Here is a 112,267-nt window from a genome sequence, read left to right on the forward strand (position 1 = left end):
GCATTGCTGTAGCGATGGGTGGTTCTGGGGCCCGGCTTTGGCATGGGGACACTCCTGAGGGTTAGGTCAAGGTGTCCACTAAACCGTAGGAACTACCGGTTCGGCTTGAATGAATTGTTAGGCTGCGGGTCAGGGCATCTTGGCTCGCTGTTCTCCGAGGTCACCTTTGGCTTGATGCAAGGATCGCAACAAGTCTTTGGGTCATCAATCAAGATTGCGGGTTGCTCGGGAGGCGGAGGAAGCTCGGATCGCTTAATGGCACAGGCAGAAAGAAACAACGCGAGAAGAACGAACACTGCTCTGGCTGCCATTTTGGTTCCCCCGCCGCCTAACACCTTGAGTTAAGCCGACCCGCGAAGCGGGTTCGGCTTGAACGAATAGTTATGCGCCAAGGTAAGCCCGAAGCCTGCGGCCTGCAACGGGCCCGGAGCATCCGGGAGCAGGAAATCACTCGCCGCCAGCCCGTAGCAGGGTGGGGCCCGTAAAGACCGAAGCCGACAGCGACGCCGGTCCGCAAGTCGGAAGATCATCCGGAGGCCGTGCGGCGCGAAAACGATGCGTCCGAAGCCGAGTGAAGCGAAGCCAGAAGAGCGCGCCCGGCCGACTTGTATCAACAATCGATCAGCACCGAAGCCGCAGCCACCGCATGATCGAGTGGCAACCGAAGCCGACAACGACCAAAGCCCCACCCACGTATAACACCGGAATTAAGCCGACCCGCGAAGCGGGTTCGGCTTGAATGAATTGTTAGGCCGCTCCCAGCGAGCCCTGGCAGCTAAGCCCGAGATGCGCTCTGCGGCACTCAGCAGAACTGACAAGTCCTCTGCAGGTTGCTCGTAAGGATTGCCAATAGTGCCGCACTTGTCATTTCCGATTGAGGCGGATTGCCTGAGATCAAGAAGCCTCTCCACAAAATCTTGGGCGGAGCCAACCACGGGCTCAAGGTGATCAGCCACACGACTAGCCCGATCGGGATACTCGATTCTCAGTTGTTCCCAAATTGGCAATGCATCTTGCATAGCGGTCTAACGCCTGAATTAAGCCGACCCGCGAAGCGGGTTCGGCTTGAATGAATTGTTAGACGGCAACTACGTGTACCACACAACAACTGCTTGCCCTGCGCTAGCGGCCGCAGCGTAGAGCACACGGAGTTTGCGTAGATTCGGAAGAATGTACGTATCTAGCAAGTCGGTCTCCTCCATCCAGTAACCGGGGAACACTTGCATCTCATCCATGAGTTCGGGATCGAGTGCATTCCGAAGGTCGTCATCCTGCAGGGTATGCAAGGCTGCAGAAAGCTCCTGGACCTGTGCTGGATCAAACACTGCGGCGGGGCCCATGCCGCTGTCGATCACATCTATACGCTTTTCCGATCTGCCCTCAATTGCGACTAAAGGTAGGTCGACTGGGGCCGCGTCCAATCTAGCGTTGCTCTCAGCAATGAACGCATCATCTAGATCAGGGTCCGACATCACCCGCCAGTTGTGCTCGTCCTCCAGTCGCTTTGTGCTTGAAGCTAGCCAAGCAATTGGCTCCCATGCCTGATCAACGTCAATCACCTCGGCGCCAGGAAGGCTAGAGATGACTGCACTTGGATCAGAGCCAGCTCGAACGCTCAGCTGGGAAACTTGTGCAGGTGCAAGCCTTGCGTAGTTTGCAACGATGCTCACGAACTCTCCTTGCCGTCTAACACCGGAATTAAGCCGACCCGCGAAGCGGGTTCGGCTTGAATGATTTGTTAGGCGTCATCGCCGCCCGCGGGATTCTTGTCATACCAAGACTCAGAGTGAACTTCACGCTTGGCGTCCGCAATCAAAGACTCAAGCTGCGCCACAGGGACTCGAACGCTACTGCCTGATACCGCCATCTCAAAGAACAGTGTGTCATCTGCCTCATCGGCCAAAAAGCTTGCGAAGTAGCGTTCTTGGCCTTCGATCTCGCACGAGAGCTCAAGCCTCATGCCTTCACCGTGCAGTGCAGCCCAAGTAGCCTTGATCTCTTTCACGCAAGACGATGCCTCCATGACGCCTAACCCCTGAATTAAGCCGACCCGCGAAGCGGGTTCGGCTTGAATGAATTGTTAGCCCCAACCTCATGTGGCCAAGTTGGCTCGCGCTGGATTGGAAAGACGATCTCTAGCAAAGGAACATCAACCTGTGACTTGGAATCGATATCCAGAATCAGGGGCCATGATCGCTCCGAATCAGTGTAAGCGGATACGGACACTCTCTTAAGAACACCTTTGCAGCTGTCGCCTCGTAAAGCAGAATGGCCCGAGTATGTGTTAAAGCTGATAGGAATGGAGTAGCGGCCTGCTGAATCCGTGAGCGACATGGCGGGACCACTTGGCATGGAGTTCTCCGACCAAGCAACGCCCACTAGTGCAGATTTGACAGGATTGCCTTGCTTGTCTGCGACAGATCCAGAAAAGACAAGGAATCTATCGCCACACTTTGCAGCCAAGGGCGCGATAGGCGCCCAGAAAAGCATCAGAAGGACGATAACTTTCATTGGGGCTAACACCGGAATTAAGCCGACCCGCGAAGCGGGTTCGGCTTGAATGAATTGTTAGGCCGACCAGTCGATCTGCCAGCCCGACTCCGCAAAGAACTGTTGCAGATCATTGCGGCTATCAACCCACGAATCAAAGCCTCGACGCTCGTTGGGGCCCTCTGAGCCATCCCACCACTCGTGAATCAGAAAGCCACCGGTGTCGTCCGCGTCATCAGCGACCCTGACTCGGTGAGCCACTTTGCCGCTGTTGAGGATGCTGCCGACAACGTTGATGGGGATCTTCATGGCGGCCTAACACCAGAATTAAGCCGACCCGCGAAGCGGGTTCGGCTTGAATGAATTGTTAGGCCGCAACCGACAAAACGCGACCTATCCCTTTGTTACCATTCTCCCAGACTGTGAAATTAGAACCCACAGGAAAGTGCTTAAGTGCATCTGGAACTAGTAGCTGCACCGTGGCATGAAAGGTATCGCCGGGTCCAGGACTGTCCGCAAAAGTAAGGCGGGCAGACCAGTGCTCGTTGCCGATGCCAAGAATGGTGCGCCACTTACCAGATGCCAACGGAGTTGATCGACTACCGGTCTCAATCGGAAGAAGATGGATCTCGGCAACAAAGTGAGCTTTCATTGCGGCCTAACACCAGAATTAAGCCGACCCGCGAAGCGGGTTCGGCTTGAATGAATTGTTAGACCGCATCATGACCACCACCGACGGTCCTCTGGATACTCAGCCCTGACATCCACATCCGAAGGGCCGTGACACTTTATATCCCAAGCCTCTTCAGGAGTCAGGATCCGCACGCCACACATGCGTAGATCACAAGAGCGGGGCTGAGAGCCGTCTATAAGCGATATACCCCAGACCTCGCCGTCGCCGCTGCCCACACAAAGGCACGGATGAAAAGCGCAGTCCTCGTAGATCTCGCCGGGAGAGATGATGAGATCACCGAATTTGTCCCGATCTTCCATGCGGTCTAACACCAGAATTAAGCCAACCCGCGAAGCGGGTTCGGCTTGAATGAATTGTTAGCGCTCAAGGCGAAATCCTTGCGTCAACAAAGAAGACTGCTCTCAGTCTCTCGCTGCACTCAGCTTTGTCAGCCTTAATGGTATCGGCCTGCCATTGAGGGCTGACCGGAGTAATGGCCACAATCTGAGAAGGATTGACTCCGTGCTGGAGTAGGAACGTCCTGGCCGCGATTGCTCTCTGGAACCATAGCTCGTTAGCTCCTTCCTCAGTTGTGCACGCGCTACCCTCTATCCGCGCCCGAATCTCGGGGTTGCGCAACATCAGATCTGCACCTTCGTGGAGGATTGCTATTGAGTCGGGCCTCAATGTCGCACTGTTAGGGTCAAAGTTTATCCGATGAAATCTAATCTCACCCTCCGCTTCCACAGAAGAAGCGAGCGCAAGTACAGCCAAAGTCCATTTTGTTGCTCTCAGACCCATCTGAAATCTCCATTGAGCGCTAACGCCTGAATTAAGCCGACCCGCACTGGGTTGGCACCGAAGCCGATATTACCCAGAACGAACCGAAGTTAGGAAACCTGATGCGGGTTCGGCTTGAATGAATTGTTAGCCGTCATTGGCCCACCCTTTTCCATTCCGAAGACATGCGCTGGCTATGTAAGAGCTCCTCTAGCGCCCACACTTGGTAAGGCGCTACTTGGCCATAGTCCCTGACAGTCCAGCGGCCGTCTTTACCTGTCACGGTAATCTCGGCTGAGTAGTCATCTCTCCACTGGCCTGCGTACTCGGATTGGTCCGATGCGGACTGGGCTGCGTGCACCAACTGTGCAAGTCGAGCAAAGTCTCTCAAGTTGATATGCGCCGAGTATTTAATGGATTTTTCTGGTAACAGATAATCGTCGGTCAGAAATGCCTCTCCATTACGGTAGAAGGTCACTGAGTACACAGGACATCCTCCTAAGCATGGGCCGCGCTCTAGCTTGATGCTGTCGTACGGGATGAGGCTGGTCACATGTTGCGTATCCAGAATCGCGGGAGTCGACGAGATTGCTTGTTGCAGTTCGCTCCATGATGTAGTGGAAGGAGGTGCAGGTTCCTTCTGGCAGCCGGCCAGGAGCGCCGATACTAGGATTACAAGGAGTTTTTGCATGACGGCTAACACCAGAATTAAGCCGACCCGCGAAGCGGGTTCGGCTTGAATGAATTGTTAGCGCCCATGACAGGGAACTGCGTGCGTGGTCTCAATATAGCCAATTTCACTGCGGTAGTTGCCCAGCCCGACTCGGTCCGGTCCAAATGCAATGAACTTGCCAGATACTGCAATGCAATGGGTGGCGGAGTTGCGCAATTTGGCCACGAGCGTAACTGGGGCAACGACGTCGAGGCAGCTGCCTGTCGGGTCGCCGGCGTGACCGGCTGGACAGAGGTATAGAAGCGACTCTCCGAGGTCACTGAAGATCGGTGTGCCGGAAATCTGCAAGGTGCTGTCGTCACGCGCGCTTAAATCTGTATCCAATGAGGCTGGCGCGTAGCTGGTACATCCGGCTGGCAACATCAGTAGCAGAAGAGCTCGCTTCATGGGCGCTAACACCTTGAGTTAAGCCGACCCGCGGAGCGGGTTCGGCTTGAATGATTTGTTAGGCCTCTCCCGCGGTACGTGCACTGTACTCGCGCCATGACCTAATGCCTGAGAAAGGATCTTTGTCTAGGAATTCTGCAGTTGACATATCAATTGCCCGCCAGCCATTAGTGCTGCAAAACGATAGTATCTTGGGAACAATCTGATCTGACGCACGCACGTGGAGCATAAGACTCTCCGCTGGGTCCGAGTCACCCAGGTTGAACTCAACTGATCCGGCGCTACTGTCAAAGACGCCCCATGCGGGATCTGACCAGTCTGCTCCAGGGAAACTCGATGAGATGGCATCCCGCACTGCCAGGAGAGGTCCGAGCGGAAGGCTATCTCCGTCATCGGGTACATCCGATATATCGTCGTACCGACGGCTAAAGCGCTGCACCAATACATCCCAACTCACGGTTGTCTCCAGAGAGGCCTAACACCGGAATTAAGCCGACCCGCGAAGCGGGTTCGGCTTGAATGAATTGTTAGGTGTGCTTTGTCCGCAAGTCATGAACTCAGCCTCACCCTGCCCGGAATGCCCGCTGCTTTGCCGGAATGCCATGAACCTTCTCCCTAATCCCCTCTAGGATTACCAATCGTTTGAAAAACGACTTGCGGCCTTGAGATGTTTCGCCGTTCTCGTAACCCCAGAGGCAGCGTCCAATCTCATGATTGAGATCGCTCAACGGCAAAGCTGCCAGCACGTCCGGATCTTGCTCCTTGATGGTTGGGGTTGCCATTGCACGCCTAACACCGGAATTAAGCCGACCCGCGAAGCGGGTTCGGCTTGAATGAATTGTTAGGTGCCGCCCGCGACCTGTCCAAGGACTGGTTGGGCTGCACGAAACTCTGAGGTTGCCTGATGATGCCAGGGAAACAAGCCGGAACGAGATGGCCAAACAATCTGATAGAGCGGGAAGTTGTTGCCCAAGTAGTACCAGCGGGCATAACCGACGTGCTCGCGGTACTCTGAGAACGGGACCTCAGCAAAACAGCAGGAATACTGGTTGAGAAGGGCATCAGTTGGTTTGGACAAGTCGAGTGGAGCCCCAGCCTTTGCAGCGTCAGCGGCGATCGCGAGGATCTGGTGTGAGACTTTTGAAGGCAAGCCAAAGATGATGAGCTCGGGATGCCCGTAAGTTTGATGCAGGCCAATCGTAAAAGAGTACTCGACGTGCTCGCCCTCGGCCACGATGTTGACGCAGTGCCATCCATGCTCGGCAATGTCGTCAATGACTTTCTGCTCGCTTTTGTCCTCGCCAACTGTGCGAACCATGTGCGGCACCTAACACCAGAATTAAGCCGACCCGCGAAGCGGGTTCGGCTTGAATGAATTGTTAGGCTGCAGCGCCATGTAACGTTGCAACCAGCTCGCCAGCAGATTGCCTTGTGAGTGGGCGGGTGAGCAAGGGGTTGGCTAGCTCCCAGATTGCCTCAGCGACCGGCGAGAGCTGGGGAAAGCCGATGTCCTCACGGCACTCAATAGCATTGGCCCAGGCCTCTACGTCAGCATCTGAAATATCACCCGCTAGGAACCGACCGAGAATGGCCGAGATGTGCCCCGACTCCAAGGTGACCAAGTCCTCCTCCGAGTCCCAGGAAAAGGCCGATAGATCATGGGTCACGTCGGCGAGAGGGCGGCTGAAGTGAAGAAGGTCTTCTAGGTGTGATGTGCGCGTCACTGTCACTGCAGCCTAACACCAGAATTAAGCCGACCCGCGAAGCGGGTTCGGCTTGAATGAATCGTTAGGTGGGGAGCCGGTGAGGTCTTGCAACTGAGCTGGCTTAAGCGGCATGCCCTCGGGTTGCTCGTCCACAGCTTTAATCCAGAGCTGTCCGTCTGAGCGAGCCTCAACCTCAACCGGGCGTGAGGCCGAACAAAGAACGAGCATCGCTGTAGAAACCAAGAAGCGGTGGTTGACGGCGCCAAAATCGAGTGAAGACAGCGAAGTGACCGGGACAGCCGCACTATCGCTCGGCTCTAGTACAAGATCACGACCCTCCATAGGGACAGATACGTCCACCCCGGAGGAATTGAACAAGGTGACGGCACAAGCCGGATCGCCCGTGGTGGTGAGCAGGAATGCAACTAAGCCTAGAGCTACCGCCACTTTTGGCCTCCCCACCTAACACCGGAATTAAGCCGACCCGCGAAGCGGGTTCGGCTTGAATGAATTGTTAGGCCCCGATCCGTTTGCTGGATTTGCGAGCCTTGTTGTGTGAGCGAATTGCTTCAGCGCAATCAGCCTCTGTCGGAAGAGTGCGATCAGTTTCGATTGCATGCCAGCCCCCACAGTCTGGATCAGGGCAGCCGCAAGTAATAAAGCGAACCGGGTGCTTGGATAGCCCATCCCGCTTTTGGATGGCATTGGTGCGCTCCTGGCTCTTGATCACGTCAACGATCGCGCCACGTTTCAAGAATTTTCCGACCATCTTAGATGTCTCTTTCGGGGCCTAACACCAGAATTAAGCCGACCCGCGAAGCGGGTTCGGCTTGAATGAATTGTTAGGCCATCGCCTAGTGAGGGCGCAGCCGCGAATCAACCGAGGCGTCCAAGTCAGGCGTGACCACTGCGCTGACAGCATAGCTGTCGCCACCCTCAAAGTATCCATAGGGCGGCAAGACGACGCTCTTGCCCGAGGCCACAAAGGAAAGGGCAAGGCCGGACTTCCCGCGTGGCCGAATTTTTGCTGTAGCAGTGGCGCCTGGCTCGAGATTGCCCAAGGACTGTGTGAAGCCTGATCCAGATACAACGACAGACTGGAGCAAAACCCCAGAACGATTCTCCACGGACAGTGGGGTGGAATCGCTGCAGCCAGTAATCCCAAGGAGTGCAATTCCGAGTAGCAGCAGATGCCTCATAGATGGCCTAACACCAGAATTAAGCCGACCCGCGAAGCGGGTTCGGCTTGAATGAATTGTTAGGTGCCATGGCCGAGATCACTGAGCGGAGATCCTCCACAGCACGTTGTCGAATCTTGGGAGACTTTATATGGCCTGGCAAGCGGCTAAGCCAATGACTGTTGGGCCCATGCCCGCCACCACGAACAGCGGATAGGCGGCGCGACGTAGGAAGGGGCTTGCGCCGAAGGACATCTACACACTCGGCAAGCTGTGCGGCGGAAGAGAAGCGAAAAGTGAAGCCCTGTGACTCGATGCAAAGTACAGGATAGCCGCTGCGGCCCTCGGCCCTAGGTGCCGGTGGGCTGTATGACTCGGACGCGCGCCATGCGGCACCGTCTAGTTCCAGGTGAACCCAGTAGGCCATCGGCTCGTCGCGCCAGTCCTGGGTGTGCTCAATCCAGTTGCGGGCAACCTTTCCCATGGCACCTAACACCTAGTAGACCCCATTCCGGGGTAATAGCGCCGAGTATTCAGCCAAGCGGAATGGTCGTCAACGAGGGCTGGGGTTTGCCGGACAAGCGCTTCGCCGCCTTTGCAGCGAGAACCGCATCCCTGAGGCACCCGTGTTATCAGGCAGAAGCGAGGAGGTTCGGGATTATCAGGGCCTCCATCTGGTGATAGCAGGCTGGATGAATGCATGAGGCGACCGGCGGGGGACGGTGTAGATCGCGTGCTGACTGTCATCCGTGCGTTCCACGTGTCGATTCATGGTCACCATTCGCATGAGTCGATTCAGTTATCGGGCGAGGGCGGTGCATCCGGTACGTGGTGGGCGGCGAGGAAGGCGCGCAGGGAGGCGGGCTTCACGGGTTTGGTCAGCAGGCGGTAGCCGCGTTCGCGGGCTTCGCGCTTGAGTTCGTCGCGGCCGTCGGCGGTGAGCAGGGCGCCGGCGATGGGGCCGGGGCTGGCGGCGCGCAGGGCGTCGAGGGTGGCCAGGCCGTCGAGGCGGTCGTGCAGGTGGTAGTCCACCAGCATCACGGTCGGGCCTTCGGCGATCTTCTGCAAGGCTTCGTCGACGGTCGTTGCGGTGATGACCTCTGCCTGCCAGCGGCCGAGCAGGGCCTGCATGCCGTCGATGATCTCGCGGTCGTTGTCGACGCAGAGCACGCGCAGTCCGGCGAGCGAATCGCTGCCCAAGGCAGCGCGTCGTGTGCTGCGACGTTCGACGACGTGCGCGCCGCGGGGGACGATGATCGAGAACATGCTGCCGCGATCCACGGTGCTGCGCGCGTCCAGTTCGTGCTGCAGCAGGCGTGAGATGCGCTGGCAGATCGACAGGCCCAGTCCCAGTCCGCGCTCACCCCAGTCGAAGGGTTGCTGGTAGCGGTGGAACTCGTCGTAGATCTGCCGCATGTGGTTCTCGGGGATGCCGGGTCCCGTGTCCCACACCTGCAACGCGATGCGGTCGCCACGAGCGCGCATGCCGATAACGATGCGGCCAGCACGGGTATAGCGCAGGGCGTTGGCGAGGAAATTCTGCAGCACGCGGCGCAACAGGCGTCGGTCGCTGCGCACGGGAATCGCGCGCGCGTGGACGCGGAGCGCCAGTCCGCGCCCGGCGGCGACCGGGGCGTACTGCGCCGCGAGTTCACGCAGCAGTTCGCCGGCGTCGAAATCGGTGATCTGCGTGTGCAGGCCGCCGGCATCGAGGCGGGAGACATCCAGCAGGCCATCCAGCAGTTCCTCGGCGGCGCGCAGCGATGCATCCACGCGCTCGGCCAGGTGCTGCCGCTCCTGTGCCTGCGCGTCGCTGCCCTGTTCGCTGTCGCGCAGGGCGCTGACGAACAGGCGCGCGGCGTTCAGCGGTTGCAGCACGTCGTGGCTGATCGCGGCCAGGAAGCGCGTGCGGGATTGCTGAGCATGTTCGGCCGCCTCGCTACGCTCGGCGACACGCTGCTCGAGGGTTTCGTTGGTCTCCAGCAGCAGCGCTTCGGCATGCTTGAAGTCGGTGATGTCGTTGTAGCTGGTCACGTAGCCGCCACCCGGCAGCGGCTGGCCGCGCATCTCGATGACCTGGCCATCGGCGCGCACGCGCTCGAAGATGTGCGGGGAACCGGCGCGCATGTAGCGGATGCGCTTGTTGATCTGCGCGTCGATATCGCCATCGCCCAGCTCGCCGCGCTCGGCGTTGTAGCGGATCAGGTCGGCGACGGGACGGCCAACGTAGAGCATGCCATCGGGGTAGCCAAACATCTGCTGGTAGCGGCGGTTCCAGGCCACCAGCCGCATGTCGGGGTCGACGACGCTCACGCCTGCGCTGATGTTCTCCAGCGTGGTCGACAGGATTTCACGGTTGAAGCGCAGTTCCTGTCCGGCCTGGTCGAGGACCGCCACCACTTCGCCCAGTTCCATGCCCGATCCGCGCAGCACGCTGGTCAGCACGATGCGCGCCGACGCCGCGCCGATGGCGGCCGCGAGCAGGCGTTCGGTGAACTGCACCCAGGCACGGTCCGCGGGGGCGTTGGGTTGCAGGTCGCGATCGAGCAGGTGCGCCTGTTCCGCGAACGCACGGCGCGCATGGCGTTCGCCGACGACGCGCTCGGCCAGTGTGCGCAGGTCGCCGATGCGCACGCTGCCCGGCCACTCGCCGGCCACCAGGGCGGGGCGTTGCGCGTAGGGGTCGAGGAAGGGCGCGGCGCGCAGGCGCTCGTCCACCCCGGGGCGCGAGCGCGCGGAGACGATCATCATCGCGCCGGTGTTGACCAGCAGCGACCAGAACGTCCCGTGCGTCAGCGTGTCCCAGCCGCTCAGGCCGAACAGTTGTTGCGGGCGCAGCCAGCGGATGCCGAACGGACCGTCGTGCAGCCAGAGCACATCGAACCAACCGGCTTGCGTCATCGTCGGCAGCAGCAGGGTGTAGATCCACGTGGCGAAGCCGAGCACCATGCCGACTTCCACGCCGCGGCGGCTGGCACCGCGCCAGTACAGCCCGCCGATCAGGCCCGGCGCGAACTGCGCGACGGCGGCGAAGGCCATCAGGCCATACGACGCCAGCGTGCTGTCGTTGCTGCTGCTGCGGTAGTACGAATACGCCGTCAGCGCGAGCAGCAGGATCGTCACGCGGCGGATCCACAGCACGCGCGAGGCGACGTCGGCTTCGGCATGGTGGTCCGCCCAGCCGCGCCGCAGCAGCACGGGCATGATCAGGTCGTTGCTGACCATCGTCGCGAGCGCGATGCTCGCCACGATCACCATGCCCGTGGCCGCCGAGAAGCCGCCCACGTACGCGATGATCGCCAGCGCGGTGCGGCCTTCCGCCAGCGGCAGCGCCAGCACGTAGCTGTCGTCGGCCACGCTGGTGCCGCCGAAAAGCGAGGCTCCGGCGGCCGCCACCGGAATGACCATCAGCGAGAACAGCACCAGGTAGGCACCGAACAGCCAGCGGGCCTTGCGGATGTCGCCCACGTCGCTGCATTCCACCACCGCCACGTGGAACTGGCGCGGCAGGCAGACGATGGCGAGGAAGCCGAGCAGCGTCTGCGCGATGAAGCCCACCGGCGGCGCATTCTCGAACAGCGTGCGTGCCGAATTGGTGACACGGAAGGCGTTGTCGTCCAGCCACAGATAGGCGAACACGCCGACGGAGATCATCGCCACCAGCTTGACCACCGATTCCAGCGAGATCGCCAGCATCATGCCGTGGTGATGTTCGGTGGCATCGACCTGGCGCGTGCCGAACAGGGCGGCGAACAGCGCCATCAACAGTGCGACGTACAGCGCGGGGTCGGTGAAGAAGCCATGCGCACTGTCGCCGCCTTCGCCGCTCAGCACGCTCAGGCTCATCGCGACGGCCTTGTACTGCAGCGCGAGGTAAGGCACCACGCCGATCAGCGCGATCACCGTGACCAGCGCGGCCAGCCGGCGCGAGCGGCCGTAGCGGGAGGAAATGAAGTCCGCGATGGAGACGGTGTTCTCGCTGCGCGCGATCAGCGCCAGCCGCTCGATGATGCGCCAGCCGAACAGCAGCAGCAGGATCGGGCCCAGGTAGATCGGCAGGTAGCCCAGACCATTGCGCACCGCGCTGCCGACCGCGCCGTAGAAGGTCCATGACGAGCAGTAGACCGCCAGCGCCAGGCTGTAGACCACCGGGCGCAGCCACGGGCGGTCCGGGTACATCGGGCGGCGGTCGCCCCACCACGCCACGCCGAACAGCAGCGCGGCATAGCCGATCGACACCAACAGCAGGATCCAGCTGGAAACCAACGCCCTCTCCCGGCGCTCAACCCGCCGCCGAGTGTACCGGCTGCCGGGTGGCGCGGCGGCGGATCAGGATGCTGTCGGCGACAGCAGTTCGCGCACGGCGGTCTCGGCCTGCCCGCGCAGTTCGGGGATGGCGATGCTTTCCCAGACGCAGCCGATACGCAGGCTGCCGAGTATGAAGATGCGCGGCTGCACGTGGCCGTCGGCGTCCACCATGCGGCCGTCGCGCGCCGCTTTCAGCCCGATGCCGTGCGGCCCCGGCTGCGCATGGCCCTTGCCGAGCAGGTCGTGCAGCAGGGGATTGCGCATGGTCTGGGCGCGCATCTCCACGCCGGTGGCGTTGACGACGTAGTCGACATCGAATTCGTCGGTGCGGCCGTCGCGGGTGTGCGTGGTCACGCGCAGCCGGCGGCCTTCGTTCATCACCGTGTCCAACCGTCCGCGGTGGAGACGCAGCTGGCCGCGGTCGAGCAGCGCCTGCAGCATGGCGTGCACCTCCGGCGCGATGCGATGGCGGTGCACGTCCCACTGGCGCACCACGTGGCGCAGGAAACGCCGCTGGTCGTCCGTGGACATCGATTGCCACAGCGCCTGGCCATGGGGGCGGATGCGCTCCATCACGGCCTGCCAGGGCAGGCCATCGGCGACAGCCTGTCGCGCGGCCTGGCGCAGGAAGCGCAGGCGGCCACGCAGGTCGAGGGCCTGCAGCGGGGCGGGGTCGAACGTCGCCGCCCCGCCATGGCAGTGCGGCAGCGGCAGCAGCGCATGCCGGGACAGCACGTGGACCGGTCCCGCGTGGCCGTTGTCGGCCAGGCTCAGCACGGTGTCCACCATGCTCAGGCCGGAACCGATGATGCAGACCTCGGCATCGGTCGGAAGGGCCTTCACCGCGTCGAAGTCCCACGCCGCCAGCGAGCGACCTTCCGGCAGCTGCGGTGCACCGCGCGCCGGCAGCGGCTTGGGCGTGTTGCCGACCGCCATCACCACGCCGCGGGCCAGCAGGGCGCCATGTGCCGCCAGATGCAGCGTCGCGCCGTCGGCGCGTGCGTCGAGCTCGGACACGATGTCCCGCACGATCTGCAGCGACGCCGGACTGGCGGCGATCATCTCGTGCAGGCGCGTGCGCAGGTAGTCGCCGTAGCGGCGCCGTTCGATGAACGCGTGCGCCAGGTCATGGCGACCGGGGCCGCCGGCAGGCGTGGTGGCGACGACATGGTCGAGGAAATCCTCGGGGCGGTCGTCGAAGGCACTCATGCGCGCCGCAGGTACGTTGAGGACATGCTCGCCATGCGTCGTCGCATAGGCCACGCCCTGCGCCAGCACGTCGCGCGGTTCGATCATCACGATGCGCAGCGGCGTGGTCGCCTGCCGTAGCGCCTGCATCGCCGCCAGCACGCCACCCGCGCCACCGCCGATGATGGCCAGGTCGCAGGGCGGCAGGGGAAGGTTCGTCTCGGATGCCATGCCGTCATTGTAGGCGAACGGTCGATGACGTCCGCGCGCCGCTACATCAGCGAGTCCGCCAGCCGCGCGATGCCTTCTCGACTGCGCTGCCAACCGGGACGACGGCGCCAGGCATCGCGGTCGACCGCGTCCGCCTGCGCCAGGTACTCGGCCTCGATCGCGCGGATGCGCGCAACCACGCCTGCGTCATAGCAGACCAGGCCGATCTCCGCGTTGAGCGCGAACGAACGGATATCGAGATTGATCGAGCCGACCAGCGCGATGTCGTCGTCCACCGTCAGGTGCTTGGCATGCAGGAAGTGCGGGCGATACAGCGCGATCTTCACTCCGCAGGCGAGTAGTTCCTCGTAGTACGACTGCTGCGCCCACGCGGTCAGCGTCTGGTTGTTGGTGGCCGACAGCACCAGCTGTACGTCCACGCCGGACAGCGCCGCGATGCGCAGGGCGCTGAGGGTCGCGTCGTCGGGAACGAAGTACGGCGTGGTCAGGACCACCTGCCGACGCGCGAGGTGGATCAATGCGTTGACGGTGTCGCGCGCATTCTCGAACGGGTACGCCGGGCCGCTGGGCAGCAGCTGCGTCGATACGTCCTCGGACTGCACCGACAGGTCGGGCTGGACGGCCAGGCGCTCGCCCGTTTCGATGTACCAGTCGCTGGCGAACACCCCTTCCAGGTGCGACACCACGGGCCCCTGCACGCGCGCCACCAGTTCGCGGTTCGGGTGGCCGGCGACGAACACGGCATCGGCGAGGTTCTGCGAACCCACGTAGCCGATGCCGTTGTCGATCACCGCCACCTTGCGATGGTTGCGCAGGTCCATGCGGCCACTGCGGCGCCATTGCAGGCCGCCGGGCAGCATGGCGTGCACCTGCACGCCGGCCGTGCGCAGGCGCGCGGCGTAGGCACGCAGGCCGCGCTTGGCACCGACGGCATCGAGCAACAGGCGACAGGTCACGCCACGCCCGGCGGCGCGGCACAGTGCATCGGTCACCGCTTCGCCCACTGCGTCGTCGAACATCAGGTAGTACAGCAGGTGCACCTGCTGCGTGGCGGAATCGATGTCGTCCAGCAGGGCGCGCAGCGAAGCGTCGTAGTCGTCGAGCAGCGCGACCGCATTGCCGTGCGTGGGCATGAACGCGCCCTGGCGTTCGATGAGGGGCGCCATTTCGGCGGCGGCGCCTTCGCGCGGAGTCCAGCGCAGGGCGCTGAGGGGGCGCTGTTCTTCGCGGATCACGTCCGATGCGCGCGCCTGCCGCTCGATGCGTTCCCGCGAAAGCCACGGGTGGCCGAGCAGCAGGTACAGCGGCAGGCCGAGCAGCGGCACGAAGCCGACCAGCAGCAGCCAGCTGCGCGCGGCGGCCGGGGTGGTGCGGCTGGGAATCCACCACAGCGCCGCCAGGCGGATCAGCCAGTCGAGGATCAGCAGCGCGGTGCCGTAGGACCAGTCCATGGGGGGCGGGTGTCCGTGGAGGGGATGCCTGATTCTGGGCAGGCAGACGGCTAAAAGAAAACCCGCCACGGAATCCTTCTCCCCGCATGCGGGGAGAAGGTGCCCGAAGGACGGATGAGGGGCAGCTTTTGGCTCGCCGAAGCCGGAAAACAGAAAACCCCGCCGAGGCGGGGTTTCCTGAGAGGCACTGGACCCCGGCCTTCGCCGGGGTGAAATAGCGGCATAGGCGCATGCAGAGCATGCGCGCCGCTATTTCACTTGATCTTGCCTTCCTTGTAGATCACGTGCTTGCGCACGACCGGGTCGTACTTCTTGATTTCCATCTTGCCCGGGGTGTTCTTCTTGTTCTTGTCCGTCGTGTAGAAGTGGCCGGTGTTGGCCGAGGAGATCAGACGGATCTTGTCGCGCTTGGATGCCATGTGTAGTTACTCCTCAGACCTTTTCGCCGCGGGCACGCAGCTCGGCCAGAACGGAATCGATGCCGTTCTTGTCGATGGTGCGCAGCGCGTGCGCGGAAACCTTCAGCTTGACCCAGCGGTTCTCGCTGGCGACCCAGAAGCGGCGCTCGTGCAGGTTGGGCAGGAAACGACGACGGGTCTTGTTGTTGGCGTGGCTGACGTTGTTACCCGTCATCACACGCTTGCCGGTCACTTGGCATACGCGGGACATACGCACCTCGATAAGTAATTGTGTCGCCCATAGCCCGGGAGACGGCGGCCCGGCGGACGGCCTGCAGGGCAGGACGGACACCACGCGATACGGCATGAAAACCGCTGCTGACCCAAGCCGGAATCGCGTTTCCGGCCGCAGATCCGGACATGCCGGACGCAGCGAGCCGCGCATTATGCGTGGGTTCTCCTTTGCGCGCAAGCACTTACGGCGGTCCGCCGGCTCGCATAGCCGGCCTGCCGACCCCAACCAGGGGTTATGGACCCCGCGCGGTTTTCGATTGGCCGCCCCTGGCGCCCTTGGCTACGGTGTCGGGGCCGGAAGCCGCCGGTGTCCAGGAGCAATGAGCATGTCCGAGTCTGCCAGCTGGGGACCCCCTTACCTGCTCTACTTGGGTAACGCACAGGACGATCTGGCCGCCAAGACCGCCCGTGGCCTGGCCTACTGGCGGCCGGAATGGTGCGTGGGCCAGGTCCGCGGGCCGCACTGCAAGACCAGCGTCGGGCTGCCTGACCTGGATGTCGGGCAGGCGCAGGCCGCCGGCGCCCGGACGCTGCTGGTCGGCGTGGCCAATGCCGGCGGTGTGATGGATGGCGATACCGTGGCGGCCGTGCTGGCCGCGATGGAGGCGGGACTTCATGTGGCCTCGGGCCTGCACCAGCGCCTGGCCGAAGAACCGCGCATCCGGGAGGCGGCCGACAGATTGGGCCGCGTGCTGTTCGATGCCCGTCGCCCGCCGGCACTCGAGGTGGGCAAGGCCGTGCCGCGTGCCGGGAAGCGCCTGCTCACCGTCGGCACCGACTGCTCGGTGGGCAAGATGTACACCACGCTGGCGCTCGAGCGCGAACTCCGGTTGCGCAACATCGCGGCGGACTTCCGCGCCACAGGGCAGACCGGCATCTTCATTGCCGGCGGGCGTGGGGTGCCGATCGACGCGGTCGTCGCCGACTTCATTTCCGGCGGCGCGGAATGGGTCTCCCCCGCACGCGACGATGGTGGCTGGGATCTCATCGAAGGGCAGGGTTCGCTCTTCCACCCGTCGTTCGCTGGTGTTTCGCTGGGCCTGCTGCATGGCGCGCAGCCGCATGCGCTGGTGCTCTGCCACGAGCCGACGCGCCAGCACATGCGCGGCCTGCCCCACTACGCGCTGCCTGCGCTGGAGGAGTGCCTCGCCGCGAACCTGCAAGCGGCGCGCCTGACCTCGCCGGGCGTGCAGGTGGCGGGTATCGCGGTGGACACGTCGCGGCTGTCGCGCGAACACGCGGCCAGCCTGTGTTCCCACGTCGAGAAGCGCTTCGGCCTGCCATGCCAGGACCCTGTCGCCGACGGCGTGGCGCGCATCGCGGACCGGTTGCTGGAGCTCTATCCGCCCGCCTGATCGCCGGGGAGGCGGGTCGGGGCTACGTATGATGGGAGCCACCGGGAAGGGGACTGCATGCGCCTGCGCCATATCGAACTGTTCCAGGCGCTGCTGCAGGCGGGCACCCTGACCGGCGCCGCGCGCCTGCTGCACATCTCGCAGCCGGCGGCCAGCAAGTTGCTCCAGCACGCCGAAACGGGATTGGGCTTCGCGTTGTTCGAACGCGTGAACGGACGCCTGGTGCTGACGCCGCAGGGCCGAATGATGCGCGAGCACATCGAGCGTGTCGGCGACGAACTGGCCGATCTCGACCGCCTGGCCCGCAATGTGGTCGCGCCGGGCGGTACGGCGTTGCGGGTGGTGGCCACGCCGACGCTGGCCGGGGCGCTGCTGCCGTCTGCGCTGCGCCCATTGTCGGCGCGCTATGCCGATGCCCAGGTGCAACTGCTGACGCAGCACACGCGGGAGATCGTCGATGCACTGCGGTTGCGCGATGCGGACATCGGCCTGACGTTGCAGGCGGTGCATGTTCCCGGCATCCGCCAGCTCGTATTGGGCGAAAGCCGCGCGCATGCGATCGCACCGCCCGGCTACTGGAGTGATGACGCCATGCGCGAACCACTGCCGCGGTCGGCCCTGGCCGGCCAGGTGATGGTCGGCCTGGACGTGAGGGACGCCCTGGGGCGTGCCGTACGCCAGCATCTGCAGGATCTCGCACCGCCGCCGCGCATGCGCATCCTCGTGCAGACGTACCCGCTGGCGCGCGCGCTGGTCGCCGATGGGCATGGCGTGGCCGTGGTGGACGCCTTCACCGCGCGAACGGCGGGGCCCGCCGTGCAGGTCCGCCCGCTCGATCCGCCGCTGGCGGTAACGCTGCACGCGCTGCTGCGCGACGGCGAGCCGCCGATGCCGGTGCAGCGGCACTTCATCGACAGCGTGAAGCGGCTGGCGCGCGATTACGGGTGAGCGGCGAGCGCCTGCTTGCGTTCGCGCGTCCAGGCACGGATCTGCTCCTCCAGCACCGGCAGCGTCACCGATCCCTGCTTCAGCACGGCGTCGTGGAAGGCCTTGATGTCGAACGCCGGTCCCAGCGCCTGCTCGGCTTCGCCGCGCAGGCGGACGATGGTGATCTCGCCCAGCTTGTAGCTCAGCGCCTGCGCGGGCCAGGAGATGTAGCGGTCGACCTCGGTGGTGACTTCGTGCTCGGACAGGGCGGTGTGGTCGCGCAGGTAGGCCAGGGCCTGCTCACGCGTCCAGCCCTTGTGGTGCACGCCGGTGTCGATGACCAGGCGAGCGGCGCGCCACATCTCGTAGGTCAGGCGCCCGAAATCCTCGTACGGCGTTTCGTAGATGCCCATCTCCTTGCCCAGCTTCTCGGTGTACAGCGCCCAGCCTTCGCCGTAGGCGGAGATGTAGTTGTCGCGCCGGAATGCGGGCTGCTCGCCCTGTTCCTGCGCCAGCGCCGCCTGCAGCGAGTGGCCGGGCGAGGATTCGTGCAGCGTGAGCGCCGGCAGGTTGTAGAGCGGGCGCGAGGGCAGGTCGTAGGTGTTGAGCCAGTAGGTACCCAGGCCGCCGCGGCCGGCGGTCCAGAACGGAGCGATGTCGGCCGGCACTTCGACGATGGTGAAGCGCCCGCGCGGCAGCGTGCCGATGAACTTGCCGACTTCACCGTCCACGCGCTTGGAAATCCACGCCGCGCGGTCTAGCAGCTGCTGCGGCGTTTTCGCGTAGAACTGCGGATCGGTGCGCAGGAAAGTCAGGAATTCGGCGAACGTGCCCTTGAAACCGGTCTGCTTGATCACCGCCTGCATCTCGGCCTGGATGCGCGCGACTTCCTCCAGGCCGATCGCGTGGATCTGTTCGGCGGTCAGGTCCAGCGTGGTGTATTCGCGGATCTGCTGCGCGTAGAAATCCTTGCCGCCCGGCATCGCTTCCGCCGCCAGCGTGGTGCGCGCTTTCGGGACGTATTCGGTACGGAAGAACGTCAGCAGCGTGCCGAACGCGGGCACGACCTGTTCGCTGATCGCCGCGCGCGCTTCCTTGCGCAACGCTTCCTGCTCGGCCGCGGGAATGCTGGCTGGCATCTTCCTGTAGGGCGCGTAGAAGGTGGACTGTTCGGGGTCGCGTTGTTCGGCGACCGCGGCAATCGACACGTCGCGCCCCTCCAGCACCGCGCGCGGCACGGTGAAGCCGCGCTTCAGTCCGCTGCGCATGTTGGCGATGTGCTGGTCGAAATGGCGCGGCACATCGCGCAGCCGCGCGGCGTAGGCGCGGTAGTCGTCGGCGGACTTCATCTGCCGGCGCGCCATGAAGGACAGGTTCGACCAGAACGACGAGTCGGAATTGAACGGCATCTCGTACGCCCGCAGCCGCACCTCCGCCGCCAGGTTCTCCACCTGCGGGCGGTAGATCGCGAGGTTGATGCGGTTGTCGGCGGACAGCGCCCCCGCGTCGAGACCGTCCAGGTCCTTCAGCACCTGCTCCCACACCTTCAGGCGTGCCTGCTGCGTCGGGGCGTCGACATCCGGCAGGCGACGCTTGTCGCCACTGGTGTCGGTGTCTTCGTCGGCCTGGCCGGTCTGTTCCTGGCGCCATGCCCACTCCTTCTCGTAGATCGCCTGGAAGCGCTTGTCGGCGTCGGAGGGAGCGAAGGCGAGCGCGTGCAGGGGCATGCAGGCGAGCAGCAGGGCGGCGGTACGGAATTTCAAGGCGGACATCCGGTGGAAGCGGAAACCGGATGGTAATGCAGGGGCCATCTGCTCGTCCGGAGCGCATGGCCTGCGGTTGTGGGAGCGACGTAAGTCGCGGGCTTCTTGCTTGTCGGTGAATCAGGCTCAGCGCTATCGCGACTTACGTCGCTCCCACATGCCACCTTCCCACAACAGCCTGAGCCTCAACCCTTCGGGCGCAGCCGTTCCAGCACGCCGTCCAGCGTGTCCAGGTCGGTGTACTGGATGATCAGCTTGCCCTTGCCGCCGCGACCGTGCGCGATGGTCACGCGCGTGCCGAGGCTTTCGGACAGCTCGGTTTCCAGCGAGGCGATGTCCGGCTGCGGCGCGGCCTTGGCGGGCTTGGCCTTCTTGCCGCTCACCGGCACCTTGCCGGCGGCGAACTGCTGCGCGCGGTGTTCGACTTCGCGTACCGACCAGCCCTGTTCGGCGGCGTCGGAAGCCAGCTTGCTGGCCAGGTCCGGCGACAGCGTCAGCAGGGCGCGTGCGTGGCCCATTTCCAGGCGACGGGCTTCGAGCAGGGCGCGGATGGCCGGGGGCAGTTCCAGCAGGCGCAGCAGGTTGGAGACCGCGGCGCGCGAACGGCCGACGGCTTCGGCGGCCTCGGCGTGGGTCAGCGAGAATTCGTTGATCAGGCGCTGCAGCGATTGCGCCTCTTCCAGCGGATTGAGGTCTTCGCGCTGGATGTTCTCGATCAGCGCCATCGCGATGACGGTGCGGTCGTCGAGCTCGCGCACGACCACCGGCACTTCCGCCAGCCCGGCTTCCTGCGAGGCGCGCCAACGGCGTTCGCCGGCGACGATCTCGAACTTGCCCGCCGAAATCTCGCGCACGACGATCGGCTGGATGACGCCCTGCGCCTTGATCGACTCGGCCAGCTCGGTGAGCTTGGCGGCGTCCATCTGCATGCGCGGCTGGTACTTGCCCGGTTGCAGCTGCTGCACGGGGAGCGTGCGCAATGCTTCGCCCGGCTGCGCTTCCGGCGGGGGCGTCTCGGCGGCCTTCGGGCCGAGCAGGGCTTCCAGTCCGCGACCCAGGCCGCGCTTCTTCGGGGCGCTCATCACGCGTGCTCCATGTGCTGCTGTTGCTTCTTGCGGTCGGCCGCGCGGCGCAGGATCTCGCCGGCCAGGCCCAGGTAGGCCACGCCACCGCGCGAGGCGCGGTCGTAGCCGACGATGCTCTGTCCGTGGCTGGGGGCCTCGGCCACGCGCACGTTGCGCGGCACGATGGTGCGGAACACCTTGTCGCCGAAATGGGTGGTCAGTTCGCCGGACACGGCATTGGCCAGGTTGTTGCGGATGTCGAACATCGTGCGCAGCACGCCTTCGATCTCCAGGCCCGGGTTCAGGCGCGCGCGCAGCGCCTCGATGGTTTCCATCAGCGCGGACAGGCCTTCCAGCGCGTAGTACTCGCACTGCATCGGCACCAGCACGGAGTCGGCGGCGGTCAGCGCATTGAGCGTCAGAAGCGACAGCGCGGGCGGGCAGTCGATGATGATGAAGTCGTAGTCGCCGCGGATGGGCTGCAGCGCGCTCTTGAGGCGCTGCTCGCGGCCATCGGCATCCATCAGCTGGATTTCCGCCGCGGTCAGGTCGATGTTGCCCGGCATCAGGTCGAAGCCTTCGGCCGTGGTGACCACCGCTGCCTTGGCATCGACCTCGCCCAGCAGCACGTCGCAGGTGGATGCTTCCACCTCGCGCTTGTCCACCCCGCTGCCCATCGTCGCGTTGCCTTGCGCATCCAGGTCGACCAGCAGCACCCGCTGCGGCGCGCGGGCGAGCGCGGCGGCGAGGTTCACGGCGGTGGTGGTCTTGCCGACTCCGCCTTTCTGGTTGGCGACGGCGATGATGCGGGCCATGCGAGGGCGCCTTGGTCAGGTCCGGGGTGAGGGGGGATTATGCGGGCTGGGGCGGGGCCGTGCGAAATCAGGAGTACGGGCAACACGGCGGCAGCCGGTCACCGTGTCCGAAGATCCCCACGGATCCCGAACCGGGCGCCAGTCTTTTCAACGGCTTAGGTCGCGCGGGCGCATGCCCGAGGCGCTCAGTCGCGACGCACGACCACCATGTGGCGCTCGCCGACCAGGCCGGGCACGGTCAATGGCTGGATCGTGTCCACCGACCAGCCGCCCGGCAGGGCGGCGATCTCGTCGTCCGGGCGCACGCCCTTCATCGCTAGCAGCGCGCCGCCGGGCTTCAGCAGGTGGCCACCGACGGCGATGATGCCGGCCAGCACGTCGAGCGCGCGCGCGGTAAGTGCGTCGTAGGCCTGCGGTTCGTCGAGCGCTTCGGCGCGCGATTCGGCCACGCGCGCGTTGTCGAGTTTCAGCGTGCGCACGGCTTCGCGCAGGAAGCGCGCCTTCTTGCCGTTGCTCTCCACCAGGGTCACCCGCAGACCGGGCTTGGCGATGGCCAGCGGGATGCCGGGCAGGCCGGGGCCGGTGCCCAGGTCGGCCAGCACGCCGCCGCGCGCGGCGAGATCGTCCACGAACGGATGCATCGCCAGCGAGTCCAGCAGGTGGCGGGTGACCATCTCGCGCGGGTCGCGGATGGCGGTGAGGTTGTAGGTCTTGTTCCAGCGATCGAGCAGGGCCAGGTAGGCCAGCAGGCGCGGCGCCAGTGCCTCGGCGTCGAGGCCCAGCGACACCAGGCCGCGGTGGAGGTCGTCGCGCTGGTCGGCGGGAAAGGCAGTGTCGTTCATCGCGGCATTATCGCAGGCCGCCATGCCGCACCGCGCGGATGCCAGGCCAGCGCGGCGCGGTAGCCGGGTGCGGGGGACCATTCGTGCAGGCGCCAGTCGTTGGCCTTGCCGAGCGCGGGATCGCACGCGGCCAGGCGCGCGCCCTCGTCGTCGAGGTCCACGTGGAAGCGATGCAGGCCGAAGGAAATCCCCTGGCCATGCGTCTTGAGCACGGCTTCCTTGACGCACCACAGTCGCACGAACGCGAGCAGGCGGACCTCATCGTCCTCGATGGCGTGCAGCCAGCGAGTTTCCTCGGGGTGGTAGAAGCGGTGCGCCAGTTCCATCGCGCGCGGACGCGGGCGGAGGTGTTCAACGTCAACGCCCAGCTCGACGTCTTCGCCCAGTGCCAGCAACAGCGCGTCGCCACTGTGACTCCAGCCGGTCTCCAGGTGGTGCAGCGGCGCGATGAAGTGTGGCCGACCCTGTGCATCACGAGTGATCGGTAGCGCCTGCGGCGGCATGTCCAGCGCACGCGCGAGATGCGCGCGCGCAGCGGGCTCGCCGCGTTGCCGTGGCGTATGCGGCAGCAGCCACAGCGCGATCCCGTCGCGTCGCCAGTCCGCCGGCATGTCGCGCCAACTCACGTTAGCGACGCTGCGTCGTGGTGCGGCACAGCGTGCAAGCCTGGGGTGATGGCGCTATCAAGCACGGGCACGGAAGCTTCCCCCACGGAGTTAACGACGGTTTCACGCAGTGCGTTGGAAATTGAAGCGTGCCCCGCGCCAAGGGGTCCTGTCCATCGAGGGAGAAGCAACGCAATGAATTTTCTCATCTATCTGATCGTGGGTGGTATCGCCGGCTGGCTCGCCAGCATCGTCATGAAGCGCGACGGTTCCCAGGGCATCATCCTGAATGTCGTGGTCGGCATCATCGGCGGCTTCCTGGGCGGCTGGCTGCTGCCGACGCTGGGCCTGGGCCTGGGCGGCGGCTGGGTCGGCTTCCTGCTCACCGCCTTCATCGGTGCGGTGGTGCTGCTGCTGATCGTGAACCTGTTCACGCGAGGCCGCGCGAGGTAACGGTTCCGCTGCGGCCGCGTGCGCGTTCGAGACGCACCCAAGGCCCGTGGCACGAAGAAGGCCCGGCATCCGCCGGGCCTTCTTCATGTCCGTGGTTCATCCGCCCAGCCGCACCCACGCAGGCGCATGGTCGCTCGGTCGCTCCCAGGTACGCGGCTCGCGATCGATGCCGGATTCCACCGCATGCGCGCGCAGCGCGTCGGAGACCAGCGTCAGGTCAATGCGCAGGCCCAGGTTCCGGCGCAGACCGCCCATCCGGTAATCCCACCAGCTGTAGACGTTCGCTTCGTCGCTGCGCAGGCGGAAGGCATCGTGCAGGCCCAACGCATAGAGGCGCTGGAGTGCGGCGCGCTCTGCGGTCGAGGTCAGGATGTGGTCGTCGTTCCAGACCTTGGGGTCGAACACGTCGCGATCGTCCGGCGCGATGTTGAAGTCGCCCATTACCACCAGCTTCGGATGCGCCTGCCGTTCGGCGGCGATCCAGTCGTGCACCGCGTCCAGCCAGCGCAGCTTGTAGGCGTACTTGTCGGTGCCCACGTCCTGGCCGTTGACCACGTAGAGGTTGATGATGCGCACGTCGCCGACGGTCGCGGCGATCACGCGCTTCTGTTCGTCCTCGAACCCGGGAATGCCCACCTGCACGTCGCCGATCGGCTCGCGCGACAGCAGCGCCACGCCGTTGTAGGTCTTCTGCCCGGCGAACACGCTGCGGTAGCCCGCCTCCGCCAGCGCGGTGTCGGGAAACTTGTGATCCTCCAGCTTGGTTTCCTGCAGGCCCACCACATCCGGCGCGAACGCACCGAGCCATTGCGTGAGGTGCGGCAGGCGCACGTTGAGCGAATTGACATTCCAGCTGGCGATTTTCATGGCGGGATTCTAAGCGAGGAAGCGGGTCAGGCGTCCGTCGGGACGTGGGCGGTCGTTGCGGCATGCCCCGCGCCTTCGCCATCGCGCATCAGGCGAGCGGCCATCCACGCGGCGAGCAACATCATCGTCATGCCGAACACGGCAATGGCGCGCATCGCGTCGGTGAAGGCGATGCGTGCGGTGTCGCCGATCGTCGTTCCCGCCGTTCCGCCGACTTCGTGCGCGACGGTCACTGCGCCACCCAGCGTCGACAGCGCGCGTGTCGCGTCCGCATCGGCCAGCGTCGGTGGCAAGGCGGGGTCCAGCCACAGACGGTAGGCCAGCATGCCGAGGCTGCCCAGGATCGCGATGCCCAGCGCGCCGCTGAGTTCGGCACTCGTCTCCGCGAGCGCGGACGCGGCGCCCGCGCGTTCCGGCGGCGCTGTGGTGATGATCAGTTCGTTGCCCACGGTGAACACCGGTGCCATGCCCAGGCTCATCGCCAGCATGCCGGCGATCAGGATCCACAACCCGTAGGGTGGCATGACCAGTCCGGTGATGCCGAAGCCCACCGCGGCCAGCAGCAGCCCGCGCACCATCACCCGCCGTGCACCCCAGTGGCGCGCCAGCTTCGGTGCCAGCAGCGAGCCGACGGTGAAGCACAACGACCATGGCACCGTCGCGATGCCGGCCTGCAGTGGCGTCAAGCCGAGCACCAGCTGCAGGTACTGGGTCATGAAGATGTAGACGCCCATCATCGACAGGCCGGCCAGCGCGTACGCCACGATGGCGGCGGAGAAGGCCGGGCGCTGGAACAGCGTCACGTCCAGGAACGGATACGCAAGATGCTTCTGCCGACGGACGAACAGCACGCCCAGGATCATGCCGGCCACCAGCACGAGGATGCCTCGCGGATCGATGCCGTACTCGGCGATGCGCTTCAATCCGTAGACCACCGCCAGCACGGCGAACAGGGATTGGACCATGCTGGCCGGATCCAGCTTGCCCGCCTCGGGGTCGCGGTACTCGGGCAGCAGCTTCGGCCCCAGCAGCAACAGCAGCACCATCACTGGCACCGCGGCGAGGAACGCCGCGCCCCACCACCACCATTGCAGCAACAGGCCGCCGACCAGCGGGCCGATCGCGCCGCCGACCGAGAACGCCGCGATCCACACGCCGATGGCGAACTGGCGCTCGTGTTCGTCATGGAACATGTTGCGGATCAGCGACATCGTCGAGGGCGCCAATGTTGCGCCCGCCACGCCAAGCAACGCGCGCATCGCGATCAGCATCTCCGCGCTGCGCGAGAACGCGGCGATCACCGAGGCCGCCGCGAACGCCGCCGCGCCGATCAGCAGCAGCTTGCGACGGCCGATCCGGTCGCCCAGCGTGCCCATCGTGATCAGGAAGCCGGCGACCAGGAAGCCGTACACATCGACGATCCACAGCAACTGGCTGGCGCTGGGGTCCAGCTCGGCGCTGATGGCCGGCAGTGCGAGGTTCAGCACGGTCAGGTCCATCGCATAGACCATGCAGGGCAGGGCGATGATGGCCAACCCGATCCATTCGCGGCGGGTGGCTTTGGCGGGTACGGCGGTCGTCGACATGGCGGTCCGGCAGGGGGTGTCATCCCGTTCGACGAACGGGCATGCCGATTCTCGACCAGGGCCGGCCTGCCGGCCAGCCGGCGTCAGTCGCCTTCCACGTCCACCGTGATGTGGGGAAAGTGCCTGGCCAGGTCCCGTGCCCATTGCGCGGCGTCATAGGGAATGCCGCGTTCCGATGGGAAGCGCAGGCTTTCTCCGTCATGACCGTACAGGAAGACGCGGTCCTCGCTTTCCTCCGGACGCTGCACGCGGATGCGCGCCACGTCGCCCAGCGCGATCGCGTGCTCGCCCGGGCCCACCGCGTTGTCCCACCACCACAGCGTGCGCGTCTCGAGGTCCAGCCGGCTGCCCCAGCGTCGTGCATGCACCAGCATCGCCAGTGCCGATCCGGCCAGCACGACACCCATCGCGAACGCGATGGGCACCAGCCACGGTGCGCACTCGCGTCCGCTCGCATCGCAGTTGCTGGCAGGGTCCACGACCAGGCCCGCGTAAACGAACATGGCGCCGACCAGCAGCATGCCGTACACGCGGAGATCGCGACGGCTGTTGCTGGCTTGTCGGAGCTTGCGCATGCGGGACTAGCGGATGATGAAGTCGATGAACTTCGCCACCCTGGAATAAGGCGGCTTCAGCAGGTCGCTGCCCGCGCGGCGCGGCTGCCACAGCACCGGCAGCGCCTTGCTCATGGCATCGAAGCCGGCGCGGCCGTGGTACGCGCCCATGCCACTGGGCCCGATGCCGCCGAACGGTAGTGCGTTGATGCCGAAATGCAGCACGGTGTCGTTGACGGTGACGCCGCCTGCCAGCGTGGCGCCCAGGATCTTCTCCACCCGGGCACGGTCGTGGCTGAAGGGATACAGCGCGAGCGGCCGGTCGTGCGCGTTGACATAGGCCAGCGCCTCGTCGAGCGAGCCGACGGTGCGGATCGGCAGGATGGGGCCGAAGATCTCGTCCTGCATCACCTTCGCGTCGTCGCCCGGTTCGATCACGACCGTGGGCGCGAACAGGCGCTGCGTGCGGTCATGCTTCGCTGCCAGCGGGATGACCTCGTGGCCACGCTGGCGCGCGTCGTCCAGGTAGCCGTCCAGCCGTGCGAACTGGCCGTCGTTGATGATGCGGGTGAAGTCGCCGGCATCGGACAGGTCGCCGTAGCGCGCGGCGACCTGCTCACGCAACGCCTGCACCAGCGCGTCGCGTCGCTCGCGGCCGACCAGCAGCACGTAGTCCGGCGCGATGCAGGTCTGCCCGCCGTTGAACCACTTGCCGGTGGCCAGGCGCGCGGCGGCCTGGTCCACCGGAAAGTCGTCGCAGACGATGGCCGGCGACTTGCCGCCGAGTTCCAGCGTCAGCGGCGTCAGGTTCGGCGCGGCGGCAGCCATCACCTTGCGGCCCACGGCGGTGGAGCCGGTGAACACCAGATGGTCGAACGGCAGCGCGGCGAATGCGCCCGCCACGTCGGCACCGCCGGCGGCGACGCTGACGCGCTCCGGCGGGAACACCTCCGCCAGCAGCGAACGCAGGAAGGCGGTGGTGCGCGGCGTGTGCTCCGAGGGTTTCAGGTAGACATGGTTGCCGGCGGCGATGGCGGTTGCCAGCGGGATCAGCGCCAGGTTGACCGGGTAGTTCCAAGGCGAAATCACGCCCACCACGCCAACGGGTTCCTGACGGATCTCCGCCCGGGCTGGCCAGAAGCGCCAGCCCACGCCGACGCGCTTCGGCTTCATCCAGCGGCGCAGGTGCGAGGCGAGGTGGTCGATCTCGTTGAGCACGGTCATGCCGTCGGCGATCAGCGATTCATGCCGTGAGCGATGGCCGAAGTCGGCGGCGATCGTGTCCGCCATTTCCGGCAGCCGCCGCTTCAGTGCATCGCGCAGCCGCTGCAGGTCGTCGCGCCGCTGCGCACGGTCCGGCTTGCGCTGCTGCCATGCGCCGCGCAACCGTTGCAGCGTCGGCGCGAGGTCGTCGAGCGGCGTATCGCCGTCGGGGATGCGGGCGCCGGCGCCGGCGGCGGGCGCGGCGTCCGCCGAGGCGGCCGTGATCGCGGCGTTGGCGGCGGTGATGGCCGCGTTCGCGGCAGTGGTGGCGGCATGCGGGAAGGTGGTCATCGGCCGAGTGTATGCCGTCGTTCCGGAGCCGGCGCACTACAATCCCGGCATGGACCCGAATCTGACCGCCCTGCGCCCCTACCTTGACCGCTTTCCCGTCCTCGGGCCGCGCGTCTACGTCGACCCGGCCGCCACGGTCATCGGCGACGTGGAACTGGCCGAGGACGTGTCCGTCTGGCCGGGCACCATCCTGCGCGGCGACGTCAATCACATCCGGGTCGGCGCGCGCACCAACGTGCAGGACGGCACCATCGTCCACGTCAGCCACCACAGCCCGTACAACAAGGCCGGCCATCCGACGCTGATCGGCGCCGACGTCACCATCGGCCACGGCACCATCATCCACGCGTGCACGATCGAGGACCTGTGCCTGATCGGCATGGGCGCGTGCATCCTGGACGGTGCGACCGTGAAGAAGTACGGCTTCCTGGGCGCCGGTGCGATCCTCGGCCCCGGCAAGGTGGTCGGCGAGGCCGAACTGTGGCTGGGCAATCCGGCCCGTTTCGCCCGGGCGCTCACCGACCGGGAAATCGAAAGCCTGCATTATTCCGCCGGGCACTACGTGAAGCTGAAGGACCGTTACCTGCAGGCGACGGCGCCTGCGGCATGATGGCCGGCGGCGCGTCCGCGTCGCCCTGGGAGAACCGCATGGCCTGGAAACCGGAGGGCTACACCTCGGTGGCCCCGTACCTCGTCGTCGATGGCGCGCAGCGCACGATCGACTTCCTCGTCGCCGTGTTCGACGCGCACCCGCTGCGCATGCATCCCCTGGGCGACCGCCTGGGCCATGCCGAAGTCCGCATCGACGACACGGTGCTGATGCTCGCCGATGGCATGGAGGGCTGGCCACCCATCGCCAGCCACGTGCACCTCTATGTGCCGGACGTGGAAGCCACCTGGTCGCGCGCGCTGGCTGCCGGTGCCGAGCCGGTACAGGCGCCCGCGGAAAAAGGCGATGGCGACCGCCGGGGCGGCTTCCGCGATGCCGGCGGCACTACCTGGTGGATCTCCACGCAGGTGGCATGACCGCCGCGCGGCCTCAGGGTGCCGTCGCGAGTTCCAGCGCCGCCAGCAAGGCCATCGCCTCGGTGCGGCTGGCACCGCACATGTCCGCGCCGGGTTTCAGCGTGGCGCAGAACGCGGGTCGCTCGGGCTGGCCGAACAGGCGGCAGCGCAGCGCGTCGTCCAGGTGCACGCACGGCACGCCCGCCGGCTTGCCCTGCGGCATGCCCGGGATCGGCGAAGTGATCGACGGCGCGGTGCAGCAGGCGGCGCAGCCGGAACGGCAAGGGAAGGCGGTGTCCACGATGGCGCGCAGTGTAGGGTGTGCCGCGGCTGGGCAAGCACCGCGTTCGCGGCTAAAGTCGCCGGGCAGGGGGAAAGCGCATGGACAGCGGGACACGCAGGCTCCACCACATCGATCAGGTCGCGGCCGCCACGCCGCCAGGGGACTGTTGCCCGTGGTGAGTGCGTGATGCTGGACACCTACCGCGAAGTCGTCACCCCCGAGGGCGTGGGCCTGCATCTTCCGGCGGCCGGTCCGGTGCCGCGCGCGCTGGCGTGGGGGATCGACCTGGTGATCCGGCTCGGCATCGTGATGGTGATGGCCATGCTGCTCGCCCTGCTCGGCAAGGTGGGAGACGGGCTGTATCTGATCGTGGTGTTCCTGGTGTTCTGGGCCTATCCGATCGTGCTGGAGTCCGCGTGGCGCGGGCAGACGCCGGGGAAGAAGGCGCTGGGCCTGCGGGTGGTGGCGGCCGATGGCGCGCCGGTCGGCTGGCTGGCGGCGATCACCCGCAACCTGTTGCGCACCGTGGACATGCTGCCGTTCGGCTATGCGGTGGGCCTGGTCGCGAGCCTGGTCGATCCGCATGCGCGCCGTCTCGGCGACATGGTCGCGGGCACGCTGGTGGTGCATGCCGGGCGCGAGCGCAGCCACGCGCCGGCGCCGGTCAACACGGTCTTCGTACCCCCGGCGCAGCTGCTGCCGGAAGAACAGGGCGCGATCGTCGCGTTCGGCGAACGTGCGCCCCAGCTGACATCCTCGCGCCAGGAAGAACTGGCCAACCTCGCCCAGCCGATCACCGCCGCGCAGGGACAGGCCGGCGTGCAGCGGCTCTATGGCATGGCCAACTGGCTGTTGGGGCGGCGATGAGGCAGGAACAGTTCGTCGCCCGCCACCAGGCCGAATGGCAGGCCTTCGAATCCTGGCTGCATGCGCGCGGCGAGAGCGCGCGCCAGGCGCGCCGCGAGCGCAACAACGGCGAGCTGACCGACGAGGACGTCCCGGCCCGCTACCGCCGCATCTGCCAGCACCTCGCACTGGCGCGCCGGCGCGGCTACAGCCCGGTGGTCGTGGAGCGCCTGCAGGGGCTGATGCAGCAGGGGCACGGCGTGCTGTACCGCACGCCGCCGCCGCGCTGGCAGCGTGCGGTGCGCTTCCTGCTGGCGGACTTCCCGCGGCTGGTGCGCAGCGAGGCCGGCTGCATGTGGGTGGCGGCAGCGGTGTTCGTGGTCCCGCTGGTGCTGATGTTCGTCCTGCTGCAGGTGCGCCCAGAGCTGGTCTACAGCATCGTGTCGCCCGAACAGGTGGCGATGTACGAGCGCATGTACGACCCCACCGACCCTAGCCACGCCCTGGGCCGCGAAAGCGGCACCGACTGGCAGATGTTCGGCCACTACATCTGGAACAACATCAGCATCGGCCTGCGCACGTTCGCGGGCGGCTTGCTGGCCGGCGTCGGCGCGCTGTTCGTGCTGGTCGTCAACGGCGTCGGCATCGGCACGGTGTTCGGCCACCTGCAGCAGATCGGTTATGGCGACCCGTTGTGGCGTTTCGTCTGCGGGCACGCGCCGTTCGAGCTGACCGGGATCGTCCTGGCCGGCGGCGCCGGCCTGCGCCTTGGGCTGGGTCTGGTGGCGCCCGGCCGGCACCGCCGCATCGATGCGCTCGCGATCGCCGGGAGGAAAGGGGCGCGGCTGTGCCTGGGGGTGGCGTTCATGCTGCTGGTGGCGGCCTTCATCGAAGCGTTCTGGTCGTCGACGCAGTCCATTCCCGCAGCCGTGAAGTACAGCGTGTCCGGCGTGCTGTGGACACTGGTCGCACTGTGGCTCGGCCTCGGCGGACGCGGGGTGGCCGATGAGGATTGAAGACCTGACGGTCCGTCTGCGCGCGCGTTCGGACTGGGAAGCCGTCGAACTGGGCATGGCACTGGTACGGCGGCATGCCGGGGCGGTCTGGAGGCCGTGGCTGTGGCTGACCCTGCCGGTGTTCGCGCTGCTCAACCTCGGTGCCTGGTGGATCGACCGCATCTGGCTGGCTGCGGTGGTGATGTGGTGGCTGAAGCCCGCGTTCGACCGCATTCCGCTGTACGTGGTCTCGCGCGCCGTGTTCGGCAGCGTGCCCGGCACGCGCGCGACCCTGCGGGCGCAGTTGGGCTGGGGCACGCGCATGCTGCCGCACCTGCTCACGTGGCGCCGCTTCAGTCCGGTGCGTTCGCTGTACATGCCGATCGACCTGCTGGAGGGCGTGCAGGGCGAACGCCTGCGCCAGCGTCGCCGCGTGCTGGGCGGCGATGCGTACAGCACCGGCATCCTGCTGACCTGGATCTGCCTGCTGTTCCAGGGGGTGCTGATGCTGGGCGGGGCCATGGCCGTGGTCATGTACCTGCCGCAGGACCTGTTGCCGGACAGCGTGCAGGCGGCGTTCCGCGTGGCCGCGCTGGAGTGGCCGGTATGGTTCCAGCTGGCCTGGAACGCGCTGGCGTGGGCGGCGATCAGCGTGGTCGAACCGTTCTACGTAGGCGCCGGCTTCGGCCTGTACCTCAACCGGCGCACGCAGATCGAGGCCTGGGACCTGGAGATCGTGTTCCGCAAGCTGCGCGCGCGCCTGGCGGCGGCCGCACCGCTGGTCCTGGTCGCGGCGCTGTGGATGGGCATGGCCGGCGGCGCCGACGCGCAGGAGCGCCATGGCGCGCCGGATACAGCGCCCGTGCCCGAGGCCACTGCGCCCGACGCGGCGCCGACGCCGCCCACCCTGCCCATCGTGTTCGGCGAACAGCGGGTCGATGACAGCGCCTTCCGCAAGGCGGCCGACCAGGCCTACCGCGATCCAGACCTCGACCGCACGCTCGTGCAGTCCAACTGGGAGCGCCGCAACGCCGGGCAGGAAGCGCCCGAGGAAGCGCCCGATCGCGACAACGCGTTGCTGGCCGGCATCGGCAACGTGCTGGCCTTCGTCGGCGAGTGGGGACTCTGGCTGGTCGTGGGCGTACTGGTGGCGGTGCTGCTCGCGACGGTGCGCCACTGGTGGCCGTGGATGCGCGGCATCGCGCGCGGCCCGGTCGCCGCGCCCGACGCACCGCAGACGGATGCGCTGGTGCTGCCCGAGGCGCTGCCCGACGACATCGCCACGGCCGCGCGCCGGCTGTGGCGCGAAGGTCGCCCGCGCCACGCGCTTGCGCTGCTCTACCGCGCCAGCGTGGACAGCATGAGCCAGCGCGCCGACATCGTGCTGCCGCCCGGGGCCACCGAGGCCGAATGCCTGCGTGCCTCGCGCCGCATGCCGCAGGCGGAAGACCGGCAGAGTTTCGCGCGCATGGTGCGGACGTGGCAGTACGCCGCCTACGCGGAACGCCTGCCGGCCGAAGACGAGTTCGACGCGCTGGTGGGCGAACTGCAGCAACGCTACGGGTGGGCGACATGACCTCCGCACGCCACAAGGGCCGGTGGGTGGGCGCGGGCCTGATGGTCCTGCTGCTCGTGGCGGTGCTGCTGGTGCTGTGGTTCCGCCACACGTTCCATCGGGTCGAGAAGACGTTGTACCTGCCGCCCTCCGGAGAGGCCGCCTACAACCCGCTGTATGCGCTGGCGAAGACACTGGAAGCGGACGGCGTGAAGGTCAACGCGCGCCAGCGCCTGATGCTTGACGACAACATGCTCGCCCCCGGCGACACGCTGCTGCTGTTCAACGATCCGCGCGCGCTGTCGCCGCCGGAGGCCGAACGCCTGCTGGAGTGGGTGGAAGGAGGCGGCCACCTGCTGATCCGCACGCCCTTGTATTCGCCGGGCGAAGACCTGTCCGGACGGGACGCGACGCCGCCCGCGATGCTGGACCTGCTGTCGGCGTGGCTGGTGGACGAGGGCCCCCGATGCGAAGACCTCCAGGTGGAGGGCGAAGGCCACCACGTCGAGTTCTGCCGCGGCCGCCGCTTCGTCTTTGACGACGTGGTGCCCGAGCTGGCCTGGGGTGACCTGCAGGCCGGCTACGTCTATGCGCGCCTGGCGGTGGGCAAGGGCCATGTCGACGTGCTGGCCGACTTCGACTTCCTCGCCAACACCGCCGCGCGCGGCTTCCTGCAGGACACGCCGGATGTCGCGCCGTCCGGCGGCCTGCGCGACGGTCCGCACCGCGCGCTGGCGCGGCAGGTGCTGGCGCCCAACTATGGCCAGGGCACGATGCACCTGGTCTACGCGGCGGAAATGCCATCGTTGTGGCGCACCCTCTACCTGCAGGGCTGGATGGTGTGGGCGCCGTTGCTGCTCGCCCTGCTGGCCTGGCTGTGGATGCGCATGCAGCGCTTTGGTCCACCGGTGCCGTCGCCAGCCGGCGAGCGACGCTCGTTGCTCGAACATGTCCGCGCCAGCGGCGAACATCTCTATCGCTACGGTCGCGGCGTGATGCTCTATTCCGCCGTCCGGCAGGCGTTCCTGGCGCGCCTGCGTCGGCGCGATCCGGTCGCCGCCGCGCTCGCCGGCGAGCCGCAGGTCGCGGCCATCGCCGAACGTACCGGCCAGCCCGCCGACCGTGTCCGCACCGCCCTCAACGTCCCTGCCTCGCACGACCGGCAGGCTTTCCGCGACCGCATCGCCCTGTTGATCCAACTGAGAAACCGCCTATGAACGACGAGACCGCCGCCGCGCCGCCCGCGCTTCCGCCGATGCCCGGCAACGCGCTGTCCCAGCGCGTCGAAGCCGTGCGCGACGAAGTGTCCAAGGCCTTCATCGGACAGCCCGACGTGCTGGACCAGATCCTGATCGCGCTGCTTGCCGGCGGCCACGTGCTGATCGAAGGCGTACCCGGCCTCGGCAAGACGCTGCTGGTGCGTGCGCTGTCGCAGGCGCTGGAGCTGACCTACGCGCGCGTGCAGTTCACGCCCGACCTGATGCCCAGCGACGTCAGCGGCCATGCCGTCTACGACCCGAAGACGGAGAGCTTCCAGATCCGCCGCGGTCCGGTGTTCACCAACATCCTGCTGGCCGACGAGATCAACCGCGCGCCGGCCAAGACCCAGTCCGCCCTGCTGGAAGTGATGCAGGAAGGGCAGGTCACGATCGAAGGCACGTCGTTCGCGCTGTCGCCACCGTTCATCGCACTGGCCACGCAGAACCCGGTGGAGCAGGAAGGCACGTATCCGCTGCCGGAAGCGCAGCTGGACCGCTTCCTGCTGAAGGTGCTGATCGACTACCCGGCGCTGGAAGACGAGAAGCGCATGGTCGATGCCATCACCACGGGTCGCACCGCCGCCGACTTCGATCTGTCGCAGGTGAAGCGCGTCGTCGGTGCGGCCGACATCGCTGCGATGCAGCGGGAGACCGCTGCGATCCGTGTGGATCCGGAAGTCATCGACTACGCCGTGCGCATCGTCGCCGCCACCCGCAAATGGCCAGGCATTTCGCTCGGCGCGGGGCCGCGCGGCAGCATCGCCCTGGTACGCGCGGCGCGTGCGCAGGCCGTGCTGCAGGGACGCGATTTCGTCACGCCCGACGACGTGCGCGACATCGCCCGCCCCGCATTGCGCCACCGCATCACCCTCGCCCCCGAACTGCAGATCGAAGGACAGTCGCCGGACGATGCGCTGCGTGCGCTGCTGGCGAAGGTGGACGCGCCCCGCAAATGAGGCCGGCGCCGCTGCTCATCGCCCTGATCGCAGGCTGGGGACTGGCCGGCCTGGCCGTGCCTTTCCTCGGCTGGCCGTTGTGGCAGTGGCAGCTGGCCGGCGCGGCGGTGCTGGTGGTCGCCGCGCTCGATGCCTGGGGGCTGCGCGCCCGTCCCACGCCCGAGGCCACGCGCGAGATTCCTGATGCGCTGCCGCTGGGCATCGAGCGCGATGTCGCGCTGGGCTTCGAGTCGCGGGTGCGCCAGCGGCTGGATGTGTTCGACCTGCATCCGGGCGGCTGGGCATCGACAGGCCTGCCGCGCCGGCTGGCACTGGCGCCCATGTCGGCGACCCGCATCACCTATCGCCTGCGTCCTGCCGCGCGCGGCGATGCCCACTTCGACGGCGTGCAGCTGCGCCTGCATTCCCGGCTGGCGTTGTGGCGGCAATCGCGGGTCGCCGGCATGCCGCAGCGGGTACGCGTGTATCCGAACTTCGCACCGCTGACGCGTTTCGCACTCTTCAGCGCGGAGCAGGCCTCCCGCCTGGTGGGCGCGCACCTCAAGCGGCGCCGTGGCGAAGGCACCGACTTCCACCAGATGCGCGAGTACCGCGTCGGCGACAGCCTGCGCCAGGTCGACTGGAAGGCCACCGCGCGCTCGCGCAAGCTGATCTCGCGCGAGTACCAGGACGAGAAGAACCAGCAGCTGGTCATGCTGATCGACACCGGTCGCCGGATGATGGCGCGCGAGGACGAACTGGGCCATTTCGACCACGTGCTCAATGCGTCGCTCGTCGTGTCCTACCTGGCGTTGCGCCAGGGCGATGGCGTGGGGCTGTTCGCCGCCGGCGGCGACAGCCGCTGGGTCGCGCCGCAACGCGGCATGGCCGCCATCGATACGCTGCTGCGCGCCAGCTACGACCTGCAACCGCGCCCCGTGGCCACCGATTACCTGGCCGCCGCCACCGAACTGAGCCTGCGGCAGCGTCGTCGTGCCTTGGTGATGCTGGTCACCAATGTCCGCGACGAGGATATCGACGACCTGCTCGCCGCGGTGCGCCTGCTGCAGAAGCGGCACCTGGTCTGCGTGGCCAGCCTGCGCGAAACGTCGCTGGACGAGGCGCTGGACGACGACGTGCGCGATCTGCAGGGCGCGATCCATGCCGGCGCGGTCGCGCGATACCTCGAGCAGCGCACGGCCGCGCACGAGGCGCTTCGCAGCCATCGCGTCATGGTGCTGGACGTCACCGCCGACGAACTCCCCGCGGCGCTGGTGGAACGCTATCTGGCCGTCAAGCGGGACGGGGTGCTGTAGCGTGGGCATGCGGGCGCTCGCTGCGTGTCTGCTGCTGGGGGCGACCGGCCTGTCCGGCGCAGGCGAAGACGCGGCCGGCGTCGAACGCATCCGGCTGCAATCGGATGCGGTGGTCGTCGAGATCACGCCATCGCTCGGCGGCCGCGTTCTGCACGTGAGCCGCGTCGGGCGCCGCAACCTGATCAAGATCGGCGAGCCGGTCGCCTCGCAACCAACGCCACGGGTGGCTGCGGATGCGGACGACATCGGCTATCTCGGCCACGATGTCTGGATGGGTCCGCAGCGCGGCTGGTGGTCCGACCAGGATGCGAATCCGTCGCGGCGCGACGAGAAAGCGGTCTGGCCGCCGGATCCCTACCTGGCATTCGCGCGGACGCGGGTGATCGCGCGCTCACCGGACCGGCTCGTGCTCGAGGGCGTCGACAGCCCGGTCACCGGCGTGCGCTTGCTGAAATCGTTCGCGTTCGATCCTGCGGATCCCGCCACCGTCGTGGTGACGGCGACCGCCCGCAACATCCGCGACCGTCCTCTCGCCCGTGACCTGTGGTTCAACACGCGCACGTCCGCCGCGACGCGCGTCTACGTGCCGGTCGCCGATGCGCGCGACGTGCGGGTGGAGGGCGCAGTGGACGCCGTGCCCGCCTGGCGGATCGACGCGGGCGTGTTCGCGTTCCTGCCCCCGCCACCGGCCACGGCGATGCGTCGCGGCAAGGTGTTACTGCAGCCGTCGGCGGGCTGGATGGCCGGCTTCGCGCAGGGCCAGGCGTTCGTGATCCGTTTCGACCTGCAACCGTGCGAGGCCATCCATCCCGACCATGGCCAGGTCGAGCTGTATCTCGACCACGCCCGCGACCTCCGCGCCGGACTGCTGGAAATGGAAATGCACGCGCCGTTCCGCACGCTCGCCCCGGGCGCGGCGATGCAGGCGCGCGAGCGCTGGACCGTCCTGCCCTACGAAGGGCCGGAGACGCAGGACGCGCAGGTCGCGTTCCTGTGCCAACGCCTGGACCTTTGCGCCGTCGCCGAGTGAGGCCTGGCGCGCGTCAGCGCCGGTCGTCGATGCCCCTGCCCGTCGCGGTCCACCACAGACCGCCGTAAAGATGCGCCAGATAGGCGGGATCGTCGTACAGCGCCGGCGTGTGTCCGAGTGCCGTGACGAAGACGCGGCCACCGTCGTAAGCGTGGTACCAGGCGACGGGATGATCCTTGCCCATGCCCCGCGCCACCTGCCCGGGCCAGATGCGGGTCGGGTCGTAGGTGGACTCGTCCACGCTCAACACCGTCCGCAGGCCGGGCACGAGCGGGTCATGGAATTCGTACCACTCGTCCGTCCAGATCCAGCGCGACGGCAGGTTGAATGTCGCCGGGAACGAGGGATCGTCCACGCGCACCGTCGCCGTCTGCACCATCGGGTGGACCCGGAACGAGCGGCCGATCAGTTTCTCGAACCAGGGCCACTCGCCGGGCGGGTTGAAGATCAGTGCGCGATGCACCGCCATCACGCCGCCCCCCGCGCGGACGTAGGCCTCGAGCCTGCCGCGCTGTGCCCCCTTCAGTTCATCGCCCGGCGTGTTGAGGAGCACCACGGCCGCATACGGCGAGAGGTCGCCGTCGAACGGCGTGCTGTTCCACGACCAGGTCAGGTCGAAGCCGTGCACCTGCGCCATGCGTTCGAACTGCGGCTTGGCGACCACGGCGTAGTCATGGTGATAACGGTTGGGGATGGCGACGACCAGCAGCTTGAAAGCGCCCTGTGCGAACGCCGGCACGGCGAAGCAGGCAAGGCACACGAGCACCGACAACAGGAAGCGTTTCATGCCGCCATGCTAGCCCGACGACGAAGCGCGCGGCATCGCGGCGCTATTCCGTTTGCGGTGCCGCCTATGCGGATATCGCCTACGCAGCGTGCGTGGCCTGCATCGCCTTGCAGGCACCCCAGGCCAGCATGACCAGGCCAACGGCGGAGACGAGGCCGATCAGCATGCCGAGGGCACTGAACAGACCCATCATGCCGCTCACCGATGCATAGCCATCGGTCGCGTGGTTGATCACCCAGGCCTGCCACACGCTCATCGCGCCGCGCAGCAGGGTGGTGAGCAGCATCAGCGAGATGCCGGCCAGCGCCAGTTTGCGACCGGGTACCGGTGGCGCCCACATCGCCAGCATCGCGGTACCGGCCACGCAGGCCAGCAGGTCGGGCAACTGGTAGCCGAGCATCGTCAGCAATTGGGTGAGGAATCCGTCCATGCATGTCTCCGTGCCGATGGACATCCAATGTATAGCAAAGCCAGGCACGGCTTCACCCTGCCGGGTTCATTCGTCTGTCGTCTGTCGTGCCTGGCGGCGGATGCGAGGTTCTTCGTCGGGCGTGAGGTGGTGGATAGCCGAGGGCGAAGGCGCCAGCATCGTCAGCGTCGAGGTCGCCGGTTCGTAACGCGCCACGTACTGCCGCATGCCGATGTACAGCATGCCCGCGCGCTCGTTCCAGGCCGAAGAACGGGGGTGGAAAAAGCGCCAGGGTGCCTTGGGCAGAACCACACGCAGGCCGGACGTTGCGTCGACACGCACCAAGGCGTCGTGCAGGGCGATCAGCAGGTCGTCGCGTTCGGTAACGGAGACGGTCAGGGGAGCACCGGGCAGGTGCATGAGCGTCGTGGCTTGCCACCTGTCCAGGGACTTGTCGAGCGCGACCACAGTGCCTCGCGACGATCCCAGGTGCGCAAGGCCTTCGATGGCATGCCATCGGTCCTTCCATTCGAAGAACGCCACGACATGGTCGGAGGACACGGGATAACGCGTCGCCCCATCGACGCTGTACCAGTACAGCACGGCGCCGAACTCCCCGTTGTTGAAGGCCACCAGCCAACCATCGTCGACACGCTGGACGATGACGCCGTCATCGTACTGGCCGGGCGAAGGCAGGAACGAGGGCCGGCCGGCCGCCGGGCTGGAGCGGGACAGGCGGATGGCGACAATGGCGTCGTCGCGCTGGTCCACCCGCCAGGACACGGGCGAATAGTTACCCGCGTACTCCCAGACAAGACGATCTTCGTGCGATGCCTCCGGCGGAACGGGAATCTCGACCCACGCGTTCAGTGGGGGAGCGAGGGTGGAGGCGCCGTCGTCCGCCGACGCAGCGAACGAGAGCGCGAACAGCCCTCCGCATGCGAGTCCGCGTAGCAGGCCAGCCTTCAATCCGCCGTCACCAGCACCTTGTCTTTGTCGCGCAGCGCGGCATAGACCGCATCGGTCTCCGGGCGCACGCCGTGCCAGTGCTCGAACGCTTCGGCCGCCTGCTCCACCAGCATGCCGAGCCCGTCCACCGCATCGTGGCAACCGGCCGCGCGGGCCCAGGCAAGGAACGGGATCGCGGCCTCGCCATAGTTGAGGTCGACCGCCAGCGTGCGCGGGGTGGCCAGGGTGAACGGCAGGGAGAACGCACCCTGGTCCTGGCGCGCGGCGGAGGTCGCATTGACGATCAGCGAGAAGTCGCCGAGATCGCGCAGGTCGTTCCAGTAGCGGGAGTGCGCGCGATCCGGTTCGCCCAGCGCATCGGCCAAGGCATCGGCCCGTTCCGCGGTCCGGTTGACGATGATCAGTTCGCTGATGCCGGCATCCAGCAAGGCGGGCGCGACGCCGCGTGCCGCACCACCGGCGCCGAGCAGCAGCGCGCGCCGCGCGCGCAGGTCCAGTCCGTGGCGGCCGGTCAGGTCGCGCACCAGGCCGGCGCCGTCGGTGTTGTCGCCGTTCCATTGGCCGTCGTGGTGGGTCAGCGTGTTCACCGCACCGGCGCGCCGCGCGCGATCGCTGGTCTGCGCGCAGATCGCGAAAGCGGCTTCCTTCAACGGCAGGGTGACGTTCGCACCCACGCCGCCGTCGCCCGCGAACCGGTCGAGCGTCGCGACGAAATCGTGCGGTGCGGTGTCGATGGCGGTGTAGTCCAGCGCGATGCCGACCTGCTGCGCGAATGCGGCGTGGATGCGCGGCGACAGCGAGTGGGCGACGGGATGGCCGAAGACGGCGTAGCGCTGGCTGGTCATGGTGCGGATCCCCGTCTGCAGTCGTTGTCCGCAGTCTACGCGCGCCCGCGTCGGCTTGACAGGCGCGACGGTGCGCCGCACTGTGCCGCCGCCGAAGAGGGCGCGCCAGGGATCGAGGCGACGGCAGGCCGGACGGGGAGTACCGGTCGCCTCCCATCGAAACGCTGTCACTGCGGGCCTTGCGTCGACCGACGACGGAGCGCGCAGTCCGCGCGCAAGCTTCCGGCAAGGATGCTCACGATTCACCGATCCGCCCCGCCGGTACCGCAAGGACGCGGGGATTCCACCACCACCGAAAGGGGAAACCTCATGAAGCCTCTGCTCCGCTGCCTGCCGCTCGCGCTGGCGGCCTTCGCCCTGCACGCGCAAGCGCAATCGATCTCGCCGGCCTACGATGCGTTCCGGAAAAAGGAAACGCCGCCGCCTGCACCCGCCCAGCCCGTGACGCCGACCACCCCGGCGCCTGCCACGCCCGTGGTGCCCGCAGCACCGCCTCCGGCGCCTGCCCATGCCGCGCCCGCACCGTACGCGCGCACCCGCGCCTGTCCGCGAGGAGCGGGACAACGGCGGGTTCTTCATCGGCGCCCAGGCGGGCCAGGGATGGATCTACGAGGATGTCGAGCAGGATGCGCTGGCGATGAGCGCGGGCTACCGCTGGCAGGCAGGTCCCTGGACCCAGGTAGGCGTCGAGCTGTCGGCGGGCCGCCTGGACGAAACCACCGACGGCGGTTGGCGCTACCCGAAGGCCACGTACAAGGCGCTGGGCGCCAACGCCCGCATGAGCTTCGGCGACAGCCCGTGGTTCATGATGGTCCGGGGCGGCTATTTCGATGCGGAACAGGACGTTCCGGGCGGCGGTGACTTCTCCACCGATGGCGGCTATGCCGGCCTGGCGGTGGGCGTGGACATCAACCGCCACCTCAACCTGACGCTGGGCTACACCGCGTTCGTCTACGCGGACGACTACTACGACAGCGACTGCGACGAGGACTACACCTACTACTGCGACTTCAACCGCGCCGACACGGTGACGTTGGGCGTCGAAGCGCGGTTCTGATCCGGAAACAGAAAACAGAAACGGGAGCCGGCAGGCTCCCGTTTTTTTATGCCCCGACGGATGTCTCCAGCTGCCGCACGTAGACATGCTGCGTCTTGGCAAGCGCGAAGCCAGCGGACGGATAGAACGCATGCGACTCCGGGCGCAGGATGTTCGAGCGGACGAAGACATCCTTGCCGCCCTGACGTCGTATCCACTCGCAGGCCGCGTCCACCAGCCGTCGTGCCAGTCCTGAACGCCTCACCTGCGTGTCCACGATCAGCGCCGTGATTTCTGCGCGCATGCCGAACTCGATCATCAGGCGCCACTCCGCCGCCACCATGCCGTGCAGGCGACGGTCGTTGTCCGGCGATGCAGCGACCCTCACGGCATGTGTCGGCGATGCCAGCAGGCTGTCCAGTCGCTTCGCCATGGCAGCGACGTCGACCGGATAAGCGAGCAGCGTGCACAGGCGTGCCAGTTCGGCCGCATCGTCATGCCGCGCATCGCGGATGACGACAGAGATCATGTCAGCTGTCCCGCAGCCAGCGCGCCGCATCCAGCGCGAAATAGGTCAGCACGCCATCCGCGCCCGCGCGCTTGAATGCGGTCAGTGCTTCCAGTGCACAGGCCTTCTCGTCCAGCCAGCCATTCGCGGCGGCGGCCTTGATCATCGCGTACTCGCCGCTGACCTGGTACGCGAACGTCGGTACGCCGAACTCGTCCTTCACCCGGCGGATCACGTCCAGGTACGGCAGGCCCGGCTTGACCATCACCATGTCCGCGCCTTCGTCCAGGTCCAGCGCGATCTCGTGCAGCGCTTCGTTCGAGTTGGCCGGGTCCATCTGGTAGGTGAACTTGTTGCCCTTGCCCAGGTTGCCGGCGCTGCCCACCGCGCTGCGGAACGGGCCATAGAACGCGCTGGCGTACTTGGCGGCGTACGACATGATGCGGGTGTTGATGTAGCCGGCCTTCTCAAGCGCTTCGCGGATTGCGCCGATGCGGCCATCCATCATGTCGCTGGGCGAGAGGATGTCCACGCCGGCGGCGGCGTGCGCGAGGGACTGTTTCACCAGCGCCTCGATCGTCTCGTCGTTGAGGATGTAGCCGGTGTCGTCGATCAGCCCGTCCTGGCCATGCGTCGTGTACGGGTCCAGTGCCTGGTCTGTCATCACGCCCAGTTCGGGAAAGCGTGCCTTCAGCGCGCGGATCGCGCGCGGGATGATGCCGTCCTCGTCCCAGGCGATGCGGCCGTCGGCGGTCTTGGCCGCCGGGTCCGGCACGCCGAACAGGTCCAGCACGGGCACGCCCAGTTCCAGCGCCTCTTCGCCCACGCGCAACAGTTCGTCGATGGACAGCCGCTCGACGCCCGGCATCGACGCCACCGGCACCCGGCCCTTCTCCTCGTGCACGAACACGGGATAGATCAGGTCGTTGGTGGTCAGTACGTGCTCGCGCATCAGGCGGCGCGAGAACTCGTCGCGGCGCATGCGGCGCGGGCGGGTGTAGGGGTAGGCCATCACGGACTCCTGGCAGAGCGGCGAATGATACGCCGGTGTCCTGCGGGCGGGCCTGCGACAGGCGGTCGCAGTGCGGAACGCTGCGTCCGCGAGGGCCTCAGATGATGCCGCCGCCCAGCGACAGGCGGATGATGCCGACCACGATGACGATGCCGTTCAGCACCAGCCCGGCCTTGGCGCGGCCGCGATTCCCGGTCCGCGTGAACAGGATGCCGACCGCCGCGATGATCGCGCCGACGGCGGCGAAGGGGATCAGGAACCAGTTGCCCCAGCCGAGCAGCGGAATGAGCGCCAGCACCATCCACAGCATCGCCACGATGCCCCACAGCAGGCTGATCAGTCCCATCGCACATGCTCCCCGACACGGCGCGCGACGTGGCGCCTCATGGACCCACTATGCGGACGGGCAACGACGGCTTCAACCCGTCACGCCATGCATGCCTTCGATCTCGACCAGCAGTTCCCGCCGGCAGACGTCGGCGTGCAGCATCAGCCACGGCACGCGCGTACCGAGGCGAGCTTCCAGCTGGGCGGCCACCGCCTCGGCGTCGCCGGCATCGCTCACGTAGACCTTCAGCCGCGAACTCGCATCCATGTGCGCCGGCAGTGACGGCGCATGCTCGCGCGCCGCACCGAGCAGGCTGTCGAGGTTGGTCAGGGTTTCATCCAGTTGCGCGCGCAGGGAATCGGCATGCTGCGAGGCGTGGCCGACGATGCTGGCCGTACCCGACAGCAGCAGAGGCACGCGCGGCGACGGTGGCAGCAGCGCACGCGCGAAGGTTGGCGATTGCGGGCCGTATTCCCGCGGATAGCGATACGCGCTGACCTGCCGGGGATTTTCCAGCGGCAGGCCGGGCTCGCGCGCCGCCAGCCAGTAGACCTGCAGGACGCGCCGGCCATCGCGGCTGCCGATCGCGGTCGCCGCTGGCAGCACGCGCGTGTCGACCTCGCCCAGGCCCTGCACGCGGCCGACGCAGAACTGCCGGTAGCGCTCGGCATCGCCGTCGCCGTCGGTGATGGCGTCGAAGTAGTTCCAGATGCGCAGCAGGTGCGGATAGCCGCTCTGGCGCCAGAACGCCGCTATCGCCGCATAGGCATGGGCGCTGGCCTGCAGGATGCCGCCCGCAGGCTCTTCCCACTCCACCGCGCCGAACATCAGGGTTCCATCGTGGCTGTAGCGCACCGCGCCGTCCCGGCCCGTGGCCACGGGTCCGGCCGCGCGCCACACCTCGAAGGGCGCGGCGGCTTCGCGCAGCGGCGACAGCGGCACGCGCAGGTAACGGGGATCGTCGATAGCCGACGTCATCGGCGCCAGGGCGCCGAAACCGAACACGGCGAGCGTTTCCTGCAGGCCCAGCAATGCATGGGGTGTCGGCGCGTGGATGTAGTCGACGGCCAACCGCTGCGGCGCGGAGGGACGGTCGGGAGCGGAGCTCATCGTGCGGGAAACAGGGGCATGTCGGGGCGAAATGATAACCCGCCCATCCCGTCACGCCCGGCAGGCGCAGGCTGTGCCAACATTCAGGGCATGCGGCGGAAGATCGCCGGGGTTCCCAGGGAGAAGCCGTCATGACGTTCCGCACCATCCCCGTCGTGTTCGCCATGCTGCTGGCCGCCGGGTGCGCCAGCAGTTCCAAGGTCATGCTGGGGCAGGCACGCCCTGCCATCGATCCGTCGCAGGTCCAGGTTTACCGCACGGCACCGGCCGGCGCACTGGAGATCGCGCAGCTGGAATCGAAGAGCGCGGTCGGTTTCGGTACCCAGGGCCAGACCGACGCCGCCGTGGCGCGCCTCAAGCGCGAAGCCGCCGCCCTCGGCGCCAACGGTGTGGTGCTGATCGGCGTGGGCTCGAGTGGCTCGCCGGTCGGCATGTCGGTGGGCGCCGGCAGTTACGGCCGCCACTCCGGCGGCGGCGTCAGCATGGGCATTCCCACCACGCAGAAACAGGCCGCGGGCGTCGCGATCTACGTGCCGCCGGGGACGCCGGTGGATGCGTCGATCGTGGTGCCGGAGCCGGCGGCGAAGCGCTAGTCGGAGCCAGAACGCCCGAACGAAGGCGGCGGACGGCCGCCTTCTTCATTTCAGGGATCAGGGCGACGTGGCCGACTCGCCCTCCAGCACGATCCGCTCGCCGCCGTCCACGTTCACTGCCAGCGTCTCGTAGCGCCATTCGCCTGCGCGTTTTTCGGCCACCACGTATAGCGTGCCATCCGCGCGCGGGCCGTCGAGGGGAATCGCTAGGTCGGCGTCACCGCTGGCTCCGCTGGTGCTGATGTTTCCCTGCACGAACCAGCCCGCATGGATCGGCTCGCCGAGCGCAGCGATGACGGCAGGATCAGACTGTGCCCGCGCGAGCGCATGCTGATAGGCGCCCGAGGACTTGATCGCTCCCAGCAGCAGCGCCACGCCGCCGAGGACGACCGCGACAAACAGCGCCAGCAGCAGCGCGCCTAGCACGGGCACGCACCATTTCCAGTTGCGTTGCCACCAGCCGGGCTGGGCGGGGACGGGCGTCGACATCGCAGTGCTCCTGGGGTGAGTGGAATCAGGGCTTGAGGCAACGGGCGAAGAAATCCTCGGTCAGCCGGTAGCGATGCAGCAGGTCGCTGCCGCGCAGGCCGTGCTTGGCCCCTGGGTACGTCATCAGTTCGAACGGCGTGCCGCGCTTCTGCAGCTCGCTCATCAGCTTGGTGGAGTTGGTGAACAGCACGTTGTCGTCGGCCATGCCGTGGATCAGCAGCAGCTTCGAGCGCAGGCCGCCCAGGTGGGTGAAGACGCTGGCTTCACGGTAGCCCGCCGCGTTCGCCTTCGGCAGGTCCATGTAGCGTTCGGTGTAGTGGGTGTCGTACAGCGCCCAGTCGGTCACCGGCGCGCCCGCCACGCCGCAGGCATACGCTTCGCTGTGCTTGGCCAGCAGCATCAGCGTCATGTAGCCGCCGTTGGACCAGCCATGCACGCCGATGCGCTTTGCATCGACGAAGGACTGCGCCTTCAGCCATTCGACGCCGCGCAGCTGGTCGTCCACTTCCACCGTGCCCTGCTTGCTGTACAGCGCGCCGCCGAACGCCGCGCCACGGCGTGGGGTGCCGCGGTTGTCCAGCGAGAACACCACATAACCCTGCTGCGCCAGGTACTGGTTGAAGAAGGCGTCACTGCGGCCGGGCCAGGCGCGGGTGACGGTCTGCGCGGCAGGGCCGCCGTAGACGAACACCACCACGGGATACTTCTTCTTCGGGTCGAAATTCGCCGGCTTGATCAGGCTGTAGTGCAGCGGCGTCTTGCCGTCGGCCGCCATCAGCGTGCCGAATGTGGTCGGCTGGTGCGCGGCCAGGTACTTCGCATACGGATGCCCGGGGTCGGCGGCATCATTCTCCAGCAGGGTCGCCAGCTTCGTGCCGTCCGCCTTGAACAGTTCGATCTGCGGCAGCGTCGTGTCGCTGGACCAGCTGTCGACGAAGACGCTGGCATTGCGGGCGAAGCTGGCCGTGTGCACGCCCGCAGCAGGCGTCAGCTTGCGCGGTTCACCGCCTGTCAGCGGCACGGCGTAGACGTGGGTTTCCGCGGCGCCATCGCGCGTGCCGCTGACGTACGCCAGGCCATTGCGTTCGTCGACTGCCAGCAGGCTGTCCACGACCCAGTCACCGCGGGTCAGCTGCGACAGCGAAGTCCCGTTCTCGGATACGAGGTAAAGATGCTCGAATCCATCGCGCTCCGACGACCACAGGAAGCGTCCATCCTTCAGGAAACGCAGGTCGTTGTGCAGCGGCACCCACGTCTTCGATGTTTCGGTCACCAGCGTGCGTTGCTTGCCGGTCGCCAGCGTGGTCTCGATCAGGTCGAGCGTCTTCTGGTCGCGCGACTGGCGCTGGAAGGTCAGGCGCTGCGGATCGCGCCAGTCCACGCGGGCCAGGTAGATGTCCTTCTCGGTGCCCAGGTCGATCCACTGCGGTGTGGCACTCGCATTCGGCGCAATCACGCCCAGCTGCACCAGCACATTCGCATCGCCCGCTGCCGGATAGCGCTGTTCGACGACCTCGGTGCGGTCGGGATAGACCTCGTAGCGCTTCACCAGCGGCACCGGCGTTTCGTCGATACGGGCGAAGGCGACGGCCGAATCGTCCGGCGCCCACCAGTAGCCCGTATGGCGATCCATTTCCTCGTCGGCGACGAATTCGGCCACGCCGTTGCCGATGGTGTCGCTGCCATCGCGGGTCAGCTGCACTTCCCTGCCGTCGGCCAGGGCGATGACCCACAGGTTGCGGTCGCGGATGAAGCTGACGAAGCCGCCTTTCGGCGAGATCTTCGGATCGGTGGCGAAGCCGCCGCCGTTCGTGAGCTTGCGCACCGCGTCCTTGCCAGTCTTGGCCAGGTCGTAGAAGTACAGCTCGCCGCCCAGCGGAAACAGCAGTGCCTTGCCGTCGGGCGACCATTGGTAATCGACGATGCCGGACAGCGCGGCGATGCGCTGGCGCTCGCGGCGCGCCTTTTCCTCGTCGCTCAGCACTTCCTCGCCCGGCAGCACCACCGACGAATCCACCAGCAAGCGCGTCTGCCCGCTGGCGATGTCGTACTCCCACAGGTCCAGCCGGTTGCGGTCGCTGTCCTTGCCGCGCAGGAAGGTCACGCGTGATCCGTCCGGCGCCACCTGCGGTTTGGTCAGCGTCGGTCCGGACAGCGGCGCGCTGCCGGTGATGGCTTCCAGCGTGAGTTTCTCGGCGTGGGCGGGCAGGGCGGTGGCGAGGGTCATCAGGGCGAACAGGGCGAGGCGCATCGGATTTCTCGGGCGGCGGGGCCGGTCAGGCCCGGATTATTGCACCCGCGAACCGTAGCGTGCGCCATGCGCACGACCTCTGGATCCGGCACCGCGCATCGTGCGCACGGCGCACGCTACCTTCCGAACAGGTGCTTGCGCTCCTCGTCGATCAGCGGCTTGCCCGCATCGGGATTCACCTGCGTCTTCAGCGCGTACGCGCGCTGCACGGCAGGGCGCGCGGCGATCTCCGCATGCCAGCGCTGCAGGGTGGGATAGGGCGACATATCCAACGGCGCCTTGTCGTAAGCGTTGATCCACGGATGGATCGCCATGTCGGCGATGCTGTAATCCTCGCCGGCCACGTACGCATGCTTCGCCAACTGCGTGTCCAGCACGCCGAGCAAACGCTGCACTTCGCGGGTGTAGCGGTCGATGGCGTAGGGAATCTTTTCGGGCGCATACACCGTGAAGTGGCCGTACTGCCCGCTCATCGGCCCCAGGCCGCCCATCTGCCACATCAACCACTGGTTCACCGCCACCTTCTGCCGCGTGTTGCTGCCGAAGAAGCGGTTGGTCTTGTTGGCCAGGTACACCAGGATGGCACCGGACTCGAACACGCTGATCGGCTCGCCACCGTCGGCCGGCGCATGGTCGATGATCGCCGGCATCTTGTTGTTGGGAGAGAAGGCGAGGTATTCGGGCTTGAACTGGTCGCCCTTGCCGATGTTCACCGGCACGATGCGATAGTCCAGCTTCGCGCCGGCCTCGGCCAGCTCTTCCAGCAGCAGCGTGATCTTGTGGCCGTTCGGGGTAGGCCAGTAGTACAGGTCGATCATGGCGGGGTCCGCGGGGTGGGGAGGCCTCCGAGTCTAGACCGGCCTGCAGACTTGGCAGCGTCAAATCCGGCCGCTACCCTGCCGCATCCTTGGAAAGTACTGTTCCCCATGACGCTCCCGGCCAGTCCCCGCCCCAGTTTCCTGCCCAACCTGATCTTCGCGTCGCGATGGCTGCAGCTTCCTCTGTACTTGGGCCTGATCATTGCCCAGTGCGTCTACGTTTTCCTGTTCGGCAAGGAGTTGTGGCATCTGATCCACCGCGCGCCGGGGCTTGGCGAGCAGGAAATCATGCTGATCGTGCTGGGCCTGATCGACGTGGTGATGATCTCCAACCTGCTGGTCATGGTGATCGTCGGCGGTTACGAGACGTTCGTCTCGCGTCTGCGCCTGGAGGGTCATCCGGACCAGCCCGAGTGGCTCAGCCACGTCAATGCGTCGGTGCTGAAGGTGAAGCTGGCGATGGCGATCATCGGCATCTCCTCGATCCACCTGCTCAAGACCTTCATCGCTGCTGGCGCCCTGACCGGGCTGCCGTTCTGCAAACCCGAGCAACTGGCCCAAATGAAGGCCGAGATGGCCATCACCAGTACGCAGTGCACACAGCTGACCCCGGACGGGGTGCTCTGGCAAACCATCATCCATTGCGTCTTCATCCTGTCGGCGATCGGCATCGCATGGACGGACAAGCTCATGAATGGCGGTGCTCCTTCCAGGCACGCCGCGCATTGATGCCTTGGTGGCCGGGCTCCTGATCCGCGACGCGACCGAGGCCGACTACGACGCCATCGTCGCGCTGAATGTCGCCGAGGTCCGTCACACCAGCGCCATGGATGTGGACAGGTTGCGCCACCTGGCGTCCCTGTCCGACTGTCTCCGCGTAGCGACGCTCGACGGCCGCGTGGTCGCCTTCCTGCTGGCAATGCGTGCCGGTGCGGATTACCGCAACGACAACTTCGGGTGGTTCGCCGGACGCTATCCGGATTTCCTCTACGTCGACCGCATCGTGGTGGATGCGGCCGCGCAGGGGCACGGCCTGGGGTCGCGGCTCTATGCCGACCTGTTCGCCTTCGCCCGTGAACGCGGCATCCCGCGCGTCACCTGCGAGTTCAACGTGGTGCCGCCGAACGAGCCTTCGCGTCTGTTCCATGCGCGCCACGGCTTCGTCGAAGCCGGTCGCCAGTGGCTGGACAACGGTCGCAAGCAGGTCTCCATGCAGGTCGCCGAACTGGCCTGAACGCCTTCGTCTCAGGGTTTGGGCCGCCGCAGGCCGTAAAATGCGCGGATGGATGTTTCCCACCTGCTCGAAGACCTGAATCCCGCCCAGCGCGACGCCGTTTCCGCCGAACCCGGGCATTACCTGGTCCTGGCCGGCGCCGGCTCCGGCAAGACCCGCGTGCTGACCCACCGCATCGCCTGGCTCAATGAAGTCCATGGCGTGCCCACGCACGGGATCCTCGCGGTCACCTTCACCAACAAGGCTGCGGGGGAGATGCGCGCGCGCGCCGACGTGCAGCTGCGCAATGGCAGCCGGGGCATGTGGATCGGCACCTTCCACGGTCTCGCGCATCGCCTGCTGCGGTTGCACTGGCAGGAAGCGAAGCTGCCGGAGACCTTCCAGGTACTGGACAGCGACGATCAGCAGCGCCTGGTCAAGCGGGTCGTCCAGGCGATGGAGCTGGACGAAGGCAAGTATCCGCCCAAGCAGATCACCTGGTGGATCAACGAGCAGAAGGACGAAGGCCGCCGGCCAGAACACATCCAGCCGGCGCCGAACGACGACTGGCTGGATGTGCGCCGGCAGGTCTATGCCGGCTACCAGGAACGCTGCGACCGCGCCGGCCTGGTCGACTTCGCCGAACTGCTGCTGCGTGCGCACGAGCTGCTGCGCGATACGCCGGCATTGCTGGCGCATTACCGCACGCGCTTCCGGCAGATCCTGGTGGACGAATTCCAGGACACCAACGCCATCCAGTATGCGTTCGTCCGCGTGCTCGCCGGCGATACGGGGCACGTGTTCGTGGTCGGCGACGATGACCAGAGCATCTACGGGTGGCGCGGCGCGAAAGTCGAGAACATGCAGCAGTTCCTGCGCGACTATCCTTCTGCCCGGACCATCCGGCTGGAACAGAACTACCGCTCCAGCGCGAACATCCTGGGCGCCGCCAATGCGGTGATTGCGCACAATCCGGGCCGCATCGGCAAGCAGTTGTGGACCGACACCGGCGACGGCGAGCCGATCGACCTGTACGCCGCCTACAACGAGATGGACGAAGCCCGCTTCGTGGTCGAGCGCATCCGCCAATGGGTGCGCGACGGCGGCAGCCTCGGCGATGCCGCCATCCTCTATCGCAGCAATGCGCAATCGCGTGCCTTCGAAGAAGCGCTGCTGTCCGAACAGGTGCCGTATCGCGTATATGGCGGCATGCGCTTCTTCGAGCGCGCCGAAATCAAGGACGCGCTCGCCTACCTGCGCCTGATGGCCAACCGTGCCGACGACGCGGCGTTCGAGCGCGTGGTGAATACGCCGACGCGCGGCATCGGCGAGCGCACGCTGGACGAGGTTCGCCGTCTGGCACGCGGCGCCCGCGTGTCGCTGTGGGGCGCGGCGGTGCTCGCGGCCCAGGGCAGCGACCTCGCCGGCCGCGCACGCAACGCGCTGGCGGCGTTCGCGTCGCTGGTCGACCAGCTGGCCGAGGAAACCGCCGAGATGACGCTGGCCGAGCGCGTCGACCACGTGCTTGCGCGCTCCGGCCTGCGCGAGCACTGGGCACGCGAAAGCCGCGGCGGCCTCGATTCCGAATCGCGTACCGAGAACCTCGACGAACTGGTGTCGGTCGCCTCCCGCTTCGTGCGCCGCGAGGACGTCGCCGTCGAGGAAGACGTGCAGGAGGGCATGAGCGAACTGGTCGCCTTCCTGTCCTATGCCGCGCTGGAGGCCGGCGAGGGCCAGGTGGACGCCGGTGAGGACGGCGTGCAGTTGATGACGCTGCACTCGGCCAAGGGCCTGGAGTTCCCGCTGGTGTTCCTGGCAGGGCTGGAAGAGGGCCTGTTCCCCAGCAACCGTTCGCTGGACGAAAGCGGGCGGCTGGAAGAAGAGCGGCGGCTTGCCTACGTGGGCATCACCCGCGCACGCCAGAAGCTGGTGCTGAGCTATGCCGAAGCGCGTCGCCTGCACGGGCAGGACATGTACGGCATCCCGTCGCGTTTCCTGCGCGAAATCCCCGCGAGCCTGTTGAACGAAGTCCGCCCGCGCGTGCAGGTCAGCCGTGCCGCCCCGGGTTTTGCTTCACGGCCGGTGGCCGGCCACGCGTCCATCGAGTCGCCTTCCATGAAGCTCGGGCAGATGGTGACGCACGCCAAGTTCGGTCAGGGCGTGGTTACCGATTACGAGGGCAGCGGGGCGCATACGCTGGTACACGTGAACTTCGCCGAGGTCGGTCCCAAGGTGCTGGTGCTCGCCTACGCCAACCTGCAGGCGGTCTAGGCGATTGATCCAGATCACGGCGCGTGGCGCCGGCAGGGCTTCTAATGGCCGCACTCCATCACCTCGAGGTGCGGCCATGTACCGGCATATCCTGATCGCGACCGACGGTTCCGAGCTGGCAGGCAAGGGCGTGCAGCATGGCCTTGCCCTGGCCTTGCAGCTGCAGGCCAGGGCGACGGTCCTCACGGTGAGCGAACCCATCAGCACCGGCTTCGATGATGCGCTGGGCTGGAGCGCGGTGGCGACTTCGCTGCCGGACTTCCAGAAAGCGCGCGAGGAGGCCGCCCGCAAGGTCCTCGATGGCGTCACCGCGCAGGCGCAGGCGGCCGGCGTCGACCCGCACCTGCTGCACGTGGCCGACCGCTATGCGGCCGAGGCCATCGTGGACACCGCCGAACGCGAAGGCTGCGACCTGATCGTCATGGCTTCGCATGGGCGCCGCGCGCTGGGCCGCCTGCTGCTGGGCAGCCAGACCAGCGAGGTGCTGGCCCGCTGCGGCGTGCCGGTGCTCGTCATCCGCTGAACGCGGCGGCTCACCAGCCGTAGAGCTTCCAGTACACCGGCGAGATGTCGCTGTTGTCCTTGCTCTTGTCCAGGCGGCCGTCGCCGTCGGAGTCGTACAGGTAATAGGGCGCGCCACGCGATGGCGTGACCTTGACCATGCGCAGGTTGCCCGCCACGCGGTATTCCTCGATGGTGTCGCCGTTCTTTTCCGTGCGCACCGCCACCTGCGCGTTGGCCAGGTCGATGTCGGACGGGTTGCCGCCGCCTGTCGAGGCGCAACCGGCCATGGCCAGCAGGCAGGACAACGGCAGGGCGAGGCTCGTCATGCGGTTCATGGTGGCGTCCGGTCGGGGGAATGACGTCCCGATTATGCGCCCAATGCGAGGGTGGGCGCGTGACGCCGCGCGCAAGGGCGGGGCGTAGAATGCCGGCATGACACGACTCGTACTGATCGACGGCTCCAGCTACCTGTTCCGCGCGTTCCATGCGCTGCCTCCGCTGACCAACGCACAGGGTGAGCCTACCGGCGCGCTGTTCGGCGTGGTGAACATGCTGCGCGCCACGCTGAAGGAAAAACCGGACTACGTGGCCTTCGTGCTCGACGCCAGCGGCCCGACGTTCCGCGACGAACTCTATCCCGACTACAAGGCCAATCGCCCGCCCATGCCGGAAGAGTTGCGCGCGCAGGTCGAACCGATGATCCGCATCGTCCAGGCGCTGGGCTTCCCCTTGCTGCGCGTCGACGGCGTGGAGGCGGATGACGTGATCGGCACGCTGGCGCTGCAGGGTGCGGCGCAGGGCATGGAGGTCACCATCTCCACCAGCGACAAGGATTTCGCGCAGCTGGTCCGTCCGGGCGTGGCGCTGGTCAACACGATGAGCGGCAGCCGCCTGGATTCCGTGGATGCCGTGGTGGAGAAGTTCGGTGTGCGGCCGGAGCAGATCGTCGACTTCCTGGCGCTGATGGGCGACGCCATCGACAACGTGCCCGGTGTCGAGAAGTGCGGGCCCAAGACGGCGGCGAAGTGGTTGGGCGAGTACGGTACGCTGGACGCGCTCATCGAGCGGTCCGGCGAGATCAAGGGCAAGATCGGCGACAACCTGCGCGCCGCGCTGTCGCGCCTGCCGTTGAACCGCACCCTGGTGACCATCAAGACCGACGTGGCGCTGGAAGGCGGCCCGGACACGCTGCCGCTGCGCGACCGCCACGTCGACGAACTCCGCGAGCTGTACGCACGTTACGGTTTCAACCAGGCCCTCAAGGAGCTGGAAGGCGGCGCCCTTGATGCGGCCTCCGTCGCCGAGAAGGAACCGGGCCGCGCGCGCGGCACCGGTCGCGTGGCGGCTGCCGCCGTCGACGAAACACCCCTCGATCCCGCGCTGGGCATGGCCGGCGACTATGCCGCCGTCACCGAGCCGGCGCAGCTCGATGCGCTGGTGGCCGAGCTGCAGCGGGCCGACGCGTTCGCGTTCGATACCGAGACCAACAGTCTCGACCCGATGCGTGCCACCCTGGTGGGGCTGAGTTTCGCCACCGAGCCGGGCAAGGCTGTCTACGTGCCCGTCGGCCACGACTATCCCGGTGCGCCGCCGCAGCTCGACCGTGCGGGCGTGCTGGCGGCGCTGCGGCCGGTGTTGGCCGATCCCGGCAAGCGCAAGCTGGGCCAGCACGGGAAATACGACCTGCACGTGCTTCGCCGCCACGGCGTGGAGGTGCAGGGCTACGCCGACGACACGATGCTTGAGAGCTTCGTGCTGAACTCGGGCAGCAACCGCCACGACATGGACAGCCTGGCCAAGCGCTTCCTCGGCTACGACACGATCAAGTACGAAGACGTGGCCGGCAAGGGCGCCAAGCAGATTCCGTTCTCCCAGGTGGCGGTCGATGACGCGACCCGCTATGCCGCCGAGGACGCCGACATCACCCTGCGGCTGCATCACGCGATCGCGCCGAGACTGATGGCCGAGCCCGGGCTGGAACGCGTGTACCGCGACATCGAAATGCCGCTGGTGCCCGTGTTGGCGCGCATCGAGGCCAACGGCGTGATGATCGACGCCGACGAACTGCGCCGGCAGAGCGGCGACCTCTCCAAGCGCATGCTGGCTGCACAGCAGAAGGCGACCGAGCTTGCCGGCCGCACGTTCAATCTCGATTCGCCGAAGCAACTGCAGGCGCTGCTGTTCGACGAACTGAAGCTGCCCGTACTGGTGAAGACGCCGACCGGCCAGCCCAGTACCAACGAAGAAGCGCTCGAAGCCATCGCCGACCAGCACGAACTGCCGCGCGTGATCCTGGAGTACCGCGGCCTGGCGAAGCTGCGCAGCACCTATACCGACAAACTGCCGGAGATGGTGAATCCCGACACCGGTCGCGTGCACACCAGCTACCACCAGGCCGGTGCCGCGACGGGGCGGCTGTCGTCCACCGATCCGAACCTGCAGAACATCCCGATCCGCACCGAGGATGGCCGGCGCATCCGCAAGGCCTTCGTGGCGCCGCCGGGGCGCAAGCTGGTCGCCTGCGACTACTCGCAGATCGAGTTGCGCATCATGGCCCACCTGTCGCAGGACCCGGGACTGGTGCGCGCCTTCGAGTCCGGCGCCGACATCCACAAGGCGACGGCGGCGGAAGTGTTCGGCCGCAAGCTCGAGGACGTGACCGGCAACGAGCGCCGCGCCGCGAAGGCGATCAACTTCGGCCTGATGTACGGCATGAGCGCGTTCGGCCTGGCGCGGCAGCTGGGCATCGGCCGCGGCGAGGCGCAGGACTACATCGCGCTGTACTTCAGCCGGTATCCGGGCGTACGCGACTACATGGAGCGCACGCGGCAGCAGGCGCGCGAGCTCGGCTACGTCGAGACGGTCTTCGGTCGCCGCCTGTACCTGGAATACATCAACAAGGGAACGCAGGGGCAGCGCGCCGGCGCCGAGCGCGCGGCGATCAACGCGCCGATGCAGGGCACGGCGGCGGACATCATCAAGCGCGCGATGATCGGCGTCGACGCATGGCTGGCGGATCACCGCGGACAGGCGCTCATGATCCTGCAGGTGCACGACGAACTGGTGTTCGAAGCCGATGCCGGTTTTGTCCCCGAGCTGCTGCAGGAAGCGACGGCTCGCATGGCGGCGGCCGCGCAACTGAGCGTTCCGCTGGTCGTCGACAGCGGCGTCGGCGACAACTGGGAAGAGGCGCATTAGCCCGGCCTGGAAACGCTTTCCCTTCCGGAACATGCACTTGCGGAAAGTTCAGGAAAACCCTGTCAGGTATATTTGTATACCGACCAGTTCAATAAAATGAATTACTCCTGAATCTTACGGTTTTTTAACCGGAATCTTCACGAACCATCCATGTCCGGAGTGGTCATATAGCCCCGTGACAGATGCAACGTCTGTCACTGATCTCTCCCTTCCCCTGGAGCGATCTCCCCCGGAGCGACGACCCCTCCCCAGGTCCCGCTCCCCTGGCCCCGCCGACCCCCCCCTGGTCTGCGGGGCTTTTTATTGCCCGTCGTCCGCTGCGCCCGCGTGCGCTACCGTGCGCGCAACCTTCCGCCACCGGGTGATGCATGAGCGCGACGTTCGCCGAGATGTTCCACATGGCTATGCCCTGGTGGGCCTTCGTGCTGCGGGCATGCGTCGTGTACTTCATCCTGCTGTCGATGATCCGCATGACCGGCAAGCGCACGATGGGCCAGTTCACGCCCTTCGACATGCTGCTGGTGGTGCTGCTCGGCAATGCCGTCCAGAACGCGCTGCTTGGCGATGACACATCGGTGGGCGGCGGCCTGCTGCTGGCCGCCACGTTGATCGCGCTGAACTGGATCGTGGGCCTGGCCTCCGCGCGATCGGCGAAGGTGGAGCGCTGGGTCGAAGGATCGCCGGTGCTGCTCGCACGCGACGGACAGGTCTATCGGAACGTCCTGCGCCGCGAGCTCATAAGCCGGGAGGATTTCGAGAAAGCGATGCGCGAAGCGGGTTGCCTGGACATGGCCGACATCCGCTTGGCGGTGCTGGAGAACAACGGGCATATCACGGTGGTGGGCCGGCAGCCGGAGATCCCCGGTGCGGGAGCGACGTAAGTCGCGATCGCGATCCCGGCAAACCTTCGCGACTTACGTCGCTCCCACAAGAACAAGCTCAGGCGAGTTCGTTCAGCCAGTCGCGCGGGCGCAGGTAGTCGAGCAGCCGCTGCTCATCGCTACCGTCCTCGGGCGTGTAGCCATATTCCCAACGTACCAGCGGCGGCAGGCTCATGAGGATCGATTCGGCCCGCCCGCCGCTCTGCAGGCCGAACAGCGTGCCTCGGTCGTAGACCAGGTTGAATTCGACGTAGCGGCCGCGCCGGTACAGCTGGAAGGCTCGCTCGCGTTCGCCGTAGGGGACGTCCTTGCGCGAGGCGACGATCGGCAGGTAGGCATCGAGGAAACCGTCGCCCACCGCGCGCAGGTAACCGAAGTCGCGCTCCTGATCCTCGCCCAGGTCGTCGAAGAACAACCCGCCCACGCCGCGCGTCTCGTTGCGGTGCTTGAGGAAGAAGTACTCGTCGCACCAGCGCTTGTGCGCGTCGTAGCGGGCCTGCCCGCCGAACGGTTCGCACAGCTCGCGAGCGGTCCGGTGCCAGTGGCGCACGTCTTCGTCGACTGGATAGAAGGGGGTGAGGTCGAAGCCGCCGCCGAACCACCACGCTACCGTTTCGCCATCGCGCTCGGCGCGGAAGTGGCGCACGTTGGCGTGCGTGGTCGGCACGTGCGGGTTGCGCGGATGGAAGACCAGCGACACGCCCACTGCGCGCCAGGACGCGCCTGCGAGTTCAGGGCGATGTGCCGACGCCGACGGAGGCAGCCGGTCGCCCGACACATCGGAGAATCCGATGCCGGCCTGCTCGAACACGGCGCCGTCGCGCAGGATTCGCGTGCGGCCACCGCCGCGGATGGGCGATGCGTCGCCGGGTGGCCGCGACCATGCGTCTTCGTGGAATCGCGCTTGGCCATCGGCCGCTTCGATGGCGGCGCAGATACGGTCCTGCAAGTCGGTCAGGTAATCGCGGACAGGCGAAAGATCGTTCATGGCCCGCATTCTACCGGGGTGGTCGCAGCATCCCGAATTCCGCGCGCACATCGGGCCTGCACAGCTGCCAGACGAGCAGGCCATGCAGGGCCGCGAACACGACGGCACTGACCCACAGCGTGGCCAGCGAGACCACGCGCAGCGCGGCGAGTTCGGCCCGCATCCGTTCCATCTCCGGCTGCGGCGGCAACGCCTGCACCCAGGCGAACACGGCCTCGAGGGCGGCAATGCCGGCGAAATTGAGTGCGGCACCGGCCACCATGAAGGCCACGAAGCCCCACCAGCCCCATGCGCGGCGGCGAAGCAAGCCGAAGGACACGGCCAGGAAAGCCGCTGAGGCCGCCAGGAATCCGGCGGCGATCGCGGTGAGGTGGGTGAGTATCCACACCGCGGCGGCGGGGACCGATCGCGTCGCCAGGAAGCCGCGCACCGCCTCCGTATCCACCGGCCCCAGCAGGACCAGCGCCGCGATCAGTTGCGCCACGGCGTACAGGGTGGCGGCGATGCCGATGACGATCGATACCTTCGCCGTGACAGTGACGAAGGGCGAGCCTGTCGCGTGGGCCGGGTCAGGTCGCATCGCTATTTGAGCGTCTGTTCGAACAGTTTGAGTACGCGCTTGTACTCGTCCAGCCACGAATCGGATCGCGTGAATCCGTGGCGTTCCAGCGGATAGGCCGCCAGTTCCCAGTTGTCCTTGCGCAGTTCGATCAGCTTCTGCGTCAGCACCACCGAATCCTTGAAAAACACGTTGTCGTCGATCATGCCGTGAGCGATCAGCAGGTGGTCCTGCAGGCCGTCGGCATACTCGATCGGCGACGAGGTGCGATACGCCTCCGGATCCAGCTCTGGCGTGTTGAGGATGTTGCTGGTGTACTCGTGGTTGTACTGCGTCCAGTCGACCACCGGGCGCAGCGCGGCGCCGGCCTTGAAGGTACCGGGTTCGCGGAACAGCGCCATGAACGTCATGAAGCCGCCGTAGCTGCCGCCGTAGATGCCGGCGCGATCACGGTCGCCCTGCTTCTGCGCGACCAGCCAGTCGAGGCCGTCGAGGTAATCCTCGAGTTCGGGATGGCCCATGTTGCGGTAGATCGCGGTGCGCCAGTCGCGGCCGTAGCCCTCGCTGGCCCGGTAGTCCAGGTCGAGCACGATGTAGCCGCGCTCCACCAGCAGGTGATGGAACATCTGCTCGCGGAAATAGTTCGGATAGCGGGCGGTGACGTTCTGCAGGTAGCCCGCGCCGTGCACGAACATCACTATGGGATAGCGCTTGCCCGGCTCCATGGTCTTCGGGCCGTAGTATTTGCCCCATACCACGCCGGCGCCATGCTTCGACGGGACCTGCACGTATTCCGGCTCGATCCACGTACGGGCCTTGAAGGCGAACGTGCGGGTGTCGGTGAGCGGCTTCGCCTGGCCGCCGTCGATGCCGACCACGGACAGTTGCGCCGGCGTATAGCTGCGCGAGTGGCGGACCAGCAGCCGGCGCCCGTCCGGCGACGCGCTGAAGCTCTCCACTCCATCGAGCGCGGTCACCTCGCGCACCTGGTTGCTGGCGAGGTCGAGCTTGCAGACTTCGTAGTCGCCCGGCCAGGCGCGGTTGCACAGGAACAGGAAGCCGTTGCCGTCCGGTGCGATTTCCGGCTCGGAGACCTCCCACCTGCCCGACGTGCGTGCGCGGAACTTTTCGGAACCCGTCGCCGTGTAGAGGTGCGAGTAGCCGGACTCTTCCGACAGCAGCCACAGCGTGCGGTTGTCCGGCAGCCAGCCGAACTGGTTGAAGCCCCAGTTGATCCAGGCCTCGTCGCTCAGGCGATGGCGTGGCAGCAGGCGGGCACCCGCCAGGTCGACGGTGGCGATCCAGCGGTCCTTGTTGTCGACCGCATGGATCTGCACGGCGGCCTGGGTGCCATCGTTCGTCCAGGCAATGGCGCCGCCGTCGCTGTCGTTCTCCACGCGCACGTCGCGGTTGCCCTTCAGCGGCTCCTGGCCGGCCTTCTTGCGCAGCGCGGCGAGCGGATCCCTGTCGATGCCGGGCAGCGGATCGAACGCGAGCGGCTTCACGCTGCCGTCGGCCAGGTCCACGCGCCACAGCGCATGCGGCAGGGGCGCGTTGCGTCCCACGCGGGTGCGCACGTCCTGGAACTCCTCGTAGCCGGATTCGGTCACGTACTTGGGCATCTTGCCGGCCTGTCCCGGGTCGGCCCCCTTCTTGCGGGTCACCACCAGTAGCCAGCGGCCATTCGGCGACAGCGAGCTCGCTTCGATCTCCACGTCGTTGCCGAGGTACACCGGTGCGGGCGCGCGGGTCGGGTCGGCCTTGCGCCACGCCTCCGCCTGCTTCTGCGCGTCTTCGCGCTGGGCACGGTCGTCGGCCAGCGTGCGGAGGGTGCGCAGCTGCTGCGCGCGCAGGGCGTCGGCCTTCGGCGGCGCCAGCGGATCGCGCTCGGCCTTGAGTTCGGCGAAGGTCGTGGTGCCGGCGCCGGCCGTCCAGCGGTACCAGGTGGAGCCCGCCCGCCAGATCACCGCGCCGTCGTGGGCAAAACGTGCCTGCTGCTCGGCGTCGTTGGTGCGGGTGACCTGGGTCAATGCACCGCTGCGCAGGTCGCGCACGAACAGGTCGCCGTTGCGCGACAGCAGCATGCGCTGGCGATGGACGTCGTACACCGGGCTGGCGGCATCCAGACCGGCGCGCCGGTCATCGCCGACGCGATGCGCGGCGCCGCCATCGAGCGCTTGTTCGAAGGTATCGCGCACGAGGCTGCTGTCGCGCTTGAGGTCGTACTGGACCTGCTTGCCGTCCCACGACCACCAGGCGCGCTCGACCGGCGGGCCGATCCAGTCCGGCTCCGCCATCGCCTGTTCCAGCGTGAAGGGTGCGGTGGTCTGTGCGCGTGCGGACGGCGCGAGGGCGAGCGGCAGCAGCAGGGCGAGCAGTACGGGGCGCATCGGGCATCCGTTAGTGCGAGGTGAAGGGCGCAAGATTACCAGCCCCGTCGTGCGGTTCCGGCCGCCGATGGTCATGCGCGGGCGTCAACGCGCGCGGGTTTCGCGCCTACCGCATTTCCCGCACAATCTCCGCTTGTCCATACGCGGGGCGCGACACGCGCGCATGCAAGCCTACGTCTACAAGAGCCAGCGCAAGGCCGACACGTTCGTCTACCTGGCCACGCGCGATGGATTCACCCTCGTGCCGGAACCGCTGCGCACTCAGTTGGGCGATCTGTCGTTCGTGCTCGAAGTGGCCCTGACCCCGGACCGGAAACTGGCGCGCGAGGATGCCGCCGTCGTCCGCGAGAACCTGGCAGCGCGCGGATTCCATGTGCAGTTTCCGCCGCCGTCCGATCCGCGCGTCCGTGCCGATGCCTGAGTCGCGCCTGCAGACCCGTCCCGTCGCCGTCGCTGCCCTGCTGGCGGGCGTGCTGCTGGCGGCGTTAGGGGGATGGACCGGTGGCGTGGTGGCGGCCATCGCGGCCTGCCTCGCACAACCGGCGATCGCCCTGGCCGTGTCGTGGCTGCGCGGCACGCGCGTGCTGGCACCGGCCCGTGCCTGGCGGGAAGACCTGCCCGCGCTGCTGCTGGCCTGGGGCATCGCGTTCGCCGCCAGCGCCGCGTTGCTGGCCTGGCCGCTGGCCTCGCTGCACGACAGCGGCAGCCTGCCGGCGGCGCTGGGCGTCAGTGCGGTGGTCGGCGCGGTGATCGTGGGACTCTGGCGCACGTGGCCACTGTGGCACGGGCTGGAGCGCGACGGCGGTGCTCTGTCGGCCCACTGGCGCGGGCTGGTCGAGCGCGACTTCCATGCCTGGCGTGGGCTCGCCGTGGCGACGCTGCTGGCGCTCGCCGTCGGCGGCGGGTTGTGCCTGGCGTGGCCCGGCCTGGTGCCCGATGCGGCGCGCGTGGTGGCGGCCATCGTCTACGCCGTGTCCCTGCCGCTCCTGCACCTGGGCGTGCAACGGCTGCAGGGGGCAGGCGTCCTGCCGGTGGTGGAGATGCCCGACGGCGATGTCGACGTCGAGGCCTTCGCGGAGGTTCCGCTGTCCGCCGGACCGGTGACCGACCTGGAGCAGGCGCTGTTCGACGCCGCGCGGACCGGCCGAGTCGAGCGCGCGCTGGAATTGATCGACGCCGGCGCTGACCCGCATGCGCTGCCGGCAGAAGGCGCGCGCGACCAGCGCAGCCTCGGCGCCCTCGCTGCGGTACTGCCCGACCTCCGGCTGCTGCGCACGCTGATCGCCCACGGGGTCGACCTCAACCACGCGCATGCCGGCGTCACTCCGCTGCTGGCGGCGACGCGCGACAGCTGGCATGGCCGCCCCGATGCTGTCACGACCCTGCTGGCCAACGGTGCCGACCCGCGCATTGCCGACGGCGATGGCAACACGCCGCTGCACCACGCTGCCCGCAGTTCCGACCCCGGCGTGGTGGCACTGCTGCGCGACGCGGCGGCGGAACTGGATGCACTGAACCACGATGGACTGACGCCGCTCGGCGTCGCCTGCGTGGCCGGCAACTGGCGGCTGGCGAAGTTCCTGCTCGAACGCGGTGCGCGCCCCGACCCGCAGGGCGGGCAGCCGGTGCTGCTGGCCGCTGCGTCCACCGAAGAGGACGACCCGGCGGGCGTCCAGTTGCTGCTCAAGCACAAGGCCAAGGTCGACGCGCGCGACGCGCAGCGCCGTAGCGCCCTGCACGAAGCTGCCTTCGCCGGCCACGCCGAGATCGCCGCAACCTTGCTGGCGGCGGGTGCCGACGTGCATGCGCGCGACAGCCAGCAGCGCACGCCGTGGCTGGAAGCCGCCTGCGGCGGGCATCTGGCCATGCTGGAAAAGCTGGCCGACGCGGGCGCCGATCGCGCCGCCGTCGACGCCGGGCATCGCAACGCCCTGATGCTGGCGTGCACCGCGGACCATGCATCGCCCGCGCTGGTGAGGCGCTTGCTGGAGTGGGGCGTCGATCCTGCCGCTGCCGATGCGGAAGGCCGGCGCGCGGTCGATGCCGCGGCCGAAGCCGGACGCTGGGCGCTGGTGTCGGCCCTCGATCCCGGTTACGCGTTGCCCACCGCCGTCGCTGCGGCCGACGACGAAACGCCGCCCGACCGTGCCCCCTCGGCGCTGCTGCGCGACGGCTTGGCGAGCGGGCAGTTCGATGGTCTGGATGCGCTGGCGCGGCTGTGCTCCCGCGACGAACTGGGTGCACTGCTGCACGACGCCGACATGCAGCGGCCCGCGCGCCTGGCGTGGCTGCTGCGCCACGGCGCCGACCCCGACACCCGCAATGAACGTGGCGACAGTCTGGTCTTCGCCTTGCTGGCACAGGGCGTCGCTGGCCAGCCTGCGCTGACCACCCTGCTGGCACGCGGGGTATCGCCTTCCGGCGCCGGCGGTCTTGCGCGTTTCATGGCGGCCTGCGCGGCGGACGACCAGGCGGCGCGCGCACTCGAATCCTGTGCCCTGGACCTGCTGGAACGGGGCGCCGATCCGTTCGCGCCGTCGGGGCAGGGCGATCCGGCGTTGTCCCTGGCGGTGCGCCTGGGGTGGCAGCGCGTGCTCGACCGCCTGCTCGACATCGGCGTGGACCGCGAAGCGCGCGACAGCCACGGCATGACGGCGCTGCATCTGGCCGCCGTGCTGGGCCGCGAGACGGCGCTCAAGCACCTGGTCGCGAAGGGGGCCTCGCCGGATGCGCGTGCAGCCGATGGCCAGACCCCGCTGGGCGTCGCCCTGGCGTGCGGGCGTCGCGACCTGGCCGACTGGCTCGACTGGCGCATCTGGCCGCTGCCGCGCCGCGCGCTGCGTCCCGCCGACCTGCCGGCGGCGGCGATGGCCGGTGATCGCGATGCCGTGCGACGCCTGCTGGATCTCGGCTTCGATGTCGATTCGCCCGATGCGCAAGGCTGCACGGCGCTGCTGCGCGCCGCGGGGGGCGGCTTCACGGCCGTCGTCGAGCTGCTGCTCGCGCGCGGCGCCGACGCGCAGCGTGCCGCCCATACCGGCGCCACGCCGCTGTCGGCTGCGGTGAGCATGCGCCAGGTCGAGATCGTCGGCGCGCTGCTCGCGGCCGGCGCCGACATCGAATACCGCCTGCCCGGTGGCGTGACCGTGCTGATGCTGGCCGCGGCGCTCGGCCTGCCGGAGATCGCCGCCCGCCTGATCACCGCCGGCGCCAACGTGCAGGCCGGCGATGCGCAGGGCCTCACGCCGCTGCACTGCGCCGCGCTCTACGGATTCACCGCCCGCGAGAAGCCGCGGTTGCTGGCGCTGCTGGATACGCTGCTGTTGTCCGGTGCGGAATCCGAAGCGATGGCGGCAGGCGCGGTGACGCCGCTGCTGCTGTTGCTGGGCGCGCGCGCCGAACCGGGGACCGCGTGCGACGAAGAGGTGGTGCTGGCGGGCCTGGAACGCCTGCTGGACGAAGGCGTCTCGCTGGACGCGCAGGATCCGCGCGGTTTCGGTCCGCTGCACCTGGCGTCGCTGCACGGCCTGTTGCGCGTCGTCAGCCGCCTGTTGCGGGCAGGCGCAGATCCGGAGCTGCGGGACACGCTGAACCGGACGCCGCGCGAGATCGCGGTGATGCGCGGCTTCATCGACGTGGCGGCGGAATTCGTTCCCGCCACGCCGGGCGCCGGCGCATCGATGGCCCGCTTCCTCCGCGACCGCGGCTGACGCGCGCGCTCACTTCGCCGGCGCGTCCTGGCCGGTCGCATCGGCCTCGAACAGTTTCTCCAGGTCGCTGACCGCATCGCGCGCGGTCTGGATCACCGCGCCGTCGTCGTCGTACACCAGGTACTGCGCCCGCAGCAGCTTCTCGTCGTGCTGGCGGAACCGCCGCGCGTGTTCGGCGGCGGTTTCCGGCGGCATGCCGAGTTCCACCAGCACCTGCTGCGCCATCTCCAGGCTCGACCCCAGCGTTTCGCGATAGGCCTCCGCACTCAGGTCCATCAGCCGCCACGCATGCTGCCGGTTGCGCGCACGCGCCAGCACGCGCGCGTCTGGGAACATGCGGCGGATCAAGCGGGTCGCCTTGATGTTCGTGTCCGGGTCGTCCATGGCTATCACGAACACCTTCACGTGCTGGGCGCCCGCGGACCTCAGCAGGTCCGGCCGGGTCGGATCGCCGTAGTAGAGCCGGATGTTGCCGAACCGCCGCAGGGTGTCCACCGTCTCGGGGCTGTGCTCCAGCGCGACGAACGGGATGCGCTGCGCGGTCAGCAAGCGGGCAACGATCTGGCCGAAGCGGCCCATGCCCGCGATCAGCACCTGCGGCTGCTCGTCCGGGATCTCGTCGAACGAGCGCGGCGCGGCCGTCGGCCGTTTCACGTCGGCAAGCAGACGGTGCAGGCCCAGCAACAGCAAGGGGGTCAGCGCCATCGACAGGCCCACGATCGCACTCAACTGGTTGCGCAGCGCCACGTCCATCAGCTTCACGCGCGCGGCCTCGCTGAACACCACGAAGGCGAATTCGCCGCCCAACCACAACGTGCCGGCCAGCATCAGCGCGCCGCGCGGATCGAGCCGGCCCGGCCAGCGGCCGACGCCGAACAGCAGGGCGAACTTCACCGTCAGCAGGATCAGCACGCCCGAGGCGATCAGTTCCGGCTGCTCGGCCACCGCATCCAGGTCGATGTCCATGCCGACCGCGATGAAGAACAGCCCCAGCAGCAATCCCTTGAACGGATCGATCTGCGATTCCAGCTCGTGGCGGAACTCCGAGTCGGACAGCAGCACGCCGGCCAGGAACGCGCCCAGGCCCGCGCTCAGGCCGGCCAGCTGCATGAACCAGGCGATGCCCAGCACCACCAGCAGCGCCGTGGCGGTGAACACCTCGGGCATGCGCGTGCGCGCGACGATGCGGAACAGCTGCCGCAGCACCAGGCGGCCGCCGAGGATGACGATCGCGATGGCACCGACGGCGTGGAACACCATCGTCCATGTCAGCGTTTCGTTCTTCGCACCGCCGAGCAACGGGATGGCGGCAAGCAGGGGGATCGCCACCAGGTCCTGGAACAGCAGGATCGCGAAACCGAGACGGCCGTGCTCGCTGGTCAGTTCCTTGTGTTCGGACAGCAACTGCAGGCTGACGGCGGTGGACGACAGCGCCAGGCCCAGGCCGACCACCAGCGCGGTCTTCCAATGATGTTCGAACAGCAGCGCGACGCCGCCCAGTACCAGCGCGCTCAGCAGCACCTGCAGGCCGCCGGCGCCGAACACCGGTTTGCGCATCACCCGCAGGCGCGAAGGCGACAGTTCCAGGCCAATGACGAACAGCATCATCACCACGCCGATCTCCGCGGCGTTGAGGATGCGGTCGGCATCGCGCACCAGCGCCAGCCCGTCCGGCCCCAGCACCACCCCGGCCACCAGATAGGCCAGCACCGCCCCCAACCCGAACCGCTTGAACACCGGCACCGCGATCACCGCGGCCAGCAGGAACACCAGCGCCAACTCCAGACCACTACCGTGCATGCGTCACCTCGCGGGGATAGTATGCGGCGGACAGGGTCACGACGGACCCGTTTCCAGGGATCGAGGAGAACGTATGAAGCAGCGCATGGCTTGGCTGGTGTGGGTGCTCGTGGGGCTGGTGGCGTTCGCGCAGGGCGCCCATGCGGAGGGCCCGCGTGCCGTCCGCAAGCAGGTCGAAGGCAGCATGCTGGTCACCGGCATGATCACCATCCGCACCGATGGCAGCGTGGCCGCCGTGGACCTGGACACGCCGGACCGGTTGCCGGAGGGCATCGCGCCCTTCGTGACCCAGGTCGCGACGTCGTGGCGCTTCGAGCCGGTTCTGGTGGAAGGCGTCGTCAGGCAGGTGCGCACGCGGATGAGCGCCCGGCTGGTGGCGAAATCGACCGGAGACGGCAAGATGCAGGTCACGGTCCGGGGTGCGGACTTCGGGGACTACCAGGCCATGCCGGCGGAGGAGCGCATCAGCAGCATCGGCATGAAGCCGCCGGGTTATCCGATGGCGGCGGCCCAGGGCGGCGTCCAGGGAACCGTGTACCTGCTGTTGAAGATCGGCCGCGACGGCACTGTCGACGACGTGGTCGCGGAGCAGGTGAACCTGCGCATGGTCGCCAGCGAAGGGCAGATGCGCCAGTTCCGCGAACGCTTCGCGCGCGCGGCCATCGGCGCGGCGCAAAAGTGGACCTTCAATACCCCCACCCGCGGCGATGCCGCGGAGCAGCCGCACTGGGTCGTGCGCGTGCCGGTCGATTTCAACTTCGGCGAGAAGCCCCGCTACGGCAAGTGGGAAGTCTATGTGCCGGGCCCGCGCGAGCACGTGTCCTGGGCGCAGGACGACGAGCGCCCCGGCTTCTCGCCCGACGCGCTCGCCGAAGGCGGTGTGCATATGGCTGGTGGCAAGCAGGGCCCGAAACTGCTGACGCCGTTGGACGGCGCATAGCGCGCGGCCCCGCTTTTTGCGTGCGGAATCGGCATCCTGATCCACCGTGCGGCCTGCAGTAGGCCGCGATGGAAGCGGGAGGTCTGGAGGATGCACGCCGCGCCCAACGAAAAAGCCCCGCATCGCGGGGCTTTTTCCTGGACGACGCGCCGGATCAGCGCTTCATCGAGCTGAAGAACTCATCGTTGGACTTGGTGTTCTTCATCTTGTCCAGCAGAAATTCCATCGCGGCGATCTCGTCCATCGGATGCAGCAGCTTGCGCAGGATCCAGATCTTCTGCAGCAGTTCCGGTTCGATCAGCAGGTCCTCGCGGCGCGTGCCGGAGCGGTTGATGTCGATGGCCGGATAGACGCGCTTCTCGGTGATGCGGCGGTTCAGGTGCACTTCGCTGTTGCCGGTGCCCTTGAACTCTTCGTAGATCACCTCGTCCATCTTGCTGCCCGTCTCGACCAGCGCGGTGGCGATGATGGTCAGCGAGCCGCCTTCCTCGACGTTGCGCGCGGCGCCGAAGAAGCGCTTCGGGCGGTGCAGGGCGTTGGCGTCCACGCCGCCGGTCAGCACCTTGCCGGAGCTGGGCACGACGTTGTTGTAGGCGCGGGCCAGGCGGGTGATCGAGTCCAGCATGATCACCACGTCCTTCTTGTGCTCGACCAGGCGCTTGGCGCGCTCGATCACCATCTCGGCGACCTGCACGTGGCGGGCGGCCGGTTCGTCGAAGGTCGAAGACACCACTTCGCCGCGCACGGTGCGCTGCATTTCGGTCACTTCTTCCGGACGCTCGTCCACCAGCAGCACGATCAGGTGCACGTCGGGGTGGTTGGTCGTGATGGCGGTGGCGATCTGCTGCATCATGATCGTCTTGCCGGCCTTGGGCGGCGACACGATCAGCGCGCGCTGGCCCTTGCCCTGCGGCGCCATCAGGTCGAGGATGCGGCCGGCGATGTCTTCCGACGACCCGTTGCCGCGCTCCAGCGTGAAGCGGCGGCGCGGAAACAGCGGGGTCAGGTTCTCGAACAGCACCTTGTTCTTCGACGCTTCCAGCGGTTCGCCGTTGATCGTGTCGATCGTCGACAGCGCGAAGTAGCGCTCACCGTCCTTCGGCCAGCGGATGCGGCCGGCCAGGTGGTCGCCGGTGCGCAGGTTGAAGCGGCGGATCTGGCTGGGGCTGATGTAGACGTCGTCCGGGCCGGCCAGGTAGCTGGCCTCGGCCGCGCGCAGGAAGCCGAAGCCGTCCGGCAGGATTTCCAGCACGCCGTCGGCGGCGACGCCTTCACCGTGGCGGGTCAGCACCTTCAGCAGGGCGAAGATGACGTCCTGCTTGCGGGCGCGGGCGACGCCTTCCTGGATGTTCAGTTGCTCGGCGATGTCCAGCAGCTTGGGCGCGGGCATGCGCTTGAGGTCGCCCAGCGAATACTGGGGGAAGCCTTCCGGCACGTTCGGCATCGCACGCGGCACGAACTGCTCCTGCCCCCCGCCATTGCCGTCCTGCGGCATGCCGTCATGGCCCTGGCGGTCGCGATTCCGCTCGCGGCGGTTGCGGAAGCGGTCGCGGCGGTTGTTGTTGAAGCGGTTGCCGTCGCGCTGCTCGCCGCCATCGTGCTGGCCGCCACCCTGCGCCTGCGGCGGGGCATCGCCCTGGCCGCCTCCGTCCTGGAACGGTGAGGGAGCAGGGGGCGCCGCGGGAGCGGGTGCGCGTTCGGCCGCGACCGGCGGCAGCGGGAGCGGCGGCGCCATCTCGGGCGCGCGCTCGGCCGGCGCTGCGGCGGTGTCGGCGGTCGGGGTCTTGGGGGCGCGGGTCTTGCGCACGCGCTTCTCGGCGGGAGCGCCGGTTTCGTTGCTGCTGTCGGACAAGTTGCGAATCCTCGCTAGGTGGCGAGCGCCGGCGTTGCGGCGGCGGGGTGAAGTGAAGAGTGGGTATTCAGATGGGTGCGGCGCGTCCCCTGCGCCGGATTTCGGGTCCGACACTATCACCGGCCCCGGAAGGCGGCAAGCGGTGGGCAGGCGTCGGGTTCAAGCGGATTCAGCCGGCGCCCCCGGCGGTGCGGGGGCGTGGCGGGGAGACTCAGGCGGCCTGGGTGCCCAGGGCCTTGTCGATCATCTGGGTCAGCTGGCCCTTGCCGACGGCGCCGATCTGGGTCGCCTGGATCTGGCCATCCTTGAACAGCAACAGCATCGGGATCGAGCGGACGTGGTACTTGATGGCGGTGGCGCGGTTCTCGTCCACGTTGACCTTGGCGACTTTCAGCTTGCCGTCATAGGTCTCGGCCAGTTCATCGAGGACCGGCGAGATCATCTTGCACGGGCCGCACCATTCGGCCCAGAAGTCCACCAGCACCGGCTCGCCGGACTGCAGCACGGCAGCATCGAAATCGGCATCGCCGACGTGGGTCACTTTGTCGCTCACGGGGATCTCCTGCGGGGTCCGCGGGCAGGCGCGGACGGGTTCGGGCCGGGACGGCCACCACGATTGGGGTAAACTGGGGCGTTCCGCGACCTTTTCATGGTAACCCAGGTGGTCGCGCAACCCGGCACAGGGGGCGCAGTGTGCGACGCCGGTCAGGCCGTTGCAAGCACACCCACCGCATTCATACGAGACGCGCGCGGAACACAGCGACGCAAAGAAGAAGGCATGAGCGACAAACCGTTAACCGATATAACTTTCTCTTCGTTCGACCTGCATCCGGCGCTGCTTGCCGGCCTGGAAGGCGCAGGTTTTTCCCGCTGCACGCCGATCCAGGCGATGACGCTGCCGGTCGCCCTTGCGGGCCGTGATGTCGCCGGGCAGGCGCAGACCGGCACCGGCAAGACGCTGGCCTTCCTCGTCGCCGTGATGAACCGCCTGCTGACGCGTCCGGCCCTGGCCGAACGCAAGCCCGAGGACCCGCGCGCGCTGATCCTGGCGCCGACCCGTGAGCTGGCCATCCAGATCCACAAGGACGCCGTGAAGTTCGGTGCCGACCTCGGACTGCGCTTCGCGCTGGTCTACGGCGGCGTGGACTACGACAAGCAGCGCGAGATCCTGCAGCAGGGCGTGGACGTCATCATCGCCACCCCGGGCCGCCTGATCGACTACGTCAAGCAGCACAAGGTGGTCAGTCTGCACGCCTGCGAGATGTGCGTGCTGGACGAAGCCGACCGCATGTTCGACCTCGGCTTCATCAAGGACATCCGCTTCCTGCTGCGCCGCATGCCGGAGCGCACCACGCGGCAGACGCTGCTGTTCTCGGCCACGCTGTCGCACCGCGTGCTGGAACTGGCCTACGAGCACATGAACGAGCCGGAGAAGCTCGTCGTGGAGACCGAATTCATCACCGCGGCCAAGGTGCGGCAGAAGCTGTACTACCCGGCCGACGAGGAGAAGATCCCGCTGCTGATCGGCCTGCTGTCGCGCAGCGAAGGCGCGCGCACGATGGTGTTCGTGAACACCAAGGCGTTCGTCGAGCGGGTGGCGCGCGCGCTGGAGCGTGCCGGCTACCGCGTCGGCGTGCTGTCGGGCGACGTACCGCAGAAGAAGCGCGAGTCGTTGCTGAAGCGTTTCCAGGCCGGCCAGCTGGAGCTGCTGGTGGCGACCGACGTGGCCGCGCGCGGCCTGCACATCGACGGCGTGTCGCACGTCTTCAACTACGACCTGCCGTTCGATGCCGAAGACTATGTCCACCGCATCGGCCGCACCGCGCGCCTGGGTGCGGAGGGCGACGCGATCAGCTTCGCCTGTGAGCGCTATGCGATGTCGCTGCCCGACATCGAGGCCTACATCGAGCAGAAGATCCCGTCCGAGCCGGTCACCGCCGAGCTGCTGACCGCGCTGCCGCGCCCGGAGCGTCCGAAGCCGGCCGCCGGCGAGGTCGACGAGGAAGAAGAGAGCATCGGGCAGATCTTCCGCGAAGCGCGCGAGCAGAAGGCCGCCGACGAAGAGCGCCGTGGCGGTGGCCGCAAGCCCGGTGGCTCCGGTGGCGCGGGCCGTCGTGAAGGCGGTCGCCGCGAAGGTCCGCGTTCGGCCGACGGCAAGCCGCGCCCGCCCCGTCCGCCGCGCGCCGCGCGTCCGGAGGGCGAAGCCGCGAAGCCGCCGGCGCCCCGGCCGGCGAACGACGCGGTCCGCACCGACGCCGTCGCGCTGCCGGAAGGCGAGCGCAAGCCACCGAGGAAGCGTCGTCGCCGTCGCCATGGCAAGCCGCTCGAGGGTGCGGAGGGCGCCGTGGCGAATGCCGCGCCGGTCGCCGCGACGCCGTCCGCCGCGCCGAAGCCGGTCGACGACAACGCAGGCTTCCTGACGAAGTTAGGGCGCAAGATCCGCTCGCTGGTCTCGGGCAACTGACCTGCGCCCTCATGGGTATCGAGAAGAAGCCGGGCACGTCCCGGCTTTTTCTTTGCGCATCGGCATCGCCAGCGTCTTGATCGGTCCGGCATAATCGACGCACATGAGCGTCCTTCGATTCGAAAACGTCAGCAAGCAGTACCCCGGTGGCCACGCGGCGCTGGAGGACGTCAGCTTCGAGGTGGCCGAAGGCGAGATGCTGTTCGTCACCGGCCATTCCGGCGCGGGCAAGAGCACGCTGCTGAAGTTGATCCACCTGAGCGAGCGGCCCAGCCGGGGGGCGGTCCTGTTCGCCGGCAAGAACCTGTTGAAGGTGCGCGGTGGCCGCATTCCGCTGCACCGTCGCGAGGTCGGCGCGGTCTACCAGGACCATCGCCTGCTCACCGACCGCACGGTGATGGAGAACGTATCGCTGCCGCTGATCCTGCGCGGCGACCGCCGCGGCGACATCGGCAAGCGCGTGCGCGAAGTGCTGGCGCGGCTGGGCCTGGGTCATCGCGAAAACGCGCTGCCCACGCAGTTGTCCGCCGGCGAGCAGCAGCGTGTCGGCATCGCGCGCGCCATCGTCGCCGAACCGCGCCTGCTGGTGGCGGACGAGCCGACCGGCAACCTCGATCCCACGCTGGCGGCGGAAATCATGTCGCTGTTCGCGTCCATGCCCGAGCGTGGCACCAGCGTGCTGGTCGTCAGCCACGACCTGTCGCTGCTCAAGCGCATGAAGAAGCGCGTGCTGATCCTCGACCACGGCAAGCTGGTCGACGACATTTCCCCCGCGGACCTGGCCGAATGAGCGACGCGAAGAACAGCCGGGCGCAGGCGCGCTCCGGGTTCGGCATCTGGCTGGACCAGCATCTCTACAGTTTCGTTTCCAGCCTTGGCCGCACCGTGCGTCGCCCCTGGGCGACGTTGCTGACGATCGGCGTGATGGCGGTGGCCTTCGTGCTGCCGCTGGGCCTGTGGCTGGCGTTGCAGAACGTGGGTCACTTCGCCGGTGACGTGCAGCAGTCGCGCGAGATCGATCTGTTCCTGGCCCCGGACACCCCGGTCGCGCGCGCGCAGGCGCTCGCGGAATCGCTGCGCGCCCGCGACGATGTCGCCCGCGTCGAGCTGCGCACCCCCGAGCAGGGCCTGGCGGAATTCCGCGAGCGCAGTGGCCTGGCCGATTCGCTGGCGCTGCTGGACGGCAATCCGCTGCCGAGCCTGCTGGTCGTGGTGCCCGAAGGCGACGAGGTGCGGCTCATCGCCGCGCTGGAAGCCCTGCCCGAAACCGATCTGCTGCAGCACGACGCCGCCTGGCGCGAACGCCTGGCCGGCTGGATGGGCTTCGGCAAGCGGCTGGTGTGGGTGCTGGCGTCCTTGTTCGGACTCGGCGCGCTGCTGGTGGTCGGCAACACCGTGCGGCTGGACATCCAGTCGCGGCGCGAGGAGATCGGCGTGCTGCAGTTGCTGGGTGCGAGCGACGGGTTCATCCGCCGTCCCTTCATCTACTTGGGCGCCTGGTACGGGCTGGCCGCCGGCGCACTGGCACTCGGTCTGCTGACGCTGGCGGCGTGGGCGTTGCGGGATCCGCTGGCCGCGCTGGCACGCAGCTATGGAAGCCCGTTCGTGCTCGCAGGACTGGATCCGGTCGGCGCGGCGATCGTGATGGGCGTGGCCACGGTGATCGGCTGGCTGGGCGCATGGCTGGTGACGGGGCACTTCTTGCGTCAGACTCGCCCGACCGCCACCTGACATCCCCCGCATCTTCATGGCCCAAGAGCTCCGGCATCTGATCAGCGACGCGCCCCGCGTGATGGTGGTGGACGGGTCGAAGCTGGTCCGCAAGCTGATCGCCGATGTCCTGCAACGCGAGTTGCCGGGCGTGCAGGTGATCGGCTGCGCGAGCATCGCCGAGGCGCGTTCCGCGCTGGCGGCGGGCGAGGTGCACCTGGTCACCACTGCCCTGGCCCTGCCGGATGGCGATGGCCTGGAGATCGCGCGCAGCGTGCGCGAGGCCGCGGGCCAGGCGTACGTGCCGGTCATCGTGGTGTCCGGCGATGCCCAGCAGCATCTCGAAGAACGCCGGTTCACCGAATTCGTCACCGACTATTTCGACAAGGCGCTTGGCCACGAGGCGCTGGCGGCCTTCATCCGCGGCTACGTGCAGCCCGAACCGGTGGTGGGCGCCACGATCCTCTACATCGAAGACAGTCGCGTCGTCGCCGAGACCACGCGGCGCATGCTGGAACGGCAGTCGCTCAACGTGGTGCATGTGATGAAGGCGGAAGACGCGTTCGCGCTGCTTACCGCCGAGTCACTGGGCCTGTCGACGCACAAGTTCGACCTGGTGCTGACCGACGTGATCCTGAAGGGCGAACTGAGCGGTCGCGACATCGTGCAGCGCATCCGCATCGACTTCGCCTACGGCAAGCGGCGCCTGCCGATCCTGGTGATGACCGGCGACAGCAATCGCGACAACCAGGCCGAGTTGCTGCAGGCCGGCGCCAACGACCTGGTGCTCAAGCCCATCGCCGAACGCCTGCTGGTGACCAAGGTGCTCTTCCAGCTGCGCCTGGCGCGCATGGACGAAACGCGCAGCCTGGTCTGAGCCACGCGACGCGCATGACCGACGACGACCGCATCAAGCTGGAACCTTCGTGGAAGGCGCGTATCGGCGACTGGCTGCAGCGGCCGGACATGCGCGACCTGTCGGCCTTCCTGCGCCAGCGCAAGTCGGCGGGTGCACGCATCTATCCGCCGGGGCCGCAGATCTTCGCGGCCTTCGATGCCACGCCGTTCGATGCCGTGAAGGTGGTGATCCTGGGGCAGGACCCTTACCACGGTCCGGGGCAGGCGCACGGGCTGTGCTTTTCGGTGCTGCCGGGCGTGCCGGTACCGCCGTCGCTGATGAACATCTACAAGGAAATCAACGCCGACCTCGGCATCGCGCCGCCGGATCACGGCTGCCTGCTGCCTTGGGCGCGGCAGGGCGTGCTGCTGCTGAATGCCGTGCTGACGGTCGAGGAAGGACGTGCCGGCGCACACCAAGGCAAGGGATGGGAAGGCTTCACCGACCATGCCATCGAAACCCTGGCGCGCGAACGCGAGGGGCTGGTCTTCCTGCTGTGGGGCAGCTACGCGCAGGCCAAGGGCAAGGTCATCGACACGCGCCGGCACCGCGTACTGCGCGCACCGCATCCGTCGCCGTTGTCGGCGCACCGGGGCTTCCTGGGGTGCGGGCATTTCTCCGCCACCAACCAGTACCTCGCACAACGCGGACAGGCGCCCATCGACTGGCGGTTGCCTCCGCGGGAAAAGCTGGTCCTCTAGCGTGCGCCGTGCGCACGAACCATGATCCATCCATTTGGGGTGTTGTGGGAGCGACGTAAGTCGCGATGAGGCATTACTGGCGAATCATCGCGACTTACGTCGCTCCCACAGCCGAGGATCTTGGGTCCGGCGTCAGCGCGTACGGCGACGCTTCTGCGGCGGTGAGACGGGCGGGGGCGGGGTGACCGGGATGTTCTTGATCTCGCCCTGAAGCTCTTCCAGCATCGGCACCATCTTCTGCTGCACGGCGGTCAGGATGTTCTGCATCAGGGCCGGATTCTTGTCGAGCATGCGCTTGCCGGCGGCGCTCTCGTAGAACTTGGTGATGGCGCGCACGTCCTCGCGCGTGTAGGTCTTCTTGTAGACGTCCAGGTAGACCGGCCGCATCTCTTCCCACGACAGCGCCTTTCGCACGATCTCCCGGGTCTTGGCCTGGATGCGCGCGACCTCGGCCTTCTGCTCTTCCGTCATCGCCTGACCGGCGAAGTGCTTGTCGAACTCCTGCTGCTGCACCGCCTCCATCTGGGGCACCACGCCCGCGAGCAGGCTTTCGGCACGCGAGGCCTTCAGCAGGCGATCGATGTCGGCATCGGAGGGCTCGGCCGCGAAGGCCGCACTTGCGCAGGCCAGGGCCGCGGTGGCGAGAAGCAGCAGGGAAAGACGGCGGGCCGCGGTCAGCGAGGCAGCGATCATGCGATGCGGTGGCGTGGAACGGGGCCACAGGGTGCCTGTCGACGGGTAAAACTGCCGTTAACGGGCGGCCATCCTGCGGCAGCACGCTACGAACCGTCGCCCATCCTGACTACAATCCGCCGCATGGGGAGCACCGCACTCGAGATCACGCCGACACTGGCGATTCCGGACGACGAACTGGTCGAACGTTTCGTGCGGGCGAGCGGTGCCGGCGGGCAGAACGTCAACAAGGTCGCCACGGCGGTGGAGCTGCGCTTCGACGTGGCGGGGTCGCCATCGCTGCCGGATGTGCTGCGGGAGCGCCTGCTGGCCAGGCGCGACCGCCGCCTGACCGACGAGGGCGTGCTGGTGATCGATGCGCAGCGGTTCCGCACGCAGGACCGCAACCGCCAGGACGCGCGCGAGCGCCTGGCGGCGATCATCGCCGCCGCGCTGGTGGTGCCGAAGACGCGCGTCGCCACCAAGCCGTCGCGTGCGGCGAAGGCGCGGCGCCTGGACGCCAAGCGCGAGCGCAGCCAGGTCAAGCGCGGCCGTTCGCAGAAGAACCAATGGGAGTAACCGTTTGAGCCACGACATCGTTCCGCGCATCCCGCCCAACATGCCGCAGGTACCGCCCAACCGGTTCACCCGCTGGATGGGGCGGACGTTCCTGCGGATGTTCGGCTGGAAGATCGTGGGCACGCTGCCGGACATCCCCAAGCTGGTGATGATCGTCGCCCCGCATTCGTCCAACTGGGACGGCATCTGGGGCATGGCGGCGAAGATCGCCATGGGCTTCCAAGTGCGCGTGCTGGGCAAGGCGCAGCTGTTCTGGTGGCCGCTGTCGCCGCTGTTGCGCAAGCTGGGCGTGGTACCGGTGGATCGCAGCTCGCCGCAGGGCACCGTCGAACAGGCGGTGCGGATGATCCGCCAGTCCGACCGGATGTGGTTCGCGCTGACGCCCGAAGGCACGCGCAAGCGCGTGGACAAGTGGAAGGGCGGGTTCCTGAAGATCGCGCAGCAGGCGCAGGTGCCGATCCTGATGGCCTACTTCCACTACCCCGACAAGGTGGTCGGCATCGGCGATGTCTACTACCCCACGGGCGACATGGAGACCGACATGGCCGCGATCCGCGCGTGGTACCAGCCGTGGCAGGGCAAGAATCGCGGGACGGTATGAGGCGCGCGGTGATGGGCCTGATCGCCGGCGTGTCGCACGCAAGACGCCAGGTCCAGGCCTGACCAGCCTTCGCCGGTTGAATGCCGCCGGGATGATGAAGCAACGTCGTCCCCGCGTGCGCTGGGATGACGGGGTGAGGTGCCACGTCGGCTGCGTCGTCAGGGATTTCCACCTGCAAGTAAAAGGCCCACCTTGCGGTGGGCCTTTTCGCTGATGCGGCGGAACAGGCTTACAGCGCTTCGCCGCCCAGTTTCCACGTGACCTGCAGGTAGTAGCTGCGGCCCATGGAATCGAACCACGAGGTGTCGTAGTACGGATAGTTCGCCCAGGTCGCATCCTTCGGCGGCATCTTGTCCATCAGGTTGTTGATGCTCAGCGACAGGCGCAGGTGGTCGGTGATGTCGTAGCGCGCGCCCGCGTTGAAACGCCAGGTGGAACCGGTCCAGGCATCGTTGTTGTAGTTCGCCACCCGCCCCAGGTAATTGCCGAACAGGCTCACGCCCAGGTTGTCCCGATCCCAGCTGGCACCCAGGTTGCCCTTATGGCGAGGCAGGGTGGTGGCGCTGAAGCTGAGGTCCAGCATGTCCTCTTCGGGATCGCCGGGATACTGCTGGCGCGTGTGCGTGTCCGTCCACGTATAGGTGCCGGTGAAGCGGAAGTCACCGGCGCTGGCGGTCTGCAGCCGGTAGTTGGCGGTCAGGTCGACGCCCGTGGTTTCCTCGTTGGCGATGTTGATCGGTGCGAAGCGGACGCTGGTGATGTTGCCGTCCGCATCGCGGATGACGCGGGCGATGGCATCCACGCAGGTCGGCGAGTTGATGTCGACGGGGTCGCCGTTCTCGTTGGTGCCGAGGCGACAGTTGGCCTCGTCGATGCGCAGCTGCTCGCGGCTCTGGCTCTGCACCTGGTTCTCCACGCGGATCTTGTAGTAGTCCAGCGCCAGGTCGAAGTTGGCGAAGGGCGACCACACGATGCCCGCCGAGAACGACTTGCTGGTCTCGACGTCCAGGTCCATGTTGCCGGTGTACACGTCGAACGTGTTGATGTCCCACGTGCCGTCGTCGTAGCAGTCGGCATCGCTGAAGGTGGGTTCATCGGTGCGGCACTGGTAGTAGTCGGTCGACAAGGTGCGGTAGTAGTCGTCGCCGGCGAACAGGTAGTGCATGTCGGGCGCACGGAAGCCGGTGCCGTAGGAGCCGCGCACCAGCAGCGTGTCGACGGGGCGCCATTCCAGGCCCGCGCTGTAGGTGAACTTGCCCGGGTTCTTGTCGCCGTACTCGTAGCGGTCGTAGCGGCCGGCCAGGCTGGCCTGCAGCGAGGACAGCAGCGGCAGGCGGAACTCGCCGGCCACGCTCCAACGGTCGCGGTCGCCGCTGCCGTCGCCATAGCGCGGGCCGTAGTAGGCGTCGGCGGTCAGGGCGAGCGGATCGGGGTTGATCTCGTACGACTGCTGGCCGTACTCGATCGCGCCCGCGAAGCCGACATCGCCGGCCGGCATGGTGAACAGCGCCGGCGTATCGACGGTGAAGCTGAGGTTGTCGTTGTCGGCCTTGGGGCGGAACGTGGACATCGCGGCGATCGATGCGAACTCGGCCTGCGTCAGCGGCGTGAACAGGCGGTCCGGATCCGGACTGAAGATCGCATAGCCATCCGCGTCATAGCCCTGCTGTTCGCCCAGGAACAGGCGGTTGGCGGCCGCGGCCCGGATGCGGGGCATGCCCACGTCGGCCTTGTACTGCGAGTGGTTGTAGGCGGCTTCCCAGTTCCAGTTGTCGCCGAACGCGCCCTGCAGGCCCGTGGTCACCGCGAACGTCTTCTGGGTGGTGACGTTCATGCGGTTGCGCAGGCCGCCGATTTCCTCGGGCGTGAACTGGCGCGACCAGATTTCGTAGTGGCCGGTCACCGCGTTGTAGAAGATCTTGTCGTTGTTGTCGGTGGAGTTGGGGTCGTGGAACTCCCAGCCCATGACATCGCTGACCACGTCGTTGCCGTTGGTGCCGGTCAGCAGCCGCACTTCCTGGCGCCCGAGCTGGACATCGGCGAACCAGGACAGGCTGTCCGAGAAGCGGTATTCGAACGAACCGTACGCGGTGAAGCCCTTGCGCTCGTTCTGGATCGTGCGATACGCGATGGCGCGCTCGCTGCCGCAGTAAGGTTCGCCGAAGCGGTCTTCCGCCAGCACGGTGGTGCCGTCGTTCAGGCCCGCCATCGCTGCGCAATCGTCGTCGGGGGCGATGTTGACGTCGTCGTCCCAGTCGTAGCGCTGGGCGGTCAGGCGCGGCAGCTGGTGGCGGGTGGTCGGCGCGTCGAGGGTCGAATCCTGGTTCTTGCGCTCGTAGCCCCACAGCGGGCGCTTGTCGAGCAACTCCAGGCCGACGATGCCGCTGAAGGCATCGCGTTCGAAGCCGGACGTCACGGTCAGCCGGTGCGATTCGCCGCCGCCGCGCTCGGTGTTGCCGTAGCGGTAGTCGAGGATGGTGCCGTCGGTGGACTTCTTGAGGATGAAGTTGATGACGCCGGCCATGGCGTCGGAGCCGTAGACCGCCGATGCGCTGCCGGTCAGCACTTCGATGCGGTCGATCATGCCGAGCGGAATGTTGCCGATGTCGGTGAAGTTGCTGCGGCCGTTGAGCGGCAGCGGGAAGTCCGCCGTGCGGCGGCCGTTGATCAGCACCAGCGTGTGGTTGGGTCCCAACCCGCGCAGGTCGACCGCCTGTGCACCTGGCGTCGACTGGGCGCTGGTGGTGTTCTGCTGTCCCTGCACGCTGCCGCTGTTCTGGCTGAGCGAGCGCAGCACGTCGGGCACGGAGGTGAAGCCGGCCGCCTGGATCTGTTCGGCGGTCACCACCGTGATCGGTGCCGGGCCTTCGATCTGCGCGCGCGGGATGCGCGAGCCGGTGACCTGCAGCGTTTCCAGCTGGGTCACGGGTTCTTCGGCCTGGGCGGCACCGCCCCCGGGAGGCGCCTCCTGGGGCGCGGGACGCGGCGCCGGTGCGCGCCGCGGCGTGGCCTCCGCCTGCACGATGAGCACGGCGCCGGACGCGTCGCGCCTGGCCTGGAAACCGCTGCCCTGCAGCAGGCGGTCGAGGGCCTGGTCGGTGGTGGCGGCGCCCTGCACCCCGCGGGTGCGCCGTCCCTTCAGCTGGTCGGCGCGATAGACCAGCTGCGTGCCCGACTGCTTGGCCAGCGTGTTGAGCGCCGTCGTCAGTTCGCCCGCAGGCAGGTCGATGCGGCCCGGGGCCGCCTGGGCCTGCGCAGCGAGCGCCACGCTACAGGCCGTACTCAACAACAGGACGCGCATCGGATACCGCATCGACTCTCTCCCCGGGGTGCTCGGTATGGCACCTATTGGCTATCAGGACGAACGAACCGCGCAAATCCCCCCATGACCTTCGTCGTGGCGCGGGCGACCTACCGCGTGTGCAGCACGATGCGGTCCGCATGCCGCTCCGCGCGTACCGGGAACCCCTGTTCCAGCAGGTGCGCGAACCCTTCGGCGTTGGACCAGCGGAAATTGCCGCCCACGCGCAGGTCGGCGACGGTGGCGTCGCCCAGCTCCAGCTTGCGCGTGTTGAACCGGTTGAATTCGGCGGCAGCCTCCGCCAGCGAGGTGTCGTCGAAGGTCAGGAAGCCGTCGCGCCATTCCAGATAGCGTTCGGCGTCGGCCAGCGGCAGCGACCGCACCAGCACGCCATTGCGGCCGGCCGTCGCCACGCTGCCGGCGGGCAGCAGCGACACCGGCTGCGCGCGGCCGTCGGGGCCGGCGCGGCTTTCCAGGCGTACCTTGCCCTCGGTGACCACCACGCGGATCTCGTCCGGATCGCGGCGCACGGAGAAGCGGGTGCCGACGGCGGCGACGCGGCGCCCGTCCGTGTCCACCACGAACGGACGCCGGGTGTCGTGGGCCACGTCGAAGAACGCTTCGCCGCGCGCCAGCGCCAGGTGGCGCTCGCCCCGGCTGATGCGCACGTCCAGCCGGCTGTCGCTGCTCAGCGTCGCCGTGGAGCCGTCCGGGAGCGTGACCGTCCGGATCTCGCCTACGGTACTGGCGTAGGTGGCCTGTTCGCGGCCGGTCAGTTGCCAGCTGCCCCAGGCGAGCGAGCCCAGCGCCAGCACGGCCAGCGTCGCCGCCAGTCCCTGCTGCCAGCCACGTCGCCGGGGGGTGCGGCGCGCGCGCGGCGCGAAGGTGACCTCGCTCAGGTCGGGTCGTGCATCCGGACGCGCGGGCGTCGACATCCTGCGCGGCGGTGTCACGCCCGCCGGCAGGCCGGCGGCGAGCGCCTGCAGGCGGCCGGTTTCCGCCCAGGCCGCCTGCAGCCGCAGGTAGGCGACCTTGTGGCGCGCCGATGCGGCCAGCCAGGCCTCCAGCGACTGTTGCTCGCCCGCCGTCCAGCCCTCCGCGTCGCGGCGCGCCAGCCAGTCGGCGGCCTGCTCTTCAATCTGTCTGCTGTCGGCCATGTCCGTCGTCCTCGTCCGTGACGGGCCGGGCGCGTCGCCCCTCCAGCGCGGGCACGGCGTCGCCGCCGTACAGGTGGTCGGCGATCAGGCGCATCCCCTTGGCCAAATGCTTTTCCACGGTCTTCTCGCTGATGCCCAGTTGGCGGGCGACATCCTTCTGCGGCAGTTCCTCCACGCGCCGCAGCCACACCACTTCGCGGCAACGGTCGGGGAGCCGGTCCAGGGCCTCGACCACGCGCTTGAGCGCCTGGCGGGTCCCGGTCCACCGCTCGGGCGACACCTCGTCGATCAGGTAGACGTTCGAGGACTCGAAATCACCCACTGGCTCGATCGACACCACCCGGCTGCGACGCAGGCGGTCGGTCATCAGGTGCCGTGCGGTCGCGAACAGGAAGGCCTTCGGCGCGTCCGGACGCACGCGGCCCGCCGCTTCGTAGACGCGCGCGTAGACCTCCTGGCGAAGGTCGTGCCACTCGTCGCGGTGCGGCCAGCTGCGTTGCAGGAACAGCGCCAGCGCGCGCTCGTGGACGAGCACTTCGCGAACGAACCAGTCGTCGAATTCGGTGGGCATGGCCGCACTCTAGCCCAAGCACGAACGCTTCCGCATGGGGGAACGGTGCCCTCGGTTCGTCTCCCTACGTCATCGGCGCGTGGCATCCTGCCGCGACCTTCGACTCAGGGAGTACGGCATGGTGTCTGTCTTCGGCATGTTGCGGCGCGGCGCGGTCTGCGTGGTTGCGCTCGCCTTGTCACTGCCGGCGTTCGCCGCCACACCCGCGCATTACGTGCTGGGCGACACCGCGGCGAAAACGCCGGGACAGGTACAGCCCGGGCTGCTGCTGATGGGCGGGGGCGACCGCAACTTCGATGCGATGCGCTGGTTCATGAAGAAGGCCGGCAACGGTCACATCGTCGTGCTGCGCGCCTCGCAGGCGGGCGAGATCGGCGAGGAGTTCTTCAACGAGGTCGGCGGCATCGCCTCGGTGGAAACCTGGGTCTTCAGCGACCGCGAAAGCGCGAGCGATCCGGCCGTACTGCGCAGCCTGAAGCGCGCCGACGGCATCTTCCTGGCCGGCGGCGACCAGTCGCGCTACGTGCGCTACTGGCGCGGCACGCCGGTAGGCGAGGCGCTGGATGCGCACGTGCGCGCCGGCAAGCCGCTGGGCGGCACCAGTGCCGGCCTGGCGATGCAGGGCGAATACCTGTACGGCGCGATGGACGGCGGCAGCCAGATCAGTCCGCGTGCGCTGGCCGATCCGCTCGGCCCGGACAACACGATCGAGACGGGCTTCCTGCAACTGGCGCTGCTGAAGGGCGTGCTCACCGACACGCACTTCAGCGAACGCAACCGGCTGGGCCGGCTGATCGCGTTCGTCGCCAAGGCCGAGTCGATGGCGGGTCGCCCGCTCCTGGGGCTGGGCGTGGATGAAGATGCCGCGGTCGCCGTGGAAGGCGACGGGACGGCGCGCGTGTACGCAACGGCGCCCGGTGCGGGCGCGACGGTGGTGAAGGGCGGGTTCGCACAGAAGCAGGTCGAAGACGAACCGATGAACCTCGAGCGTGTCGACACCGTCATCGCCGGCGTCGATTCCGTGCTGCACCTGCCGAGTGGGCGCGTCGACAAGCCTGCCGCCGAGCGCCGTTACGCGGTGCGCAACGGCGTGCTGGCGGCGCTGGATTCGCCGCTGCTGGTGATCCACGGCGGTGCGGGCGTCGAGCGCGCCGGCATGACGCCAGCGGACGAGGATGCCGCACGCAAGGCGCTGGAAGCTGCGCTGCGCGCCGGCCACGCGCAGCTGAAGGCCGGCAAGCCCGCGCTCGATGCCGTGACCGCGGCGATCACCGTGCTGGAGGATGCGCCGCAGTTCAACGCGGGCCGCGGCGCGGTGTTCACGCACGACGGAAAGAACGAACTGGATTCCTCGATCATGGACGGCGCCACCGGCAAGGCCGGCGCGGTCGCGGGCGTGCATCGCGTGAAGAATCCGATCACCCTGGCACGCGCGGTGATGGAGAAATCCCGGCACGTGATGATGGTCGGCGGCGGCGCCGAAGCGTTCGCGAAGGAGCAGGGCGTCACCCTGGTCGATCCGTCGTACTTCCGTACCGAGAAGCGCTGGCAGCAGCTGCAGGATGCGCTGAAGGAAGAGAAGCAGGCGCAGGCGAGCAACACGCCGCTGGAGCTGCCTGGCAAGGCCTACTTCGGCACGGTCGGTGCGCTGGCGCTCGATGCGAAGGGACAGCTGGCGGCGGGTACGTCGACCGGCGGCATGACCAACAAGCGCTACGGCCGCGTGGGCGACTCGCCGATCATCGGCGCCGGTACCTGGGCCGATGACCGTTGTGCGTTCTCCGGTACCGGTTGGGGCGAGTACTACATCCGCGCATCCGCCGCGCACGAGGTCTGCGCGCGCGTACGCCTGGCGGGCTACGGCATCGCACGCGCCGCCGAGGGCGTGATCAACCGCGACATTCCGAAAGCCGGCGGCGACGGCGGCGCCATCGCGCTGGGCGCCGACGGCAGCATGGCGTTCCCCTTCAATACCGAAGGCATGTACCGCGGCTGGATCGGGGCGGACGGCGTGCCGCACGTGGCGATCTACAAGGAAGACGCGCTGCCCGCGCGTTGAGCCGCGATGGAGCTATGCTCCTTCCCTCGACGGGGAAGGGGCAGGGATATGAAAGGCAGTGTCGCAGTGGGGTTGCTGGCCGTGTCGTTCACGCTGACGGCCGGCGAGAAGGCAGCGGAGCCGGTCAGGTTCTACGCCAATGCGCGCGTCGTCCTGGACGAACAGGGCGTGCCGCAGCAGGTGCAGGCGAACGAGAAGCTGCCGGCCGTGGTGCGTGGCGTCATCGAGGAGCGCGTGCTGCGATGGCGTTTCGAGCCGGCGCAGGTGGGCGGTGTCGCCAAGGCCGGCGTGACCCATGTCTTCATGGATGCCTGTGCCGTGCCGCTGCCCGATGGCGGCATGCGCATGGCGCTGGACTACCGTTCCAATGGCCCGGCTCTCGCGCAGGGCGCTCTTTTTGCAGCACCGCCGCGCTATCCGGTGGATGCGGCACGCATGGCACGCGAAGGTAGGTTTCGCGTGGTGATCAATGTCGGCCAGGACGGTACCGCGACGGTTGGCAGCATCGATCCGTTGGAGGGCTCGCTGAAGCCGTTCGAGAAAACGTTGCGCGACTGGGTGGCCGCGATGCGGTACGTGCCCGAGCAGGTCGATGGGGTACCGATCGCCACCCAGCTGGCGATCCCGGTGGATTTCGCCATGGGCGGCGGCATGGGCATGCGGCGCGCGGAGCGGGCGGAAAAGGAACAGGCTGCGCAGTCGCCCGAGTGCAGGGCCGCCTCCGCCGGCGGCACGGACCCGCAGCGTCCGGTGGTCCTGGATTCCCCGTTCAAACCCCGGGAGACCGGCTGATCCGGCCGGACGGGCTGCAACGGCGGGATGTCGCCGTGGCCACCGGCCTGTCCGGGGAGGGCCCGCCATTCCGGAACAGTGTGACGTGGATCGCAAATGTGAATTCCGTAAGCTAAGATACGGATCACATTTGCAGTCCGCCCCTCCTTGCCTGGACGGCGTCTTGGGTCGGCGTGCCAGCAGGGGCAGGCGGGAAAGTCGGTGAGTCGGACGAACCCGGGGAACGCCTCTTCCACAGAAGCGTCAGGGGATCCGTCCATCGATGTCGTACCGCGCCAGTGATGTGCTGCGCCCGCAGGGCGCGCGTTCCGTCCGTCCGTCTTCCCGTTCTTGTTCCGATGCCGCGACGTCGCGCCGCGGGCTGCGCCGTGCCCTCCAGGCCGGACTGCTGCTGGCCATGCTGCTCGCGGCCGGCTCGGCGCTGGCGTTGATCACCGGGGTGTGGACGCTCAACGGCGCGACCTCGGCGACCACCACCCTCGACGGCATCACCGTGACCTGGACCGGCACGTCCGACCAGGCCTATGCCAACGGGACGTTCAACACCACCAATGCGAGCCGCTGGAGCGATCCCTACGGCGAGACGGTCGCCGGTGGCCGCTCGCTGACGCTGCTGCACGAAACGGCCAGCCGCACCTACACGATCACCTTCAGCAAGCCGGTGGACAACCCGGTGCTGCATGTCGATCGCCTCGGCGGCGCACTGGGCAACGATCCGAACAGTTCGCGCTGGACGCTCAGCAATTCGGTGGCCCAGGGCGGTGCGGTGTCGCTGACGCGGCTCAGCGGCAATACGCAGTTCCAGGTATCCGGCAGCACGTTCGTGCGTTCGACCGGCACGGCCTTCTCCGGCACCGCGAATGCCGAGTGTCTTTCGGGCAACGCGGCCACCGTCGCCAGCGGTACCGCCTGCGGTTCAGTGCGCTTCAACGGCACCGGCATCACCAGCCTGACCTTCACCACCACCCAGGTCGGCCCGGCGGGCGGCGACGAAGTGGAACTGCGCTGGAGCTTCCAGGGCAGCAACGTCATCGTGCGAAAGCAATCGGTCGGCGGTACCGGCACCTTCGGCATCACCGCCAGCAACGCACTGGCGCAGGCGTTCAACCTGGTGACGACCGCGCAGAACACGCCCGTGTCGTCCACGACGTACCCGGTGACGAACCACGCCGGCGCGATCACGCTGACCGAGACCACGGTCCCGACGGGCTACGCGCTGACGGGCGCCACCTGTACGGACCAGAACAACGCCGCCGTCACCGCGACCGTCAACACGGCCGCGCGCCAGGTCACGATCGCCGCGGGCGACTACCGCGCCAACCAGACCCTCACCTGCACGCTGACCAACAGTGCGACCGCGACGCTCGCGTTGGCCAAGACGTGGATCGACGCCGCGATCAACGACACCGCGACGCTGTCCGCGACCGGCGGCGCCAATGCCGCATCGCTGGCCTCCACCGCGAACAGCGCTGCCGAGACCGACACCGGCTCCGCCGTGCAGGTCGTGCCGGGCAACGTCATCACGCTGGCCGAAACCCTGGCGGCCGGCAACGCACGCACGTATACCGCCAGTGCCTGGACCTGCTCGGGTGGCAACCTCAGCGGCAACACGTTGACGCTGACCGCCGCGCACGCGGGCCAGGCCATCGTCTGCACGATCACCAACCGGGCGCGCGTGACGGATGTGTCGGTGGTGAAGTCGAGCGCGTCCGCCACCGCCACCAGCGGACAGGTGACCAACTTCACCGTGGTCGTGTCGAACGCGGGTCCCACCGCGGCCGATGGCGCGGTGGTCAGCGATACGCCGGGCGCAGGCCTGAGCTGTCCGGTATCCGGCAGCCCGATCAGCTGCGTCGCCAGCGGTGGCGCGGCGTGTCCGGGGGCGGCGGCGTTGCTGACGCTGGTCAGTGGCGGCGTGGCCGTGCCGACTTTGCCATCGGGCGGCACCGTGACCTTCACCGTGCCCTGCCAGGTCACGGCCAGCGGACTCTGATTCCCGGCGAGCTTCCCAAGCGAGGGGCGAATCTCCATGATGCGGCTCCGTTCTTCGCCCCACTGATGCAATGAGCCGTACCGCCTGGCTGTGGGTGGTGGTGCTGTCGACCGCCATCGCGCTGGCCGCGACCTTCCTGGTCACGCCGCGTTTTCCCGTTCCCGTCCCCGAGGCCGGCCCGCCGGTCACGCCGTTCGGCTGGACCGGCCAGTTGTCGCTGGCGGCCGGTGACGGCGTGCGTGGCGCGAGCGACGGGCTGGGCGCGAACGCGCGCTTCGACGACCCCTGGGGCATCGTCGTGATGGAAGACGGCACGCGCTACGTCGCCGATGCCGGCGATAACAACCGCATCCGCCGCATCGCGCGCGATGGCAGCGTGGCGACGCTGGCCGGGGGGCGCGAGGGGTTCATCGACGGCGCCGGCACCGTGGCAGCCTTCCATACGCCGTCGGCGCTGGCGCGCGATGCGCAGGGCAATCTCTACGTGGCCGATACCGGCAACCACGCCATCCGCAAGGTCACGCCGCAGGGCGTGGTGACGACGGTGGCCGGCACGGGCGAGCCGGGCTTCCGCGACGGCGCGGCGATGCAGGCGCAATTCAACGGACCCATCGGGGTCGCGGTGGATGGCAGCGGTCGCGTCTATGTCGCCGACACCTACAACGACCGCATCCGCCTGATCTCCCGGGACGGCGTGGTCACCACGCTCGCCGGCGGCGATGCGCCCGGTTTCGTGGATGGCACCGGCGGCGAAGCGCGCTTCGACACGCCGACCGGCATCGCCGTGGATGCCACCGGCGTTGCGTGGGTCGCGGACCTGCGCAACGACGCCATCCGCAGGATCGGGCCGCAGGGCGGGGTCAGCACCTTGCCGCTGCAGCCGGACCTGCCGACGCAGGCAGGCCCGCGCAGGCCGTTGTCGCTGGCGCTCACGCACGATGGCCATCTGTATGTCGGCGAACTGTTCACCGGTCGGGTGATGCAGGTGATGCGCGATGGACGTTGGCACGTGTTGGCCGGCCATCTGCCGGGGCAGCGGCTGTCACGCACGGCGGGGCTGGCGGTGGATGCGCGTGGCGATGTGCACATCACCGATGCGGGTGCCCATCGGGTGCATCGCATCGCGCCGCTGGCGGCCGGCGTCGCGCCTGCCCCCGCGACCGTCGGTCCGTCGGCGGAGGATCCACTGCCCGTCACCGCAGGTCGCTGGCCCCTGCAGCCGCAGGACCAGTGGCATGAGGTGGTCGGCACGCTCGGCGAAGTCCGGGGCGACTACAGCGGGGAAAGTCGCCACCACCTGCACGGCGGTCTCGACATCCGCGGCGACGTCGGCGCCACCGTGCTCGCCATCGCCGACGGCAAGGTCAGCAGTCCATCCGCCGCCTGGAACTTCGATGGCCTGAGCGAAGGACTCGGTCTTGGCCCGCTCGACTACATCCACATGCGCGTCGGCCGCACGCCGCGCGGAGAGCTGCTGGATCCGGCGCGCTTCCAGCTGCTCCACGACCTCAGTGGCGAGCCCAGCCGCATCCGCGTGCGGCGCGGCACGCGCTTCGCCGCGGGCGACCCGCTGGGCACGGTCAACCGCATGGCGCACGTGCACCTGTCGATCGGCCCTTCGGGCTACGAGCGCAACGCGATCGCGCTCGGCTTCACCGGGTTCACCGACACCTATCCGCCGCGCATCGACGACGTTGCGCTGTTCGACACGCTGGACCAGCCGATCGACCAGCGCGAGGACGGACGCGTGCTGGTGCCGCGGGACCTGCAGGGCGTGCGCATCGTCGTGGATGCCTGGGACCAGGTGGACCGCAACCTGCCGCGCCGTCGCCTCGGCGTGCATGCCTTGGGCTACCAACTGCTGCACGACGACGGCAGGCCCGTCGCGGGGTTCGAAGCGCCGCGCATGACGCTCGATTTCCTCCGGTTGCCGTCCGACGATGCGGTGCAGGTGGCGTACGCACCGGGAAGCGGCATCACCGTGCATGGCAGTGCGGTCACCCGGTTCCGGTACAGCGTCACCAATACCGTCCGCGACGGCCATTGGGCCGAAGGCGCATGGCGGGCCGGCGAACTCCCGCCCGGCGACTACACGCTCAGGATCACCGCCCGCGACTACAGCGGCAACGAGGCACAGGGTCGCCGCGACCTGAAGTTGCGGCTCCCGTAGCGGGAAACCGCGCCCGCGAATGTTCCGGAGCGTCGTGTCGATCCGCGCCCTCGCGGTTCGTCGTTCTCCTGAAAGCGGCCGGAGTGTCCGGTCCGCACGATCGGGAGGGTGCAATGCGCGTCATGGTCATCGTGAAGGCCAGTGCCGATTCGGAAGCCGGCCGGATGCCGGATACCGAATTGCTCACGGAGATGGGCAGGTTCAACGAGGCGCTGGTCAAGGCCGGCATCATGCTGGCCGGCGAGGGATTGCATCCCAGCTCGCGGGGTGTGCGCGTGCGCTTCGACGGCAGGCAGCGCACGGTCGTCGACGGACCCTTCGGCGAAACGAAGGAACTGGTCGCCGGCTTCTGGCTTTGGCAGGTCCGCAGCCTCGACGAAGCCATCGAGTGGATCAAGCGCGCGCCGTTCGATGGCGGCGCGGAGATCGAACTGCGGCCGGTTTTCGACGCCGACGATTTCGGCGATGCGCTGACGCCGGAGCTGCGCGAGCAGGAAGCACGGCTCGCCGCGCAGATCTCGCCAGACCATCAACCGTGAGTGGACCTTCATGAGCACCCAGATCTTCGTCAACCTGCCGGTCCGCGACCTGGATAAGTCCAAGGCCTTCTTCGCCGCGCTAGGTCATGCGACCAATCCGCAATTCACCGACGAGAACGCGGCCTGCGTCGTCATCAGCGACACCATCTACGTCATGCTGCTGGTGGAGCCGTTCTTCCAGGGCTTCACGCGCAAGGCGATCTGCGACGCGCGCACGCATACGGAAGTGATCCTCTGCCTGTCCGCCGACAGCCGTGCGGCCGTCGACGCCATGGTCGGCAAGGCCCTCGCCGCCGGCGGCACCGAACCGATGGAAGCCAAGGATTACGGCTTCATGTACCAACGCAGCTTCCAGGATCCCGATGGCCACCTGTGGGAGATCGTGCACATGGACGAAGGCGCCATGCCGGCGGATTGATGTACATGAATGTAGGCGGCCAGACGCCCGGAACCGGCTGCGAAAGCTTGCATGCGTCGTGCATCTGTCGTAAATGATGAAGCGACGCATGAGGCGAGAGGTGCATGAATGCAGGGCAGGAAGCCGACACTCCCCGGACGTTCTTCGCGCCACGCGCGATCGCTGGCGCTGATATCGGCGATGATCGTCTCAACCGCAGGATGCCAGGGCATGGCCATGACGCAGGAATCAGGTCTTGAGGGAAGGAAGGCCGGCGACACGGCTGCGTCGGCATGGCCGTTGAAGTTTTTCCAGCACAACTTCGGCGCGCACTGCTTCGATACCATCGGGTGCAAGATCGTGTACAGCGGTTTCGTCCACGGCGTCGACCGTGACGACGAGGTGAGCCCTCCCATCTCTTCGTATCGTGCGAGTCACGAGAAGCTCCTCAGCGCTGGGCACATCGCCCGGCGCAACTTTCCGGCACCAGCGAAAGTGCAATGGCGCTCCAAGGACGGCGTGCCGCATGAGGCCGAGGTCGATATCGGCGAGATCTTCAAGGACCGCATCGTGTTGCACAACGTGCCGCGCGAGGAGATCCATGGAGACCTGGGTGATCCGGACATCATCCTCGAAGTGAACGATCGCACCATCAATGTCTACATGCGCGCTTTCGTGCCGACGAAGACACTGCAGGTGCCGGGCAACAAGTACAGCGGCTTCCGCGACGATCTTGTCCTGGCCTGGACGAGAACCTACTGACGCATCTCCAGGGAGTGGAGCATGGGCGGCGAACGGCATCCCGATGGTGTAAGCACGGTACCGGCGACGGCATCGGATCTGGCGACATTCCCGGACGCCAGCAGGCAACTCGCGAGCTTCTCGGCGCCGTTGCTCCGCGACGCCGATGCGCCGGATCACCGGCTGTTCGTCGCTGCCTTCGACGGCACCGGCAACAGCATGCACAAGGATGCGCCGGAGAACCACACCAACGTGGCGCGCATCGCGAAACAGCTCGAGCAGTCGAAGGACCCGACGGTCGGCTTTGGGTACGTCGAAGGTCCGGGTACGCAGGGTGGACTGGGCGGTGTCATCGACCAGGCCACCGGCGGTACCTACGAACCCCGCATGGAGGAAATGTATTTCCAGTTCATCCAGCAGGCCTCGGCGTGGTTGCGCGACAATCCCGACGCCGACATCCGCATTGCCGCCATCGGATTCAGCCGTGGTGCCGAGCAGGCGGCGGGCTTCACGCGCCTGGTAGAGGAGCGGGGTATCCAGGATCCGAGAGGCATGGACGTCGTGCGCGACCGCAACGGCCGCATCGAAAGGCTGGAGCCGACCCGCCCCAATCTGCGCGAACCCGGCACCGTCATCCAGGCCGTCGGCCTGTTCGATCCGGTCGGTACGGGCGAGCCGCGCGACCACGACCGCCGCCTGCCGCCCTCTGTGGTGTCGGGCTTCCAGATCACCGCCGACGACGAGCGGCGCAACCTGTTCCAGTCCACGCGCGTGATGGACCCGGGCGTGACCGACGGGGGGCGCTTCCTCAATGTCACCGTCGCGGGCGCGCACAGCGACATCGGCGGCGGGTACACCCAGGACGGCATCGGCGTCCGCAGCGGCAACCTGATGATCGACTACCTCAATGCGCTGAGCGACAGGCCCTACCTGGCCAAGCGCGAGGAACCGATGGATCCCGCGCGCAACGTCATCCATCGGTCCGAGGAGCACCAGTTCTTCTATCGCACCTCGATCTACGACAGGGCCGGCGTTCGCGGGATGCAGGAAGAACTCGCGCCGGCGTCGCTGTGCAGGATCGACTGCCTGGACGCGCAACCGCGCAACGAGGCGATGGCCTCGACGCTGGCGTGGCGGCCGGTCGCCATCGGCGCGGTACCCGCGGAACCCGTCCGTGACGGCCGCATGGTCGAGCAACTGCTCGACGCCGCACGACGGGGCGATGGCGGAGCGATCGAACGCCTAGCGCGCGAGCAGTTGCACGGAGAGACGGGACAGGCGTGGTTGCGGTCTGGGCAGCAGCGCTTGCACGAGTTGCCGCCCACCCTGACTGCGCCGGCAGAACCACAGCGCGAGCCTGCCGCGCTAGCGCGCTGAGACATGCTTGTCGCTTCCTGTCGCCCTGCGGTCTAATCCGTCCGGGGAAAACGATGCCACGGGAGGCATCCATGGGGTGGAGAGCAAGGAGTGTGGGTATCCTGCTGGGATGCCTGTTTGCGCCATGGGCGCACGCGCAGGTGGACCTGGAGCCGTTCCTTAAGCAGGACGTGCTGGAAACCCTGAAGATCTCGCCCACCGGCGAGTACTACGCGCTGACGGTGCCGCTGGAGGACCAGACCATCCTCGCGGTGCAGCGGCGCAGCGACCGTCAGATCACTGCCAAGATCAGCGCCGGCGCGGACAGCGTGATCGACGACGTCTGGTGGGTGAGCGACGAGCGCGTCGTCGTGTCGGTGGCGAAGAAGTACGGTTCGCGCGACCAGCCCTACGCCACCGGCGAGCTGTATGCGACGAACGTGGACGGCTCCGTGCGTCGGCAGATCTTTGCGCGCTATGGCCTGGACGGAAACGAGGTCCAGCCGCGCGCGGCCGAGCTGGTCGATCCGATGCCGAATGATCCGCGCAAGGTGCTGATCAGCATGTACGCGCTCGACACGTCCATGCCGAACACGCGGTTGATGAGCCTGGATGCCTACAACGGCAGCCTGGACACGCTCGCCACCGCCCCGGTGCGTCGTGCCGACTTCGTCGTCGATGCGACGGGCGAGGTCCGCTTCGCGCTCGGGGCCGGCGAAGACAACGCCAGCAAGCTTTATCACCGCCCCAGTGGCGGTACCCCGTGGGCGCTGGTCAACGACGAGAACGCGACGCGGCGTGTCGAGGTGCCGCTGGGTTTCGCGCCCGATGGCCGCACGGCCTACCTGCAGGTCGAGCAGCGCGAAGGGCCGGACGCGATCGTGGCCCTGGATACGGAGACAGGCGAGCGCACGCAGGTGCTGCGCGATGCAGTGGTGGATCCCTACCGGATCATCCGCGCACCGGGCGGGCGCACGCCCGTGGGCAGCTTCTTCATGCACGACCGGCTCCGCACGGTGTTCTTCGACGAAAAATCGGAGACTGCGCGCCTGTATCGCAAGCTGGAGCGATCGTTTCCGGGACATTCGATCCTGATCACCTCCGGCACGCGCGACGGCAAGCTGAAGATCGTCCATATCTGGAACGACACCAGTCCCGGCGATTTCTATCTGTTCGACACGCAGACCAATGCTGCCGATCTGATCTTCAGCAGGCGCAAATGGTTGGATCCAGCGACGTTGTCGCCCAGCGAATCAGTGGCGTTGAAAGCGCGGGACAGTCTTCCGCTGCATGGTTACCTGACGCGTCCGCGCGGTAGCCAGGGGCCGCTGCCGCTGGTGGTGATGCCGCATGGGGGGCCGATCGGCATCTTCGACCGCTGGGAGATCGACGACGAGGCGCAGATGCTGGCGCGCGCCGGGTACGCGGTGCTACGCCTCAATTTCCGCGGCTCGGGCAATTACGGGCGCGCGCACATGCAGGCCGGTGCGCGCGAGTGGGGCGGCGCGATGCAGGACGACCTGACCGACGCAACGCGCTGGGCGATCGAGCAGAAGATCGCGGACCCGCAGCGGATCTGCCTGTATGGGGCGAGCTATGGCGGCTATGCGGCCCTGATGGGCGTGGCCAAGGAGCCGGCGATGTACCGCTGCGCGGCCGGCTATGTCGGCGTGTACGACCTGGAGCTGATGCACCGGCAGAAATCGCGCAATGCCAAATGGGTCGGCAACTACATGAACGACTGGGTGGGTGACGATCGCACCGCGCTGGCCGACATTTCGCCCACTTCGCTGGCAGCGAAGATCAGGGTACCGGTGTTCCTGGCGGCGGGCGGGAAGGACGAGATCGCACCGCAGGCGCACACAGAGCGCATGGAGAAGGCGCTGAAGGCCGTGGGCGTGCCGGTGGAGACGCTGTACGTGCGCACCGAAGGCCACGGCTTCTATGCCGAAGCCAACCGACGCACCTACTACACCAGGTTGCTGGACTTCCTGTCGCGCCACCTGGGCGGCGCGAAAGCGAAGTAGCCGGGGATCAGGCGCCGACGCGCCTGCGTACCGCCTCGAAATCGCGCACCGGCCGCACCTCGATGCTGCCGGTGCCGATCCACGGGAATTCCTGCGCGATGCGTACCGCCTCGTCCAGGCTGTCGGCCTCGATCAGGTTGTAGCCGCCGAGGATCTCCTTCGTTTCGGCGAAGGGGCCGTCGACGACGTGCGTCTTGCCGTTGCGCACGCGCACGGTACGCGCGGTGCTGCCATGCTCGAGCTGCTGGGAGTCGATCAACGTACCCTCGGCCTTCAGTTCGTCGGCGTGGGTGATGCAGCCGTGCATCATGCGGTCGAACGCGCCCTCGGGCAGCGCATCCAGCAGCTGGTCATCCGTGTAGATCATCAACAGGAACTTCATGCGCCCTCCCGGCGTGCCGTGCAGGCCGGGATTGTGCCACGCGGGCATGACAGGGCCGTTCAGGCGCGGGCAGCGCCCGGATCACTCGCCCGCAGGCGATCGATACCACGCTTCCACGGTGCCCTTGACCTTCATCGTCATCGGGTTGCCGCGGCGGTCCTTCGACTTGCCGACCGGCACGCGGACCCAGCCTTCGCTGATGCAGTACTCCTCCACGTTGTCGCGCTCCACGCCGTTGAAGCGGATGCCGACGCCGCGGTCCATCGCCTCGGCGTTGTAGAAGGGGCTGCGCGGGTCGGAAGCCAGGTGGTCGGGAGGCGTGTCGGACATGGAAGGCGTCGCGTGGTCGTCGGGGGCGCAAGGATAACCGAAGCGCCCGCCTCACCAGGCCACGCGGTTGCGGCTGCAGACAAGCGTGGCCTGCAGCGTCAGCCGCCCGCGGCGCGGAGCGGTGTCCAGCCGGACGCCATGCGGCACCGCAGGGGCGCGGAATACGTCGGCATCGTGCATCACCAGGCGGTTCCAGCGTGCCGGTACCGTGACCGCGTGCGCGAAGCAGGCGATCGTGGACGCGTGCGGATAGCCCGCTGCCACGCCATGGCGTCGGGAGAACGCGTCCGGCGACAGGGCATCGGCGTCGTGTTCGATCTCCGCCACCTGCTGCGGCGACACGAGGGGCAGGAAGAAATGCGTCCCGCCCAGCGTGGCGTCCCGGAACAGGAACAGTTCTGCGGCGACGAGGCGCTGGTCGGGTTCGGGCGAACGCTCGCGACGCGGCAGCCAGTGCGACGGCGGCAATGCGTCGCCTGCCAGGGTCAACAGCGAAAGGCGGCTGGTGCTGCGCAGGATGCGTCGCACGCCGAGCGTGTGGCGGGCATGGTCGCGCATTACGTCATGAAGCAAGGCGGTGAAGTCGTCCGGCATGCGCAGCCGGAGACCCGGAAACACGTCGGGCGAAGCGGGGTGGAAGTCTTCCCGGTAGGCGTCCGCAAAGGCGGGCAGGCGTTCCGGCGACAGCAGGGCGTCGTCGAGGACGACGCAGATGCGACCCTGCCCCAGCGGAACCTGCGTCACCGAGGGACGTGGGTTGAACATGGCACGGCCTCCCGCGGGCGCCGGCATGCGGGCCGGCGGCGCCACGATAGACCTTCGCGGTGGTGGAGACAAAAGAACGCCGGGGCGGCCCACCACGACCGCCCCGGCGTGTGCTGCCGTCGAGGAATTACGGCATCAGCACCTTGTCGACCACGTGGATCACGCCGTTGCTGGCCTTCAGGTCGGCGGTGGTGACCTTGACGGTGTTGCCCTTGGCATCGGTCAGGGTGACGCCGCCATCGACTACCTGCGCCTTCAGTTCACCGCCCTGCACGGTCTTCAACGTGGCGGTACCACCGCTGGCCTGGATCTGCTGCGTCAGCGTGGCGGCGTCCACCATGCCGGGCACCACGTGGTAGGTCAGCACGGCGGTCAGGTCGGCCTTGCTCTCCGGCTTCAGCAGCGTGTCGACGGTGCCGGCGGGCAGCGCTTCGAAGGCGGCGTTGGTGGGTGCGAACACCGTGAACGGGCCTGCGCCCTTCAGCGTATCGACCAGGCCCGCGGCCTGCACCGCACTGACCAGCGTGGTGTGGTCCGGCGAACCGATGGCGGTATCCACCACGTCCTTCTGCTCGACGGCCGGTGCGGCGGCATCGGCGGGTGCCGGATCGCTGGCTTCGGCCACCGGCATCGGGGCGGCGCCGGCGTCGGCTTCGGCTTCGGCGGTCTTCGGCGAGCACGCAGCAGCGGTGAAGGCGGCGAGCAGGGCGACGGAAAGGACGGTACGGTTCATGGGTATCTCCTGGGTGGATGAGGGTGTGGTTGTTGCGCTTGCGGACTCATGTACGCCACGGCCTCACGCGCGGATGCATCACGTGGCCTTAATATTCAGCCAACCTTGACATCGCCCGCGCCGCGCAGCGCGACGTCATGCACCCACACGAAGACGCCCCATGACCCAGCCCGACCACGAATTCGATCCCGACGACAACTTCCGCCATGCCTTCGACGACGAAGACGACATGGATCTGGACGACACCGAGGCACTGGTCTGGAACCTGCTGGTGCTGATCAATCCCGGCGATGAAGAAACCGCACTGCGGCAGTTCGCGGCCTATCGCGACGCGAGCAGCGAAGACGGCGTCGAGCCGGACCAGGTGCTGTGGACGCTGAAGGACGCCATCGACTGGACGTCGGGCTTCTACGTGGACTGGAAGGACACAGAGTCCTTCATCGACTGCGTCAACCAGCTGGCCGCGCGCTATGCCGTCGAGATCGACTGGGGGGGCGATACCAGCGACGAGGATTTCCTCGACGGGACCGACGTTCCCGCCTTGATGTCCACGGCCTACGACCGCCTGCGCGAGCATGGCTACACGCTGTGGAACTGGAACACGGGGGGCGACGCCTACGCCGGATGGATCGCGCTGCGTCGCGACGACGACGGCATGCAGCAGCTGGCCGCGGTGATGGGCGTGGAGATCCGGCCGGGCAGCGACGCATTCTGACCGCGACCGCGCGACGGCGCGCACGCTAGACTCGCATCGTCGCCTCCGTTCCGGGATCGTCCGTCATGCGCGTGCTGCTCGCCTGCCTTGCCTGCCTGGTGCTGTCGGTGGCGAATGCCGCGAAGGCGCAGGACGTCACCACGCTGCTGTCGCCTTCCAAGCCGAAGGCGCCCGAAGCGATCGCGCTGGCCGACATCCCCGGTCGCGCCGATGCCGACGAGCGCTACGCGGAGGAAGTGTCGCTGCGCGCGGCGCGCGCCGATCCGCTCGGCCGACTTGTGCCGCGGCTGACGACCATCGAGAAGTCGGTGGCGGAGAAGAACGGCCTGTTCGCCTACGGGGAACTGCGCACGCTGCCCGTGCTGCGGCTGGAAAGCATGGAGCGCCACTGGAAGTTCGATGCGCGCCAGTACGCGCGCTGGCGCGGTGACATGCAGGCATCGGTGGCACCGTATGCGCAGGATGCGGCGGAACTGGCGCTGCGCCGCGCCGACTGGGAACTCACCCGGCAGGGCATGGCCGCGGACGGCACGCCGGATGCGCTGCGCTCGCGCGTGGAAGGCGTGTCCGCGCGGCTGCAGGCGGCCGAGCAGGCGCTGTCCACGCCGCTGGCGGGGCAGATCCGGCTGGGGCAACGCGCCAACCTGCTCGCCGCACGCATCCAGGCCGGCCAGCAGGCGGTGGACGATGCCATCGCCTACGCCGACCGGCGCCTGTTCCGCCTGGATGCGTCGCCCTTGTGGCAGGTGCAGGACCGCACGGTCCTGCGGCAGGACGTGGCCGACAGCCTGAAGCGTGAGGTCCAGCAGGAGAACAGCTTCGTCGCCCAGTACACCGCGGCGGATGTCGGCAACCAGCGGTTGCTGCATCTGCTGCAGTTGATGTTGCTGCCGGCGCTGCTGTGGATCGCGTGGCGGCATCGGCGCCGCCGCCTGGATCCGACAGCGGCGCTGGCGACGGATGCGGAGTCGCGCGTGGTGGGACGTCCGTTCTCCACCTGGTTGCTGCTGTCCATGATCGGCGTGCTGGTGTTCGAACCGAACGCGCCGCTGTTCCTGCACCAGCTGGCGATGCTGGTCGCGCTGGTGCCGGTGTTGCGGCTGATGCCGCAGCAAGGCCGTCGCCTGCTGGGACCGTGGCCCTACCTGGCGACCGCGTTCTACCTGCTGCAGCATTTGGCTGTCTTGCTGATGGCCAGCGATTACCTGTACCGGCTGTACTATCTGGTGCTCTCCCTGCTGGCGCTCGCGGCCACCGGCTGGCTGCTGTGGCGTTCGCGCGGCGAGCGCTACGCCGGCGTGGCCGGTCGTGCCGGACAGCTGGTCCACGGCCTGGCCTGGGGCGGCGTCGCGATCCTGTCGACGGCGATCGTCGCGAACGTCGTGGGCAACGTGTCGCTGGCGGAAATGCTGACGGCCGGCATCATCGAGAGCGGCTACTTCGCGCTGGTCCTGTATGCGGCGGTGACGGTGCTGGAAGCCTTGTTGCGCCGGCTGGGCGCGCGCCCCGAAGTGCGTCGGCTGTGGTTGATGCGCCGGCATGGCGGCCGCCTGCTCGACACGCTCGCGCGGTGGGCGCGCGTCGCGGCGGTGATCGGCTGGATCGTCTACACGATGATCCGCTTCCGCATCTTCCGGCCGGTGTACGACGTCGCCAGGGCCATCGTCACGCACCGCTTCGAGTACGGCGAACTCTCGCTCAGCCTGGGCCACGTGCTGGTGTTCTGCATCGGCGTGGTGCTGGCGGTCTGGGTGGCGCGCACGCTGCGCGCGCTGCTGCGCGAAGAAGTCCTGCCGCGCATGTCGCTGCCGCGCGGCGTGGACAACAGCATCGCCTCGCTCAGCTACTACGTGCTGCTGTTGCTGGGATTGCTGGCCGCGCTGTCCGCCGCGGGCTTCAAGATCGGGCAACTGGCCTTCATGTTCGGCGCACTCGGGGTGGGGATCGGCCTGGGCCTGCAGGACGTGGTGAAGAACTTCGTCTCCGGCCTGATCCTGATGTTCGAGCGTCCGGTGAAACCCGGCGATGCGGTCGACATCAGCGGTACCGCCGGCCGCGTGCGCGCCATCGGCATGCGCGCCACCACCGTGCGCACGTTCGAAGGCGCCGACGTCATCGTGCCGAACGGCATGCTGCTGTCCGACAAGGTGACCAACTGGACGCTGATGGACCAGAACCGCCGCGTCGACGTCGACGTGGGGGTGGCCTACGGCAGCGACGTGACGCGGGTGATGCAGCTGCTGCAGGAGACCACGCGCGCGACGCCCGGCATCGCCGACGACCCCGTGCCTGCCGTGCTGTTCACCGGCTTCGGCGCCAGTTCGCTGGACTTCGCCATCCGTGCATGGAGTCGCCGCTACGACGACTGGTCCACGATCCGCAGCGACCTGATGATGCGGCTGCACGCCGCACTCGGCGCAGCGGGCATCGAGATCCCCTTCCCGCAGCAGGACCTGCATGTGCGCACCGTGCCGGACGACTTGGTGCGCTCGCTGGCGCGGCCTGCTTCGCTGCCGCAGGGAGACACCGATGGCGGCGCCTGAGCCGGAGGTCGCGATCCGCGCGCTGGGCCCCTCCGACTTGGGGCTGATGCGGGGCATGCTGCGGATGTTCGGCCGTGAGTTCGACGACATGCCGACCTACACCGCTGCCCCGCCGGATGACGCTTACCTGGGCCGCCTTCTCGCGCGCGACACGTTCATCGCGGTGGCGGCGGTGCAGGGCGATGCGGTGGTCGGCGGGCTGGCCGCCTACGTGTTGCCCAAGTTCGAGCAGGCACGCAGCGAGGTCTACCTCTATGACCTTGCCGTGGCGGACGCATACCGCCGCCGCGGCATCGCGACCGCGCTGATCGCCGAGTTGCGAAGGATCGCCGCCGCGCAGGGTGCATGGGTGGTGTTCGTGCAGGCGGACTACGGCGACGACCCGGCGGTGGCGCTGTATACCAGGCTGGGCACGCGCGAGGACGTGATGCACTTCGACATCGCGGTGGACTGAGTCGGGTCGGGCATCGGCGTGGCGACGCCGCCGTGCAGGCGCCTCAGCGAATGGCGGAATCCTGCGCCGCCGCAGGCGTCAACGCGGCGGTCGCCTGCGCGGGAGCGCCCGGCATGGCGGTGTCGGCATCGGGCTTGGGCGCGCCCGGGGCGAGCAGCTTGCCTTCGCCCTGCAGCGCTTCTTCCGCCGCTTTCGTCATAACCACGATGCTGATGCGGCGGTTGATCGGATTCTGCGGATGTTCCTTGTCGAACAGGACCGACGACGACAGGCCGACCACGCGCGATACCTTGTCCTCGTGCATGCCGCCCACCACCAGCGCGCGGCGCGCGGCGTTGGCGCGCTCGGCGCTGAGTTCCCAGTTGGTGTAGCCGCGGTTCGACGAGTACTGGGTGACGTCGGTATGCCCGGTGATGCTGATGTGGTTCGGCACCTGGTTGATGAAGCCGGCCAGCTCGCCCAGGATCGCCTGCGTATAGGGTTTCAGCACCGTGCCGCCCAGGTCGAACATCGGCCGGTTCTGCTGGTCGACGATCTGGATGCGCAGGCCTTCCGGGGTGAGGTCGAGCAGCAGCTGGTCCTTGAACGGCTCCAGCGCCTGGCTCTTGCCGATGGCTTCCTCCAGCGCCTGCATCAGCGTCTCCAGGCGCTGCTTCTCCTGCGCTTTCTGCTGTTCTTCGGACACCTGGTCCGCATCGCCCGGCGGCTTGTCGAACGGGTTGTCGCTTTCGCCCTTCGGCAGGTCCATCGTGCCGCCCAACTTGATCATGGACGTACTCGCGCCGCCGGGACCGGCAGGACCCGGGGCAGGCGAGAAGCTCTTGCCGCTCAGCGGGCTGGGATTGCGGAAATATTCCGAGATCGCCGCGCGTTCCTTGTTGGTGGTGGCGCCCATCAGCCACATCACCAGGAAGAACGCCATCATCGCGGTCACGAAGTCCGCGTAGGCGACCTTCCACGAGCCGCCATGATGGCCGCCGCCGGCGACCTTCTTGACCCGGCGGACGATGATGGTGGGACGTTGCTCGCTCATCGCCGCAGGCTTACTTGTTGGCCTTCAGGTGCGCCTCGAACTCGGCGAATGGCGGGCGCACGTCGGAGGGCAGCGTCTTGCGGGCGAATTCCAGCGCGACGGCCGGGTTGTAGCCGCGCAGGCAGGCGAGCAGGGCGGTCTTCACCGACTCGTACATGCGGCTGTCCTGTTCGACCTGGGCCTCGATGGCGGCGGCCAGCGGCGAGACGAAACCGTACGCCAGCAGGATGCCGAGGAAGGTACCGACCAGCGCGGCGGCGACGTGCGCGCCGACCGCGGCGATGTCGCCGCCGATCGAGCCCATCGTCACGATGATGCCGAGCACCGCGGCCACGATGCCGAAGCCCGGCAGGCCGTCGGAGACTTTCTGCAGCGCATGCGCCGGCGCCATCGCTTCATGGTGGTGCTTCTCCAGCTCCAGCTCGAGCAGCGGTTCCAGTTCGTGCGGTTCGATGTTGCTGCCCACCATCAGGCGCAGGCACTCGGTCAGGAAGTCGAGCAGGTGGTGGTCGGCGAGGATCTTGGGGTACTTCTGGAACAGCGGACTGTTGGCCGGGTTCTCGATGTGCTCTTCCAGCGACATGAAGCCGTCGCGGCGCGCCTTGTTGAGCATCTCGTGGATCAGCGTGAGCACGTCGAGGTAGTCGGACGACTTGTACTTCGCGCCCTTGAACACCGACAGCGTCGCCGAGATCGTGCCCTTGACCACCTTGGTCGGGTTGCTGGCCATGAAGGCACCCAGTGCCGCGCCGCCGATGATGACCAGCTCGAAGGGCTGCCACAGGGCGCCGAGCTTGCCGTGCGAGCCGAGGTAGCCGCCGATCACGCTCAGGGTGACGATGATGAAGCCGACGATGATGAGCATGGCGACGCGGGCGCAGGGTGGGGTCACCCAAGGATCGGCCCGGCCGGCCGTTTCTTGAGCCGCGACCGTTCGTCGGCCGCGCGCGGGGAATGACCTTCGGCAGGGTTGACTACAGTTGTCGTCACAGGCAAGTTGACGACAACTGTAGTCATGAGGCGATCCCATGCCCGGCAAGGCCCGCAAGTCGATCGGCGACCAGGAACTGGCGCTGCTGCAACATCTCTCCGAGCACGGCGAGGCCAGCGTCGGCGAAGTCGCCGCCGCCTTCGGCGAGGCACGGGGCCTAGCGCGGTCCACGGTCCTGACGATGATGGAGCGCCTGCGCGCCAAGGCCTTCCTGCGCCGCCGCCAGGTCGACGGCGTGTACCGCTACGCCGCGGTCGCCCAGCACGACGACGTCATGCGCGGCGCGGTCGGCAGCTTCGTCGAGAAGACCCTGCAGGGCTCGCTGTCGCCGTTCGTGGCCTGGATGTCCCAGCGCACCGAGGTGAGCGACACCGAACTGGCCGAACTGGAAGCGCTGGTCGCCACCCTGCAATCGAAGCGGAAGGAGGGCTGACATGGACATCGTCGCCCTGGCCGATGACCTGCTGTCGCGCGTGCTTGCCGTGGGCCTGCAGTCGCTGGTGCTCGCCGCGCTGGTATGGGCGCTGTGCCGCTACCTGCCGCGCCTCGATGCGCGGACGCGCGCCTGGCTGTGGTGGCTGGTCGCCACGCAGATGGTGGTGGGCCTGGTCTGGCACGCCCCGGTGGGGTTGCCGCTGTTGCCGGCGGAGCCCGCCGTCGCGCCCGTGGTGATGGCGATGACGGCGGAACCCTCGGCGTCTGCCGGAGCCACGATGACGGTCGTGCCGACGGCAACGACGCAGGCATCGCAGATCGACACCGGCGTGCTGCTGCTTGCGGCCTGGCTCGCCGGCATCGCGGTGATGCTGGCCACCACACTGCGCCACGCCTGGCGGCTGCATGGGCAGATCGCACGCGCCCGTCCGTGTCGCGACCGCCGGGTACGCGCGGTGTACGACGTGCTGGTGGGCCGACTCGACATCGCGACAGCGCCCGAACTGATGGTCAGCGACGAGATCGATTCGCCGATGCTGGCCCGCCCCTGGCGCCCCGTGCTGATGCTGCCGGCCACCGGCATCGCCGCGATGAGCGACAACGACCTGCACATGTCGCTGCACCACGAACTCGCGCACCTGCAGCGCCGTGACCTGTGGTGGGCCTGGATGCCGGCGCTGGCGCAGCACCTGTTCTTCTTCCATCCGGTCGCGCACCTGGCCGCGCGCGAATACGCCTTCGCCCGCGAGGTCGCCTGCGATGCCGCCGTGCTGCAGGACGAACAGCACGCCGCCCACGACTACGGACGCCTGCTGGTGAAGCTGGGCGTCTCCCACACCCCGACACCGGCACTCGCCGGCGCGTCCCCCACGTTCCGCATCCTCAAGAGGAGACTGCTGATGCTGCAGCACACCGCTTCCCCCCTGCGCGCCAGCGCGCTGGCCCTGACCCTTGGCATCGTGCTGTTGGGTGTAGTGCCGTACCGCGTGATCGCCAGCGGCACGCCGGCCGCGCCTCCGTCGCCCCCCGCACCGGTGGCGCCGATCGTCGTCGCGCCCGCGCCACCGGCCACGCCCACCGTGGCGCCGTCGCCGCGTGCCGCGCCCCGCGCCGTCGTGGTCGCCGACGCGCGCGACATGCCGGCCCCTCCGGCCCCGCCCGCTCCCCCCGCAGCGCCGACCATCGCGCCGCCGGCACCGCCGCCGCCGCCCACGCTCCGCACGCGGGGCACCTTCAGCATCAGTGATACGCGCGGCGGCGATGCCTACGTGCTGATCGAAGGCGACGACGTGACGATGGCGGGCCACAGCGACGACATCCGCACCGCCCAGCGCCTGCGGCAGGGCAAAGCCCCGGTGCTGTGGGTGCGGAAGAACGGCAAGCAGTACGTGGTGCGCGATGCCGCCACGGTGCAGCGGATGAAAGACGCGCATGCACCGGTCCATGCGCTGGGCGAGCAGCAGGGCAAGCTCGGCGAACAGCAGGGGGCGCTCGGCGAACGCCAGGGCGAGCTGGGCTCGAGACAGGGCGAGCTGGGCGTGAAGATGTCGGAGATCGCGCAGCATCAGGCCGCCGCCGCGCTGCGTGGCGACGACACCCGCGATGCCGCCAACGACCGCCGCATGAAGGCGCTGCAGGACGAACAGGAGGCCTTGGCCCGCCAGCAGGAGGTCCTCGCCCGCCAGCAGGAGCCGCTCGCGCGGCAGCAGGAGGCGTTGGCGCGCAAGCAGATGGCGGCGACGGACAGGCTGCAGCGCGACGTCGATCGCCTGCTGGACGAGGCGATCCGCAGCGGCAAGGCGCAACAGCTCTGAGGGCCCCGTAGAGCGGAGCTTGCTCCGCTGCTCTCCGGCTCCACCACCGGGGATTGAAAGACCAAGGAGCCGAGCAAGCTCGGCTCTACGGCATCAGGGGTCTGCCGCGTGGCCGCTCCACTGCGCGCGCGCGATGCGGATGACCGCACGGACCTGCTCGCGGTCGCGGTGGCGTGAAATGGCCCGGGCCCCCAGCCGCAGCGCGTCCTCGCGCAGTTCTTCGGTCAGGTCGTAATGCGCGCCGCTGCGCTTGTCCTGGAACGCGTGCCGCGGCACGCCCAGCCGTTCCGCCATCGCGTGCAGTTCGTCCAGGGTGTCCGCCATCAGGTGGGCCCAGCGGCGGCCGCGCCACACGGTGACCGCATCGTCCACATAGACGCTCATCGGGGCGTGGTGGCCTTCGGCGGCCGCACCATGCGGTCCATCAGGTGCTCCAGCGTCGCCGGCAGATCGCCGCAGCGCCCCATGTGCACGGGCGAGGTCTGGATGATCGAACTGCGCTTGGCGGTGAGCCAGTGGAAGCGCGCGCGCGGGGGCAACAGTCCGATCGGCGCGGCCGCTTCGCCGCCGCGGCAGATCGCGGGAATGGTCTGCAGGTGGCGACGCAGCGATTCGATATCCATCGCGGGATCGAGCGCGCGCAGGCGCGTCTCGTCCAGTTCGATGCGCGCCTCGAGGAAGCCCGCGCGCTCGCACGACAGGATGATGCCGACGTTGACGAACTCCTCGCGCTCCACGCGCGGGACCACGCGAATCACCGCGTAATCGTACGTGTCAGCCGCGTGCACGGATCGCCTCCTGCACGAAGGCGCCACGCTGCGCCACCCGACGGACCAGGTACTCTACGTAGGCGGCGCGCTGCGTCGCGGGGTCGCCGAAGCCATCGGGGCCTTGCAGCCAGGCGTCGGGCACCTCGGTCACGATCGTTGCGATCACGTCGTCCGCCAGGGCCGATGCCAGCTCGCCATCGACATCGGCCAACCGGGAGGCCCAGCGCAGCAGCACGTGGTCGCGGATCAGCGGAAACGGCTTGCCGGCTCCGGTGGTATCGCCATCCCAGCCGTGGTGGAAATACAACGCCGCCCCATGGTCGATCAGGTAGAGCCGGCGGTGCCACATCAGCAGGTTGGTGTTGCGTGCCGTGCGGTCGACGTTGCTGATGAAGGCGTCGAACCAGACGATCCGCGAGGCGAGGTCCGCGTCGGGCTGTTCCGCCACTGGATCGAAATTGACGGCGCCGGGCAGGTAGTCCATCGCCAGGTTGAGCCCTGCACTGGCCTTGATCAGGTCCTGGATCTCCGGATCGCCTTCGGTGCGGGCGAGGTCGGCATCCAGGTCCATCAGTGCCACGTGGGGCATCGGCAACTTCAACGCCTTCGCCAGACCGCCGGCGATCACTTCCGCCACCAGCGCCTTCGGTCCCTGGCCGGCGCCGCGGAACTTCAGGACATACAGGCCGTCGTCGTCGGCCTCGACCACGGCAGGCATCGAGCCGCCTTCGCGCAGCGGGGTGACGTAACGGGTGGCGATGCGGAGGGGAAGCGTCATCAGGCCGCTAGGATAGCGCGGCCGCACGGGACGCTCAGGTCGAGCGCGCCACGCCCATGCGCCGCAGCAGCCCGTAGACCAGCGCGCTCGAGGCCACGCCCAGCAGCAGCGCGAACGCCAGCCCGTGGGAGCTGTGCGCGAACGGCAACCCCGGCAGGTTCATGCCGAACAGGCCGGCGACCAGGCTCGGCGGCAGCAGCAGCGCGGTGATCATCGACAGCACGTAGAGATGCCGGTTGGTGCGTTCGGCGAGCTTGGCGGCCACTTCGTCCTGCAGCAGGCGCGCACGCTCCTGCAGGGTGCCGACATCGCCGTCGAGGTCGTCGAAGCGCTGGTTGAGGCGCGCGATGGCGGACAGCAGTTCGTCGTCGGCATCCCCCGCGTGGCGTTGCTCGAACGGCTTCAGCACGCGCCGCATCGCGGTGAGCGGCCGATGCAGGCGCACGGTCTGGTGGCGCAGCTGGGCCAGGTCGCGTCGCTCTTCGCCGATGCTGTCCGCCAGCACGCGGTCCTCGATGCGGTCCAGCCGGGTCGACAGCCCGTCGCTGCTGCGCTCGACCGTGTCCGCGAAGCGACTGGCCACCAGCTCAAGCAGGCGCACCGGCGTCTCCGCAGGTGCGCCGGCGATCAGCGCGCGGCGCGCCGCTTCCACCGACCGCAGGGCTTGGCGGCGCGCGGTGACCAGCAGGTGTTCAGTCATCGCGAAGTGCAGCCAGCCGATGCCGTCGTCGCCCCGCAGCTGGCCCTCGGCCGCCAGGTCGACGCCACGCTGGTGCACCCAGTCGACGAAAGCCCCATGGATCGCGCGGCCTTCGCGCTGCAGGTTCACGTGCGAATCCGGCGACAGCAGCGTCTCGCGCGCGTCGTCGGGGATCGGCAGGCACGCCACCACCTGCGCGCTGCGCACGTCGCTGAGGTCCAGGTGCACCCAATGCCAGCCCGCATCGGGCGCGCCCAGCGCACCGAGGCCGGTGGACGCGGCGTCGAGCGCATGCGCGCACCCTTCGCCATCGAACCGGTACAGCCAGAGTGCAGCCGGCAGCCCGCCAGGGGGCGCCGGGGATACGTGCGTGTCGAAAGATGCGGCCATGCGTGACCGCCGGACGACGGTGGGATGACGGTCAGGCTACCGCCGTCATGTGCCCGTCCCGTGACAGCGGCCGCGCTAGCCGGCCGGTTGCGCTTCCGCGCCGCCACGCTGCAGCGGATCCGGGAGCGGCTCGCCTTGTGGCGTGAAGGCCAGCGAGACCGAATTCAGACAGTGCCGCTCGCCGGTGGGCGGGGGACCGTCCGGGAACACGTGGCCCAGGTGCGACTGGCAGCGCGCGCAGACGATCTCCGTCCGGACCATGCCATAGCTGGCGTCGCGGATGCGGCCGATGTGCGCCTCGTCCACGGGCTGGAAGAAACTCGGCCAGCCCGTGCCGGAGTCGAACTTCGCGCTGGAACGGAACAGCGGCAGGCCGCACAGGCGGCAGGTGTAGGTACCGTCCTGCTTGTTGTCCAGGAACACGCCGCAGAACGGCGCTTCGGTACCGTGCTGCAGCAGCACCCGACGCTCGTCTTCGCTGAGGCCGGCGATCAACGCCGTGCGCTGGGCATCGGAGGGCGGGGTGAGGTCGAAGGTCGTCATGGACGTGCTCCGCGGGAGGGATGTCCCCGATATGGTGCCGCCACCCGCACGCCACAACCCTGGTTTACCATCGCCGCGTTCCCCGGGGAGATGGCACGGATGCGATGGAGCTTGGCCTTGTTGATGGCGCTGGTGCTGCCCGCGCATGCGCATGCGCAGGCCCCCGACGCGCCGCCGCGCGTTCCGCCCGCCCCGGGCTGCCTGGATGCCCGTCAGATGGCGGAAGTGCGCCAGGCTTCGTCGACGGAACTGGCCGTGCAGGGCCGCGACGGGCAGCGTTTCCGCATCGCGCTGTCCAGCGGCTGTCCGGGCGCCGGCGGGGACGATGCCGTCCTGCTGGCCCGCGAGGGCTGGGTGTGCGGCACCGGGAAGGAATATGTGCGCATCGGCGAAGCGACCTGCGCGGTGACGGCCATCGCCACCATCGATGCACGCGAATACGCCGCGATGGCACGTGCCGCGACGGTGCCGGCGGACGATGGCCTGACCACGCTGGAGACGGTGGAAGTGCGTGCGCCGAAGCGGCGCGGTTTCGCCGGTTCTTCGAGCTTCTGCTTCAACCCGCGCTACCTGCGCGCGTGGTCGGAGGACAGCCAGGGCATGCTGGTGGAGCTTTCGCCGCGACGTTCGGGTGGACACCGTTACTACCGGGTCGAGCTCGCACAGAGCTGCCCGGATCTGGATTCGGCACCGGCCATCACCTTCCGCTCCGGCGTGGGCATCGGCCTCATCTGCGGCAATCCCGGCGACCGCGTCGTCGCCCAGGACAGCGGCGGCAACAGCCTTTTCGATTCGGGCAACGCGGATGCGTGGATCCCCGGCGACGAGCGGCGCTGGTCGCGCCGTGGCATACGGGTGCAGTGTTCGGTATCGGCTGTCTATCCGCACGAACCGGCGCCGCGCGATGCGGCGCCGTGAGCCCCGGGATCAGGGCGTCGAGGTCAGCGCCGCGTTGGCCTTGAACTCGCGGCGCAACCAGTCGTCGACCATGCGCTTCTCGTAGCGCAGCGCATCACTGCTGTTGAGGTTGGATCCGGTCAGGAAACCATGGTCGACGAGCTTGCGCTCGCCCTCGGCGATCACCTGTCCATCGGGACCCTTCACCACGAAGTTCAGCTTCATGCGCGGCGGGTAGATGTCCTTGACGATGCGGATGTGGTCCATCCCCGTGCGCACGACCGGCTCATAGCGGCCGGCACGCTCGATGTCGGTGATGGTGATGTCCAGGGTCTGGCCACGGGCGAGACGCTGGCCGGCTTCGTCGCGCATATAGGTCGCCAGATCCGTGACCCACGTGCCGCGCTCTGCTTCCCAGCGGTTGCCGCTGTACTTGAGCTCGCTGAAGGCGGCCGGATCGGTCCAGCTGACGCTCACTGCGCCGCCTTCGGTGGGTACGCTGCGCGGCAGGCCAGGATCGGTGACGTTCCTGGATCTGGCCATGCCGGGAACGGCGATGGCCAGGGCGACGACGGCGGTAAGCAGCAGGGCAGGCGCCTTCATGGCGGGTCCTCCGTAGGTGTCACATGAGAGTGTGCGCCCGGGCAGGAGGGGGAACAACCGGCCTGCCCCGCGTCGTGGCGCGACGTTCAGTCACGGTTTCCGGACGGTTCAGAGGTTGCGCAGGCGCTCGACATCGCGCACCGGCGGAGCACCGAACATGCGGCTGTACTCGCGGCTGAACTGCGACGGGCTTTCGTAGCCGACGCGGTGCCCGGCGCTGGCGGCATCCAGCACTTCGCTGAGCATCAGCCGGCGCGCTTCCTGCAGGCGCAACTGCTTCTGGTACTGCAGCGGGCTCATCGCGGTGACCGCCTTGAAGTGGTGGTGCAGGGCCGAGGCGCTCATGTGCACCTCGCGGGCGATGTGGTCGATGCGCAGCGGCTTGGCGTAATGCTCGCGCAGCCAGTGGATCGCTTTCGCCACGCGCTGGCCCTGGCTGTCGGCGATACCGATGTGGCGCAGCATCGCGCCCTGCGGGCTGCACAGCACGCGGTACAGGATTTCGCGTTCGACCAGCGGTGCGAGCAGCGGAATGTCGCGCGGCGTATCGAGCAGTTTCACCAGCCTGGTCGCCGCATCCAGCATCTCCACGCTGCTGGGCTGGAGGAACAGCCCGCGCGACGGCGGCGGCAGCGGTGCCTGCGCCGATTCGGCCTCGGTGACCATTTCGGCGATGGTGGCGGCCGACAGCTTCAGGATCAGGCACAGGTACGGCGCCTCGGCGGACGCTTCGACCACCTGGCCGGTCACCGGCAGGTCGACCGAAGCCACCACGAAGCGGCTGGCGTCGTACTCGTAGACCTCGTCGGCCAGGATCGCGCGCTTGGCGCCCTGCACGATCAGGCACAGCGCGGCTTCCTGCACGCCACGCATCGGCAGCTGCATGGGCGCGCTCAGCCGCGAGAAGTTCAGGGCCGGGATCGCCGTGGTGTGGAAACCGTCCTTGCCGGTGGATCGTTCAATCAGCGCGGCGAGTTCGCGGACGCGGTCATCGAGCGGGGTGGGCGAATCGGGCATGGGAACGCCTGTGGGGTGGACGTGGGGCATGCAGCGAGTCTACGCAGTGGATCCGGCGATGGAATGGGATAGACCGGGCACTCGCAGGATCAGGCAAGGATCGTGGAGGAACCGGATATCGACGCATCGGCAGCGGCGCCCAGACTGCGCCCCGTCCCGGCGCACCCCGCGCCGTGTTTCCCCCCAACGAGGTATCCCATGTCCGGAATCGAAGGAAAAGTCATCGCCATCACCGGTGCCAGCAGCGGCATCGGTGATGCCACCGCACGCGAACTCGCCCGTCGCGGTGCGAAGGTCGTGCTGGGCGCACGCCGCACCGACCGGCTGGAAAAGCTGGTCGCCGGGATCGAAGCCGCCGGCGGCACCGCCCGCCAGCGTGCGCTCGACGTCACCCGACTCGACGACGTGCAGGCCTTCGTCGACTTCGCCCGCAGCGAGTTCGGCCGGCTCGACGTGATCGTCAACAACGCGGGCGTGATGCCGCTGTCGCCGCTGGCCGCGCTGAAGATCGACGAATGGAACCAGATGATCGACGTCAACATCCGCGGCGTCCTGCACGGAATCGCCGCTGCGCTGCCGGTGATGCAGGCACAGGGCGGTGGCCAGATCATCAACGTCGCGTCGACCGCCGGCCATCGCGTGTGGCCCAGCGCGGCGGTCTACTGCGCCACCAAGCACGCGGTGCTGGCCATCTCCGAAGGCCTGCGCCAGGAGCATGACGATCTCCGCGTCACCGTGGTGTCGCCGGGCGTGACCACCAGCGAACTGGCCGAGACCACCAGCGATGCCGGCATCAAGGCGTGGCTTGAGGATTTCCGCCAAGTCGCGATTCCCGCCGAGGCCGTCGCGCGGGCCATCGCCTATGCGGTGGAGCAGCCGGACGACGTCGATGTCAGCGAAGTCATCGTGCGGCCTGCCGCGAGCGCGAACTAAGCGTTCCATCGCGAGGGCTTGCCGTTGCAGTGGAGGGGGAGTGCAATGGCGCACTCCCCCGTTTCAGGACCCTCGTCATGGAATACCGCTATCTCGGCGCCTCCGGCTTCCGCGTCCCCGTGCTCTCCTTCGGTACCGGCACCTTCGGCGGGCAGGGCGCCTTGTTCAGTGCGTGGGGCAGTACCGACGTGGCCGAAGCGCGCCGCCTGGTCGATGTCTGCCTCGATGCCGGCCTGAACATGTTCGACAGCGCCGACATCTACTCCAAGGGCGCGGCCGAAGAGATCCTCGGTGAAGCGCTCAAGGGCAGGCCGCGCGACTCGCTGATCATTTCCACCAAGGCCACGTTCCGGTTCGGCGACGGCGAGAACCAGGTGGGTTCTTCGCGCCATCATCTGATCCACGCCGTGGACGCTGCTCTCAAGCGTCTGGGCACCGACTATATCGACCTGTTCCAGCTGCATGGCTTCGATGCGCGTCCGCCGGTGGAGGAAGTGCTGTCCACGCTCGACACGCTGGTGAAGGCCGGCAAGATCCGCTACCTCGGCGTGTCCAACTTTTCCGGCTGGCACCTGATGAAGTCGCTCGCCGCCGCCGATCGCCACGGCTGGACGCGCTACGTCGCGCACCAGGCGTACTACTCGCTGGTCGGTCGCGACTACGAATGGGAGCTGATGCCGCTGGGCGTCGACCAGGGCGTGGGTGCGGTGGTCTGGAGCCCGCTGGGATGGGGCCGCCTCACCGGCAAGATCCGCCGCGGCCAGGCGCTGCCCGAGACCAGCCGCCTGCAGTCCCAGGCCGCCAACGATGCCGGTCCGCAGGTGGACATGGACTATCTGTACGACGTGGTCGACGCCCTGGACGCGGTCGCGCAGGAAACCGGCAAGTCGATCCCGCAGGTCGCGCTGAACTGGCTGCTGCAGCGGCCCACCGTCAGCACCGTGGTGATCGGCGCGCGCAACGAGGAGCAGCTGAAGCAGAACCTCGGCGCTGTGGGCTGGGACCTCACCCCGGAGCAGGTGGCGAAACTGGACAAGGCCAGCCAGCGGCCGAAGCCGTACCCGTACTGGCACCAGGCCGGCTTTGCCTACCGCAATCCCACGCCGGTCTGATCGTGCCGCGCAACGGAATCCCCGTGGGAGCGACGTAAGTCGCGACCGCGCCAACACCCCGTGCAGAAGCAAGAACGCGCAGCAGCGCGCCCTGATGAAGAACCATCGGCTTTCCGTGAGCGGCCAGGCGCGTGGTCGCGATTTACGTCGCTCCTACAGGGTGGGCTTGCTACATTCGCCTTCTCTTCATTCGACTTCCGGGTCCTCCATGCGCCTGTGTGTCCTCGCCGCCATCCTGTCCGTCGCCTGCGCGCCTGCGTTCGCAGCCACCACCTACGTCAAGGCCGGGCGCCTGCTCGATGTCGAGTCCGGTCGCCTGCTGACCGACCAGGTCGTCGTCATCGAGGATGCGCGCATCACCGCCATCGGTCCGGCCGCGACCACGCCGGTGCCGGCGGGCGCAACGGTGCACGACCTGTCGACGAAGACCGTGCTGCCCGGCCTGATGGACGCGCACGTGCACCTGCATGGCGATGCGGACCTGCAGGGCTACCGGCGGCTGGCGATCTCGCTGCCGGCCGCCGCCATCAAGGGCGCGAAGAACGCGCGCACCACGCTGCTGGCCGGCTTCACCACCGTGCGCGTGCCGGGTTCACCCGGTTACGCGGACGTCGCCCTGCGCGATGCGATCGCCACGGGCGAAGTAGAAGGCCCGCGCATCCTCGCGGGTGGCGTGTCCATCGGCATCACTGGCGGGCACTGCAGCGACAACAA

At 67.8% G+C, this 112,267-nt stretch carries 103 protein-coding genes and 1 pseudogene (1 of these 104 cut by a window edge); 49 read left to right on the forward strand and 55 right to left on the reverse strand.

Going from position 1 to position 112,267, the window contains the following annotated elements; genetic code table 11:
* Positions 1-1,088: 1,088 nt before the first annotated feature.
* From CYU89_RS03685 to rpmB, 10 genes are all read right to left on the reverse strand, one after another.
* Positions 1,089-1,670 (reverse strand): DUF1877 family protein, encoded by a 582-nt coding sequence (locus CYU89_RS03685; RefSeq protein ID WP_296278872.1) that lies wholly within the window; start codon positions 1,668-1,670, stop codon positions 1,089-1,091.
* A 68-nt stretch (positions 1,671-1,738) separates the two neighbouring features.
* Positions 1,739-2,005 (reverse strand): hypothetical protein, encoded by a 267-nt coding sequence (locus CYU89_RS03690; RefSeq protein ID WP_296278873.1) that lies wholly within the window; start codon positions 2,003-2,005, stop codon positions 1,739-1,741.
* A gap of 563 nt (positions 2,006-2,568) precedes the next feature.
* Positions 2,569-2,799 carry a hypothetical protein gene (locus CYU89_RS03695; protein WP_296278874.1) on the reverse strand — a complete coding sequence of 77 codons (231 nt, stop codon included), beginning with the start codon at positions 2,797-2,799 and terminating at the stop codon, positions 2,569-2,571.
* 2,827 nt (positions 2,800-5,626) lie between these two features.
* The gene (locus CYU89_RS03700; RefSeq protein WP_296278875.1) at positions 5,627-5,845 is read right to left on the reverse strand and encodes a hypothetical protein; all 219 of its coding nucleotides are present in this window, start codon (positions 5,843-5,845) and stop codon (positions 5,627-5,629) included.
* Between the two features lie 59 nt (positions 5,846-5,904).
* Complete coding sequence (locus CYU89_RS03705) at positions 5,905-6,381, reverse strand: DUF4262 domain-containing protein (protein WP_296278876.1); 477 nt, start codon at positions 6,379-6,381, stop codon at positions 5,905-5,907.
* Positions 6,382-8,742: 2,361 nt separating this feature from the next.
* Positions 8,743-12,213: a PAS domain-containing hybrid sensor histidine kinase/response regulator gene (locus tag CYU89_RS03710; RefSeq protein WP_296278877.1), complete on the reverse strand. Its 3,471-nt coding sequence runs from the start codon at positions 12,211-12,213 to the stop codon at positions 8,743-8,745.
* Positions 12,214-12,276: 63 nt separating this feature from the next.
* Complete coding sequence (locus CYU89_RS03715) at positions 12,277-13,674, reverse strand: FAD/NAD(P)-binding protein (protein WP_296278878.1); 1,398 nt, start codon at positions 13,672-13,674, stop codon at positions 12,277-12,279.
* Between the two features lie 41 nt (positions 13,675-13,715).
* Positions 13,716-15,125 (reverse strand): cardiolipin synthase, encoded by a 1,410-nt coding sequence (gene cls, locus CYU89_RS03720; RefSeq protein WP_296278879.1) that lies wholly within the window; start codon positions 15,123-15,125, stop codon positions 13,716-13,718.
* Positions 15,126-15,379: 254 nt separating this feature from the next.
* Positions 15,380-15,544 carry a 50S ribosomal protein L33 gene (rpmG, locus tag CYU89_RS03725; protein WP_027070918.1) on the reverse strand — a complete coding sequence of 55 codons (165 nt, stop codon included), beginning with the start codon at positions 15,542-15,544 and terminating at the stop codon, positions 15,380-15,382.
* A gap of 13 nt (positions 15,545-15,557) precedes the next feature.
* Positions 15,558-15,794, reverse strand: a complete 237-nt coding sequence (gene rpmB, locus CYU89_RS03730; protein WP_192273867.1) for a 50S ribosomal protein L28 — start codon at positions 15,792-15,794, stop codon at positions 15,558-15,560.
* 349 nt (positions 15,795-16,143) lie between these two features.
* On the opposite strand from rpmB, the gene dgcN reads away from it, so the two are divergent.
* A complete protein-coding gene (gene dgcN / locus CYU89_RS03735) occupies positions 16,144-17,172 on the forward strand; it encodes an N-acetyltransferase DgcN (RefSeq protein ID WP_296278880.1) in 1,029 nt (342 codons plus the stop codon).
* Positions 17,173-17,229: 57 nt separating this feature from the next.
* Positions 17,230-18,120, forward strand: a complete 891-nt coding sequence (locus CYU89_RS03740; RefSeq protein WP_296278881.1) for a LysR substrate-binding domain-containing protein — start codon at positions 17,230-17,232, stop codon at positions 18,118-18,120.
* Here CYU89_RS03740 and CYU89_RS03745 read toward each other — a convergent pair.
* The 5 genes from CYU89_RS03745 to CYU89_RS03765 all read right to left on the reverse strand — a co-directional run bounded on the left by CYU89_RS03745 (position 18,111) and on the right by CYU89_RS03765 (position 23,194).
* Positions 18,111-19,826, reverse strand: coding sequence for a DUF885 family protein (locus CYU89_RS03745; RefSeq protein ID WP_296278990.1), 1,716 nt, complete (start codon positions 19,824-19,826; stop codon positions 18,111-18,113). The genes CYU89_RS03740 and CYU89_RS03745 overlap by 10 nt on opposite strands.
* 221 nt (positions 19,827-20,047) lie before the next feature.
* Positions 20,048-20,944: a ParB/RepB/Spo0J family partition protein gene (locus CYU89_RS03750; RefSeq protein WP_296278882.1), complete on the reverse strand. Its 897-nt coding sequence runs from the start codon at positions 20,942-20,944 to the stop codon at positions 20,048-20,050.
* Positions 20,944-21,741 (reverse strand): AAA family ATPase, encoded by a 798-nt coding sequence (locus CYU89_RS03755; RefSeq protein WP_296278883.1) that lies wholly within the window; start codon positions 21,739-21,741, stop codon positions 20,944-20,946. Before CYU89_RS03755 ends, CYU89_RS03750 begins: the two co-directional genes overlap by 1 nt.
* A 185-nt stretch (positions 21,742-21,926) precedes the next feature.
* Positions 21,927-22,583, reverse strand: a complete 657-nt coding sequence (gene rsmG, locus CYU89_RS03760; protein ID WP_296278884.1) for a 16S rRNA (guanine(527)-N(7))-methyltransferase RsmG — start codon at positions 22,581-22,583, stop codon at positions 21,927-21,929.
* Positions 22,580-23,194 (reverse strand): 4'-phosphopantetheinyl transferase superfamily protein, encoded by a 615-nt coding sequence (locus tag CYU89_RS03765; protein ID WP_296278992.1) that lies wholly within the window; start codon positions 23,192-23,194, stop codon positions 22,580-22,582. Before CYU89_RS03765 ends, rsmG begins: the two co-directional genes overlap by 4 nt.
* A 189-nt stretch (positions 23,195-23,383) precedes the next feature.
* Between CYU89_RS03765 and CYU89_RS03770 the strand changes: the two genes are divergently transcribed.
* Positions 23,384-23,641, forward strand: a complete 258-nt coding sequence (locus CYU89_RS03770) for a GlsB/YeaQ/YmgE family stress response membrane protein (protein WP_055939203.1) — start codon at positions 23,384-23,386, stop codon at positions 23,639-23,641.
* Positions 23,642-23,737: 96 nt separating this feature from the next.
* On the opposite strand, the gene xth is transcribed toward CYU89_RS03770, so the two are convergent.
* From xth to CYU89_RS03790, 4 genes are all read right to left on the reverse strand, one after another.
* Complete coding sequence (gene xth / locus CYU89_RS03775) at positions 23,738-24,508, reverse strand: exodeoxyribonuclease III (protein ID WP_296278885.1); 771 nt, start codon at positions 24,506-24,508, stop codon at positions 23,738-23,740.
* A 26-nt stretch (positions 24,509-24,534) separates the two neighbouring features.
* Positions 24,535-26,094, reverse strand: coding sequence for an MFS transporter (locus tag CYU89_RS03780; RefSeq protein ID WP_296278886.1), 1,560 nt, complete (start codon positions 26,092-26,094; stop codon positions 24,535-24,537).
* Positions 26,095-26,177: 83 nt separating this feature from the next.
* A complete protein-coding gene (locus CYU89_RS03785; protein WP_296278887.1) occupies positions 26,178-26,669 on the reverse strand; it encodes a hypothetical protein in 492 nt (163 codons plus the stop codon).
* A gap of 6 nt (positions 26,670-26,675) precedes the next feature.
* A complete protein-coding gene (locus tag CYU89_RS03790) occupies positions 26,676-28,202 on the reverse strand; it encodes a coniferyl aldehyde dehydrogenase (RefSeq protein WP_296278888.1) in 1,527 nt (508 codons plus the stop codon).
* 61 nt (positions 28,203-28,263) lie between these two features.
* Between CYU89_RS03790 and CYU89_RS03795 the strand changes: the two genes are divergently transcribed.
* Both CYU89_RS03795 and CYU89_RS03800 read left to right on the forward strand, forming a co-directional pair.
* Positions 28,264-28,812: a gamma carbonic anhydrase family protein gene (locus CYU89_RS03795; protein WP_296278994.1), complete on the forward strand. Its 549-nt coding sequence runs from the start codon at positions 28,264-28,266 to the stop codon at positions 28,810-28,812.
* 38 nt (positions 28,813-28,850) lie between these two features.
* Positions 28,851-29,228: a VOC family protein gene (locus CYU89_RS03800; RefSeq protein WP_296278889.1), complete on the forward strand. Its 378-nt coding sequence runs from the start codon at positions 28,851-28,853 to the stop codon at positions 29,226-29,228.
* 13 nt (positions 29,229-29,241) lie between these two features.
* Here the strand turns inward: CYU89_RS03800 and CYU89_RS03805 are convergent, their stop codons facing one another.
* A complete protein-coding gene (locus CYU89_RS03805; RefSeq protein WP_296278890.1) occupies positions 29,242-29,508 on the reverse strand; it encodes a YkgJ family cysteine cluster protein in 267 nt (88 codons plus the stop codon).
* A 168-nt stretch (positions 29,509-29,676) separates the two neighbouring features.
* Here CYU89_RS03805 and CYU89_RS03810 point away from each other — a divergent pair, with 168 nt between their 5' ends.
* The 7 genes from CYU89_RS03810 to CYU89_RS03840 are packed head-to-tail and all read left to right on the forward strand — an operon-like array spanning position 29,677 to position 37,426.
* The gene (locus CYU89_RS03810; RefSeq protein WP_296278891.1) at positions 29,677-30,357 is read left to right on the forward strand and encodes an RDD family protein; all 681 of its coding nucleotides are present in this window, start codon (positions 29,677-29,679) and stop codon (positions 30,355-30,357) included.
* Positions 30,354-31,352, forward strand: coding sequence for a stage II sporulation protein M (locus tag CYU89_RS03815; protein WP_296278892.1), 999 nt, complete (start codon positions 30,354-30,356; stop codon positions 31,350-31,352). The genes CYU89_RS03810 and CYU89_RS03815 overlap by 4 nt, the downstream gene beginning before the upstream one ends.
* Complete coding sequence (locus CYU89_RS03820; protein WP_296278893.1) at positions 31,342-32,907, forward strand: DUF4129 domain-containing protein; 1,566 nt, start codon at positions 31,342-31,344, stop codon at positions 32,905-32,907. The genes CYU89_RS03815 and CYU89_RS03820 overlap by 11 nt, the downstream gene beginning before the upstream one ends.
* On the forward strand, positions 32,904-34,103 hold the full coding sequence (locus tag CYU89_RS03825; RefSeq protein WP_296278894.1) for a DUF4350 domain-containing protein: 1,200 nt from the start codon (positions 32,904-32,906) through the stop codon (positions 34,101-34,103). Before CYU89_RS03820 ends, CYU89_RS03825 begins: the two co-directional genes overlap by 4 nt.
* 38 nt (positions 34,104-34,141) lie before the next feature.
* Positions 34,142-35,101 carry a MoxR family ATPase gene (locus CYU89_RS03830; RefSeq protein ID WP_296278995.1) on the forward strand — a complete coding sequence of 320 codons (960 nt, stop codon included), beginning with the start codon at positions 34,142-34,144 and terminating at the stop codon, positions 35,099-35,101.
* The gene (locus CYU89_RS03835; protein ID WP_296278895.1) at positions 35,098-36,396 is read left to right on the forward strand and encodes a DUF58 domain-containing protein; all 1,299 of its coding nucleotides are present in this window, start codon (positions 35,098-35,100) and stop codon (positions 36,394-36,396) included. Before CYU89_RS03830 ends, CYU89_RS03835 begins: the two co-directional genes overlap by 4 nt.
* Before the next feature lie 7 nt (positions 36,397-36,403).
* Complete coding sequence (locus CYU89_RS03840; protein ID WP_296278896.1) at positions 36,404-37,426, forward strand: DUF4380 domain-containing protein; 1,023 nt, start codon at positions 36,404-36,406, stop codon at positions 37,424-37,426.
* 13 nt (positions 37,427-37,439) lie between these two features.
* On the opposite strand, the gene CYU89_RS03845 is transcribed toward CYU89_RS03840, so the two are convergent.
* From CYU89_RS03845 to aroE, 4 genes are all read right to left on the reverse strand, one after another.
* Positions 37,440-38,213: a ThuA domain-containing protein gene (locus CYU89_RS03845; RefSeq protein WP_296278897.1), complete on the reverse strand. Its 774-nt coding sequence runs from the start codon at positions 38,211-38,213 to the stop codon at positions 37,440-37,442.
* Positions 38,214-38,292: 79 nt separating this feature from the next.
* The gene (locus CYU89_RS03850; RefSeq protein ID WP_296278898.1) at positions 38,293-38,643 is read right to left on the reverse strand and encodes a hypothetical protein; all 351 of its coding nucleotides are present in this window, start codon (positions 38,641-38,643) and stop codon (positions 38,293-38,295) included.
* Positions 38,644-38,709: 66 nt separating this feature from the next.
* Positions 38,710-39,591 (reverse strand): hypothetical protein, encoded by an 882-nt coding sequence (locus CYU89_RS03855; RefSeq protein ID WP_296278899.1) that lies wholly within the window; start codon positions 39,589-39,591, stop codon positions 38,710-38,712.
* Positions 39,588-40,436, reverse strand: a complete 849-nt coding sequence (gene aroE, locus CYU89_RS03860; protein ID WP_296278900.1) for a shikimate dehydrogenase — start codon at positions 40,434-40,436, stop codon at positions 39,588-39,590. The genes CYU89_RS03855 and aroE overlap by 4 nt, the downstream gene beginning before the upstream one ends.
* Before the next feature lie 508 nt (positions 40,437-40,944).
* Here aroE and CYU89_RS03865 point away from each other — a divergent pair.
* The gene (locus CYU89_RS03865) at positions 40,945-41,493 is read left to right on the forward strand and encodes an outer membrane beta-barrel protein (protein WP_296278901.1); all 549 of its coding nucleotides are present in this window, start codon (positions 40,945-40,947) and stop codon (positions 41,491-41,493) included.
* 46 nt (positions 41,494-41,539) lie between these two features.
* Here the strand turns inward: CYU89_RS03865 and CYU89_RS03870 are convergent, their stop codons facing one another.
* The 4 genes from CYU89_RS03870 to CYU89_RS03885 form a co-directional block, all read right to left on the reverse strand.
* Positions 41,540-42,001, reverse strand: coding sequence for a GNAT family N-acetyltransferase (locus CYU89_RS03870; protein ID WP_296278902.1), 462 nt, complete (start codon positions 41,999-42,001; stop codon positions 41,540-41,542).
* Between the two features lies 1 nt (position 42,002).
* Positions 42,003-42,992 (reverse strand): porphobilinogen synthase, encoded by a 990-nt coding sequence (gene hemB / locus CYU89_RS03875; RefSeq protein WP_296278903.1) that lies wholly within the window; start codon positions 42,990-42,992, stop codon positions 42,003-42,005.
* Positions 42,993-43,089: 97 nt separating this feature from the next.
* Positions 43,090-43,338, reverse strand: coding sequence for a hypothetical protein (locus tag CYU89_RS03880; protein WP_296278904.1), 249 nt, complete (start codon positions 43,336-43,338; stop codon positions 43,090-43,092).
* A gap of 72 nt (positions 43,339-43,410) precedes the next feature.
* Complete coding sequence (locus CYU89_RS03885) at positions 43,411-44,430, reverse strand: pteridine-dependent deoxygenase (RefSeq protein WP_343125238.1); 1,020 nt, start codon at positions 44,428-44,430, stop codon at positions 43,411-43,413.
* Positions 44,431-44,561: 131 nt separating this feature from the next.
* Here CYU89_RS03885 and CYU89_RS03890 point away from each other — a divergent pair, with 131 nt between their 5' ends.
* Positions 44,562-45,023, forward strand: coding sequence for a hypothetical protein (locus tag CYU89_RS03890; RefSeq protein WP_296278905.1), 462 nt, complete (start codon positions 44,562-44,564; stop codon positions 45,021-45,023).
* Between the two features lie 57 nt (positions 45,024-45,080).
* On the opposite strand, the gene CYU89_RS03895 is transcribed toward CYU89_RS03890, so the two are convergent.
* The 3 genes from CYU89_RS03895 to CYU89_RS03905 all read right to left on the reverse strand — a co-directional run bounded on the left by CYU89_RS03895 (position 45,081) and on the right by CYU89_RS03905 (position 48,581).
* Entirely contained in the window at positions 45,081-45,512 is a 432-nt protein-coding gene (locus CYU89_RS03895) for a cytochrome c oxidase assembly factor Coa1 family protein (protein ID WP_296278906.1), read from the reverse strand.
* Positions 45,513-45,537: 25 nt separating this feature from the next.
* On the reverse strand, positions 45,538-47,763 hold the full coding sequence (locus CYU89_RS03900; RefSeq protein WP_296278907.1) for a S9 family peptidase: 2,226 nt from the start codon (positions 47,761-47,763) through the stop codon (positions 45,538-45,540).
* 116 nt (positions 47,764-47,879) lie between these two features.
* Positions 47,880-48,581: a glutathione binding-like protein gene (locus CYU89_RS03905; RefSeq protein WP_296278908.1), complete on the reverse strand. Its 702-nt coding sequence runs from the start codon at positions 48,579-48,581 to the stop codon at positions 47,880-47,882.
* 108 nt (positions 48,582-48,689) lie between these two features.
* Here CYU89_RS03905 and CYU89_RS03910 point away from each other — a divergent pair, with 108 nt between their 5' ends.
* The 4 genes from CYU89_RS03910 (at position 48,690) to CYU89_RS03925 (ending at position 52,588) form a co-directional block, all read left to right on the forward strand.
* Positions 48,690-49,310, forward strand: coding sequence for a TIGR00645 family protein (locus CYU89_RS03910; RefSeq protein WP_296278909.1), 621 nt, complete (start codon positions 48,690-48,692; stop codon positions 49,308-49,310).
* Positions 49,311-49,317: 7 nt separating this feature from the next.
* On the forward strand, positions 49,318-49,815 hold the full coding sequence (locus CYU89_RS03915; protein ID WP_296278910.1) for a GNAT family N-acetyltransferase: 498 nt from the start codon (positions 49,318-49,320) through the stop codon (positions 49,813-49,815).
* Between the two features lie 48 nt (positions 49,816-49,863).
* Positions 49,864-52,065, forward strand: coding sequence for a DNA helicase II (gene uvrD, locus CYU89_RS03920; RefSeq protein WP_296278911.1), 2,202 nt, complete (start codon positions 49,864-49,866; stop codon positions 52,063-52,065).
* A 76-nt stretch (positions 52,066-52,141) separates the two neighbouring features.
* The gene (locus CYU89_RS03925) at positions 52,142-52,588 is read left to right on the forward strand and encodes a universal stress protein (protein WP_296278912.1); all 447 of its coding nucleotides are present in this window, start codon (positions 52,142-52,144) and stop codon (positions 52,586-52,588) included.
* A 10-nt stretch (positions 52,589-52,598) separates the two neighbouring features.
* Here CYU89_RS03925 and CYU89_RS03930 read toward each other — a convergent pair whose 3' ends face one another.
* Positions 52,599-52,904 (reverse strand): DUF2782 domain-containing protein, encoded by a 306-nt coding sequence (locus CYU89_RS03930; RefSeq protein ID WP_296278913.1) that lies wholly within the window; start codon positions 52,902-52,904, stop codon positions 52,599-52,601.
* A gap of 97 nt (positions 52,905-53,001) precedes the next feature.
* Here CYU89_RS03930 and polA point away from each other — a divergent pair, with 97 nt between their 5' ends.
* Positions 53,002-55,767: a DNA polymerase I gene (gene polA, locus CYU89_RS03935; protein WP_296278914.1), complete on the forward strand. Its 2,766-nt coding sequence runs from the start codon at positions 53,002-53,004 to the stop codon at positions 55,765-55,767.
* A 368-nt stretch (positions 55,768-56,135) separates the two neighbouring features.
* Positions 56,136-56,648, forward strand: coding sequence for a YetF domain-containing protein (locus tag CYU89_RS03940; RefSeq protein ID WP_296278915.1), 513 nt, complete (start codon positions 56,136-56,138; stop codon positions 56,646-56,648).
* 58 nt (positions 56,649-56,706) lie between these two features.
* Here CYU89_RS03940 and hemF read toward each other — a convergent pair whose 3' ends face one another.
* From hemF to CYU89_RS03955, 3 genes are read right to left on the reverse strand one after another with little or no spacing between them, the layout of a single operon-like run.
* Positions 56,707-57,636, reverse strand: a complete 930-nt coding sequence (gene hemF, locus CYU89_RS03945; protein ID WP_296278916.1) for an oxygen-dependent coproporphyrinogen oxidase — start codon at positions 57,634-57,636, stop codon at positions 56,707-56,709.
* Positions 57,637-57,646: 10 nt separating this feature from the next.
* Positions 57,647-58,216: a hypothetical protein gene (locus tag CYU89_RS03950; protein ID WP_296278917.1), complete on the reverse strand. Its 570-nt coding sequence runs from the start codon at positions 58,214-58,216 to the stop codon at positions 57,647-57,649.
* Between the two features lie 2 nt (positions 58,217-58,218).
* Entirely contained in the window at positions 58,219-60,585 is a 2,367-nt protein-coding gene (locus CYU89_RS03955) for a S9 family peptidase (protein WP_296278918.1), read from the reverse strand.
* Positions 60,586-60,748: 163 nt separating this feature from the next.
* Between CYU89_RS03955 and CYU89_RS03960 the strand changes: the two genes are divergently transcribed.
* Together CYU89_RS03960 and CYU89_RS03965 are read left to right on the forward strand one after the other, a co-directional pair.
* Positions 60,749-61,006: a YcgL domain-containing protein gene (locus CYU89_RS03960; protein ID WP_296278919.1), complete on the forward strand. Its 258-nt coding sequence runs from the start codon at positions 60,749-60,751 to the stop codon at positions 61,004-61,006.
* Positions 60,999-64,295 carry an ankyrin repeat domain-containing protein gene (locus CYU89_RS03965; protein ID WP_296278920.1) on the forward strand — a complete coding sequence of 1,099 codons (3,297 nt, stop codon included), beginning with the start codon at positions 60,999-61,001 and terminating at the stop codon, positions 64,293-64,295. Before CYU89_RS03960 ends, CYU89_RS03965 begins: the two co-directional genes overlap by 8 nt.
* A gap of 9 nt (positions 64,296-64,304) precedes the next feature.
* On the opposite strand, the gene CYU89_RS03970 is transcribed toward CYU89_RS03965, so the two are convergent.
* Complete coding sequence (locus CYU89_RS03970; protein WP_296278921.1) at positions 64,305-66,095, reverse strand: monovalent cation:proton antiporter-2 (CPA2) family protein; 1,791 nt, start codon at positions 66,093-66,095, stop codon at positions 64,305-64,307.
* Between the two features lie 73 nt (positions 66,096-66,168).
* On the opposite strand from CYU89_RS03970, the gene CYU89_RS03975 reads away from it, so the two are divergent.
* The gene (locus CYU89_RS03975; protein ID WP_296278922.1) at positions 66,169-67,035 is read left to right on the forward strand and encodes an energy transducer TonB; all 867 of its coding nucleotides are present in this window, start codon (positions 66,169-66,171) and stop codon (positions 67,033-67,035) included.
* A 154-nt stretch (positions 67,036-67,189) separates the two neighbouring features.
* Here CYU89_RS03975 and rho read toward each other — a convergent pair whose 3' ends face one another.
* Complete coding sequence (rho, locus tag CYU89_RS03980) at positions 67,190-68,887, reverse strand: transcription termination factor Rho (protein WP_296278923.1); 1,698 nt, start codon at positions 68,885-68,887, stop codon at positions 67,190-67,192.
* A 211-nt stretch (positions 68,888-69,098) separates the two neighbouring features.
* The gene (trxA, locus tag CYU89_RS03985) at positions 69,099-69,440 is read right to left on the reverse strand and encodes a thioredoxin TrxA (protein ID WP_296278924.1); all 342 of its coding nucleotides are present in this window, start codon (positions 69,438-69,440) and stop codon (positions 69,099-69,101) included.
* Between the two features lie 225 nt (positions 69,441-69,665).
* On the opposite strand from trxA, the gene rhlB reads away from it, so the two are divergent.
* From rhlB to ung, 5 genes are all read left to right on the forward strand, one after another.
* Positions 69,666-71,351 carry an ATP-dependent RNA helicase RhlB gene (gene rhlB / locus CYU89_RS03990; RefSeq protein ID WP_296278925.1) on the forward strand — a complete coding sequence of 562 codons (1,686 nt, stop codon included), beginning with the start codon at positions 69,666-69,668 and terminating at the stop codon, positions 71,349-71,351.
* Positions 71,352-71,454: 103 nt separating this feature from the next.
* The gene (ftsE, locus tag CYU89_RS03995; protein WP_296278926.1) at positions 71,455-72,141 is read left to right on the forward strand and encodes a cell division ATP-binding protein FtsE; all 687 of its coding nucleotides are present in this window, start codon (positions 71,455-71,457) and stop codon (positions 72,139-72,141) included.
* Positions 72,138-73,082, forward strand: coding sequence for a permease-like cell division protein FtsX (gene ftsX / locus CYU89_RS04000; protein WP_296278927.1), 945 nt, complete (start codon positions 72,138-72,140; stop codon positions 73,080-73,082). Before ftsE ends, ftsX begins: the two co-directional genes overlap by 4 nt.
* Before the next feature lie 16 nt (positions 73,083-73,098).
* Complete coding sequence (locus CYU89_RS04005) at positions 73,099-73,938, forward strand: response regulator (RefSeq protein WP_296278928.1); 840 nt, start codon at positions 73,099-73,101, stop codon at positions 73,936-73,938.
* A gap of 14 nt (positions 73,939-73,952) precedes the next feature.
* Positions 73,953-74,660 carry a uracil-DNA glycosylase gene (ung, locus tag CYU89_RS04010; protein ID WP_296278929.1) on the forward strand — a complete coding sequence of 236 codons (708 nt, stop codon included), beginning with the start codon at positions 73,953-73,955 and terminating at the stop codon, positions 74,658-74,660.
* 132 nt (positions 74,661-74,792) lie between these two features.
* Here the strand turns inward: ung and CYU89_RS04015 are convergent, their stop codons facing one another.
* Entirely contained in the window at positions 74,793-75,353 is a 561-nt protein-coding gene (locus tag CYU89_RS04015) for a DUF2059 domain-containing protein (RefSeq protein ID WP_296278930.1), read from the reverse strand.
* A 123-nt stretch (positions 75,354-75,476) separates the two neighbouring features.
* Between CYU89_RS04015 and arfB the strand changes: the two genes are divergently transcribed.
* On the forward strand, positions 75,477-75,911 hold the full coding sequence (arfB, locus tag CYU89_RS04020; protein ID WP_296278931.1) for an alternative ribosome rescue aminoacyl-tRNA hydrolase ArfB: 435 nt from the start codon (positions 75,477-75,479) through the stop codon (positions 75,909-75,911).
* Between the two features lie 40 nt (positions 75,912-75,951).
* Entirely contained in the window at positions 75,952-76,512 is a 561-nt protein-coding gene (locus tag CYU89_RS04025) for a lysophospholipid acyltransferase family protein (RefSeq protein WP_296278996.1), read from the forward strand.
* Positions 76,513-76,741: 229 nt separating this feature from the next.
* Here CYU89_RS04025 and CYU89_RS04030 read toward each other — a convergent pair whose 3' ends face one another.
* The 3 genes from CYU89_RS04030 to CYU89_RS04040 form a co-directional block, all read right to left on the reverse strand.
* On the reverse strand, positions 76,742-79,825 hold the full coding sequence (locus tag CYU89_RS04030) for a TonB-dependent receptor (protein WP_296278932.1): 3,084 nt from the start codon (positions 79,823-79,825) through the stop codon (positions 76,742-76,744).
* A gap of 98 nt (positions 79,826-79,923) precedes the next feature.
* Complete coding sequence (locus CYU89_RS04035; protein WP_296278933.1) at positions 79,924-80,970, reverse strand: FecR domain-containing protein; 1,047 nt, start codon at positions 80,968-80,970, stop codon at positions 79,924-79,926.
* The gene (locus CYU89_RS04040; RefSeq protein WP_296278934.1) at positions 80,948-81,541 is read right to left on the reverse strand and encodes a sigma-70 family RNA polymerase sigma factor; all 594 of its coding nucleotides are present in this window, start codon (positions 81,539-81,541) and stop codon (positions 80,948-80,950) included. Before CYU89_RS04040 ends, CYU89_RS04035 begins: the two co-directional genes overlap by 23 nt.
* A 313-nt stretch (positions 81,542-81,854) precedes the next feature.
* On the opposite strand from CYU89_RS04040, the pseudogene CYU89_RS04045 reads away from it, so the two are divergent.
* From CYU89_RS04045 to CYU89_RS04090, 10 genes and pseudogenes are all read left to right on the forward strand, one after another.
* A pseudogene (locus tag CYU89_RS04045) lies at positions 81,855-82,421 on the forward strand (cyanophycinase); the annotation flags it as partial.
* Positions 82,422-82,619: 198 nt separating this feature from the next.
* Positions 82,620-83,600: an isoaspartyl peptidase/L-asparaginase gene (locus CYU89_RS04050; RefSeq protein WP_296278998.1), complete on the forward strand. Its 981-nt coding sequence runs from the start codon at positions 82,620-82,622 to the stop codon at positions 83,598-83,600.
* A gap of 48 nt (positions 83,601-83,648) precedes the next feature.
* Positions 83,649-84,392 (forward strand): energy transducer TonB, encoded by a 744-nt coding sequence (locus CYU89_RS04055; protein ID WP_296278935.1) that lies wholly within the window; start codon positions 83,649-83,651, stop codon positions 84,390-84,392.
* 262 nt (positions 84,393-84,654) lie between these two features.
* Positions 84,655-86,385, forward strand: a complete 1,731-nt coding sequence (locus CYU89_RS04060) for a hypothetical protein (RefSeq protein ID WP_296278936.1) — start codon at positions 84,655-84,657, stop codon at positions 86,383-86,385.
* Between the two features lie 70 nt (positions 86,386-86,455).
* The gene (locus CYU89_RS04065; RefSeq protein ID WP_296278937.1) at positions 86,456-88,555 is read left to right on the forward strand and encodes a gluconolaconase; all 2,100 of its coding nucleotides are present in this window, start codon (positions 86,456-86,458) and stop codon (positions 88,553-88,555) included.
* A 113-nt stretch (positions 88,556-88,668) separates the two neighbouring features.
* Positions 88,669-89,094: a YciI family protein gene (locus CYU89_RS04070; RefSeq protein ID WP_296278938.1), complete on the forward strand. Its 426-nt coding sequence runs from the start codon at positions 88,669-88,671 to the stop codon at positions 89,092-89,094.
* 10 nt (positions 89,095-89,104) lie between these two features.
* Complete coding sequence (locus tag CYU89_RS04075; RefSeq protein ID WP_296278939.1) at positions 89,105-89,512, forward strand: VOC family protein; 408 nt, start codon at positions 89,105-89,107, stop codon at positions 89,510-89,512.
* Between the two features lie 210 nt (positions 89,513-89,722).
* Complete coding sequence (locus CYU89_RS04080) at positions 89,723-90,253, forward strand: hypothetical protein (protein ID WP_296278940.1); 531 nt, start codon at positions 89,723-89,725, stop codon at positions 90,251-90,253.
* A gap of 21 nt (positions 90,254-90,274) precedes the next feature.
* On the forward strand, positions 90,275-91,609 hold the full coding sequence (locus tag CYU89_RS04085) for a DUF2235 domain-containing protein (protein ID WP_296278941.1): 1,335 nt from the start codon (positions 90,275-90,277) through the stop codon (positions 91,607-91,609).
* Between the two features lie 92 nt (positions 91,610-91,701).
* Positions 91,702-93,615: a S9 family peptidase gene (locus tag CYU89_RS04090; protein WP_296278942.1), complete on the forward strand. Its 1,914-nt coding sequence runs from the start codon at positions 91,702-91,704 to the stop codon at positions 93,613-93,615.
* A gap of 7 nt (positions 93,616-93,622) precedes the next feature.
* Here the strand turns inward: CYU89_RS04090 and CYU89_RS04095 are convergent, their stop codons facing one another.
* The 4 genes from CYU89_RS04095 to CYU89_RS04110 all read right to left on the reverse strand — a co-directional run bounded on the left by CYU89_RS04095 (position 93,623) and on the right by CYU89_RS04110 (position 95,723).
* Complete coding sequence (locus tag CYU89_RS04095; protein WP_296278943.1) at positions 93,623-93,997, reverse strand: YciI family protein; 375 nt, start codon at positions 93,995-93,997, stop codon at positions 93,623-93,625.
* A gap of 81 nt (positions 93,998-94,078) precedes the next feature.
* The gene (locus CYU89_RS04100) at positions 94,079-94,327 is read right to left on the reverse strand and encodes a DUF3297 family protein (protein WP_296278944.1); all 249 of its coding nucleotides are present in this window, start codon (positions 94,325-94,327) and stop codon (positions 94,079-94,081) included.
* A gap of 51 nt (positions 94,328-94,378) precedes the next feature.
* Positions 94,379-95,092, reverse strand: coding sequence for a DUF6445 family protein (locus CYU89_RS04105; protein WP_296278945.1), 714 nt, complete (start codon positions 95,090-95,092; stop codon positions 94,379-94,381).
* Between the two features lie 127 nt (positions 95,093-95,219).
* A complete protein-coding gene (locus CYU89_RS04110) occupies positions 95,220-95,723 on the reverse strand; it encodes a fasciclin domain-containing protein (RefSeq protein ID WP_296279000.1) in 504 nt (167 codons plus the stop codon).
* Positions 95,724-95,985: 262 nt separating this feature from the next.
* Here CYU89_RS04110 and CYU89_RS04115 point away from each other — a divergent pair, with 262 nt between their 5' ends.
* From CYU89_RS04115 to CYU89_RS04125, 3 genes are all read left to right on the forward strand, one after another.
* Positions 95,986-96,540 (forward strand): hypothetical protein, encoded by a 555-nt coding sequence (locus CYU89_RS04115; protein WP_296278946.1) that lies wholly within the window; start codon positions 95,986-95,988, stop codon positions 96,538-96,540.
* A gap of 65 nt (positions 96,541-96,605) precedes the next feature.
* Positions 96,606-99,083, forward strand: coding sequence for a mechanosensitive ion channel domain-containing protein (locus CYU89_RS04120; protein WP_296278947.1), 2,478 nt, complete (start codon positions 96,606-96,608; stop codon positions 99,081-99,083).
* Positions 99,070-99,537 (forward strand): AAC(3)-I family aminoglycoside N-acetyltransferase, encoded by a 468-nt coding sequence (locus CYU89_RS04125; RefSeq protein ID WP_296278948.1) that lies wholly within the window; start codon positions 99,070-99,072, stop codon positions 99,535-99,537. The genes CYU89_RS04120 and CYU89_RS04125 overlap by 14 nt, the downstream gene beginning before the upstream one ends.
* A 43-nt stretch (positions 99,538-99,580) precedes the next feature.
* Here the strand turns inward: CYU89_RS04125 and motB are convergent, their stop codons facing one another.
* Together motB and motA are read right to left on the reverse strand one after the other, a co-directional pair.
* Positions 99,581-100,570, reverse strand: coding sequence for a flagellar motor protein MotB (gene motB, locus CYU89_RS04130; protein WP_296278949.1), 990 nt, complete (start codon positions 100,568-100,570; stop codon positions 99,581-99,583).
* A 10-nt stretch (positions 100,571-100,580) separates the two neighbouring features.
* The gene (gene motA, locus CYU89_RS04135; RefSeq protein WP_296279001.1) at positions 100,581-101,435 is read right to left on the reverse strand and encodes a flagellar motor stator protein MotA; all 855 of its coding nucleotides are present in this window, start codon (positions 101,433-101,435) and stop codon (positions 100,581-100,583) included.
* 163 nt (positions 101,436-101,598) lie between these two features.
* Here motA and CYU89_RS04140 point away from each other — a divergent pair, with 163 nt between their 5' ends.
* Entirely contained in the window at positions 101,599-101,994 is a 396-nt protein-coding gene (locus tag CYU89_RS04140) for a BlaI/MecI/CopY family transcriptional regulator (RefSeq protein WP_296278950.1), read from the forward strand.
* A 1-nt stretch (position 101,995) separates the two neighbouring features.
* Positions 101,996-103,810 carry a M56 family metallopeptidase gene (locus CYU89_RS04145; RefSeq protein WP_296278951.1) on the forward strand — a complete coding sequence of 605 codons (1,815 nt, stop codon included), beginning with the start codon at positions 101,996-101,998 and terminating at the stop codon, positions 103,808-103,810.
* A gap of 93 nt (positions 103,811-103,903) precedes the next feature.
* Here the strand turns inward: CYU89_RS04145 and CYU89_RS04150 are convergent, their stop codons facing one another.
* The 5 genes from CYU89_RS04150 to msrB all read right to left on the reverse strand — a co-directional run bounded on the left by CYU89_RS04150 (position 103,904) and on the right by msrB (position 106,991).
* Positions 103,904-104,194 carry a DUF4031 domain-containing protein gene (locus CYU89_RS04150; protein ID WP_296278952.1) on the reverse strand — a complete coding sequence of 97 codons (291 nt, stop codon included), beginning with the start codon at positions 104,192-104,194 and terminating at the stop codon, positions 103,904-103,906.
* On the reverse strand, positions 104,191-104,598 hold the full coding sequence (locus CYU89_RS04155) for a DUF3037 domain-containing protein (RefSeq protein WP_296278953.1): 408 nt from the start codon (positions 104,596-104,598) through the stop codon (positions 104,191-104,193). Before CYU89_RS04155 ends, CYU89_RS04150 begins: the two co-directional genes overlap by 4 nt.
* Positions 104,585-105,358 carry a HipA family kinase gene (locus CYU89_RS04160; RefSeq protein WP_296278954.1) on the reverse strand — a complete coding sequence of 258 codons (774 nt, stop codon included), beginning with the start codon at positions 105,356-105,358 and terminating at the stop codon, positions 104,585-104,587. Before CYU89_RS04160 ends, CYU89_RS04155 begins: the two co-directional genes overlap by 14 nt.
* Positions 105,359-105,392: 34 nt before the next feature.
* A complete protein-coding gene (locus tag CYU89_RS04165; protein WP_296278955.1) occupies positions 105,393-106,448 on the reverse strand; it encodes a CorA family divalent cation transporter in 1,056 nt (351 codons plus the stop codon).
* Positions 106,449-106,523: 75 nt separating this feature from the next.
* The gene (gene msrB, locus CYU89_RS04170; RefSeq protein WP_296278956.1) at positions 106,524-106,991 is read right to left on the reverse strand and encodes a peptide-methionine (R)-S-oxide reductase MsrB; all 468 of its coding nucleotides are present in this window, start codon (positions 106,989-106,991) and stop codon (positions 106,524-106,526) included.
* 99 nt (positions 106,992-107,090) lie between these two features.
* On the opposite strand from msrB, the gene CYU89_RS04175 reads away from it, so the two are divergent.
* On the forward strand, positions 107,091-107,909 hold the full coding sequence (locus CYU89_RS04175) for a hypothetical protein (protein ID WP_296278957.1): 819 nt from the start codon (positions 107,091-107,093) through the stop codon (positions 107,907-107,909).
* A gap of 9 nt (positions 107,910-107,918) precedes the next feature.
* Here the strand turns inward: CYU89_RS04175 and CYU89_RS04180 are convergent, their stop codons facing one another.
* Entirely contained in the window at positions 107,919-108,491 is a 573-nt protein-coding gene (locus CYU89_RS04180) for a DUF3016 domain-containing protein (RefSeq protein ID WP_296278958.1), read from the reverse strand.
* 108 nt (positions 108,492-108,599) lie between these two features.
* Positions 108,600-109,508 (reverse strand): AraC family transcriptional regulator, encoded by a 909-nt coding sequence (locus CYU89_RS04185; protein WP_296278959.1) that lies wholly within the window; start codon positions 109,506-109,508, stop codon positions 108,600-108,602.
* Between the two features lie 198 nt (positions 109,509-109,706).
* Here CYU89_RS04185 and CYU89_RS04190 point away from each other — a divergent pair, with 198 nt between their 5' ends.
* The 3 genes from CYU89_RS04190 to CYU89_RS04200 form a co-directional block, all read left to right on the forward strand.
* Entirely contained in the window at positions 109,707-110,441 is a 735-nt protein-coding gene (locus tag CYU89_RS04190) for an SDR family oxidoreductase (RefSeq protein ID WP_296278960.1), read from the forward strand.
* Between the two features lie 77 nt (positions 110,442-110,518).
* On the forward strand, positions 110,519-111,553 hold the full coding sequence (locus tag CYU89_RS04195; protein ID WP_296278961.1) for an aldo/keto reductase: 1,035 nt from the start codon (positions 110,519-110,521) through the stop codon (positions 111,551-111,553).
* A 208-nt stretch (positions 111,554-111,761) separates the two neighbouring features.
* Positions 111,762-112,267: the beginning of an amidohydrolase family protein gene (locus CYU89_RS04200; protein WP_296278962.1), read on the forward strand. 772 nt of this gene lie beyond the right edge of the window; only the first 506 of its 1,278 coding nucleotides appear in the window; its start codon is at positions 111,762-111,764; its stop codon lies off the right edge, out of view.

Origin of the sequence: Pseudoxanthomonas sp., from assembly GCF_002863005.1 — a bacterium.
Taxonomy (GTDB): Bacteria; Pseudomonadota; Gammaproteobacteria; order Xanthomonadales; family Xanthomonadaceae; genus Pseudoxanthomonas_A.

Excerpts from the sequence above, each read along its gene's own strand:
- CYU89_RS03695 (WP_296278874.1), bottom strand. The coding sequence starts at position 2,799 with ATGAAGATCCCCATCAACGTTGTCGGCAGCATCCTCAACAGCGGCAAA.
- CYU89_RS03700 (WP_296278875.1), bottom strand. The coding sequence starts at position 5,845 with ATGGCAACCCCAACCATCAAGGAGCAAGATCCGGACGTGCTGGCAGCT.
- CYU89_RS03705 (WP_296278876.1), bottom strand. The coding sequence starts at position 6,381 with ATGGTTCGCACAGTTGGCGAGGACAAAAGCGAGCAGAAAGTCATTGAC.
- CYU89_RS03715 (WP_296278878.1), bottom strand. The coding sequence starts at position 13,674 with ATGGCATCCGAGACGAACCTTCCCCTGCCGCCCTGCGACCTGGCCATC.
- cls (WP_296278879.1), bottom strand. The coding sequence starts at position 15,125 with ATGGACTGGTCCTACGGCACCGCGCTGCTGATCCTCGACTGGCTGATC.
- rpmG (WP_027070918.1), bottom strand. The coding sequence starts at position 15,544 with ATGGCATCCAAGCGCGACAAGATCCGTCTGATCTCCTCGGCCAACACC.
- rpmB (WP_192273867.1), bottom strand. The coding sequence starts at position 15,794 with ATGTCCCGCGTATGCCAAGTGACCGGCAAGCGTGTGATGACGGGTAAC.
- dgcN (WP_296278880.1), top strand. The coding sequence starts at position 16,144 with ATGTCCGAGTCTGCCAGCTGGGGACCCCCTTACCTGCTCTACTTGGGT.
- CYU89_RS03740 (WP_296278881.1), top strand. The coding sequence starts at position 17,230 with ATGCGCCTGCGCCATATCGAACTGTTCCAGGCGCTGCTGCAGGCGGGC.
- CYU89_RS03745 (WP_296278990.1), bottom strand. The coding sequence starts at position 19,826 with ATGCCCCTGCACGCGCTCGCCTTCGCTCCCTCCGACGCCGACAAGCGC.
- CYU89_RS03750 (WP_296278882.1), bottom strand. The coding sequence starts at position 20,944 with ATGAGCGCCCCGAAGAAGCGCGGCCTGGGTCGCGGACTGGAAGCCCTG.
- CYU89_RS03755 (WP_296278883.1), bottom strand. The coding sequence starts at position 21,741 with ATGGCCCGCATCATCGCCGTCGCCAACCAGAAAGGCGGAGTCGGCAAG.
- rsmG (WP_296278884.1), bottom strand. The coding sequence starts at position 22,583 with ATGAACGACACTGCCTTTCCCGCCGACCAGCGCGACGACCTCCACCGC.
- CYU89_RS03765 (WP_296278992.1), bottom strand. The coding sequence starts at position 23,194 with ATGCCGGCGGACTGGCGACGCGACGGGATCGCGCTGTGGCTGCTGCCG.
- CYU89_RS03770 (WP_055939203.1), top strand. The coding sequence starts at position 23,384 with ATGAATTTTCTCATCTATCTGATCGTGGGTGGTATCGCCGGCTGGCTC.
- xth (WP_296278885.1), bottom strand. The coding sequence starts at position 24,508 with ATGAAAATCGCCAGCTGGAATGTCAATTCGCTCAACGTGCGCCTGCCG.
- CYU89_RS03780 (WP_296278886.1), bottom strand. The coding sequence starts at position 26,094 with ATGTCGACGACCGCCGTACCCGCCAAAGCCACCCGCCGCGAATGGATC.
- CYU89_RS03785 (WP_296278887.1), bottom strand. The coding sequence starts at position 26,669 with ATGCGCAAGCTCCGACAAGCCAGCAACAGCCGTCGCGATCTCCGCGTG.
- CYU89_RS03790 (WP_296278888.1), bottom strand. The coding sequence starts at position 28,202 with ATGACCACCTTCCCGCATGCCGCCACCACTGCCGCGAACGCGGCCATC.
- CYU89_RS03800 (WP_296278889.1), top strand. The coding sequence starts at position 28,851 with ATGGCCTGGAAACCGGAGGGCTACACCTCGGTGGCCCCGTACCTCGTC.
- CYU89_RS03810 (WP_296278891.1), top strand. The coding sequence starts at position 29,677 with ATGCTGGACACCTACCGCGAAGTCGTCACCCCCGAGGGCGTGGGCCTG.
- CYU89_RS03815 (WP_296278892.1), top strand. The coding sequence starts at position 30,354 with ATGAGGCAGGAACAGTTCGTCGCCCGCCACCAGGCCGAATGGCAGGCC.
- CYU89_RS03820 (WP_296278893.1), top strand. The coding sequence starts at position 31,342 with ATGAGGATTGAAGACCTGACGGTCCGTCTGCGCGCGCGTTCGGACTGG.
- CYU89_RS03825 (WP_296278894.1), top strand. The coding sequence starts at position 32,904 with ATGACCTCCGCACGCCACAAGGGCCGGTGGGTGGGCGCGGGCCTGATG.
- CYU89_RS03830 (WP_296278995.1), top strand. The coding sequence starts at position 34,142 with ATGCCCGGCAACGCGCTGTCCCAGCGCGTCGAAGCCGTGCGCGACGAA.
- CYU89_RS03835 (WP_296278895.1), top strand. The coding sequence starts at position 35,098 with ATGAGGCCGGCGCCGCTGCTCATCGCCCTGATCGCAGGCTGGGGACTG.
- CYU89_RS03840 (WP_296278896.1), top strand. The coding sequence starts at position 36,404 with ATGCGGGCGCTCGCTGCGTGTCTGCTGCTGGGGGCGACCGGCCTGTCC.
- CYU89_RS03845 (WP_296278897.1), bottom strand. The coding sequence starts at position 38,213 with ATGAAACGCTTCCTGTTGTCGGTGCTCGTGTGCCTTGCCTGCTTCGCC.
- CYU89_RS03850 (WP_296278898.1), bottom strand. The coding sequence starts at position 38,643 with ATGGACGGATTCCTCACCCAATTGCTGACGATGCTCGGCTACCAGTTG.
- aroE (WP_296278900.1), bottom strand. The coding sequence starts at position 40,436 with ATGACCAGCCAGCGCTACGCCGTCTTCGGCCATCCCGTCGCCCACTCG.
- CYU89_RS03865 (WP_296278901.1), top strand. The coding sequence starts at position 40,945 with ATGCCGCGCCCGCACCGTACGCGCGCACCCGCGCCTGTCCGCGAGGAG.
- CYU89_RS03870 (WP_296278902.1), bottom strand. The coding sequence starts at position 42,001 with ATGATCTCTGTCGTCATCCGCGATGCGCGGCATGACGATGCGGCCGAA.
- hemB (WP_296278903.1), bottom strand. The coding sequence starts at position 42,992 with ATGGCCTACCCCTACACCCGCCCGCGCCGCATGCGCCGCGACGAGTTC.
- CYU89_RS03880 (WP_296278904.1), bottom strand. The coding sequence starts at position 43,338 with ATGGGACTGATCAGCCTGCTGTGGGGCATCGTGGCGATGCTGTGGATG.
- CYU89_RS03885 (WP_343125238.1), bottom strand. The coding sequence starts at position 44,430 with ATGAGCTCCGCTCCCGACCGTCCCTCCGCGCCGCAGCGGTTGGCCGTC.
- CYU89_RS03890 (WP_296278905.1), top strand. The coding sequence starts at position 44,562 with ATGACGTTCCGCACCATCCCCGTCGTGTTCGCCATGCTGCTGGCCGCC.
- CYU89_RS03895 (WP_296278906.1), bottom strand. The coding sequence starts at position 45,512 with ATGTCGACGCCCGTCCCCGCCCAGCCCGGCTGGTGGCAACGCAACTGG.
- CYU89_RS03900 (WP_296278907.1), bottom strand. The coding sequence starts at position 47,763 with ATGCGCCTCGCCCTGTTCGCCCTGATGACCCTCGCCACCGCCCTGCCC.
- CYU89_RS03905 (WP_296278908.1), bottom strand. The coding sequence starts at position 48,581 with ATGATCGACCTGTACTACTGGCCTACCCCGAACGGCCACAAGATCACG.
- CYU89_RS03910 (WP_296278909.1), top strand. The coding sequence starts at position 48,690 with ATGACGCTCCCGGCCAGTCCCCGCCCCAGTTTCCTGCCCAACCTGATC.
- uvrD (WP_296278911.1), top strand. The coding sequence starts at position 49,864 with ATGGATGTTTCCCACCTGCTCGAAGACCTGAATCCCGCCCAGCGCGAC.
- CYU89_RS03925 (WP_296278912.1), top strand. The coding sequence starts at position 52,142 with ATGTACCGGCATATCCTGATCGCGACCGACGGTTCCGAGCTGGCAGGC.
- CYU89_RS03930 (WP_296278913.1), bottom strand. The coding sequence starts at position 52,904 with ATGAACCGCATGACGAGCCTCGCCCTGCCGTTGTCCTGCCTGCTGGCC.
- polA (WP_296278914.1), top strand. The coding sequence starts at position 53,002 with ATGACACGACTCGTACTGATCGACGGCTCCAGCTACCTGTTCCGCGCG.
- CYU89_RS03940 (WP_296278915.1), top strand. The coding sequence starts at position 56,136 with ATGAGCGCGACGTTCGCCGAGATGTTCCACATGGCTATGCCCTGGTGG.
- hemF (WP_296278916.1), bottom strand. The coding sequence starts at position 57,636 with ATGAACGATCTTTCGCCTGTCCGCGATTACCTGACCGACTTGCAGGAC.
- CYU89_RS03950 (WP_296278917.1), bottom strand. The coding sequence starts at position 58,216 with ATGCGACCTGACCCGGCCCACGCGACAGGCTCGCCCTTCGTCACTGTC.
- CYU89_RS03955 (WP_296278918.1), bottom strand. The coding sequence starts at position 60,585 with ATGCGCCCCGTACTGCTCGCCCTGCTGCTGCCGCTCGCCCTCGCGCCG.
- CYU89_RS03960 (WP_296278919.1), top strand. The coding sequence starts at position 60,749 with ATGCAAGCCTACGTCTACAAGAGCCAGCGCAAGGCCGACACGTTCGTC.
- CYU89_RS03965 (WP_296278920.1), top strand. The coding sequence starts at position 60,999 with ATGCCTGAGTCGCGCCTGCAGACCCGTCCCGTCGCCGTCGCTGCCCTG.
- CYU89_RS03970 (WP_296278921.1), bottom strand. The coding sequence starts at position 66,095 with ATGCACGGTAGTGGTCTGGAGTTGGCGCTGGTGTTCCTGCTGGCCGCG.
- CYU89_RS03975 (WP_296278922.1), top strand. The coding sequence starts at position 66,169 with ATGAAGCAGCGCATGGCTTGGCTGGTGTGGGTGCTCGTGGGGCTGGTG.
- rhlB (WP_296278925.1), top strand. The coding sequence starts at position 69,666 with ATGAGCGACAAACCGTTAACCGATATAACTTTCTCTTCGTTCGACCTG.
- ftsE (WP_296278926.1), top strand. The coding sequence starts at position 71,455 with ATGAGCGTCCTTCGATTCGAAAACGTCAGCAAGCAGTACCCCGGTGGC.
- ftsX (WP_296278927.1), top strand. The coding sequence starts at position 72,138 with ATGAGCGACGCGAAGAACAGCCGGGCGCAGGCGCGCTCCGGGTTCGGC.
- CYU89_RS04005 (WP_296278928.1), top strand. The coding sequence starts at position 73,099 with ATGGCCCAAGAGCTCCGGCATCTGATCAGCGACGCGCCCCGCGTGATG.
- ung (WP_296278929.1), top strand. The coding sequence starts at position 73,953 with ATGACCGACGACGACCGCATCAAGCTGGAACCTTCGTGGAAGGCGCGT.
- CYU89_RS04015 (WP_296278930.1), bottom strand. The coding sequence starts at position 75,353 with ATGATCGCTGCCTCGCTGACCGCGGCCCGCCGTCTTTCCCTGCTGCTT.
- arfB (WP_296278931.1), top strand. The coding sequence starts at position 75,477 with ATGGGGAGCACCGCACTCGAGATCACGCCGACACTGGCGATTCCGGAC.
- CYU89_RS04025 (WP_296278996.1), top strand. The coding sequence starts at position 75,952 with ATGCCGCAGGTACCGCCCAACCGGTTCACCCGCTGGATGGGGCGGACG.
- CYU89_RS04030 (WP_296278932.1), bottom strand. The coding sequence starts at position 79,825 with ATGCGGTATCCGATGCGCGTCCTGTTGTTGAGTACGGCCTGTAGCGTG.
- CYU89_RS04035 (WP_296278933.1), bottom strand. The coding sequence starts at position 80,970 with ATGGCCGACAGCAGACAGATTGAAGAGCAGGCCGCCGACTGGCTGGCG.
- CYU89_RS04040 (WP_296278934.1), bottom strand. The coding sequence starts at position 81,541 with ATGCCCACCGAATTCGACGACTGGTTCGTTCGCGAAGTGCTCGTCCAC.
- CYU89_RS04055 (WP_296278935.1), top strand. The coding sequence starts at position 83,649 with ATGAAAGGCAGTGTCGCAGTGGGGTTGCTGGCCGTGTCGTTCACGCTG.
- CYU89_RS04060 (WP_296278936.1), top strand. The coding sequence starts at position 84,655 with ATGTCGTACCGCGCCAGTGATGTGCTGCGCCCGCAGGGCGCGCGTTCC.
- CYU89_RS04065 (WP_296278937.1), top strand. The coding sequence starts at position 86,456 with ATGAGCCGTACCGCCTGGCTGTGGGTGGTGGTGCTGTCGACCGCCATC.
- CYU89_RS04070 (WP_296278938.1), top strand. The coding sequence starts at position 88,669 with ATGCGCGTCATGGTCATCGTGAAGGCCAGTGCCGATTCGGAAGCCGGC.
- CYU89_RS04075 (WP_296278939.1), top strand. The coding sequence starts at position 89,105 with ATGAGCACCCAGATCTTCGTCAACCTGCCGGTCCGCGACCTGGATAAG.
- CYU89_RS04080 (WP_296278940.1), top strand. The coding sequence starts at position 89,723 with ATGGCCATGACGCAGGAATCAGGTCTTGAGGGAAGGAAGGCCGGCGAC.
- CYU89_RS04085 (WP_296278941.1), top strand. The coding sequence starts at position 90,275 with ATGGGCGGCGAACGGCATCCCGATGGTGTAAGCACGGTACCGGCGACG.
- CYU89_RS04095 (WP_296278943.1), bottom strand. The coding sequence starts at position 93,997 with ATGAAGTTCCTGTTGATGATCTACACGGATGACCAGCTGCTGGATGCG.
- CYU89_RS04100 (WP_296278944.1), bottom strand. The coding sequence starts at position 94,327 with ATGTCCGACACGCCTCCCGACCACCTGGCTTCCGACCCGCGCAGCCCC.
- CYU89_RS04105 (WP_296278945.1), bottom strand. The coding sequence starts at position 95,092 with ATGTTCAACCCACGTCCCTCGGTGACGCAGGTTCCGCTGGGGCAGGGT.
- CYU89_RS04110 (WP_296279000.1), bottom strand. The coding sequence starts at position 95,723 with ATGCCGGTGGCCGAAGCCAGCGATCCGGCACCCGCCGATGCCGCCGCA.
- CYU89_RS04115 (WP_296278946.1), top strand. The coding sequence starts at position 95,986 with ATGACCCAGCCCGACCACGAATTCGATCCCGACGACAACTTCCGCCAT.
- CYU89_RS04120 (WP_296278947.1), top strand. The coding sequence starts at position 96,606 with ATGCGCGTGCTGCTCGCCTGCCTTGCCTGCCTGGTGCTGTCGGTGGCG.
- CYU89_RS04125 (WP_296278948.1), top strand. The coding sequence starts at position 99,070 with ATGGCGGCGCCTGAGCCGGAGGTCGCGATCCGCGCGCTGGGCCCCTCC.
- motB (WP_296278949.1), bottom strand. The coding sequence starts at position 100,570 with ATGAGCGAGCAACGTCCCACCATCATCGTCCGCCGGGTCAAGAAGGTC.
- motA (WP_296279001.1), bottom strand. The coding sequence starts at position 101,435 with ATGCTCATCATCGTCGGCTTCATCATCGTCACCCTGAGCGTGATCGGC.
- CYU89_RS04140 (WP_296278950.1), top strand. The coding sequence starts at position 101,599 with ATGCCCGGCAAGGCCCGCAAGTCGATCGGCGACCAGGAACTGGCGCTG.
- CYU89_RS04145 (WP_296278951.1), top strand. The coding sequence starts at position 101,996 with ATGGACATCGTCGCCCTGGCCGATGACCTGCTGTCGCGCGTGCTTGCC.
- CYU89_RS04150 (WP_296278952.1), bottom strand. The coding sequence starts at position 104,194 with ATGAGCGTCTATGTGGACGATGCGGTCACCGTGTGGCGCGGCCGCCGC.
- CYU89_RS04160 (WP_296278954.1), bottom strand. The coding sequence starts at position 105,358 with ATGACGCTTCCCCTCCGCATCGCCACCCGTTACGTCACCCCGCTGCGC.
- CYU89_RS04165 (WP_296278955.1), bottom strand. The coding sequence starts at position 106,448 with ATGGCCGCATCTTTCGACACGCACGTATCCCCGGCGCCCCCTGGCGGG.
- msrB (WP_296278956.1), bottom strand. The coding sequence starts at position 106,991 with ATGACGACCTTCGACCTCACCCCGCCCTCCGATGCCCAGCGCACGGCG.
- CYU89_RS04175 (WP_296278957.1), top strand. The coding sequence starts at position 107,091 with ATGCGATGGAGCTTGGCCTTGTTGATGGCGCTGGTGCTGCCCGCGCAT.
- CYU89_RS04180 (WP_296278958.1), bottom strand. The coding sequence starts at position 108,491 with ATGAAGGCGCCTGCCCTGCTGCTTACCGCCGTCGTCGCCCTGGCCATC.
- CYU89_RS04185 (WP_296278959.1), bottom strand. The coding sequence starts at position 109,508 with ATGCCCGATTCGCCCACCCCGCTCGATGACCGCGTCCGCGAACTCGCC.
- CYU89_RS04190 (WP_296278960.1), top strand. The coding sequence starts at position 109,707 with ATGTCCGGAATCGAAGGAAAAGTCATCGCCATCACCGGTGCCAGCAGC.
- CYU89_RS04195 (WP_296278961.1), top strand. The coding sequence starts at position 110,519 with ATGGAATACCGCTATCTCGGCGCCTCCGGCTTCCGCGTCCCCGTGCTC.